This is a genomic window from Streptomyces sp. NPDC031100 (assembly GCF_055570785.1).
This window is the reverse complement of the sequence record NZ_JBVIGN010000002.1, coordinates 393,222-504,945: the sequence shown is the minus strand read 5'-3', so window position 1 is coordinate 504,945 and position 111,724 is coordinate 393,222. Positions and strand designations below refer to the sequence as shown.

The 111,724-nt window shown below is 71.9% G+C and carries 104 protein-coding genes and 1 pseudogene (1 of these 105 running past the window's edge); 57 read left to right on the top strand and 48 right to left on the bottom strand.

The window, feature by feature from the left end; genetic code table 11:
* Window positions 1-83 precede the first annotated feature (83 nt).
* Complete coding sequence (locus tag ACZ5DS_RS06505) at window positions 84-344, bottom strand: hypothetical protein (RefSeq protein ID WP_123975869.1); 261 nt, start codon at window positions 342-344, stop codon at window positions 84-86.
* A 387-nt stretch (window positions 345-731) separates the two neighbouring features.
* Between ACZ5DS_RS06505 and ACZ5DS_RS06500 the strand changes: the two genes are divergently transcribed.
* Window positions 732-902, top strand: a complete 171-nt coding sequence (locus ACZ5DS_RS06500; protein WP_468235104.1) for a hypothetical protein — start codon at window positions 732-734, stop codon at window positions 900-902.
* 99 nt (window positions 903-1,001) lie between these two features.
* On the opposite strand, the pseudogene ACZ5DS_RS06495 reads toward ACZ5DS_RS06500, so the two are convergent.
* Both ACZ5DS_RS06495 and ACZ5DS_RS06490 read right to left on the bottom strand, forming a co-directional pair.
* Window positions 1,002-1,911: pseudogene (locus ACZ5DS_RS06495) on the bottom strand (transposase); the annotation flags it as partial.
* A 141-nt stretch (window positions 1,912-2,052) separates the two neighbouring features.
* Window positions 2,053-2,583, bottom strand: coding sequence for a GNAT family N-acetyltransferase (locus ACZ5DS_RS06490; RefSeq protein WP_468234677.1), 531 nt, complete (start codon window positions 2,581-2,583; stop codon window positions 2,053-2,055).
* A gap of 255 nt (window positions 2,584-2,838) precedes the next feature.
* Here ACZ5DS_RS06490 and ACZ5DS_RS06485 point away from each other — a divergent pair, with 255 nt between their 5' ends.
* Entirely contained in the window at window positions 2,839-3,249 is a 411-nt protein-coding gene (locus ACZ5DS_RS06485; RefSeq protein WP_468234675.1) for a DUF6234 family protein, read from the top strand.
* Between the two features lie 48 nt (window positions 3,250-3,297).
* Here the strand turns inward: ACZ5DS_RS06485 and ACZ5DS_RS06480 are convergent, their stop codons facing one another.
* Complete coding sequence (locus ACZ5DS_RS06480; protein WP_468234673.1) at window positions 3,298-3,816, bottom strand: GNAT family N-acetyltransferase; 519 nt, start codon at window positions 3,814-3,816, stop codon at window positions 3,298-3,300.
* 53 nt (window positions 3,817-3,869) lie between these two features.
* On the opposite strand from ACZ5DS_RS06480, the gene ACZ5DS_RS06475 reads away from it, so the two are divergent.
* Window positions 3,870-4,364, top strand: a complete 495-nt coding sequence (locus ACZ5DS_RS06475) for a cupin domain-containing protein (protein WP_468234671.1) — start codon at window positions 3,870-3,872, stop codon at window positions 4,362-4,364.
* Between the two features lie 8 nt (window positions 4,365-4,372).
* Here ACZ5DS_RS06475 and ACZ5DS_RS06470 read toward each other — a convergent pair whose 3' ends face one another.
* The 3 genes from ACZ5DS_RS06470 to argG form a co-directional block, all read right to left on the bottom strand.
* On the bottom strand, window positions 4,373-5,782 hold the full coding sequence (locus ACZ5DS_RS06470) for an RICIN domain-containing protein (RefSeq protein ID WP_468234670.1): 1,410 nt from the start codon (window positions 5,780-5,782) through the stop codon (window positions 4,373-4,375).
* Window position 5,783: 1 nt separating this feature from the next.
* A complete protein-coding gene (locus ACZ5DS_RS06465; RefSeq protein WP_468234668.1) occupies window positions 5,784-6,872 on the bottom strand; it encodes a glycoside hydrolase family 43 protein in 1,089 nt (362 codons plus the stop codon).
* 225 nt (window positions 6,873-7,097) lie between these two features.
* Entirely contained in the window at window positions 7,098-8,546 is a 1,449-nt protein-coding gene (gene argG / locus ACZ5DS_RS06460) for an argininosuccinate synthase (RefSeq protein ID WP_468234666.1), read from the bottom strand.
* A gap of 76 nt (window positions 8,547-8,622) precedes the next feature.
* Here argG and mmuM point away from each other — a divergent pair, with 76 nt between their 5' ends.
* Window positions 8,623-9,555, top strand: coding sequence for a homocysteine S-methyltransferase (mmuM, locus tag ACZ5DS_RS06455; RefSeq protein ID WP_468234664.1), 933 nt, complete (start codon window positions 8,623-8,625; stop codon window positions 9,553-9,555).
* 107 nt (window positions 9,556-9,662) lie between these two features.
* Here mmuM and ACZ5DS_RS06450 read toward each other — a convergent pair whose 3' ends face one another.
* From ACZ5DS_RS06450 to ACZ5DS_RS06440, 3 genes are all read right to left on the bottom strand, one after another.
* On the bottom strand, window positions 9,663-11,231 hold the full coding sequence (locus ACZ5DS_RS06450) for a carboxylesterase/lipase family protein (protein ID WP_468234663.1): 1,569 nt from the start codon (window positions 11,229-11,231) through the stop codon (window positions 9,663-9,665).
* A gap of 339 nt (window positions 11,232-11,570) precedes the next feature.
* A complete protein-coding gene (locus ACZ5DS_RS06445; RefSeq protein ID WP_468234662.1) occupies window positions 11,571-11,849 on the bottom strand; it encodes a hypothetical protein in 279 nt (92 codons plus the stop codon).
* The gene (locus ACZ5DS_RS06440) at window positions 11,846-12,709 is read right to left on the bottom strand and encodes an isocitrate lyase/PEP mutase family protein (protein WP_468234661.1); all 864 of its coding nucleotides are present in this window, start codon (window positions 12,707-12,709) and stop codon (window positions 11,846-11,848) included. The genes ACZ5DS_RS06445 and ACZ5DS_RS06440 overlap by 4 nt, the downstream gene beginning before the upstream one ends.
* Window positions 12,710-13,277: 568 nt before the next feature.
* Here ACZ5DS_RS06440 and ACZ5DS_RS06435 point away from each other — a divergent pair.
* Window positions 13,278-13,910, top strand: coding sequence for a VOC family protein (locus ACZ5DS_RS06435; protein ID WP_468234660.1), 633 nt, complete (start codon window positions 13,278-13,280; stop codon window positions 13,908-13,910).
* A gap of 63 nt (window positions 13,911-13,973) precedes the next feature.
* Window positions 13,974-14,543 (top strand): hypothetical protein, encoded by a 570-nt coding sequence (locus tag ACZ5DS_RS06430; RefSeq protein ID WP_468234659.1) that lies wholly within the window; start codon window positions 13,974-13,976, stop codon window positions 14,541-14,543.
* A 75-nt stretch (window positions 14,544-14,618) separates the two neighbouring features.
* On the opposite strand, the gene ACZ5DS_RS06425 is transcribed toward ACZ5DS_RS06430, so the two are convergent.
* On the bottom strand, window positions 14,619-15,032 hold the full coding sequence (locus tag ACZ5DS_RS06425) for a DUF4345 domain-containing protein (RefSeq protein WP_468234657.1): 414 nt from the start codon (window positions 15,030-15,032) through the stop codon (window positions 14,619-14,621).
* A gap of 92 nt (window positions 15,033-15,124) precedes the next feature.
* Here ACZ5DS_RS06425 and ACZ5DS_RS06420 point away from each other — a divergent pair, with 92 nt between their 5' ends.
* Window positions 15,125-15,724: a TetR/AcrR family transcriptional regulator gene (locus ACZ5DS_RS06420; RefSeq protein ID WP_468234655.1), complete on the top strand. Its 600-nt coding sequence runs from the start codon at window positions 15,125-15,127 to the stop codon at window positions 15,722-15,724.
* Window positions 15,725-15,777: 53 nt separating this feature from the next.
* Window positions 15,778-16,176 carry a VOC family protein gene (locus tag ACZ5DS_RS06415; RefSeq protein WP_468234653.1) on the top strand — a complete coding sequence of 133 codons (399 nt, stop codon included), beginning with the start codon at window positions 15,778-15,780 and terminating at the stop codon, window positions 16,174-16,176.
* On the opposite strand, the gene ACZ5DS_RS06410 is transcribed toward ACZ5DS_RS06415, so the two are convergent.
* Both ACZ5DS_RS06410 and ACZ5DS_RS06405 read right to left on the bottom strand, forming a co-directional pair.
* Window positions 16,166-16,855, bottom strand: coding sequence for a helix-turn-helix domain-containing protein (locus tag ACZ5DS_RS06410; protein ID WP_468234651.1), 690 nt, complete (start codon window positions 16,853-16,855; stop codon window positions 16,166-16,168). The genes ACZ5DS_RS06415 and ACZ5DS_RS06410 overlap by 11 nt on opposite strands.
* Window positions 16,856-16,865: 10 nt before the next feature.
* Window positions 16,866-17,804 carry an AraC family transcriptional regulator gene (locus tag ACZ5DS_RS06405; protein WP_468234649.1) on the bottom strand — a complete coding sequence of 313 codons (939 nt, stop codon included), beginning with the start codon at window positions 17,802-17,804 and terminating at the stop codon, window positions 16,866-16,868.
* 81 nt (window positions 17,805-17,885) lie between these two features.
* Between ACZ5DS_RS06405 and ACZ5DS_RS06400 the strand changes: the two genes are divergently transcribed.
* Window positions 17,886-18,731: an NmrA family NAD(P)-binding protein gene (locus ACZ5DS_RS06400; protein ID WP_468234647.1), complete on the top strand. Its 846-nt coding sequence runs from the start codon at window positions 17,886-17,888 to the stop codon at window positions 18,729-18,731.
* A 60-nt stretch (window positions 18,732-18,791) separates the two neighbouring features.
* Here the strand turns inward: ACZ5DS_RS06400 and ACZ5DS_RS06395 are convergent, their stop codons facing one another.
* A complete protein-coding gene (locus ACZ5DS_RS06395; RefSeq protein WP_468234645.1) occupies window positions 18,792-19,967 on the bottom strand; it encodes a YihY/virulence factor BrkB family protein in 1,176 nt (391 codons plus the stop codon).
* 132 nt (window positions 19,968-20,099) lie between these two features.
* On the opposite strand from ACZ5DS_RS06395, the gene ACZ5DS_RS06390 reads away from it, so the two are divergent.
* From ACZ5DS_RS06390 to ACZ5DS_RS06275, 24 genes are all read left to right on the top strand, one after another.
* Window positions 20,100-21,737, top strand: a complete 1,638-nt coding sequence (locus tag ACZ5DS_RS06390; protein ID WP_468234644.1) for an acyl-CoA dehydrogenase family protein — start codon at window positions 20,100-20,102, stop codon at window positions 21,735-21,737.
* 348 nt (window positions 21,738-22,085) lie between these two features.
* Window positions 22,086-23,360 carry a helix-turn-helix domain-containing protein gene (locus tag ACZ5DS_RS06385; RefSeq protein ID WP_468234642.1) on the top strand — a complete coding sequence of 425 codons (1,275 nt, stop codon included), beginning with the start codon at window positions 22,086-22,088 and terminating at the stop codon, window positions 23,358-23,360.
* Window positions 23,361-23,517: 157 nt separating this feature from the next.
* Window positions 23,518-24,852, top strand: coding sequence for a hypothetical protein (locus ACZ5DS_RS06380; protein ID WP_468234640.1), 1,335 nt, complete (start codon window positions 23,518-23,520; stop codon window positions 24,850-24,852).
* Between the two features lie 56 nt (window positions 24,853-24,908).
* Window positions 24,909-25,481 (top strand): GNAT family N-acetyltransferase, encoded by a 573-nt coding sequence (locus ACZ5DS_RS06375; protein ID WP_468234639.1) that lies wholly within the window; start codon window positions 24,909-24,911, stop codon window positions 25,479-25,481.
* Window positions 25,482-25,608: 127 nt separating this feature from the next.
* Complete coding sequence (locus ACZ5DS_RS06370; RefSeq protein ID WP_309486338.1) at window positions 25,609-25,692, top strand: putative leader peptide; 84 nt, start codon at window positions 25,609-25,611, stop codon at window positions 25,690-25,692.
* Window positions 25,693-25,869: 177 nt separating this feature from the next.
* Complete coding sequence (locus tag ACZ5DS_RS06365; protein ID WP_468234637.1) at window positions 25,870-27,567, top strand: nitrite/sulfite reductase; 1,698 nt, start codon at window positions 25,870-25,872, stop codon at window positions 27,565-27,567.
* Entirely contained in the window at window positions 27,564-27,746 is a 183-nt protein-coding gene (locus ACZ5DS_RS06360) for a hypothetical protein (RefSeq protein WP_403947199.1), read from the top strand. The genes ACZ5DS_RS06365 and ACZ5DS_RS06360 overlap by 4 nt, the downstream gene beginning before the upstream one ends.
* Window positions 27,743-28,453 carry a phosphoadenylyl-sulfate reductase gene (locus ACZ5DS_RS06355; RefSeq protein WP_468234636.1) on the top strand — a complete coding sequence of 237 codons (711 nt, stop codon included), beginning with the start codon at window positions 27,743-27,745 and terminating at the stop codon, window positions 28,451-28,453. Before ACZ5DS_RS06360 ends, ACZ5DS_RS06355 begins: the two co-directional genes overlap by 4 nt.
* A gap of 26 nt (window positions 28,454-28,479) precedes the next feature.
* Window positions 28,480-29,016: an adenylyl-sulfate kinase gene (cysC, locus tag ACZ5DS_RS06350; RefSeq protein WP_468234635.1), complete on the top strand. Its 537-nt coding sequence runs from the start codon at window positions 28,480-28,482 to the stop codon at window positions 29,014-29,016.
* A complete protein-coding gene (gene cysD, locus ACZ5DS_RS06345; protein ID WP_468234633.1) occupies window positions 29,013-29,957 on the top strand; it encodes a sulfate adenylyltransferase subunit CysD in 945 nt (314 codons plus the stop codon). Before cysC ends, cysD begins: the two co-directional genes overlap by 4 nt.
* A gap of 2 nt (window positions 29,958-29,959) precedes the next feature.
* Window positions 29,960-31,294, top strand: a complete 1,335-nt coding sequence (locus tag ACZ5DS_RS06340; protein ID WP_468234631.1) for a sulfate adenylyltransferase subunit 1 — start codon at window positions 29,960-29,962, stop codon at window positions 31,292-31,294.
* 224 nt (window positions 31,295-31,518) lie between these two features.
* Window positions 31,519-32,622, top strand: coding sequence for an aliphatic sulfonate ABC transporter substrate-binding protein (locus tag ACZ5DS_RS06335; RefSeq protein ID WP_468234629.1), 1,104 nt, complete (start codon window positions 31,519-31,521; stop codon window positions 32,620-32,622).
* A gap of 36 nt (window positions 32,623-32,658) precedes the next feature.
* Complete coding sequence (locus tag ACZ5DS_RS06330) at window positions 32,659-33,447, top strand: ABC transporter ATP-binding protein (RefSeq protein ID WP_468234627.1); 789 nt, start codon at window positions 32,659-32,661, stop codon at window positions 33,445-33,447.
* Entirely contained in the window at window positions 33,434-34,348 is a 915-nt protein-coding gene (locus ACZ5DS_RS06325; RefSeq protein WP_468234626.1) for an ABC transporter permease, read from the top strand. The genes ACZ5DS_RS06330 and ACZ5DS_RS06325 overlap by 14 nt, the downstream gene beginning before the upstream one ends.
* Before the next feature lie 10 nt (window positions 34,349-34,358).
* Window positions 34,359-35,144 carry a sirohydrochlorin chelatase gene (locus ACZ5DS_RS06320; protein ID WP_468234624.1) on the top strand — a complete coding sequence of 262 codons (786 nt, stop codon included), beginning with the start codon at window positions 34,359-34,361 and terminating at the stop codon, window positions 35,142-35,144.
* Window positions 35,145-35,398: 254 nt separating this feature from the next.
* Window positions 35,399-35,812 (top strand): hypothetical protein, encoded by a 414-nt coding sequence (locus tag ACZ5DS_RS06315; protein ID WP_468234622.1) that lies wholly within the window; start codon window positions 35,399-35,401, stop codon window positions 35,810-35,812.
* A 234-nt stretch (window positions 35,813-36,046) separates the two neighbouring features.
* Window positions 36,047-37,036 (top strand): hypothetical protein, encoded by a 990-nt coding sequence (locus tag ACZ5DS_RS06310; protein WP_468234621.1) that lies wholly within the window; start codon window positions 36,047-36,049, stop codon window positions 37,034-37,036.
* Window positions 37,037-37,219: 183 nt separating this feature from the next.
* Window positions 37,220-39,493: a hypothetical protein gene (locus ACZ5DS_RS06305; RefSeq protein WP_468234619.1), complete on the top strand. Its 2,274-nt coding sequence runs from the start codon at window positions 37,220-37,222 to the stop codon at window positions 39,491-39,493.
* A gap of 3 nt (window positions 39,494-39,496) precedes the next feature.
* Window positions 39,497-40,738 carry a TRAFAC clade GTPase domain-containing protein gene (locus ACZ5DS_RS06300; RefSeq protein WP_468234618.1) on the top strand — a complete coding sequence of 414 codons (1,242 nt, stop codon included), beginning with the start codon at window positions 39,497-39,499 and terminating at the stop codon, window positions 40,736-40,738.
* On the top strand, window positions 40,735-43,332 hold the full coding sequence (locus ACZ5DS_RS06295; RefSeq protein ID WP_468234616.1) for a GTPase-associated protein 1-related protein: 2,598 nt from the start codon (window positions 40,735-40,737) through the stop codon (window positions 43,330-43,332). The genes ACZ5DS_RS06300 and ACZ5DS_RS06295 overlap by 4 nt, the downstream gene beginning before the upstream one ends.
* Window positions 43,329-44,996: a TRAFAC clade GTPase domain-containing protein gene (locus ACZ5DS_RS06290; protein WP_468234615.1), complete on the top strand. Its 1,668-nt coding sequence runs from the start codon at window positions 43,329-43,331 to the stop codon at window positions 44,994-44,996. The genes ACZ5DS_RS06295 and ACZ5DS_RS06290 overlap by 4 nt, the downstream gene beginning before the upstream one ends.
* 174 nt (window positions 44,997-45,170) lie before the next feature.
* Window positions 45,171-45,845, top strand: coding sequence for a vWA domain-containing protein (locus tag ACZ5DS_RS06285; RefSeq protein ID WP_468235103.1), 675 nt, complete (start codon window positions 45,171-45,173; stop codon window positions 45,843-45,845).
* Entirely contained in the window at window positions 45,839-46,720 is an 882-nt protein-coding gene (locus ACZ5DS_RS06280) for a protein phosphatase 2C domain-containing protein (RefSeq protein ID WP_468234614.1), read from the top strand. Before ACZ5DS_RS06285 ends, ACZ5DS_RS06280 begins: the two co-directional genes overlap by 7 nt.
* Entirely contained in the window at window positions 46,721-48,058 is a 1,338-nt protein-coding gene (locus ACZ5DS_RS06275; RefSeq protein ID WP_468234613.1) for a protein kinase domain-containing protein, read from the top strand.
* A gap of 42 nt (window positions 48,059-48,100) precedes the next feature.
* On the opposite strand, the gene ACZ5DS_RS06270 is transcribed toward ACZ5DS_RS06275, so the two are convergent.
* The 5 genes from ACZ5DS_RS06270 to ACZ5DS_RS06250 all read right to left on the bottom strand — a co-directional run bounded on the left by ACZ5DS_RS06270 (window position 48,101) and on the right by ACZ5DS_RS06250 (window position 52,607).
* On the bottom strand, window positions 48,101-48,427 hold the full coding sequence (locus tag ACZ5DS_RS06270) for a hypothetical protein (RefSeq protein ID WP_468234611.1): 327 nt from the start codon (window positions 48,425-48,427) through the stop codon (window positions 48,101-48,103).
* Between the two features lie 48 nt (window positions 48,428-48,475).
* On the bottom strand, window positions 48,476-49,996 hold the full coding sequence (locus ACZ5DS_RS06265) for a hypothetical protein (RefSeq protein ID WP_468234610.1): 1,521 nt from the start codon (window positions 49,994-49,996) through the stop codon (window positions 48,476-48,478).
* Between the two features lie 290 nt (window positions 49,997-50,286).
* Entirely contained in the window at window positions 50,287-50,928 is a 642-nt protein-coding gene (locus ACZ5DS_RS06260) for a mycothiol-dependent nitroreductase Rv2466c family protein (RefSeq protein ID WP_468234608.1), read from the bottom strand.
* A gap of 55 nt (window positions 50,929-50,983) precedes the next feature.
* Entirely contained in the window at window positions 50,984-52,012 is a 1,029-nt protein-coding gene (locus ACZ5DS_RS06255) for a ketopantoate reductase family protein (RefSeq protein WP_468234607.1), read from the bottom strand.
* 43 nt (window positions 52,013-52,055) lie between these two features.
* Window positions 52,056-52,607, bottom strand: a complete 552-nt coding sequence (locus ACZ5DS_RS06250; protein ID WP_468234606.1) for a DUF1697 domain-containing protein — start codon at window positions 52,605-52,607, stop codon at window positions 52,056-52,058.
* A 381-nt stretch (window positions 52,608-52,988) separates the two neighbouring features.
* On the opposite strand from ACZ5DS_RS06250, the gene ACZ5DS_RS06245 reads away from it, so the two are divergent.
* The 4 genes from ACZ5DS_RS06245 to ACZ5DS_RS06230 all read left to right on the top strand — a co-directional run bounded on the left by ACZ5DS_RS06245 (window position 52,989) and on the right by ACZ5DS_RS06230 (window position 57,407).
* Window positions 52,989-55,235 carry an MMPL family transporter gene (locus ACZ5DS_RS06245; protein ID WP_468234605.1) on the top strand — a complete coding sequence of 749 codons (2,247 nt, stop codon included), beginning with the start codon at window positions 52,989-52,991 and terminating at the stop codon, window positions 55,233-55,235.
* A 110-nt stretch (window positions 55,236-55,345) separates the two neighbouring features.
* A complete protein-coding gene (locus ACZ5DS_RS06240) occupies window positions 55,346-55,945 on the top strand; it encodes a hypothetical protein (RefSeq protein ID WP_468234603.1) in 600 nt (199 codons plus the stop codon).
* Window positions 55,873-56,313 (top strand): hypothetical protein, encoded by a 441-nt coding sequence (locus ACZ5DS_RS06235; protein WP_468234602.1) that lies wholly within the window; start codon window positions 55,873-55,875, stop codon window positions 56,311-56,313. Before ACZ5DS_RS06240 ends, ACZ5DS_RS06235 begins: the two co-directional genes overlap by 73 nt.
* Before the next feature lie 230 nt (window positions 56,314-56,543).
* Window positions 56,544-57,407, top strand: coding sequence for a phosphotransferase enzyme family protein (locus tag ACZ5DS_RS06230; RefSeq protein WP_468234600.1), 864 nt, complete (start codon window positions 56,544-56,546; stop codon window positions 57,405-57,407).
* A 23-nt stretch (window positions 57,408-57,430) separates the two neighbouring features.
* On the opposite strand, the gene ACZ5DS_RS06225 is transcribed toward ACZ5DS_RS06230, so the two are convergent.
* Complete coding sequence (locus ACZ5DS_RS06225; RefSeq protein ID WP_468234598.1) at window positions 57,431-58,420, bottom strand: LysR family transcriptional regulator; 990 nt, start codon at window positions 58,418-58,420, stop codon at window positions 57,431-57,433.
* A gap of 94 nt (window positions 58,421-58,514) precedes the next feature.
* On the opposite strand from ACZ5DS_RS06225, the gene ACZ5DS_RS06220 reads away from it, so the two are divergent.
* Complete coding sequence (locus ACZ5DS_RS06220) at window positions 58,515-59,516, top strand: DMT family transporter (protein WP_468234597.1); 1,002 nt, start codon at window positions 58,515-58,517, stop codon at window positions 59,514-59,516.
* Window positions 59,486-59,983 carry a YbaK/EbsC family protein gene (locus ACZ5DS_RS06215; RefSeq protein WP_468234595.1) on the top strand — a complete coding sequence of 166 codons (498 nt, stop codon included), beginning with the start codon at window positions 59,486-59,488 and terminating at the stop codon, window positions 59,981-59,983. Before ACZ5DS_RS06220 ends, ACZ5DS_RS06215 begins: the two co-directional genes overlap by 31 nt.
* A gap of 9 nt (window positions 59,984-59,992) precedes the next feature.
* Here the strand turns inward: ACZ5DS_RS06215 and ACZ5DS_RS06210 are convergent, their stop codons facing one another.
* The 4 genes from ACZ5DS_RS06210 to ACZ5DS_RS06195 all read right to left on the bottom strand — a co-directional run bounded on the left by ACZ5DS_RS06210 (window position 59,993) and on the right by ACZ5DS_RS06195 (window position 64,401).
* Window positions 59,993-60,724, bottom strand: coding sequence for an exonuclease domain-containing protein (locus tag ACZ5DS_RS06210; protein ID WP_468234594.1), 732 nt, complete (start codon window positions 60,722-60,724; stop codon window positions 59,993-59,995).
* A 102-nt stretch (window positions 60,725-60,826) separates the two neighbouring features.
* The gene (locus ACZ5DS_RS06205) at window positions 60,827-62,068 is read right to left on the bottom strand and encodes an SAV2148 family HEPN domain-containing protein (protein ID WP_468235102.1); all 1,242 of its coding nucleotides are present in this window, start codon (window positions 62,066-62,068) and stop codon (window positions 60,827-60,829) included.
* Window positions 62,069-62,171: 103 nt separating this feature from the next.
* Entirely contained in the window at window positions 62,172-63,524 is a 1,353-nt protein-coding gene (locus ACZ5DS_RS06200; protein ID WP_468234592.1) for a copper amine oxidase, read from the bottom strand.
* Between the two features lie 61 nt (window positions 63,525-63,585).
* On the bottom strand, window positions 63,586-64,401 hold the full coding sequence (locus ACZ5DS_RS06195; protein WP_468234591.1) for a Tat pathway signal sequence domain protein: 816 nt from the start codon (window positions 64,399-64,401) through the stop codon (window positions 63,586-63,588).
* 197 nt (window positions 64,402-64,598) lie between these two features.
* Here ACZ5DS_RS06195 and glgX point away from each other — a divergent pair, with 197 nt between their 5' ends.
* Window positions 64,599-66,707: a glycogen debranching protein GlgX gene (gene glgX / locus ACZ5DS_RS06190; RefSeq protein ID WP_468234590.1), complete on the top strand. Its 2,109-nt coding sequence runs from the start codon at window positions 64,599-64,601 to the stop codon at window positions 66,705-66,707.
* 3 nt (window positions 66,708-66,710) lie between these two features.
* On the opposite strand, the gene ACZ5DS_RS06185 is transcribed toward glgX, so the two are convergent.
* The gene (locus ACZ5DS_RS06185) at window positions 66,711-68,003 is read right to left on the bottom strand and encodes an MFS transporter (RefSeq protein WP_468234589.1); all 1,293 of its coding nucleotides are present in this window, start codon (window positions 68,001-68,003) and stop codon (window positions 66,711-66,713) included.
* A gap of 81 nt (window positions 68,004-68,084) precedes the next feature.
* Here ACZ5DS_RS06185 and treY point away from each other — a divergent pair, with 81 nt between their 5' ends.
* Window positions 68,085-70,454, top strand: coding sequence for a malto-oligosyltrehalose synthase (gene treY, locus ACZ5DS_RS06180; RefSeq protein ID WP_468234587.1), 2,370 nt, complete (start codon window positions 68,085-68,087; stop codon window positions 70,452-70,454).
* A 23-nt stretch (window positions 70,455-70,477) separates the two neighbouring features.
* Here the strand turns inward: treY and ACZ5DS_RS06175 are convergent, their stop codons facing one another.
* On the bottom strand, window positions 70,478-71,422 hold the full coding sequence (locus tag ACZ5DS_RS06175; protein ID WP_468234586.1) for a LysR family transcriptional regulator: 945 nt from the start codon (window positions 71,420-71,422) through the stop codon (window positions 70,478-70,480).
* Window positions 71,423-71,525: 103 nt separating this feature from the next.
* Here ACZ5DS_RS06175 and lpdA point away from each other — a divergent pair, with 103 nt between their 5' ends.
* Both lpdA and ACZ5DS_RS06165 read left to right on the top strand, forming a co-directional pair.
* The gene (gene lpdA / locus ACZ5DS_RS06170; protein WP_468234585.1) at window positions 71,526-72,968 is read left to right on the top strand and encodes a dihydrolipoyl dehydrogenase; all 1,443 of its coding nucleotides are present in this window, start codon (window positions 71,526-71,528) and stop codon (window positions 72,966-72,968) included.
* Between the two features lie 133 nt (window positions 72,969-73,101).
* The gene (locus ACZ5DS_RS06165; protein WP_468234584.1) at window positions 73,102-74,352 is read left to right on the top strand and encodes a M14 family zinc carboxypeptidase; all 1,251 of its coding nucleotides are present in this window, start codon (window positions 73,102-73,104) and stop codon (window positions 74,350-74,352) included.
* A 43-nt stretch (window positions 74,353-74,395) separates the two neighbouring features.
* Here the strand turns inward: ACZ5DS_RS06165 and ACZ5DS_RS06160 are convergent, their stop codons facing one another.
* Both ACZ5DS_RS06160 and ACZ5DS_RS06155 read right to left on the bottom strand, forming a co-directional pair.
* Window positions 74,396-74,818 carry an SSI family serine proteinase inhibitor gene (locus ACZ5DS_RS06160; protein WP_468234583.1) on the bottom strand — a complete coding sequence of 141 codons (423 nt, stop codon included), beginning with the start codon at window positions 74,816-74,818 and terminating at the stop codon, window positions 74,396-74,398.
* A gap of 79 nt (window positions 74,819-74,897) precedes the next feature.
* Window positions 74,898-75,473 (bottom strand): FHA domain-containing protein, encoded by a 576-nt coding sequence (locus ACZ5DS_RS06155; protein ID WP_468234581.1) that lies wholly within the window; start codon window positions 75,471-75,473, stop codon window positions 74,898-74,900.
* A gap of 175 nt (window positions 75,474-75,648) precedes the next feature.
* Here ACZ5DS_RS06155 and treZ point away from each other — a divergent pair, with 175 nt between their 5' ends.
* Window positions 75,649-77,394, top strand: a complete 1,746-nt coding sequence (gene treZ, locus ACZ5DS_RS06150) for a malto-oligosyltrehalose trehalohydrolase (RefSeq protein WP_468234580.1) — start codon at window positions 75,649-75,651, stop codon at window positions 77,392-77,394.
* A gap of 87 nt (window positions 77,395-77,481) precedes the next feature.
* Here treZ and ACZ5DS_RS06145 read toward each other — a convergent pair whose 3' ends face one another.
* The 4 genes from ACZ5DS_RS06145 to ACZ5DS_RS06130 form a co-directional block, all read right to left on the bottom strand.
* Entirely contained in the window at window positions 77,482-78,426 is a 945-nt protein-coding gene (locus tag ACZ5DS_RS06145) for a phosphotransferase family protein (RefSeq protein ID WP_468234579.1), read from the bottom strand.
* A 53-nt stretch (window positions 78,427-78,479) separates the two neighbouring features.
* Window positions 78,480-79,607 carry an aminopeptidase P family protein gene (locus tag ACZ5DS_RS06140; RefSeq protein ID WP_468234577.1) on the bottom strand — a complete coding sequence of 376 codons (1,128 nt, stop codon included), beginning with the start codon at window positions 79,605-79,607 and terminating at the stop codon, window positions 78,480-78,482.
* 141 nt (window positions 79,608-79,748) lie between these two features.
* Entirely contained in the window at window positions 79,749-80,312 is a 564-nt protein-coding gene (locus tag ACZ5DS_RS06135) for a PDZ domain-containing protein (RefSeq protein ID WP_468234576.1), read from the bottom strand.
* Window positions 80,313-80,460: 148 nt separating this feature from the next.
* Window positions 80,461-81,324, bottom strand: coding sequence for a LysR family transcriptional regulator (locus ACZ5DS_RS06130; protein ID WP_468234575.1), 864 nt, complete (start codon window positions 81,322-81,324; stop codon window positions 80,461-80,463).
* A 93-nt stretch (window positions 81,325-81,417) separates the two neighbouring features.
* Here ACZ5DS_RS06130 and ACZ5DS_RS06125 point away from each other — a divergent pair, with 93 nt between their 5' ends.
* Complete coding sequence (locus ACZ5DS_RS06125) at window positions 81,418-82,152, top strand: CTP synthase C-terminal region-related (seleno)protein (protein WP_468234574.1); 735 nt, start codon at window positions 81,418-81,420, stop codon at window positions 82,150-82,152.
* Window positions 82,153-82,162: 10 nt separating this feature from the next.
* Here ACZ5DS_RS06125 and phsA read toward each other — a convergent pair whose 3' ends face one another.
* Both phsA and cyc2 read right to left on the bottom strand, forming a co-directional pair.
* Window positions 82,163-84,040 (bottom strand): O-aminophenol oxidase PhsA, encoded by a 1,878-nt coding sequence (gene phsA, locus ACZ5DS_RS06120; protein ID WP_468234572.1) that lies wholly within the window; start codon window positions 84,038-84,040, stop codon window positions 82,163-82,165.
* A 120-nt stretch (window positions 84,041-84,160) separates the two neighbouring features.
* Window positions 84,161-86,317 (bottom strand): germacradienol/geosmin synthase Cyc2, encoded by a 2,157-nt coding sequence (gene cyc2, locus ACZ5DS_RS06115; RefSeq protein WP_468234571.1) that lies wholly within the window; start codon window positions 86,315-86,317, stop codon window positions 84,161-84,163.
* A gap of 202 nt (window positions 86,318-86,519) precedes the next feature.
* Between cyc2 and ACZ5DS_RS06110 the strand changes: the two genes are divergently transcribed.
* Both ACZ5DS_RS06110 and ACZ5DS_RS06105 read left to right on the top strand, forming a co-directional pair.
* Window positions 86,520-87,302, top strand: coding sequence for an alpha/beta fold hydrolase (locus tag ACZ5DS_RS06110; RefSeq protein WP_468234569.1), 783 nt, complete (start codon window positions 86,520-86,522; stop codon window positions 87,300-87,302).
* Complete coding sequence (locus ACZ5DS_RS06105; RefSeq protein ID WP_468234568.1) at window positions 87,299-88,564, top strand: cytochrome P450; 1,266 nt, start codon at window positions 87,299-87,301, stop codon at window positions 88,562-88,564. The genes ACZ5DS_RS06110 and ACZ5DS_RS06105 overlap by 4 nt, the downstream gene beginning before the upstream one ends.
* Here the strand turns inward: ACZ5DS_RS06105 and ACZ5DS_RS06100 are convergent.
* The gene (locus tag ACZ5DS_RS06100) at window positions 88,541-89,866 is read right to left on the bottom strand and encodes a damage-control phosphatase ARMT1 family protein (RefSeq protein ID WP_468234567.1); all 1,326 of its coding nucleotides are present in this window, start codon (window positions 89,864-89,866) and stop codon (window positions 88,541-88,543) included. The two genes, ACZ5DS_RS06105 and ACZ5DS_RS06100, sit on opposite strands and share 24 nt — an antisense overlap.
* Before the next feature lie 22 nt (window positions 89,867-89,888).
* Window positions 89,889-90,536 (bottom strand): ScbR family autoregulator-binding transcription factor, encoded by a 648-nt coding sequence (locus ACZ5DS_RS06095; protein ID WP_468234565.1) that lies wholly within the window; start codon window positions 90,534-90,536, stop codon window positions 89,889-89,891.
* Between the two features lie 459 nt (window positions 90,537-90,995).
* Here ACZ5DS_RS06095 and ACZ5DS_RS06090 point away from each other — a divergent pair, with 459 nt between their 5' ends.
* Window positions 90,996-91,931, top strand: coding sequence for a lytic polysaccharide monooxygenase (locus ACZ5DS_RS06090; RefSeq protein WP_468234564.1), 936 nt, complete (start codon window positions 90,996-90,998; stop codon window positions 91,929-91,931).
* An 18-nt stretch (window positions 91,932-91,949) separates the two neighbouring features.
* Here the strand turns inward: ACZ5DS_RS06090 and ACZ5DS_RS06085 are convergent, their stop codons facing one another.
* Window positions 91,950-92,603 (bottom strand): Tat pathway signal sequence domain protein, encoded by a 654-nt coding sequence (locus ACZ5DS_RS06085; protein ID WP_468234562.1) that lies wholly within the window; start codon window positions 92,601-92,603, stop codon window positions 91,950-91,952.
* Between the two features lie 707 nt (window positions 92,604-93,310).
* On the opposite strand from ACZ5DS_RS06085, the gene ACZ5DS_RS06080 reads away from it, so the two are divergent.
* The 3 genes from ACZ5DS_RS06080 (at window position 93,311) to ACZ5DS_RS06070 (ending at window position 95,586) form a co-directional block, all read left to right on the top strand.
* Entirely contained in the window at window positions 93,311-94,009 is a 699-nt protein-coding gene (locus ACZ5DS_RS06080; RefSeq protein ID WP_468234561.1) for a DUF6230 family protein, read from the top strand.
* 4 nt (window positions 94,010-94,013) lie between these two features.
* Entirely contained in the window at window positions 94,014-94,463 is a 450-nt protein-coding gene (locus tag ACZ5DS_RS06075; protein WP_468234559.1) for a DUF6114 domain-containing protein, read from the top strand.
* A 145-nt stretch (window positions 94,464-94,608) separates the two neighbouring features.
* Window positions 94,609-95,586 (top strand): sporulation protein, encoded by a 978-nt coding sequence (locus tag ACZ5DS_RS06070; RefSeq protein WP_468234558.1) that lies wholly within the window; start codon window positions 94,609-94,611, stop codon window positions 95,584-95,586.
* On the opposite strand, the gene tatA is transcribed toward ACZ5DS_RS06070, so the two are convergent.
* The 3 genes from tatA to ACZ5DS_RS06055 all read right to left on the bottom strand — a co-directional run bounded on the left by tatA (window position 95,583) and on the right by ACZ5DS_RS06055 (window position 98,807).
* Window positions 95,583-95,846 carry a Sec-independent protein translocase subunit TatA gene (tatA, locus tag ACZ5DS_RS06065; RefSeq protein WP_468234556.1) on the bottom strand — a complete coding sequence of 88 codons (264 nt, stop codon included), beginning with the start codon at window positions 95,844-95,846 and terminating at the stop codon, window positions 95,583-95,585. The two genes, ACZ5DS_RS06070 and tatA, sit on opposite strands and share 4 nt — an antisense overlap.
* Before the next feature lie 95 nt (window positions 95,847-95,941).
* Window positions 95,942-98,470 (bottom strand): magnesium-translocating P-type ATPase, encoded by a 2,529-nt coding sequence (mgtA, locus tag ACZ5DS_RS06060; protein WP_468235101.1) that lies wholly within the window; start codon window positions 98,468-98,470, stop codon window positions 95,942-95,944.
* Window positions 98,439-98,807, bottom strand: coding sequence for an ArsR/SmtB family transcription factor (locus ACZ5DS_RS06055; RefSeq protein ID WP_468234554.1), 369 nt, complete (start codon window positions 98,805-98,807; stop codon window positions 98,439-98,441). Before ACZ5DS_RS06055 ends, mgtA begins: the two co-directional genes overlap by 32 nt.
* A 192-nt stretch (window positions 98,808-98,999) precedes the next feature.
* Here ACZ5DS_RS06055 and ACZ5DS_RS06050 point away from each other — a divergent pair, with 192 nt between their 5' ends.
* The gene (locus tag ACZ5DS_RS06050; protein ID WP_468234552.1) at window positions 99,000-99,455 is read left to right on the top strand and encodes a tellurite resistance TerB family protein; all 456 of its coding nucleotides are present in this window, start codon (window positions 99,000-99,002) and stop codon (window positions 99,453-99,455) included.
* 27 nt (window positions 99,456-99,482) lie between these two features.
* The gene (locus ACZ5DS_RS06045; RefSeq protein WP_468234551.1) at window positions 99,483-100,469 is read left to right on the top strand and encodes an Lrp/AsnC family transcriptional regulator; all 987 of its coding nucleotides are present in this window, start codon (window positions 99,483-99,485) and stop codon (window positions 100,467-100,469) included.
* 143 nt (window positions 100,470-100,612) lie between these two features.
* Here ACZ5DS_RS06045 and ACZ5DS_RS06040 read toward each other — a convergent pair whose 3' ends face one another.
* Together ACZ5DS_RS06040 and ACZ5DS_RS06035 are read right to left on the bottom strand one after the other, a co-directional pair.
* Window positions 100,613-102,025, bottom strand: a complete 1,413-nt coding sequence (locus ACZ5DS_RS06040) for an MFS transporter (RefSeq protein ID WP_468234549.1) — start codon at window positions 102,023-102,025, stop codon at window positions 100,613-100,615.
* Between the two features lie 159 nt (window positions 102,026-102,184).
* Window positions 102,185-103,150 carry an ABC transporter substrate-binding protein gene (locus ACZ5DS_RS06035; RefSeq protein WP_468234548.1) on the bottom strand — a complete coding sequence of 322 codons (966 nt, stop codon included), beginning with the start codon at window positions 103,148-103,150 and terminating at the stop codon, window positions 102,185-102,187.
* 229 nt (window positions 103,151-103,379) lie between these two features.
* Between ACZ5DS_RS06035 and ACZ5DS_RS06030 the strand changes: the two genes are divergently transcribed.
* From ACZ5DS_RS06030 to ACZ5DS_RS06015, 4 genes are read left to right on the top strand one after another with little or no spacing between them, the layout of a single operon-like run.
* Entirely contained in the window at window positions 103,380-105,791 is a 2,412-nt protein-coding gene (locus ACZ5DS_RS06030; RefSeq protein WP_468234547.1) for a sensor histidine kinase, read from the top strand.
* Window positions 105,788-106,264, top strand: a complete 477-nt coding sequence (locus tag ACZ5DS_RS06025; protein ID WP_468234546.1) for a roadblock/LC7 domain-containing protein — start codon at window positions 105,788-105,790, stop codon at window positions 106,262-106,264. The genes ACZ5DS_RS06030 and ACZ5DS_RS06025 overlap by 4 nt, the downstream gene beginning before the upstream one ends.
* Window positions 106,265-106,281: 17 nt before the next feature.
* Window positions 106,282-106,689 (top strand): DUF742 domain-containing protein, encoded by a 408-nt coding sequence (locus ACZ5DS_RS06020; RefSeq protein WP_468234544.1) that lies wholly within the window; start codon window positions 106,282-106,284, stop codon window positions 106,687-106,689.
* Window positions 106,676-107,275 (top strand): GTP-binding protein, encoded by a 600-nt coding sequence (locus ACZ5DS_RS06015; protein WP_468234542.1) that lies wholly within the window; start codon window positions 106,676-106,678, stop codon window positions 107,273-107,275. Before ACZ5DS_RS06020 ends, ACZ5DS_RS06015 begins: the two co-directional genes overlap by 14 nt.
* Window positions 107,276-107,279: 4 nt before the next feature.
* Here the strand turns inward: ACZ5DS_RS06015 and ACZ5DS_RS06010 are convergent, their stop codons facing one another.
* From ACZ5DS_RS06010 to ACZ5DS_RS05985, 6 genes are all read right to left on the bottom strand, one after another.
* Window positions 107,280-107,948, bottom strand: a complete 669-nt coding sequence (locus ACZ5DS_RS06010) for an ABC transporter permease (RefSeq protein WP_468234540.1) — start codon at window positions 107,946-107,948, stop codon at window positions 107,280-107,282.
* Window positions 107,945-108,598, bottom strand: a complete 654-nt coding sequence (locus tag ACZ5DS_RS06005; RefSeq protein WP_468234539.1) for an ABC transporter permease — start codon at window positions 108,596-108,598, stop codon at window positions 107,945-107,947. The genes ACZ5DS_RS06010 and ACZ5DS_RS06005 overlap by 4 nt, the downstream gene beginning before the upstream one ends.
* The gene (locus tag ACZ5DS_RS06000) at window positions 108,595-109,719 is read right to left on the bottom strand and encodes an ABC transporter ATP-binding protein (protein ID WP_468234538.1); all 1,125 of its coding nucleotides are present in this window, start codon (window positions 109,717-109,719) and stop codon (window positions 108,595-108,597) included. The genes ACZ5DS_RS06005 and ACZ5DS_RS06000 overlap by 4 nt, the downstream gene beginning before the upstream one ends.
* A gap of 158 nt (window positions 109,720-109,877) precedes the next feature.
* Entirely contained in the window at window positions 109,878-110,597 is a 720-nt protein-coding gene (locus ACZ5DS_RS05995) for an FAD:protein FMN transferase (protein ID WP_468235099.1), read from the bottom strand.
* Window positions 110,598-110,600: 3 nt separating this feature from the next.
* Window positions 110,601-110,978 carry an FMN-binding protein gene (locus ACZ5DS_RS05990; RefSeq protein ID WP_468234537.1) on the bottom strand — a complete coding sequence of 126 codons (378 nt, stop codon included), beginning with the start codon at window positions 110,976-110,978 and terminating at the stop codon, window positions 110,601-110,603.
* A 13-nt stretch (window positions 110,979-110,991) separates the two neighbouring features.
* Window positions 110,992-111,724, bottom strand: the 3' portion of a protein-coding gene (locus ACZ5DS_RS05985; RefSeq protein WP_468234535.1) for a ferredoxin reductase family protein. The gene runs 608 nt beyond the window's last position; the window shows 733 of its 1,341 coding nt (coding positions 609-1,341); its start codon lies off the right edge, out of view; its stop codon occupies window positions 110,992-110,994.

Sequence of the window (111,724 nt, the reverse complement as noted above, 5' to 3'; positions counted from 1 at the left end):
GCTGAAGGGCACCTCACGTTGCCAATCCCAGGCACAGCCCCCAGCCAACTTGCTTCGGGACGAAGCAGGCGTGGGTTCACGTATCAGCGTAGAGGCTTCCTGCGCAGCTTGGGGAGGGGCTTGGCGGAACCGAACTGCCAGTCGAGACGGCTGCCAGGATTCTTCTCGATCTTCAGCATGACCGACTGGGAAGCGGAGAACTTGAGGACGAGTCCAGCGCGGAACCTTCCATCTGCTTGCCTGTCCCAGACAAGATCACTGTTTGTCCTGGCCCACACCGCCGCGTCCACGAACCGTGAGAGCAAGGGTGGTAGCTCGGCGTCCTTCTTCTTGTCCTCGTCCATCAACTCTTCCCCCGCGCTTCTGAAAGATCGGCACCTTGACGATCTCAACGTTCATACGTCTCTCGGCCTCCAGCTCACGCTTCCTGGTCTCGGCCGCGCTCGCACTCTAGGACACGACGGACCGGACCCGCTGACGATTCGGGCAGTTCCACTCCACCGTGGACTTGTCCACGGTGCCGACGAGTTGGCTGCCCTCCTGGTCGGCGAGCAGGAGCCTGATAGCGAGCCTCGCTGGGCCGTGACGACGGACAGCCCGATCGCGGTGTGTTCGTCGACCCACAGCCCCCGCCACATTCCGCTCGCCCTCGGTATCTCCTGAAGGGCGGCGACCAGTTCATCGGCGGCACCGTCAGCCTGGCAGGTGACCGTCTGACCGGGGTGTGGGCGATGTGCGCGATCGACGCGCTCGGCATCCCGGCCATGCTCGGCATCGACGCGGTGATCGGCCGGCAAGACCGTCGACCAGTCCCACGCCGAGGCTCGGGGCAGGTCGGTCTTCGGCGCCCTGCTGACCAGGCCCGAGCCGACCTGAGCACTAACGACTTGGTCCGCGATTGAGGTTTGGGCGTGCTGGCCTGGCAGGTCGGCTGGTGGGTGATCAGCAGGCGGCCTGCCGGGCGAGCAGGAGCTCGGCTTGCGGCGGGTCGGTCGGCGAGCTGAACGGTCCGAAACCAATGAAGCGATCGCCTGGTGGGTCGCGGTGTAGTCCTCGCGTCGGCCGGTGTAGCGCTGGAGAGGGCGCCACTGCCGCAATTCGGCGTTGGCGTGCTCGACGCAGATCCGCTCCGAGGACTGCCGTCGGCGCATCTCCCGCCAGGCGTACTGCTCGCCGAGCGGCGCGTCGCCCTTCGGCTTCTTCGGAGGAGCGCTGACCTGGTCAGGGAACTCGTTGGCCAGCCCCCGGTACGCCTCGTCGACCTCGACCGTCACCTTCGGGTGGAGCCGGAACTGCTCGGCGATACCCTCGGTGCGCATCGCAGTCTGGTCGTGCATACGGCCCGGGCGGTCCGCCCCCGACCACAGCAGACGGCCCTGGCCGTCGCTGATCGTGGTGGTCTTGATGGTGTTCTGCTTCTTCTTGCGGAGACGAAGGCCCGCCGTCCGGGCCTGCCTGCCTTCGGGCGGCGAACCTGGTTTCGGCGCCGTCGATCCGCAACCGGATCCCCGCGGCCTCGGCGTAGGCGAACATGTCCGCCAAGGTCCGAAGGCGCACGCCGGAGTGGTCGGGGACTGCGAAGCCGCGCATGGCCAGCAACGGGCGGATCTCCCCGATGGCGCGGGAGATCGTGGAGCGGGCGATGCCGTACAGCTCGACGAGCGCGGCGTGCGGGAGCCCAGTGCGCAGGTGGACCAGGGTGACCAGCAGCCGGTCGGTGAAGACCAGGTCGTGCTTCGGGCCGGCACCGGCCTCCCGCTGCCGCTCGGCACCACGCCGCTCACGAAGCTCCGACTCTCACCGGGCGAGCCACCGAGGTGCCAACTCCTCGATCAAATAGCCGAGATGTGCACGTGAGACGCCGCAGAAGGCAGGATGGGTCAAGGCCGCACGGGCCCACTTCTTGGTCACGCTCGAAGAACCCGTGCGGCGACTGCCACGTCACGGCTGCCCGCCGATGATCAATGGGTGTGGCCCTTCTGCGGGAACTGCCCGAGCTGGGAACTTCCCCGCAGAAGAGCAAACGCAGCCGGCCAAGCACCGGCCCGAGCATCAGGGCCTCAGCAGTCCGCCCACCCACCAGTCGTGTGGCTTGCCATCGTTGGCGATGCCACGATTGCGCAGTGTCCCTTCGACGGTGAAGCCGAGTTTTTCGGCGACGGCACGCGAGCCGGTGTTCCCGACCATGGCCCACCACTCGATGCGGTGCACGTCGAGCGTGGCCCAGCCCCAGTCGCACAGGGCCCGAGCGGCCTCCACCGAGTACCCGCGTCCGCGCTGCTCCTTGACCGCCCAGTAACCGAGCTCCCAGACGCCGCGGCTGATGAGGGTCAGGCAGTACGAGCCGACCAGGGCGCCGGTGTCCTTGCGGAACGCGCCGAGGGTGTAGTCCCTGTCCTCGGCCCACTGAGCGGGCAGCTTCTCGCCGACGAGCTTCTCCGCGTCCGTACGCCGGTACGGCACCGGCACCGGGGTGTAGAACTGGATGTCCTCGTCCTGGCAGGCTTCGTACACCGCATCCACGTCGGCATGTGTGAAGACCCGCAGCACCAGACGGTCGGTCTCAAGCGTCACTGGATCCATCGCGGCAGTATGACCACCATCAACAAGCGGCGACCAGCGAATATCCCGACCGAGCACCGCCCATCACAACACCCCGGGCTGGTCAACGGTCGTAGCAACACCCCATATCAGCTACCGCCGAGACGGAGCTACGCCCACCATCAATCGCGGACCGAGCCGTAAGCGGTGTCCGGGCGGACCACGCGATCTACCTGATGCGGAGCTGAGTACTGGTACTCATGCGCCCGTCTGGCCCCCGCGGGCAAGGTGGCGGGCATGAACCTGCCCATTGCCCCGCCTGCCTTCGACGCCACCACCGGCCCCCAACCGCGCCACCGCGCCGACCGGGGCGCCGACATCGGAGCCGGGTGTGGTCTGCTGGTCCTGGAGCTGATCGCCTTGGTGGTGATCTTCGGGCTCTGGTTCCTGTCCGGGTTCAACCTCGACCCGGCCAAGACCGTGCAGACCGATTCGTTGTGGGGGTATCTGGCCGCCGCCGGTGGAGTGGGAGTCCTCGCCATCGTGGCGGCCGCGATCGCCGCGCGGGCCGGGGCCATCGTCACCGTCGTCAGCCAGGGCATCATGGCTGTCCTGATCTGCGTCATCGCCTTCGGCGGAGCCACAGCTCAGTCCCACCAGGACACGGTGTGCCGGGAGACGCCGTCAGCGGTGGGGTGTAACGGATAGGTCCGTCGTGGACGACTGGCAATAGTCAGGGCCTGTGGATCCGTGAAGCTATCGGCTGATACTCCGACGCCATCGGATCTCGCCTTCGTGCCATTCGTCGGTGGGGGTGAGCCCGACAGAGGCCGCGACGGCGGCGGATGCCCGGTGTTCGGGGTGGATGTGGGCGATGACGGTCTGCACCGGCTGTCGGGTGAGCCAGTCGACAAGTCCTCGGGCCGCTTCGCCGGCGATGCCTCTTCCCTGCCACGGGGTCCCCACCACCCAGGCGATCTCGGCCATGGGGCCGTCGCCGGAGGGGCTGATCGTGGCCTGGACCGTGCCCGTCAGGCAGGACTCGTCGCGGAGCCGGATCACCCAGTTCAGCCAGGAGACGGCCGGGTCGGGAGACCCTGCGGTCATGCGCTGGTAGCGCGAGCGCAGGGCTTGCGGGGTATCCGGTGTGCCGCCGATGAAGGTGTGCAGGGCCGGATCGGACAGCACCGCGGCCATTTCCTCGGCGTGTTCGACATGCAGCGGCAGCAGGTCCAGCCGCTCGGTGCTGATGGCCTGGGCCGCGAGGGTGTTCATGCCGCTGAACCTCTCCCTACTCGCTCGGCACTGCCACGGGCACAATGCCCCCCATGACCGTTGATCAATCCCGAATTCCCGTCCGTCCGCTGCTGCGTCGCCCGCGGGACGGTGAACTCATAGACGTCGCCGGCGTCGCGCACTTCTTCCGGCTCACCGGCGACCACACGGGCGGGCACTTCGCCTTCGAGGAGTTCAGCCTGGCCCCCGGCACCATCGGCGCCAGGCCGCATGTGCATGAAGGACACGACGAGTACTTCTACGTCCTCGAGGGCGAGTTGACGCTCCATACCGGGGACGAGGAGGTAACGGTGGGCCCTGGCCATCTGCTCGCCGCGACCCGTGGCACCCCGCACGGTTTCCGCAACGCAGGCCCTGTCCCCGCACGCGCCTTGTGCCTCTACACCCCTGCCGGCTACGAGAACTACTTCCGCGACGTCCACGCCGCCGTGAGCACCGGGGCCGAAGCGACCGACGAGCTGCTGGCCGAATTCCGCAGCCGGTACCGGACCAGCTCCTACCAGGTTCCCTCGGACACGCCTCAGTAGCGGCACGGTCAACCACCCCGCGTCCACTGCTGGTTGGCTCCTCCGTTGCAGGTGTACGTGATGATCGCGGCGGAGTTGGCGGTGGACGCGCCGGAGACGTCCAGGCATGTGCCGGTCGTGCGGGCCTTGAGGTTCAGGTACGAGCCGGAGGTGACGAGCATCCACTGCTGGGTGGTGGCGCCGGTGCAGTTCTCCTGGGTGACGGTGGCGGCGTTCTCCTGGAGGCACAGGGAGCTGCCCCCGCCCACCAGCTCGTAGGAGCCGTTGCCGAGGTCTTTGAACCACCACTTCTGGTTGATGCCGCCGTTGCAGGTGTACTGCTTGATCGCGATCCCCTGCCACAGGGACTGGCTCGGTACGTCCGCGCACTTGGAGCTGTGCCGGGCCACGAGCGTGTTGTACGTGGCGGCGGTGCCGGTGACCGTGCCGGCGGCGGCGTCGACGGTGACCTCCGGGGTCCAGGCCATGGTCATCGAGGTGGTGGTCGGGAAGGCGAGCGGCAGCCACACGTAGCGGGAGTCGTTGACGGTGCCGCCGAAGGAGTTGCCCCAGCGGTCGCCCATGTACAGGTAGGAGGTGGCTGAACTCCCCTGCACGGGAAGGACGTACGCGGTCTGGGAGCCGTAGGCGGTGGAGTCGCCGACGTTCGTCCACGAGGTCCAGGGGCCGGCCGGGGAGGTGGCGGTGGCGTACTGCTGCTGGTTGGGGTTCCAGCCGGTGGCGGCCGAGGTCAGCATGAAGTACACGCCGCCCCGCTTGAACAGCGCCGGTGCCTCGCGGTGGCCGCCGGGCCAGGGGTTGGCGAGCAGGCTGTCGATGCCGGTGTAGTCGGCGGTCAGCCGGTAGATGTGCAGGTCGTGGTTCTCGTTGGCGGCGGAGACCATGTAGGCCGCGCCGTCGGTGTCGACGAACGTGGTGATGTCCCGGGACATGTACTGGCCCAGCGGGCGGAAGCTGCCCCGGTAGGTGTAGGTGCCGTCGACGGTGTCGGAGACGGCGACGGCGGCGCGGGCCTCGCTGTAGTCGACGCCGTTCTCCTTATGCATCCACATGACGAACTTGCCGGTGGCGGCGTTGTAGATGACCTTGGGGCGCTCGATGTAGGCGGTGGCCAGCTCCGCGGCGGAGGACTGGGACAGGACGTCGCCGCGGAACTCCCAGCTCTTCAGGTCGACGGAACGGTAGGCGGCCACGGAACGGAAGGTGTTGTCGGAGTTACGGTCCTCGCCGAACCAGTAGTAATAGGCGCCGACTTTGATGAGCCCGCCGCCGTGGGCGTGCACGGGGTTGCCCGAAGTGTCCGTGAACTGCGTGCCGTTGGTGACCGTCTGCGGTGCCGCCTGGGCGGGTCCGGCCGTCGCCGTCGCTGCGGCGAGCGCACAGCACAGGGCGAGGAGGACCGCGTACACGCGTCTCATCTCACGCACTCTCCTTCACCGTGTCGGCAACGGGAATGCCGAAGTCCGGGGTGCCGTCCGGCTTCCAGCCGAGCCGCTGGATCCGGGTGTGGCGGTTGGGGTCGTTCAGCGGATCGCCGGTGATCTCCTTGTACTGGCGGGCGTGGTAGACGAGGACGTCGGTGTGGCCGTCCTCGGCGACCGTGAAGCAGTTGTGGCCGGGACCGTACTGCTTCGTCGTGTCGTTGCTGGTGAAGACCGGGGTCGGGGACTTCGACCAGCTTGCCGCGTTCATGAGGTCGCTGTCGGCGTCGGCTGTCAGCAGGCCCATGCAGTAGTGGTAGTCCGTGGCGCTGGCCGAGTAGGTGAGGAAGACACGGCCGTTGCGCTGGAGGGCGTACGGCCCCTCGTTGACCTTGTAGCCGACGCACTCCCAGTCCAACTCCGGTGTGGACAGCCTGACTTGGGGTCCGGTCAGCTCCCAGGGGCCGGCCATCCTCGATATCCACAGCGCGGTGTTGTTGTCCATGCCGGGCTCGTGCTGGGCCCAGACCAGGTAGCGGATACCGCGGTGCTTGAAGGTGGTGGCGTCGAGGGAGAAGGTCTCCCAGGCGGTCTTGATCTGTCCCTTCTCCACCCAAGTCCCCCGGAACGGATCGGGGCCCGCGTTCTCCAGCACCCAGATGCGGATCGCCCACACGTCCTCGGCCGGCGCGGAGGCGAAGTAGATGTACCACTTGCCGCCGATCCGATGCAGTTCCGGCGCCCAGATGTGGGCGCTCATCGGGCCGGTGGTGTGCGCCCGCCAGATCACCGACTCGGCGGCCGTGGCGAGGCCGTTGAGGGTGCGGGAGCGGCGCAGGATGATGCGGTCGTACTCGGGGACGGTCGCCGTGAAGTAGTACCGGCCGTCGGTGTGGCGGGTGATGTGCGGGTCGGCGCGCCGGCGGACGAGGGGGTTCTCGAAGGGGGCGGCCGCGCCGGATGCGGTCGGCGCCGCGAGGGCGGGCGTCGCGGAGGTGGCCGCCAGGGCACCAGCGGCTGCGGCACCCTTCAGCAGCAGGCGACGGGTGGGAAGGTGGGGGAGGTGCGGGGCGCGGTCGCGGCTCATGCGGGCTGCCTCTCGGTGGGGAAGGCGAGGATGGTTCGATATCACGAACAGCATCTGCAATTCCGAACGCCGAAAAGGTAAGGGCGAGCCCTCCGGAGGTCAACGGGTCTGACGGGACGATGGGTTAAGCGATTTCTACGACAACGGGCCCCGGCGGGAAGCAAATCCGCCGGGGCCCGTCGGCCACAGGTGTACGACCGGGTGGCCTGATCAGTGCGTGCCGGGTCAGTCCGTGCCGGACTCCATGGCGGCGCGGTCCAGCACCGCCTCCTCGTCCGCCACCTCGCCACGCGAGGCGATCGCCTCGGCACCGCCCTTGTCCATGGCGCCGATCAGACCGGTCGAGGCCGCCTGCGCGGCGCCGACGAGCCTCGGCTGGTCGCTGCCGACCATGCCCAGGGTCGCGTACTGCTCCAGCCGCGCACGGGAATCGGCGATGTCCAGGTTCCGCATGGTGAGCTGGCCGATCCGGTCCACCGGGCCGAACGCCGAGTCCTCGGTCCGCTCCATGGAGAGCTTGTCCGGGTGGTAGCTGAGCGCCGGGCCCCGGGTGTCGAGGACCGAGTAGTCCTCGCCGCGCCGCAGCCGCAGGGTGACCTCGCCGGTGATGGCGGCACCGACCCAGCGCTGCAGCGACTCACGCACCATCAGCGCCTGCGGGTCCAGCCAGCGGCCCTCGTAGAGCAGCCGGCCGAGCCGCCGGCCCTCGTTGTGGTACGCGGCCACGGTGTCCTCGTTGTGGATCGCGTTGACCAGGCGCTCGTAGGCGATGTGCAGCAGCGCCATGCCGGGCGCCTCGTAGATGCCGCGGCTCTTGGCCTCGATGATCCGGTTCTCGATCTGGTCGGACATGCCGAGCCCGTGCCGGCCGCCGATCGCGTTGACCTCCATGACGAGGTCGACCGGCGAGGCGAACTCCTTGCCGTTGACGGTGACCGGGCGACCCTGGTCGAAACCGATCGTCACGTCCTCCGGGGCGATCTCCACCGACGGGTCCCAGAACTTGACGCCCATGATCGGGTCGACCGTCTCGATGCCGGTGTCCAGGTGCTCCAGGGTCTTGGCCTCGTGCGTGGCGCCCCAGATGTTGGCGTCCGTGGAGTACGCCTTCTCCGTCGAGTCCCGGTACGGCAGCCCGTGCGCGAGCAGCCACTCCGACATCTCCTTGCGGCCGCCCAGCTCCGTGACGAAGTCGGCGTCCAGCCAGGGCTTGTAGATCCGCAGGTGCGGGTTGGCGAGCAGCCCGTAGCGGTAGAACCGCTCGATGTCGTTGCCCTTGAAGGTGGAGCCGTCGCCCCAGATCTGCACCCCGTCCTCGAGCATGGCCCGCACCAGCAGCGTGCCGGTCACGGCACGCCCGAGCGGCGTGGTGTTGAAGTACGGACGCCCGCCCGACCTGATGTGGAACGCGCCGCAGGCGAGCGCCGCCAGCCCTTCCTCGACCAGCGCGGCACGGCAGTCCACGAGGCGGGCGATCTCGGCGCCGTACGCGAAGGCGCGGCCGGGCACCGACTCGATGTCGAGTTCGTCGTACTGCCCGATGTCGGCGGTGTAGGTGCAGGGGACGGCGCCCTTGTCGCGCATCCAGGCGACGGCGACCGAGGTGTCGAGGCCGCCGGAGAAGGCGATACCGACCCGCTCGCCGGTGGGGAGGGAGGTGAGGACCTTGGACATGGAATCACTATGCAGCACTTTGCATTTTCATGCAACGTCCGGATTCCTTTCTTTCCGCTTGGACTAGCGTCGTGCCATGAGCAGCGACACCTCCCCCAGCCACACCTCCCCCAGCCTCGCCGAAGCCCTCGCCGCCGGAACGGTCGTACTCGACGGCGGCATGTCCAACCAGCTCGAGTCGGCCGGGTACGACCTGAGCGACGAACTGTGGTCGGCGCGGCTGCTGGCCGAGCGGCCCGAGGCGGTCACCGAGGCGCACCTCGCCTACTTCACGGCGGGCGCGGACGTGGCGATCACCGCCAGCTACCAGGCCACCTTCGAAGGCTTCGGCAGGCGCGGGATCGGCCGCGAGGAGGCGGCGCGGCTGCTGGCGTCGAGCGTGGAGCTGGCCCGTGCGGCAGCCCGCCAGGCGCGCGACGCGGGGGCCCTGCGGCCGCTGTGGGTGGCGGCGTCGGTCGGGCCGTACGGGGCGATGCTCGCGGACGGGTCCGAGTACCGGGGGCGGTACGGGCGAAGCGTCGAGGAGCTGGAGCGCTTCCACCGGCCGCGGATGGAAGTGCTGGCCGCCGCCGCGCCGGACGCCCTCGCGCTGGAGACGGTCCCGGACACGGAGGAGGCGGCGGCGCTGCTGCGGGCGGTGCGGGGGCTCGGGGTCCCGGCCTGGCTCTCGTACACCGTCGACGGTCGGCGCACCCGCGCCGGACAGCCGCTCGAGGAGGCCTTCGCGCCGGCCGCCGACGTGGACGAGGTGATCGCGGTCGGTGTCAACTGCTGCGCCCCGGAGGATGTGGAGTATGCGATCGAGACGGCGGCCCGGGTGACGGGCAAGCCGGTCGTCGTCTATCCCAACAGCGGGGAGGCGTGGGACGCGCAGGCGCGGGCCTGGAAGGGGCGGGCCACGTTCGGCGCCGAGCAGGTGAAGGCGTGGCGGGATGCGGGGGCTCGGCTGATCGGGGGGTGCTGCCGGGTGGGGCCGGAGGCGATCGCCGCGATTGCGCGGGCGGTGTGAGGGACGCCTTGTCGCCGTACAGGTTGTACAGGTTCTGTCGTCGCGGCGGAGCCGCCCATGGATCGAGCCCCGCGCCCCCTGTGAGGGCGCGGGCGGCAGACGACCGTTCAGCGGCGTCGGGCTCCCACCGAGCGGCGCAGGCGCCGTACCGCTGAGGCGAGTTCGGCTCCCGGGGCCCGGACGTCGGGGGCGGGGGCCGGTTCCGGAACGGTCTGCGCGGTCGACCAGAGGGCGATCTCCGCATCCCGTGGACCGTAGGCGATGTGCGGGACACCGTCGTCGAAGATCTGTACCGGATGCGTGGCGTCCCAGGCCTGCCAGCCGGGATCGCCGGTCGCGGCGAACCGCACCCAGGCCGCGTGCATCGTCTCGGACAGTTCCTGCGGGGCGCCCTCGCCGGCCAGCCTGGCCGACTCCGGGACGTCGCCGGTGTCGAAGACGAACCCGAGTTCCAGGGCGTGGCAGGCGCCGAGGTCGGGGAGGCGGGACGGCCAGGCGAACTCGTAGACGTACGAGGTGCCGGGGCGGGCGTCGGCCAGCCGGTGCATCGGGACGCGCAGCAGGTGGTCGGTGACCATCTGGCCGACGATGTCGGCGGTGCGGGCGTCGGGGTGCAGGGCGCGGTAGCCGCGCGGGACCTCGGGGCCGGCGTGGCAGCGGGCCATGGCGCCCGCCAGGGCGACCGGGCCGAGCCGGTCCACGCGGTCGAGGAGTCCGCCGGGCACGAGCCACAGTCGGTACTCGTCCCGGGTCCAGCCCATGAGCAGGTCGACGCCCTGGGCGGCCTCGCCGTCGATCAGGGCCCGGAGCGGGTCGCGGGGTACGAGGTCGCCGTCCATGACGATGCCGAAGGCGGGGCCGCCCAGGACGGGGCTGCTCAGCCTTCCCACCTCGGCCTGGGTGCGCAGCAGCAGGTCGCGGTCGACGGCGGCGAAGGCCTCCGCGGTGGCGGGGATCTTCAGGCGGGTGGCCATGCGGCGCACCATGCGCCGTACCTTGTCCCGTTCGGAGACTTCCGGCGGTCCGCTCTGCAGGACCGCCCGGCGTATCAGGCCCTGGCTCCGGGGCGCGGCGACCAGGGCGCCGACGCTGATGGCACCGGCGGACTGTCCGCACAGGGTCACATTGCCGGGGTCGCCGCCGAAGGCCGCGATGGTCTCGTGCACCCAGCGCAGGGCGGCGAGCTGGTCGCGCAGGCCGGGGTTGGGGGGCGAGTCCGGGAACAGTCCGTAGCCCTCGACCCCCAGCCGGTAGTTGACCGAGACGCAGACGACTCCGTCGCGGGCGAAGGTGCGGCCGTCGTAGACGGGTACGGCCGAGGATCCCCTGGTCAGGGCGCCGCCGTGCAGCCAGACGAGGACCGGGAGCCGGGCGCCGGGGCCGGGCTCGGGGGTCCACACGTTGAGGTTGAGGCAGTCGTCGCCGGGGACGACCGGGTCGGACAGGTACTGGGCGAACGCCTCGGAGTACGGCGGTTTCGGCGCCGTGGGCCCGAAGGCTCCGGCGTCGCGCACCCCGTCCCAGGGCTCGGGCGGCTCGGGCGGCCGGAAGCGCCGGGGGCCGAAGGGCGGGGCGCCGTACGGGATGCCCCGGAACACCGCGATGCCCTGCTCGTACCGGCCGCGTACGGCCCCGTGGGGCGTTCTGACCACGGGGCCCGTCTGGTCTGCCGTCATCGCCCACCAGCCCTTCGCCGTGCTCTTGCACCGTTCACATCAGAGCACCACATCGCGCGGACGTATTCCGGTGCACAGACCCCGCGCTGGGCTGTTCGGGGGACGAGGAGTTGTCGCATCTGCCGGCGCCGGGGCACGAGCGGATATCGCAGGGCGAAGATCCGGAGGGGACGCGGACGGAACTGTCGACCCGGCTGGTGCACCGGGCGAGTACGGCCGCACCGCCCGCCGCCGCCCGCTCGGGCTCATTTTCCGGCCCGTTACGGTGACTGCCCCCCATCGAGATGGCCGGGCACCTCCCGCACGGGGCGCCCGGCCGACGTCCTGTCCGTTCCCTCCTCAGTCGTCCCCGTCCTTGTGGTCGGCCCCGAAGACGGCCTCGATCGCGTCCACGGCGCTGCCGTCGTGGTCACTGCCCGCGGTGCCGCTGCCGGTCTGGGCGTTGGCCGTGCGGTCGATCTCGACGACCGCGTCCCTCTCCGAGTTGTCGGTACCGGTCTCCGTGGCGTCGATCAGGGTGATCAGGCCCGAGTCGGCGGCCGCGGCCCCGGCACCGGCCCCGAGGAGCGCCACCGCGAGCACCAGGGACGCCCCGAACCGGCGCACAGCAGCCCTCACACGCCCACGCCCTCGGGCTGCCACCGGTCGCGGGCGATGTTGCGCTCCAGCAGGCTGGTCGACGCCTTCACACCGACGCCGGTCGCCGGGTCCACCTGGGGCAGCCGGCCGTCGGCGGCCTTCAGCTCGGCGAGCGCGGAGTCCATCGCCTCGTGGGCGGCGAAGAGGCAGGGGGTGCTGTAGATCGCGACGTCCACGCCGAGGTCGGACAGTTCGGTCAGCGACAACCGGGGCGACTTGCCGCCGCTGATCTGGTTGAACAGCAGTGGCTTGTCCCCGACGACCTTGCGGATGCGCTCGATCCACTCGACGCTGCGCACTCCGTCGACCAGGACCACGTCGGCGCCGGTCGCGGCGAGCCGCTCGGCCCGGTGCAGGATGTCGTGCTCGTCGGTGGCGTCCGTACGGGCGACGACGACGAGGTCCTGGCGGGCGGCCAGGACCTTCTCCAACTTCTCCAGGTACTCCTCCAAGGGCAGCACCTGCTTGCCGTCGGCGTGCCCGCAGCGGCGGGGCCGCTTCTGGTCCTCGAGGATCACTCCGGAGGCGCCGATCCGTTCGAGTCCCTCGACGACGTGGCAGGCGACCTCGGGGTCCACGTACCCGTCGTCGATGTCGACCAGCAGGTGGTGGTGCGGGAACGCGCCCCGCAGCCGCTGTACGAAGTTCACCATGTCCGGCCAGGCGATGAATCCGATGTCCGGCAGCCCGTAGTACGAGGCCGCGAAGCCGAAGCCCGAGACGAACATCCCGTCGTAGTGGTGGGCGGCGATCGAGGCCGAGTACATGTCATACACGCCGATCAGTGGTGTGGTCCCGGGCCTGGCGATCCGCTCGCGCAGCTGTTTCCCGTAAGTCAAGGTCCGGCTCCTCCTGTGGGTGGGTGACGCGAGGCCGGCTGGGCCGCCGCGTCTCGACGCCCTTTGCCAAGACAAGAGCATGTCTAGGTATGCCCGTGACCTGCGCCCTACTTGAGCTTTACTCACTCCAATGGCGGAACGGGTTCACCGCAGAAACGTCACGCGGAGCGCCGGGCGTCACTTGTGGTCGCGCAGGAAGGCGGGGATCTCGGCGCGGGTCGGGTGTCGCCGGCCTGTTCCGGGACCTGTCGGCGGTGCCGGCCTCCGAGGATCCCCTCGCCGACATCTACGCCCTGGCCGTCGCATGCCGGAGCTGGGGACGTGACAGGGTCCGTCCTCGCCGGCGAAGCGACGTCGATCGCCGTCGGCTGGGCGACCCCCGCGGTGTTCCGCACCCTTCGGCACACCGAACCCGCTCCCTGACAGCGATCGCGACCGACGGTGAACGTATGTGCACGGGTGGGGAGTTCGAGCGCTTGAGCACGAGTCGACGTGCGCGGGAGAACGCCTCGGCCATGAAGTTCCTGGAGCTGCCCAACGGGCGCCGAGGGCTGTACCCTCCCCCGGAATGAAGCCCATTCCTCCGCTGCTGGACCACCTCGTGCTGGCGACGCCCGATCTCGCCGCGACCGTCACCGAGTTCGCATCGCGGACCGGGGTGACGCCCGCGCCCGGCGGGGTGCATGTCGGGTTGGGTACGCGGAATTACCTGGTCGCACTCGGCGGCCGGAGCTATCTGGAGATCATCGGGCCGGATCCGGAGCAGCCGGAGCCCGTGGAGTTGCGGCCGTTCGGGGTCGATCGGCTGGCCGGGCCGCGTACGGTGACCTGGGCGATCTGTCCGCCCGATCTGGAGGCGGCGATCGCGGCCGCCCGCGAGCAGGGCTACGATCCGGGGCCGATCCACCCGATGAGCCGTCGCACCCCCGACGGCGCGCTGCTGGAGTGGCGGCTCACCGACAGCGGCAGCGCGCATCCCTCCGGGCTGGTGCCGTTCCTCATCGACTGGGGCGACTCGGTGCACCCTGCCGCCTCGGGGCTGCCCGTCACCCCGCTGCTGGAGGTGACGGCCACGGTGCCCGAACCGGACGAGGTCCGGCCCCTGCTGTCGGCACTCGGCACCGAACTCACCCTCGACGAGGGGCCGTTCATGATCACTTTCACCGTTCGGACACCGGAAGGGCCGGTGACCTTCGGCTGATCAACCAGGCCTCGTCCGTCCGGGGTGATTGCCTGCCACACCGACGACTGCCAGCATGAATGTGTGGTTGTGGTCCCCGGCTGGGTATGGCGCGGCGGTCCGGTCCGCAGGGCGGTGAGCATCGGACTCCTGGCCGGCATCTTCTTCGGCGCGTTCGTACTGGCCGAGTCCGGATCCTGGGTGGGCGCAGCCGCGGCGGTTCTCGTCCTCGGCCCCTTCTACGGAATCAGGGTGGCCCGACGGATGGACAGAGCCTGGCCCGGGGCCAGGGACCTGGACCCCGCGGATCGGCTGACGGTAGTGCGCGCCACCCGGCGTGGTGAGGACATCGGTGATGCCCGACTGGCGCCCGCCGTCATCGACTACACCAAGGGCCTGCGGAAAGCACGGGACCAAGATCACCTCTTCCCCTGGCTGGTCCTGCTGATCGCCGGGCTGGCAGTGGGTCTCGCGCTGAGCGACACCTTCTCCGGATCAACGCGGGAGGCATCGGTGTCGTGGCTGTTCGTCCTGTTCTTTGTCGTGGAACTGACGTGGTGGCCCAGGAAACAGGCGCAGATCATGTCCCGTGCGGAACGGGCGGAGCGGTCGGCCCGTCGCGTCGTGCGACAGCGGAATGCGCCTGGTGAGTGAGACGGTCGGGCGCGTGCGACCCTCGATGTGACCGAGGCGGGTTACGAGACGAACCGCCCCGGTGCGGGGGCGCGTTCATCGCCCGGCGGGCACGGTCTCCGCGCCGCTGGGCAGAGCTCGTTCCTCTGCGTCGGCCAGCCAGAGGAAGACAGGCGGCAGGCCGAGTTCGATGACCGCCAGGACGATCTGGAACCACTGCGGCCAGCCATGCACGGCGAGCGAAATCAGCCGGCCCACGCCACCCAGCAGAAAGACGCCGGCCAGCCACCGCACCGCCTGAGCCGGGACGGGCCGCTGCCGAGCGGCCCAGAGCCAGGCCAGCCCGTAGCCGACGAAGGCGGCCCCCATGAACCGGCCCCAGCTGTCGACCGTCGTGCCGGCGGAACCTGCGCCGGGGATCGCCGCATTGCCGAGTAGCACGTGAAACACACCGATCACCACGCAGGCCCAGCCCATCAGCTGGGTGAGTGCCCGAAGAGCCCTTGCCATGATCCCTCCCAACCCGCCTCGACCAAGCCTTAGTTGACATGTGTCTACTAGCTTGGATACGCCAGTAGGCACATGTCAAGTAACCTGCGTGCGTGCCTCGCCGCCAGCGACTCAGCCCCACCGATCGCCGCGCCCAACTCCTCGCCGTCGGAGCGCAGCTCTTCGCCGCACGCCCGTACGACGACGTGCTGATGGAGGAGGTCGCCAAAGAGGCCGGTATCTCCCGAGCCCTGCTCTACCGCCACTTCCCCAACAAGCACGCCCTCTTCGCGGCCGTCTACCGACAGGCGGCGGACCAGCTGCTCGCCGACACCCGGCTCGATCCCGCCGACTCCCTGGTGGAGCAGCTCATCCAGGGTATGGACGTCCATCTCGACTACTTCACGGCCAACCGCAACGCCGTCCTCGCCGCGAACCGGGTTCTCGCGGGCGACCCGGTGGTTCAGTCGATCATGACGAACGAGCTGGACGCACTCCGTACGCGGCTGCTGGCCGTACTCCCCCTGGCGGACGACAGCGCCCGCGAGGCCGTGTCCGCCGTCCTGAAGAGCTGGCTGGTCTTCGTCCAGGTCCTCTGCGTCGACTGGCTCACCCACGAGACCTGCACCCGCACCCAGCTCCGCGACACCTGCATCGGCGCGCTGCTCGGCGCCCTCCGGCCCTTGCTCCCCGACGCCCCCACCCTCGAGTGACCGTGTCCGATTCCTTCAAGACCAAGCGGCCGGACCCCGCCTACGGTGCTCCCATGACTCCACAATTCGCCGTGATCGGCGTGGTGGCCTCCGATCTGGCCGCCTCGCTCGCTTTCTACCGTCGCCTCGGGCTGGTCTTCCCGGAGGGAGCCGAGGAGCAACCGCATGTCGAGGCCGCCTTGCCCGGTGGGCTGGTGCTTGCGCTGGACACCGAGGAGACCGTTCGGTCGTTCCACGACGGGTGGCGGCCGCCTGTGGGCGGGGGGCGGGTCTCGCTCGCCTTTCGGTGCGGCTCGCCGGCCGAGGTCGACGCCGTGTACGAGGATCTGGTGGGCGCCGGGTACCACGGGGAGCTGAAGCCGTGGGACGCCTTCTGGGGGCAGCGGTACGCCACCGTGCACGATCCCGACGGCAACGGCGTCGACCTGTTTGCGCCGCTGGCTAGCCGCTGATCAGTTCGCCGAGCGTCAGCCCCGCCAACTCCTTTACGTCACGGGCGAGGTGGGGCTGGTCCGCGTATCCCGCGCGGGCCGCCGTCTCGGCGTAGGGGACTCCGGAGCGGGCCAGGGCCAGGGCGCGTTGCAGGCGCAGGATGCGGGCCAGGGTCTTGGGGCCGTAGCCGAACGCGGTCAGGCAGCGGCGGTGCAGCTGGCGTGTTCCGAGGCCGAGTTCGGCGGCCGTCGCCGCGACCGGACGGCCCTCGTCCAGGCACTCCACCAGACGGTGGAGGAGCGGGTCAGGGGATGCGGCCGATTGTGCGGCCAGGTCCAGGGCCATGTCCTCCAGGGCCGTCGCCGGGGCACGGGACGCCTCGACGCGGGCGCGCAGCCGTCGTACCCGGGCGGCCGGCCACAGGTCCGTCAACCCGACGCGGGCATCGCGCAGTTCGTGTGCCGGTACGCCGAGGAGGGTGGGTGCGGTGCCGGGGTAGAAACGGATGCCGGCCCAGGCGCGGGGCGGGCCCCCGGGGACGTACGGGCCGGTGTCCGGCCCCGCGACCAGCAGGCGGCCCTCGGTGTACAGCAGGTCCATGCAGCCGTCGGGCAGTACCGGGCGGACATCCTCCAGGTCCTCCGGGGTGCGGTGCCACACCACCGCGCCGGTCAGCCGGGACGGGCGTTCCTCGTACACGTACGCCACGCTACGCCGCCCGCGTGCGGTGCTCCTGCGGGCTGACCCCGTACGCCCGTTTGAACGCGCTGGAGAGGGCGAAGGCGCTGCCGTAGCCGACCCGGCGGGCGATGGCGGCGAGGGTGTCCTCGGTGTCGCGGAGCCGGTCGGCGGCCAGGGCGAGGCGCCAGGCGGTGAGGTAGGCCATCGGGGGTTCGCCGACCAGTTCGGTGAAGCGGCGGGCCAGGGCGGCGCGGGACACTCCGGCCTTGGCGGCGAGCGCGGCCACCGTCCAGGGGTGGGCCGGGTCGTCCTGGATCAGCCGCAGGGCGCGGCCCACGACCGGGTCGCCGAGGGCCAGGTACCAGGCGGGTGCGGCCGCCTCGGGGCGGGAGAACCAGGCCCGCAGCGCACTGATGACCAGCAGGTCCAGCAGCCGGTCCAGGACCACCTCCTGGCCGGGCGCGTCGCGGACGACCTCCTCCATGAGCAGCGGGGTGAGCGGGCACTGCCACACCTCGGCCGGCAGGGTCAGCAGCGGGGGCAGGGCGTCCAGCAGGCGGCCGCTGATCTCGCCCTGCATCAGATAGGTGCCGATCAGCATCACGGTCGGGGCGTCCGGGCGGTCGCCCCAGGTGCGCACGCCGAGGTCCATGGAGCCGTTCAGCGAGGTGCCGTCGGGACAGCGGCACTCGGCGCCGGGCAGGATCAGCGCCTGCGGGGCCGTGTCGGGGGTGTCGCCGCAGGTGTACGGGGCGGGGCCGCACGCGATCGCCAGGTCGCCGGGGCGCAGCCGGACCTGCTCGCCGTCGCCGTCGGGGGTGATCCAGGCCTCGCCGCGCGCCATCAGCATCACCGTCAGCGGGGCCCGGTCCTCCACGCGCACCGCCCACGGCGGCTCGAAGCACGCGCGGATCATGAAGGCGCCACGCGCGCGTGGGCCGTCCAGCAGGCCTGCGAGTGCGTCCATGGGCTCAGCGTAGACGCGCGCGTATGGGAGTGAGCCGATCGGCGATGGTCCCTTGTCCGGAGCGGCAGTTGACTGGCGGACATGACGCAGAACACGAGCACGACGGACGGGATGACGGTGGTGGTGACCGGCGCGTCCGGTCGTACGGGCGGGCGGGTCGCCGAGGCGGCGCGGGCGGCCGGGATGACGGTCCGGGCGGCCTCGCGCGCTCGGGGCTTCGACTGGTACGACCGGTCGACCTGGGCGCACGTGCTGCGCGGCGCCGACGCGGCCTACCTGGTGTATCCCTCGGACGTGGGGGCGCCGGAGGCGGCGGACACGGTCGGGAACCTGGCCCGCGAGGCGGGCGTTCTGGGGGTACGGCGGCTGGTGCTGCTGTCGGGGCGGGGGGAGGATCAGGCACGGCCCACCGAGGAGGCGCTGAGGGCGTCGGGGGCGGACTGGACGATCGTACGAGCCGCGTGGTTCACGCAGAACTTCAGCGAGGGCCCGCTGGTGGCGGAGCTGCGGGAGTACGGGGAGCTGGTGTTCCCGGCGGGGGCGGTGCGGGAGCCGTTCATCGACGTGCGGGACATCGCGGACGTGGTGGTGGCGGCGCTCGCTGCGGGCGACCGGTACGTCGGGCAGGTGCTGGAGGTCTCCGGGCCACGGCTGCTGAGCTTCGGCGACGCGGTCGCGGAGATCGCTGCGGCGACGGGGCGCGAGCTGTCGTACCGGGCGGTGCCGGTGCGGGAGTACGGCGAGCGGCTGGCCGGGTTCGGGGTGCCGCCCGAGGAGGCGGACTTCCTGATGGACGTCTTCGCCACCCTGCTCGACGGCAGGAACGCGCACCTGTCGGACGGGGTACGGCAGGTGCTGGGGCGTGAGCCGCGGGACTTCGGTGACGTCGTGCGGGAGGCTGCGGCGGCGGGCGCGTGGCAGGCGTGACACGCGTGGCGTCCGGAGCGCGGGCGCCGGACCACACGCGCCGAACTGCCGGTCCGCCGGTCACTTCCCGTGCGGCTGCGTGTCCCCGCTCGCCCCGTTCACCCCATGGGCCTTGTGCGCGTGGTGGTGGGGGTTCTTCGCGTGGGTGCGCAGGCGGGCCGTGACGTCCTCCGGGGGGAGGAAGCGGGACCAGCGCTCCGGGAACTCGGACGGCATGTCCGGGTCTTCCGGGTCGGCCTCGCGGGCGGCGGCGACGCGGGCGACGTACTCGACGACCTCCGCCTCGCGCAGCCGCTCGTTGGCGGCGCGGGCGGCGGCCGTGGCGGCGGCCGGCCAGACCCGGTCGATGGCGGCGTTCACGGCGGCGCCGACGAGCACGGCGAAGGCCGACACGCCGATCCAGAGGAGGACGGCGACGGAGGCGGCGAGGGAGCCGTAGATGGTGGCGCCCTCGATGGTGTTGGTGAGGTAGATGCGCAGGAGGAAGCTGCCCAGGACCCACATGGCCAGGGCGACCAGGGCGCCGGGGACGTCCTCGATCCAGGGGGAGCGGACGGGCACGGACACGTGGTACAGGGTCGTCAGGAAGACGATGGACAGGACGATGACGACCGGCCAGTACAGGACCTGGACGACCGTCTCCGACCAGGGCACGATCCGCACCACCGCGTCCGGTCCGGCCACCATCAGCGGCAGCGCGACCGAACCGATCAGCAGGGCCACGATGAACAGCAGGAAGGACATCATCCGGGTCTTGACGATGCCGCGGACGCCGTCGAGGCCGTACATGACGGTAATCGTGTCGATGAAGACGTTCACCGCACGGGAGCCCGACCACAGGGCGAACAGGAAGCCGATGGAGATGACGTCCGGCCGGCCGCCCTTCATCACGTCGTGCAGGATCGGCTCGGCGATCTCCTTCACGCCCTTGTCCGACAGGACCGTGCGGGAGGCCTCCAGGATGTTGTTCTCCAGGCTCTGGATGGTGTCCGCGCCGGTCCAGGCGTCGACGTAGCCGAGGAGGCCGATGAGGCTCAGCAGCAGGGGCGGCACGGACAGCAGCGTGAAGAACGCCGCCTCGGCGGCCAGGCCCAGGATGCGGTACTCCATGCAGGAGTTGACGGTGTCCTTGAGCAGCAGCCAGGCGGTCCTGCGCTTGGAGACGTTCCGGTAGAGGGCTCGGGCCCGGTGGAGCCGGCCGGCGGGCCGCTCGGGGGTTTCACTTCCTGGCTGCACGACCTAACGGTATCCGCCGTACGGGACCGCCCTCACCTTCCGGGGCCGGGTCGCCGGGAGCGACGCGCCCGGGGGCGGTGCTGTGCGACTCTGGAAGCCGGTATCGGTGCGATCGCAGGTAGGTTCGCCATCATGGCAGGCAGCTCCACCCACACCGTGACGAACCAGCCGCCCCCGCTGGTGGGATACGACCTCTTCTCCGCCGACCGGGCCCTCGTGGAGGCGGTCGGGCGGCACGCCGCTCCGGATGTGCTGGAGGAGGTGCGCGACGAGCTGTCCGTGCTGGGCCGGGCCGCGGGTTCGGCGCAGGTGCAGGAGTGGGGGGTGCAGGCGAACGAGCACCCGCCGCGGCTGCGCACGCACGACCGCTACGGCCACCGGATCGACGAGGTCGACTTCCACCCGGCCTGGCACCGGCTGCTCGGCAAGGGCGTCGGGGCGGGGCTGACCGGCGCCTGGACGCGGCCTGCCGGGCATGTGCGCCGGGCGGCCGGCTTCCTGATCTGGACCCAGGTCGAGGCGGGCAACTGCTGCCCGCTGTCGATGACCCACGCGGCCGTGCCCGCGCTGCGGGCCGACCCTGCGCTTGCGGCCGAGTGGGAGCCGCGGCTGACGTCCACGGTCTACGACCGTGAGCTGCGGCCCGCCACGCGGAAGCCCGGCGCCCTGTTCGGCATGGCCATGACCGAGAAGCAGGGCGGCAGCGACGTACGGGCGAACACGACCGGGGCCCGGCCGCTCGCCGAGGCCGGGACGTACACGCTGACCGGGCACAAGTGGTTCTGCTCGGCGCCGATGTCGGACGGCTTCCTGGTCCTGGCCCAGGCTCCCGGCGGGCTCACCTGCTTCCTCGTCCCGCGCGTCCTCGCCGACGGCACCCGCAACGTGTTCCTGATCCAGCGGCTCAAGGACAAGCTGGGCAACCGGTCCAACGCCTCCGCCGAGGTCGAGTTCCAGGGGACGTGGGCGCAGCGGGTCGGCGAGGAGGGGCGCGGGGTGCGCACCATCATCGAGATGGTCGCCGCGACCCGGCTGGACTGCGCGCTCGGCTCGGCGGGCCTGATGCGGCAGGCGGTGGCGCAGGCCGTCCACCACTGCACGTACCGGGAGGCGTTCGGCGGCAAGCTGGTCGACAAGCCGCTGATGCGCAACGTGCTGGCCGACCTCGCGCTGGAGTCCGAGGCCGCGACCGCGCTGGCCCTCAGGCTGGCGGCCGCCTACGACGACGGGGGCGAGCAGGAGCGCGCCTTCCTGCGGCTCGCGGTGCCGGCGGCCAAGTACTGGATCGCCAAGCGGTGCGCGCCGGTGGCGGTGGAGGCCGCCGAGTGCCTGGGCGGCAACGGGTACGTCGAGGAGTCGGGGCTGCCCCGGCTGGTGCGGGAGTCGCCGCTGAACTCCATCTGGGAGGGCGCCGGAAACGTGCAGGCGCTGGACGTGCTGCGGGCGCTGCAGCGCGAGCCGGGCGCGCTGGACGCCTGCCTCACCGAGATCGGACGGGCGCACGGCGCCGACCACCGGCTGGACCGGGCGGTGAAGGACCTGTTCACCAAACTCGCCGACCTGGACGGCATCGAGGGCCGGGCCCGGCGGCTGGTGGAGCGTCTCGCACTGGTGCTCCAGGGCTCCCTCCTGGTGCGACACGCACCCCCGGAGGTCGCCGACGCCTTCTGCGCCTCCCGCCTCGGCGGCGACCGGGGCGCGTCCTTCGGCACACTGCCGACGGGACTGGATCTGGCGAGGGTGGTGGACCGGGCACGACCCGTGCCTTAGGGCCAGGCAGGCCCTAAGACCGACCACAACTGGCACCCTGTCCCGTACGGCCGATCCCCCGGCGGGAATGGTGCTGCGCCGACACGGCACCATCCCCGCCTCATGGGCCCTTGGAGGCCTGCAACACCGCCCGCAGGCGGCGCCGTGGTCAAGTCTCAGCCACGCTCGTGCCCTTCACCAGGGTTGCAGGGGGTTGCAACTTGTTGGTGACTGTGCGCGGACCGTGTGCCTCCGGCATGGGCCGAGCGGCAGTATGGGGGAAAGAGCCGGACCGGAAACCGCCGCCCGGACGGCTTGACAAGTGTGTTCGACGCCCTTTCCGGGAGGACCCCAGTGGTGAACCCGCCGATGAACGTGGCGCGCCTGGCCGCCGTGAACGCGGCGCAGGCGGCGCGGGTGCTGAGCGAGCTGCGCGAGGCGACGCTCGCCGGACAACGTGCGCGGATCGCGCCCCGGCCGGTGATCGAGCAGTCCTGGGGACGGATGCTGCGCAGCGGCGTCGACCCCGACCACGACTTCAGGTCCAGTCTGCTGCCCGCCGACGAAGTGCGCCGCAGACGTGAGGAGTCGCGGCTCAGACACGTCCTGCCGGTGCTGCGCCAGGGGCTGCTTTCGGTCGCGGACGTCGCCCAGCACATCATGGTGGTGGCGGATGCCGAGGGGCGCGTGCTGTGGCGTGAGGGATCCCCGTCGGTGCTGCGCAAGGCGGACGGGCTCGGCTTCGAACTCGGCGCGGACTGGCGGGAAGACGTCGTCGGAACCAACGGCGTGGGCACCCCGGCGGTCGTACGGCGGCCCGTGCAGGTCTTCGCCGCCGAGCACTTCGTCCGCTCGCACGCCTCCTGGACCTGCACGGGCGCCCCGATCACCGACCCCAGGGACGGCCGGCTCATCGGGGTGGTGGACGTGAGCGGCCCGCTGGAGACCATGCATCCGGCGACCCTCGCCTGGGTGGACTCGGTGGCCAAGCTCGCCGAGGCCCGGCTGCGGGAGCTGCACGCGGCCTCGCTGGAGCGGCTGCGTACGGTGGCCGCGCCGGTGCTGGCCCGACTGGAGGGGCGAGCCCTGGTGGTGGACCGGGACGGCTGGGCGGCGGCCGTGACCGGGATGCCGTACGTGCGCCGGCTGGCCCTGCCGAAGTCCCTGGCGCCGGGCCACCGGTGGGTGCCCGCACTCGGCACCTGCGCGGTGGAGCCGCTGGCCGGGGGCTGGCTGCTGCGGGTGGCCGACGAGCCGGCGGCGGCCGCCGCCGGCCGGATCGTGCTGGATCTGAGCCGGGCCGGCCGCACCTCGGTGACCGTGGCCGGCGCGAGCGGCTCCTGGTCCCGCGAACTCAGCCCCCGGCACGCCGAGTTGCTCTACCTGCTGGCCGAACACCGCGCCGGGCGCGGCGCGGCGGAGCTCGCCGACGATCTGTTCGGCGATCCTTCCAGAACGGTGACCGTGAGAGCGGAGATGTCCAGAATCCGCCGATATCTTGGCGACCTTCTGCAGCACCGGCCGTATCGGTTCTGCGAGGGTGCCGAGGTCGAGGTGCTCCTGCCCGACGACCCCCGCGAGCTGCTGCCCCAGTCGACGGCACCGGCGGTGGCGCGGCTCAGGACGGCGACGGGGGCGGGCTGAACCCCGTGTGCGCCCTCCGAGCGGTGTCTTCCGCATATTTGCGGGTCTTGGCCCGGCGACGCCCGTTACTGCCGTAGCATCCCATTGGGCCTCCCCACCTGCTCCTCGGTCAACGCACGGACCACCAGGCGCAGTTGGCCCGCCCTTGGGAGGAGAGATGAAGCATCGCGGCAGACACCGCAGGCGCAGACGGGGCGCAGCCCTGCGCGCGGTCCTCGCCGGGACCGCGCTGGCGCTCACCGCGGCCGCCACGCTGATCAGCGCCTCACAGGCCACGGTCGCCGAGAACCCGGGCGCGCTCAAGCCGTTGACCTCCCGGGCGGACACCGGCCCGTTGCGGCTCCAGGAGCACCTGGTGCCCGCCGGCACGCTGAACCGGCTCGCCGCGTCCATGGGCCGCCCGGTCGGCGTGGACGCCGTACTGCAGAGCGCCGACCGTACGCTGCACGAGGGCGCCGACTGCACCTCCGAGGACCGCGCCTCCCTGCCGGTCTCCCCCGCCGCGACCCGCGCCTACTGCTGGGACCCGGCCGATGCCGCGGGCACCGCCTGGCAGCCGGCCTCCGTGACCACCTCCGGGGACGCCGACGAGGACGGCGTCTGGGGCACCCACCGGGTGATCCTCACCGGCTGGACCCACAGCACCACCGCCGGGGACACCGCCGAGCGGGGCCTGGCCAGGATCGCCCTCGTCGACGCCGACGACCCCGACCACCCCGTCTACCGCTGGGTGCTCCTCGTGGTGCCGGTCGACGGCGGCCGCGACTACCGCGGCCTGACCTCCTCCGTCTCCGGCATGGTGTGGCACCAGGACAAGCTGCTGGTCACCACCACGACCGGCAGCGCCGACGCGCTCTACGTCTACGACCTCGACCGCATCCAGCGCACCACGGTGGACGCGCCCGCGATCGGCCGGGTGCCCGGCGGCTGGTCCGCCGACGGCTTCGGGTACGTGATGCCGGCCGTCGGCTCGTACCGCTTCACCGCCGGCCGCTGTACGGCCTCGGGCCCGCCCTGCCCCGCCGCCCTCTCCTTGGACCGCGGCACGGCGCCCGACAGCCTGGTCGCCGGCGAGTGGACCGCCCCCGGCAGCGACCGGCCCGCCCGGCTGTGGCGGTACGCGTTCAGCACGGATCCCACGCGCGGCGGTTTGCTGGCCGCCGACGCCACCGGCCGGGTGGACGCGGTCGAGGCCTATCGGACCAAGGCGTCCGGGATCCGGGGTGTGCTGGCGTACCCGCAGGCCGGGGCCGGCGGCCCGTCCTGGTATGTGGGACACCTGTCCGGCTCCGGGGACGGCCACGGCGGCCTGTGGCGGCAGGACACCGAGGGCGCGCAGGCGGCGCGCTGCGGCTCGGACGCCTCCCATCGCTGCTGGGCCCGGTCCGCGGGCTCCCTCTCCTACTGGCAGGAGACGGGCGAGGTGTGGTCCGTGTCGGACCGGATGCTGTTCGCGGTGCCGCTGGCGGTGCTCGACCGGTCGGTGGGCTGAGCCGGGGTGACCCGGTCGATCGACAGACCCGCGGGCGGGATGGTTCCCTGGCTCGCATGAGCAGCGTCCCTGTCACCACCTGGTCCCTGGAACAGACCTCGCCGGCCGACCTTCTGCCGGCCGCCGCCCCCGAGGGCGGCGTCCGGATCGTGCGCGCCGAGGTCCCCTCCCCGGAGTTCAGCCGCTTCCTGTACGCCTCGGTCGGCGGCGACATCCTCTGGACGGACCGCCTCGGCTGGACCTACGCCCAGTGGCAGGAGCACGTGGACCGTCGCGGTGTGGAGACCTGGGTGGCCTACGACCGCGGCACACCCGCCGGGTACGTCGAGCTGGATCCGCAGGACGCCGGTGTGGTCGAGATCGTCTACTTCGGTCTGATCCCCGCCTTCCGCGGCCGCGGCATCGGCGGCCACCTGCTGGCGTACGGCGCGGCCCGCGCCTGGGACCTGGCCGAGCGCTGGCCCGAGCGGACGCCGACGAAGCGGGTGTGGCTGCACACGTGCAGCAAGGACGGCGAGTTCGCGATGGACAACTACCTGCGCCGGGGCTTCAAGCTGTTCGACACGAAGGTCGAGGAGGAGGCCGAGGTGCCCGCGCCCGGTCCCTGGCCCGGGGCCTACCCGGCCTGACCTGCCGGGACAAGCCGTCCCGCACCGCATGTGACCGATGACACCCTTGTTCCACACTTCGGGACAAGGGTGTCCGCATGATGGACGAAGCTGGACTGTGTCCAGATCTCCGTGACACGCTTCCGCCATGTCTGGAACTGGAATTGCCTTGGTGAGTCGGCGGCACGTCGACCTCGGCCGCATGTCCAGCGCCATCTGTCCGGCGAGCTGACCGCCCCAGCACCGCCGATCTCCCCGTACACCTGATTCCTGCCGCGCAATGACGCGCACGCCTGCTCACGTGCGCGTATACGCAGGTCAGAGCCTCCCGCCCGCCACCCGACCGCCACCCCTCATCGACGGCGCTGCGCGCCGACCCTATCGATTGCTGTCCGAAGGACGTACAACCATGGCCGCCACCCCGCAGAACCCCGCCGCGTCCGCGCCCCGCCGCAAGGTGAGCCGTCACCGCGGTGAGGGACAGTGGGCCGCGGGTCACTTCACCCCGCTCAACGGCAATGAACAGTTCAAGAAGGACGATGACGGTCTCAATGTGCGGACACGCATTGAGACGATCTACTCCAAGCGCGGCTTCGACTCCATCGACCCCAACGACCTGCGCGGGCGGATGCGCTGGTGGGGGCTCTACACCCAGCGCAAGCCCGGGATCGACGGCGGCAAGACCGCGATCCTGGAGCCGGAGGAGCTGGACGACGAGTACTTCATGCTGCGGGTGCGGATCGACGGCGGGCGGCTGTCGACGCAGCAGCTGCGGGTGATCGGCGAGATCTCGCAGGAGTTCGCGCGCGGCACCGCCGACATCACCGACCGGCAGAACGTGCAGTTCCACTGGATCCGGATCGAGGACGTGCCGGAGATCTGGGACCGGCTCGAGGCGGTCGGCCTGTCCACCACCGAGGCCTGCGGCGACACGCCCCGGGTGATCCTCGGCTCCCCGGTCGCCGGCATCGCCGCGGACGAGATCATCGACGGCACCCCGGCCGTCGAGGAGATCCACCGCCGGATCGTCGGCAATAAGGCGTTCTCGAACCTGCCCCGCAAGTTCAAGTCCGCGGTCTCCGGCTCGCCGCTGCTGGACGTGGCGCACGAGATCAACGACATCGCGTTCGTCGGCGTCGACCACCCCGAGCACGGCCCCGGCTTCGACCTGTGGGTCGGCGGCGGCCTGTCCACCAACCCGAAGATCGGCGTACGGCTCGGCGCCTGGGTGCCGCTGGACGAGGTCCCGGACGTCTACGAGGGCGTCATCTCGATCTTCCGCGACTACGGCTACCGGCGCCTGCGTACGAGGGCCCGCCTGAAGTTCCTGGTCGCCGACTGGGGCGCGGAGAAGTTCCGTCAGGTGCTGGAGGACGAGTACCTCAAGCGCAAGCTGGTCGACGGCCCGGCGCCCGCGCAGCCGGTGCAGCGCTGGCGCGACCACGTCGGTGTGCACCCGCAGCAGGACGGCCGGTTCTACGTCGGTTTCGCGCCGCGCGTCGGCCGGGTCGACGGCACGCTGCTGACCAAGATCGCCGATCTCGCCGAGGCACATGGCTCGGGCCGGGTCCGCACCACCGTCGAGCAGAAGATGATCGTGCTCGACGTCGAGGAGGCGCAGGTCGAGTCCCTGGTGGCCGGCCTGGAGGCGCTGGACCTGGCCGTCAGCCCGTCCCCGTTCCGGCGCGGCACCATGGCCTGCACCGGCATCGAGTTCTGCAAGCTCGCCATCGTGGAGACCAAGGCACGCGGCATCTCGCTGATCGACGAGCTGGAGCGCCGCATCCCGGACTTCGACGAGCCGATCACCATCAACATCAACGGCTGCCCGAACGCCTGCGCCCGTATCCAGGTGGCGGACATCGGTCTCAAGGGCCAGCTCGTCCTCGACGACAACGGCGAGCAGGTCGAGGGCTTCCAGGTGCACCTCGGCGGCGCGCTGGGCCTGGAGGCGGGCTTCGGCCGCAAGGTCCGCGGTCTGAAGGTCACCTCGGAGGAGCTGCCCGACTACGTCGAGCGCGTCCTGAAGCGCTACCAGGCGGAGCGCGAGGACGGCGAGCGGTTCGCCACCTGGGCTGCGCGCGCTTCGGAAGAGGCTCTGTCATGAGCGAGCGGGCCGCACCTTTCTACTGCCCCTACTGCGGTGACGAGGACCTGCGTCCCAGTGAGCAGGGCCATGGCGCCTGGGAATGCGGGGCGTGCAACCGCGCATTCCAGCTGAAATTCCTCGGGCTGCTCACCCGGGGTCTTCAGCGAGCCGACAACGGAGGGGATGACCGGATATGACGACGGCTCAGGAAGAGCGTACGAGCGAGGAGTTGAAGCAGCTTGCCGAGCAGGCGGGCCGTGACCTGGAGGACGCCTCCGCCCTGGAGATCCTGCAGTGGGCGGTGGACACCTTCGGCAGGCAGTTCTGCGTCACGTCCTCCATGGAGGACGCGGTGGTCGCCCACCTGGCCTCGCGTGTGCTGAAGGGCGTGGACGTCGTCTTCCTCGACACCGGCTACCACTTCCCGGAGACGATCGGCACCCGGGACGCCGTCGAGGCCGTGATGGACGTCAACGTCATCACCCTCACGCCGCGTCAGACGGTCGCCGAGCAGGACGCCCAGTACGGCCCGAAGCTGCACGACCGCGACCCCGACCTGTGCTGCAAGCTCCGCAAGGTCCAGCCCCTCGAAGAGGGCCTGAAGGGCTACCGGGCGTGGGCGACCGGCCTGCGCCGCGACGAGTCCCCGACCCGGGCGAACACCCCGGTGGTCGGCTGGGACGAGAAGCGGCAGAAGGTCAAGATCTCCCCGATCGCCCGCTGGACCCAGGACGACGTGGACGCCTACGTCGCCGAACACGGCGTCCTGACCAACCCGCTGCTGATGGACGGCTACACCTCCGTCGGCTGCGCCCCGTGCACCCGCAGGGTCCTGGAGGGCGAGGACGCGCGCGCGGGCCGCTGGGCGGGCCGGGCCAAGACCGAGTGCGGACTGCACGGATGACGAACGACCACATTCAGGAGAACGACGTGACGACCGGAGCCACCGTCTGGCTCACGGGTCTGCCGAGCGCCGGCAAGACCACCATCGCGTACGAGCTGGCCGGCCGGCTGCGGGCCGCGGGCCGGCGCGTCGAGGTGCTCGACGGCGACGAGATCCGCGAGTTCATCTCGGCCGGCCTCGGCTTCAGCCGCGAGGACCGGCACACCAATGTGCAGCGTATCGGCTTCGTCGCCGAACTGCTGGCCCGCAACGGCGTCACGGCGCTCGTCCCGGTGATCGCGCCCTACGCGGACAGCCGGGACGCGGTGCGCAAGCGCCACCAGGAGAACAACACGGCGTACGTCGAGGTGCACGTGGCCACCCCGGTCGAGGTGTGCTCCGTACGCGATGTGAAGGGCCTGTACGCCAAGCAGGCCGCGGGCGAGCTCACGGGGCTGACCGGGGTCGACGATCCGTACGAGGAGCCCGAGTCGCCCGATCTGCGGATCGAGTCCCAGAACCAGACGGTGCAGGAGTCCGCGGCGTCGGTGCACGCCGTGCTCAGCGAAAGGGGACTGGCATGACGACCGTCGCTTCCGTGAAGGAAGACCATGAGGGCACGTCCCGCCCGTACGCCCTCTCGCACCTGGACGCGCTGGAGTCCGAGGCGGTGCACATCTTCCGCGAGGTGGCGGGCGAGTTCGAGAACCCGGTGATCCTGTTCTCCGGCGGCAAGGACTCCATCGTCATGCTGCACCTGGCGCTGAAGGCGTTCGCGCCGGCGTCGGTTCCCTTCTCGCTGCTGCACGTCGACACCGGCCACAACTTCCCCGAGGTCATCGAGTACCGCGACCGCACGGTCGACAAGCACGGCCTGCGGCTGCACGTCGCGTCCGTACAGGACTACATCGACCGCGGTGTGCTGAAGGAACGTCCCGACGGGACCCGTAACCCGCTGCAGACGCTGCCGCTGACGGAGAAGATCCAGAGCGAGAAGTTCGACGCGGTGTTCGGCGGCGGCCGCCGTGACGAGGAGAAGGCCCGCGCCAAGGAGCGGGTGTTCTCGCTGCGGGACGAGTTCTCGCAGTGGGACCCGCGCCGGCAGCGACCGGAGCTGTGGAACCTGTACAACGGCCGGCACGCCCCGGGCGAGCACGTGCGGGTGTTCCCGCTCAGCAACTGGACCGAGCTGGACGTCTGGCAGTACATCGCCCGCGAGGGCATCGAGCTGCCGGAGATCTACTTCGCGCACGAGCGCGAGGTGTTCCAGCGGGCCGGCATGTGGCTGACGGCCGGCGAGTGGGGCGGTCCGAAGGAGACCGAGACCGTCGTCAAGCGCCTGGTCCGCTACCGGACCGTCGGTGACATGTCCTGCACGGGCGCCGTCGACTCCGACGCGACCACGCTGGACGCCGTCATCGCCGAGATCGCCGCCTCCCGGCTCACCGAGCGCGGCGCCACCCGCGCCGACGACAAGCTCTCCGAGGCCGCGATGGAAGACCGCAAGCGCGAGGGGTACTTCTAAGCATGAGCACGACCACCACCGAGGCGCTCTCGGCCACCACCCTGCTGCGGTTCGCCACCGCCGGCTCCGTCGACGACGGCAAGTCCACCCTCGTCGGACGGCTGCTGCACGACTCCAAGTCGGTCCTCGTCGACCAGCTGGAGGCCGTGGAGCGCGCGTCCGCGAGCCGCGGCCAGGACGCCCCGGACCTCGCGCTGCTCACCGACGGCCTGCGCGCCGAGCGCGAGCAGGGCATCACGATCGACGTGGCCTACCGCTACTTCGCCACGCCCCGCCGCCGGTTCATCCTCGCCGACACGCCCGGCCATGTGCAGTACACCCGCAACATGGTGACGGGTGCCTCCACGGCCGAGCTGACCGTGATCCTGGTCGACGCCCGCAACGGCGTGGTCGAGCAGACCCGCCGGCACGCGGCGATCGCCGCGCTGCTGCGCGTGCCGCACGTGGTCCTCGCCGTCAACAAGATGGACCTCGTCGACTACCAGGAGCCCGTGTTCGCCGCGATCGCCAAGGAGTTCACGGCGTACGCGACCGAGCTGGGCGTCCCCGAGGTCACTGCGATCCCGATCTCGGCGCTCGCCGGTGACAACGTGGTGGAGCCGTCCGCGCACATGGACTGGTACGGCGGCCCGACCGTCCTGGAGCACCTGGAGACCGTCCCGGTCAGCCACGACCTGGCGCACTGCCACGCGCGGCTGCCCGTGCAGTACGTGATCCGGCCGCAGACCTCCGAGCACCCGGACTACCGGGGCTACGCGGGCCAGATCGCGGCCGGTACGTTCCGGGTCGGCGACCGGGTGACGATCCTGCCGTCCGGCCGTACGACGACGATCTCCGGCATCGACCTGCTCGGCGAGCCGGTCGGCGTGGCCTGGACGACCCAGTCGGTGACCGTCCTGCTCGCGGACGACATCGACGTCTCGCGCGGCGACCTGATCGTGCCGACCAAGGACGCGCCGGCCACCACGCAGGACGTGGAGGCGACCGTCTGCCACGTCGCCGACCAGCCGCTGACCGTCGGTCACCGGGTGCTGCTCAAGCACGGCACCCGCACGGTCAAGGCGATCGTCAAGGACATCCCGTCCCGTCTCACGCTGGACGACCTGTCCCTGCACCCGCACCCGGGACAGCTCGTCGCCAACGACATCGGCCGCGTGAAGATCCGCACCGCCGAGCCGCTGCCGGTCGACTCCTACGCCGACTCGCGCCGCACGGGCTCCTTCATCCTGATCGACCCGAACGACGGCACCACGCTCACCGCGGGCATGGTCGGCGAGTCGTTCGCGTCCCCGGAGCCGGTCAAGGACGAGGCCGCGGACGACGGGTGGGACTTCTGACCTATGAACTCGACGGACTATTACTCGACGTTCGCTAAGGAGGGCGGCCGCGTCGGCAGCGGCGCCCTTGGCAGCGGGCAGGGTGGAGTGGCGCGATGTGTGTGCTGACGTACGCGCACTGCTTGCGCGCCCTCACCCCCCACCGCCTACGTAAGCGAAGACCTGCCGACCTCCCGGCCACGACCTGAGAGATCGTGACCGCCGGGCCTCCGAGAGGAACTCCCGTGCCTGCAACGACCACCTTCCGCCGCAGCCTCGCGGTGATAGCCGCGCTTCCCCTCCTGACCCTCGCCGCCTGCAGCTACGGATCCCAGGCCGACAAGGACAACACCGCCCGGGTCGCCGCCGGCGCCAAGAAGATCGACGGTCTCGACTCCGTGAAGATCGGCTACTTCGGCAACCTGACCCATGGCACGGCCCTCGTGGGTGTGAACAAGGGCTACTTCCAGAAGGAGCTGGGCGCCACCAAGGCCAAGTACGCCACGTTCAATGCCGGCCCGTCCGAGATCGAGGCGCTCAACTCCGGCTCCATTGACATCGGCTGGATCGGCCCGTCCCCGGCGATCAACGGATACACCGCTTCCCTGGGCAAGAACCTGCGCATCATCGGCGGTTCGGCCTCCGGTGGGGTGAAGCTCGTCGTGAATCCGGACAAGATCAAGTCTCTCAAGGACGTCAAGGGCAAGAGGATCGCCACTCCTCAGGCCGGCAACACGCAGGATGTCGCGTTCCTCAACTGGGTCGCCGACCAGGGTTGGAAGGTCGACGCGAAGAGCGGCAAGGGCGATGTGTCGGTCGTCCGCACCGACAACAAGGTGACCCCGGACGCCTACAAGTCCGGTTCCATCGACGGCGCCTGGGTTCCGGAACCGACCGCGTCCAAGCTGGTCGCCAAGGGTGCGAAGGTGCTGCTCGACGAGGCTGACCTGTGGCCGGACAAGAAGTTCGTGATCACGAACATCATCGTGCGGCAGGCCTTCCTCAAGGAACACCCGAAGGCCGTCGAGGCCGTGCTGAAGGCCGCGGTCGAGGCCAACAAGTGGATCAACGCCAACCCCGACGAGGCGAAGGCGGCGGCGAACAAGCAGCTGGAGAGCGACTCCGGCAAGGCTCTGCCCGCCGACGTCCTCGACCCGGCCTGGAGGTCCATCCGGTTCACTGACGACCCGCTGGCCGCGACCCTCAACACCGAGGCGCAGCACGCGGTCAAGGCAGGCCTGCTGCAGAACCCGAAGCTGGACGGCATCTATGACCTCACCCTCTTGAACAAGGTCCTCAAGGCCGAGGGCGAGAGCACGGTCGACGACGCCGGTCTCGGCGTCAAGTAAGCCCGGACTCCCGAGAGCTCCCAGGAGGTTACGACCATGGCTACCGCCCTCGCCAAGGCCGCCGACGGTTCTGAGACCGTGAAGCAGGCTGCGCGCATCCAGCACGTCTCGAAGTCGTTCGCCGGACCCACCGGACAGCAACTCGTCCTCGACGACGTCACGCTGGATGTAGCGCCGGGTGAGTTCCTCACCCTCCTGGGAGCTTCGGGCTGCGGCAAGTCCACCCTGCTGAACCTGGTGGCGGGGCTGGACACGCCTTCCGCCGGCAGCATCACCACCGACGGGCGCCCCGCCCTGATGTTCCAGGAGCACGCCCTGTTCCCGTGGATGACCGCGGGAAAAAACATCGAGCTGGCCCTCAAACTCAGGGGAGTTCCGAAGAACGAGCGGCGCGACCGGGCCGAGCAACTGCTCGAACTCGTTCGGCTGAAGGGCTCGTACGGCAAGCGGATCCACGAACTGTCCGGTGGTATGCGTCAGCGCGTGGCACTGGCCCGTGCGCTCGCCCAGGACAGCCGGCTGCTGCTGATGGACGAGCCGTTTGCGGCGCTGGACGCGATCACTCGCGATGTGCTGCACGACGAACTGACCCGGATCTGGACGGAGACCGGCGTGTCCGTCCTGTTCGTCACGCACAACGTGCGCGAGGCGGTGCGGCTGGCGCAGCGGGTCGTCCTGCTGTCGTCCCGGCCCGGGCGCGTGGCGCGGGAATGGACCGTGGACATTGCCCAGCCGCGCCGCATCGAGGACGCGCCCGTGGCCGAACTGTCCCTCGAGATCACCGAAGAACTGCGTAGGGAGATCCGCCGTCATGGCCAGCACTGAGACCACCGGCACGACGGCGGACTCGCCCGTCAAGGACGACTCCGCGAACCTCGGCGGCCTGGAGGCCGGTCTCGACAGCCTGGAGACCTCGGCCGCGGTCCGTACGCCGTTCCGGCAGACCTTCACCCAGAAGATCCTGCCGCCGATCCTCGCGATCGCGCTGGTCCTGGCCGTCTGGCAGCTGTTGATCTCGTTGAAGATCGTCGACGACCCCACCAGGCTGCCCTCGCCCGCCGATGTGGCGCGCGAGTTCAAGGACTCCTGGCTCAAGGGCGAGCTCCTCGGCTACATCTGGGCGAGCGTCTCACGCGGTCTGCTGGGCTTCTTGCTGGCGCTCGTCATAGGCACGCCGCTGGGTCTGCTGGTGGCCCGGGTGAAATTCGTGCGGGCGGCCGTCGGGCCGGTCCTGTCCGGTCTGCAGTCGCTGCCGTCGGTGGCCTGGGTGCCTCCGGCCGTGATCTGGCTGGGCCTGAACAACTCGATGATGTACGCGGTGATCCTGCTCGGCGCAGTCCCGTCGATCGCCAACGGTCTGGTCTCCGGCATCGACCAGGTGCCACCGCTGTTCCTGCGGGCCGGCCGCTCGATCGGGGCCACCGGCCTGAAGGGTGCCCGGCACATCGTCATGCCGGCCGCGCTGCCGGGCTATCTGGCGGGTCTGAAGCAGGGCTGGGCGTTCTCCTGGCGCTCGCTGATGGCCGCGGAGATCATCGCTCCGTCGCCCGATCTGGGAGTCGGCCTGGGCGCACTGCTGGAGTTCGGGCGCAACGCCAGCTCGATGGCCATGGTGTTCCAGGCCATCATCCTGATCCTGTTCGTCGGCATCGCGATCGAACTGCTGATCTTCAACCCTCTGGAGCGGTGGGTGCTGCGCAGCCGCGGCCTGCTGGTGAAGGGCTGAGGCACACACCATGCACAACCCGGTCCTTCTCGTCATCGCCCACGGCAGCCGCGACCCGCGGCACGCCGCGACCGTGCACGCCCTCGTGGAGCGGGTACGGTCGCTGCGGCCGGGGCTGCGGGTGGAGACCGGCTTCCTGGACTTCAACATCCCCTCGGTACAGGGGGTGTTGGAATCATTGGCCGCGGGGGGCGTCCGTGACGTCGTGGCGCTGCCTCTGCTGCTCACGCGCGCGTTCCATGCGAAGGCGGACATACCGGCGGTTCTGCGAGACGCTCCGCCACAGCTCCGCATCCGCCAGGCGGAGGTGCTGGGCCCGTCCCCGCTGCTGCTGTCGGCACTGGAGCGGCGTCTGTACGAGGCGGGGTTGACGCCCGCCGACAAGTCCTCGACCGGGGTCGTGCTGGCCTCGGCGGGGTCCTCTGACCCGGAGGCGATCGCAGTGATCGCAGACATCGCGCGGGAGTGGTGGCACACCGGTTGGTGCGCCGTGCGACCTGCGTTCGCCTCCGCATCTCTGCCCCGCACCGAAGACGCGGTGCGTGAACTGCGCGAACTGGGTTGCGAGCGGGTCGCCGTTGCACCCTACGTCCTCGCCCCCGGCTTCCTGCCCGACCGCATCGCCCGGGGCGCGGCCGAGGCGGACGTCCTTGCCCATGTGCTCGGCCCGGCACCCGAAGTGGCCCGGGTCGTCCTGCGCAGGTACGACGAAATGCGACAGGAAATGTGGCGCCGGCCCCGCTCTGTGGGATCCCTATTCCGTGATGCAGCCCTTCGGCATTCCACCGCTGGATAATCGTCTCAATATACGACCCAACTCTTGGGATGAAACCTCAGATCTTCCTCAGGCATCCTGCAACTACCTTGAACCACACGGTCGTTCGGGAGATGATCTAGGTGTTGCTCCGGCCGGGTGACTCCGGAACGGAATGAGCGAGTCAGGATCCTCCGAGCCGGATGCCGCACTCCCACAATCAGACCGAAAATCGGGGACTGAACATGCGCAAAACAGCCGCAGTTACCTCCGCAGCGCTCATAGGGATCGGACTCTTGGCCGCGGCCCCGTCCGCAAGCGCGGAAACGAGCCCGCAGGCAGGCTGCACGGCCGTCTTCGCCCCCACCAAGACCGCCAAGGCCACCGCCGCGGTCCAGTACCTGAAGACGTCCAGCACGAAGATCACGCCCACCTCCTACGCGATCCGCACCACGTCGCAGGGCCTGAAGAAGAGCCGCACGGACTTCACCCTGTACGTACGCATCCTGTCGCAGGGCAGCGGCAGCCCGAACCACGAGTACCAGGCCAAGAAGGGCACTCACTACTACACCGACCTGTGGGGTCCCACGTTCTCCAGGGCCACGACCCTCAAGAAGGGCCAGAACCGCGTGGTGATCGACGGTTGGTACGACCTCAGCTCGCACGCCTGGGCCGTCCAGTGCGGCAAGGGTGTGAGCTTCGCCTTCTGATGGGTTTTCCGGGCTCCAGCCCCTGGCACACCTTTCACTGAAACGGGTGGGCGGACGTTCCTTCCGCCCACCCGTTCCCCTGGAGACAGAGCAGTCATGGCATCCATCACCCTCCACCGTCCCCCTTGGCCGATCGCCCTGATCACCGTGTCGTGCGCACTCATGGCAGCGACAGGATGCACCGCTGCGACGGACAGCGGCGGTACCCAGCGGCCCGAGAATCGGGATCCGTCGGTGATCATCACTGATGCGGACACCAAAGGGGTTGTGACATTCGATTCACAGAAGGAAGTTCTCCGGGGGTACTTCCGGGACGGCCGCCTGGCATGGGAGGAGAAGAACGTCTTTCCGGGCGAGGTGCACTGCGCTCCCTCATGTCCGGACGCCGGATTCTCCCTCAACAAGACGTCGAAGTCTGGAAGGTCGGGGTCCGCATTCGTCTGGCACTCCGGCCGGAAGCGCAGCACGGAAACCTTCACAAAGCCCGATGTCAATCTGTACTGGACCGCCGGTCCGGGCGACTGGATAGCCACCGATGGCGATGGACTGCTGTGGAAGGCGCACGGGAGCAGGCATCGTCTTCCGATGCGGGGCGGGGTTCCTGAAGCACAGGGAAGGGCCTCCGACGAGGGGACCCGGATCGCGGTCTCCGTGGCGCAGAACACCAAGGCGGATACGTCATGGAAATCCTTCCTCTTTGATGTCGGGAACGGTCACGCGAGAGAGCCGCAAAGGGTTCCTTCCTGGCTTTCTGGTCCTGTCGGGTGCCTGTCCGACACCTTGGGAGTGGCCCTCACACTCGGTGCCGAACCCACCGAAATCGAATTGAACACCGGCCGTACGAAAGAGATTCACAGTGGGTTCTCCAGCGAATGCTCCGTGAGCGGCTCACAAGCCATGTCCGGCGCGTCCTCTGCCGTAGCCTCAGGGACACTCCGGGAACTCCAGCTGATGGATCTGTCCGCTCCCGGAAGAACTCCGGCCAAAGCCACCGCTCGTGGAGATTCACGCATCAGCGTCTACCAGGGTTGCGGGGTATTCGTGTCACAGGGAACCGTCCGGCTCCTCGGCGAGCGGTCGGGGGCGCGCACCACCGATGTCCCCGCCCAGGACGCCCTGGCCCTCGGCGACGGAACTCTCTACGCGGCCGATGCCGACGGCTCCGCCCGGTTGTTCCGCGTGACCTCACAGCAGGGAAACTGCACCATCCACAGGGCTGCTTAGCCTCGCGCTTTCACGAAAAGGGCGGTCCGAGGGGTGACAGGCCGGCAGAAAGTGCTCCTGACGGCCGCCCGTCCGGTCATGGCACGCCCCGACCTGCTCAGTTTCCCCGAAACCCCTTCCTGGTCCCGTCCGGATCTGCTGGGATGGTCCCTCGAAGCACTGTCTCGGGGGAGAACGGATCGCGTGGCCGGTCAGGAGTTCGGGTATCACCTGGGGCTGCCCAGTGCCCTGTCGGGTCTGCCGGTGAGCCCCCTCGTGCCCGGTTACGGTGCCCTCGCCGCCGCCCAGCACACGGCGGGGTTACGTCATCTCGGCGAGGCCCTGGGCGCCCACCCCGTGGGGTTACGGGTCCTGGACGGGCTGTACGTGCCGTCGGGGCCGCGGGGGCGGCGCCGGGTGGACGGCCCGTTCCTCGACTCTCTCGCCCAGGGCGCGGGCCCGGGTGCCCCACTCGCCGCGCTCCTGGCCGAGCTGCACCGGAGCGATCCCCAGGCCCTGCGCCGGGTCGTCCTGTACCAGCTGATCGGCCTGTTGCAGGACCATCCGGCAGGCGAACGCGCCCGTGTCGCAGCCGAGTTGGGGGTGCACGCCGACGAGATCGCTGGGCTGGTGGCGGCGGCCCGGCGGCGGCCCGCCCTGGACCGGCGCGGGCGCGATGCCGCGGAGTCACTCGCGGACACCCGGGAGCGGCGGCGCCTGCACCGGCTGCGGACACTGCTCGACCGGCTGCCCGCGGACACCGGCGACCCGGCGTTGACAGCCCTGCGCACGGAGCTGGCCGAGCGGCTGGACCTGGTAGAGCAATTCCTGCGGTCCGCCCGGCGGGCCGAGGAACACGGCGACCCGGAGGGCGCGAGCGCCGCCTACCTGAACGCGCTGCGCGAGGCCGCCGACGACCGACGCGCCCTGCGCGGCCTGGTCCGCATCCATCGGCCCGGGTCCGGAGACCGTCCAGCGCTGCGGGTCGAACTGCGGCCGGACCACGTCGAGTTGACGTGGCAGGACCGGGACGACGTACCGGACGGAGAGTGGCGGCTGCTGCGGCTCTACCGCACGGAGCAGGGCACACCCGCCGTACGGAGCGTGCCCGGCGCGGATCCGACGGCAGCAGGGACGGTACGGGACGAGGACGCCCCGCTCGGCTCCCCCGTGCGGTACGCGGCCCTGCCGTTGCGGGACGGTCAGATCGCCGGGCCGCCGCTGGTGTCGCGGCACCTGCTGGTCGCCCCGGAGGTCGGGCGCCCACTGCTGAGCGACGGTCCGGGCCGGCTCGACTGCACCTGGCAGCGACCGAGGGGCGCGACCGACGTCACGGTGGAGCGCATGGGCCCGGACGAGGCGACCGTCCGCCAGGAAAGGCGGCCGGAGGGCGCGACCGACGTCACCGTCGAACCCACCGGCGCCGACCAACCCGCCATCCGTCCCGCCCAGCGGCCCGACGGGTTCACCGTCACCGGCCTCCCGGCCGGCCCGCACTCCTTCCGGATCGTCTGTCACTACCGGGCGCCCGACGGCAGTCGGGTCAGCTCCCCGGGCCTGCAGGTGACCGGTACCGTCCACCCCTGGCCGGAGCCCGTGCGCGCCCTCACCGCGCAGGCCGACGGCGGGGCCGTACGGTTCGCCTGGACCGGGGGGCGGGGCGCCGAGGTGCGGCTGGTGGTGTGGCCCGGACAGGCGCCCGCGCCGGGTACCGAGCTGCGCACCGAGGAGCTGCCGGCCGCGCTGGACTGGCCCGCGCAGGCGGGTGCCCTGTGCCCTCCGCCGGGCACGTACGCCGAGGTCGCCGCTGTGGCCGTGCTCGGTGCGCGGGCGCTGGCCGGGCCCACGGTCGCCGTGGAGGCCGTGTGCCCCGTGCCGAGGCTCGCCGCCGACCGGCTCCCGGACGGGCAGGCGCAGGTCACGCTGGACTGGCCCGAGGGCGCCGGTCACCTCGTGGTCGCCTGGGACGGCGAGGAGGCGTCCGGGGAGCGGACGCTCACCGCGCACGCCTACCGGCGCGGCGGGCTGCGGCTGCCCGTCGGCCCGGGAGCCGTGCGGATCCGGGCGGCGACCGCGCCCCGGGTGCCCGGTGCCGTCGTCGTGGTACCCGACGCGGCCGAGGCGCTGCTGCCGCCGGACGCCGCCGTGCGGTACCAACTGGTGCGCGCGTCACGGCGGTTCCTCGGCCGGGGCCGCACCCTGCTGCGGGTCACCCTGGCCGCGCCGGGCGCGCTCGGCGACGTACCGGAGTTCGTGTGTGTCGCGCGCAGCGGTACGCTCCGCCCGCGCAGCGCGTCCGACGGCACGACCGTGCTGCGCATCCCCGGGCCCGACCTGGCGCGGCACGGGACCGTCGAACAGGAGCTGCCGGCCTCCCCCTGCCCGGCCCCCTACACCCTGCGCGGCTTCCTGCTCGGGGAGCACGCGACCGCGGTGCGACTGGAAGAACCCTCTCTCGCGAGCCTGGTGGTGCGCTGAGCCATGACGACCGTGATCTGCCCCTACTGCTTCGCCCGTGCGTCGGTGGCCAAGCTGCCGTACCGCTGTCTGATGACCCCGAGCGGGGTGCGCGGCGGCGCGCCCTGCGGGCCCGAACGCGACGACGCCTGGGCCGGGTTCATGGGGCCCGGCGTGCCCCCGGCGGCCCGGATGCGCGGGCCGGTGTTCGATCCGCCGCGCCGCGTCGCCGGTCTCGGCGGCGGGGGCAGCAGCGTGCCGTGCCCGAAGTGCGGGGTGCCCACGCCGGTGCGGGTGTGCCGGTCCTGCCACAGCGACCTGCCCAGCGACTACTGCGACCAGGACAGCCGGATCATCGCGCTGGTCGGCGCGAAGGCCTCTGGCAAGAGCACTTATGTGTCCGTGCTGGTCAACGAGTTGAACCAGCGGGTGGGCCAGGCCTATCACGCCTCGCTCGCGGCGATGGGCCAGAGCACGCAGACCCGGGACAAGGAGATGGCCGAGGACCTGTACGAGCGGCTGCGGCTGCCGGACGCCACCCGGCCGGCCGCCCTCGGCTTCAACGACCCCCTGCTGTACCGGCTCAGCCTGCCCCGGAAGGGTCTGCTCGGCGGCTCGGGGACCCGGCACACCACCCTGGTCTTCTTCGACGCGGCCGGTGAGGACCTGGCCGGTGCCGAGGCGATGGACCGCTACACCCGTTATCTGAGCGCCGCCGACGGGATCATCTTGCTCGTCGATCCGCTCCAACTCGGCTCGGTGCGCGATCGGTTGCCGGTGCACGAGGGGCCGCCGCTGCCGGTGGTGGAGACCTCGCCGCAGCAGATCGCAGCCGACCTGGCGGCCCAGCTGCGGGCCCATGGCAAGGGGAAGGCGCGGGGGCGCGTGTCCACGCCGATGGCGGTGGCCGTCACCAAGACGGACATGCTCAGACCCCTGCTGGACCCGCACTCCCCGCTGCTGCGCAACGCCCCGCACAGTGCGGGCACCTACGACGGTGAGGACCGGCTGGCCGTGCACGAGGAACTGCGGTCCCTGCTGACGGACTGGGACTCGGGTGCGCTGCTGCGCCAGCTTGAGCTGGACTTCTCGGAGTTGTCGCTGTTCGGGCTGTCCGCACTGGGGGCGCCGCCGCCCGCGGACGCTCCGGCGGACGTACCGAAGTCGGGTCCGCAGCCGGTGCGGGTGGAGGATCCGCTGCTGTGGCTGCTGTCCCGGCGCGGTCTGCTGCCCGTACGCACCGCGGGGAAGGGACGTGCCCAGTGAGCCTCTCGCAGCTCCACTACACCTCGGCGCCGCCCGGCCCCGACGGGTCGGGCTTCCGGTTCACCGCGGTCAGCCCCGGCGTGCCGCCGACGCTGCTGCGGGAGGCGGAGCGGCTCATCGGGTACGAGCCTCCGCGCGACCTGCCCGCCCGCCCGGACGCCGAGCAGCTGAAGAGCTTCCCGAAGGCCTTCAGTTTCAGTGAACTGTCCGACGGGGGACGGCTGTTGAGCCGCTCGGTGTACACCGGCGCCGACTACAGCGGGCGCTGGGGCAACTTCCATGCCCATGCCCTCCATCTGCCGTCCGGGGTACGGCTGCCGGACGGGGCGCTGCCCATCACGGCGTGGGAGTCGCCCCGCTGGGCCGACACCACTCCCCCGGACGGACGGCCCCGGCCCGTCGACCGGTTCGAGCCGTCGGGGCTGTTGCGCACGGACACTCTGGTGGCCTTCGCCCGGTCCCGTGCGGACCGGCTCGCCGCGTTCTTCGCCGACCTGCGGACCCTGACGGAGGAGACGGACACCCGGCAGATCGTGCTGGTCGAGCAGGACAGCGCCGACGTGGCCCAGTGGATCGCGCTCGCCTGCAGCGTGCTGCCGCGCGACCGGGCGCACCGGCTGACCTTCACCACATACACCCGCCGTCCGCAGCAGGCCCGGCAACAGATCGTCGGGGCGCTGCCGTCCTCCGAGCCGGTGGGGCACGACCACCGGTTCCGGGTGCACGAGTGCACCGGCCGCGCGGAGGGCGAGCCCGTCCAGGACGCCTGGGCCGAGGTGTGCGCGCGGGTCTGGGCGGCCGGGCGGCCCGAGCTGTTCCGCGACAGCTCCGGCGAGCTCGGCCCGCTCGCGGTGGCCGCACTCGTCCACGGCATCGGGCTGCGCGCCGACGGGCGTGCGGCGGCGGCCCGTTGGGCCGTGGACCACGCGTTCACGCTGCCCGAGGAGACACTGACCGCACTGGTCGGCGCGCTGGCCCAGCCGGGAACAGCAGGTGGCTCGGGCGCACCGGTCGGCGTCGGCACAGCAGGTGCCTCAGGCCCACCGGCCGGCGCGCGGGACGCCCGCCACAGCCCCACCGGTATCCCCCTGGACGACGAACTGCCCGCGCTGGCCGCCCTGTCGGCCCGGCTGGACGGACACGTGCCCACCGCCGTCTCCGCACCCCTCGCCGCCCGCGTCCTGGCCTCGGCCGTGCTCGACCGCGGCCCGGTGCCGCCCCTGGGCGCGGGCTCGCTGACCCCCGCGCTCCGCTCCCAGCTGGCCCGGGACCTCGCCCCGGCCCTGCGACAGGGCATCGCCGACCCGACCGAGCCGGCCACGGGCCGCCCCCTGGCGCTGCTGCGCGTCGCCGACCTGCTCGACGTGGACTGCACGGAAGCACTCCCGAAGTTCGCGGAGCGCATCGCCCGGGACCTGGTGAGCGAGCCGTCCTCCGACAGTCCCCCGACCGACGACGGGACCGTGCCCCCCGCCCTCCTCGACGCCGTCCACGGCCATCCCGCGCTGCGCACCGCCCTGTTCGGTGCACTGGACGCGCTCGCCGCCGCGCATCCGCCCGGGGTCGCCGCGCGGCTGGCCGGGTCCGGGCTGCCGGTCTCGCTCGACCCCGGCTTCCCGCACTTGCGCATGTGCGTCCAGGCCGGTACCGCAGGGCGCACCGGCGGCGACCGGCTGCCGCGGTGCCACGAGGTGCTGCGCATCGCCGGGGTCTCGCCGCACGCCGAACCGGCCGTCCTGCACACCGCCTTCCAGCTGGTCTGGCCGGACGACCTGCCCACCGGGGAGGAGGCGAGCCTGCTGCTGAACGAGCTGGGCTCGGACGCGCACCGGCTGGCCGGCACCCGGGACCTGCTGGTCGAGGCCGCGCTCGCCGCCCCGGCCGACGACCCCGCCGTACCGGCCCTCGCCACCGACCTGCTGCGCTGCTTCACCACGGAGCTGCGGCCCGCGCACCGGGCGCCGCTGCTCCTGCTGGAGTACGCGGACCTGCTCGACACCGACCAGGACGTGGAGGGCTGGGCGGATCATGTGCTGCAGCTGCGGGACGGTGCGGCCGAGCCGGTCCCCGATCCGGTGACGCGGCGGGTGTACGACGCCCTCGCGCGGCGGCTGCTGGCCGTACCGGCACCGCACAGCGAGTCCTACGCGCCGCCCCGCCCGCCGGCGCCCGAGAGCGAGCTGTACGCGCTGGCCCGCTCGGGTGATCCGGGGCTGCTGGCGGCGTACGCGCGGGTGGCCCGCGGGGACCGGGTGGGCGACCGGCTGCGCACCGTGCCGTCGTACGTCGCCGTCTGCTTCGGCGACTGGAGTACGTACCCGCAGACGCACCCGGCCTGGGAGGCGACGCGGACGACCCTGCTGACCAAGGTGTTGCGGCCTGTGGTCCGGGCGCTGCCGGCCGAGGACCTGAGCGCGGTCGAGGAGGCGCTGCGCCGCACCGGCCGGGGCCGCCTGGACGCCTACCGCGCCTGGAACCGCCCCGGCGCCCTGGGCCGGCTCGCGGGCCGGCTGACCGGGCGCGGGCGGCGCGAGGAGCGGCCGGCCACCTGGTACGGCGATGTCCAGCCGCCGGCCGAAGGAGACCGCGGATGAACACGGGCGCGGACGGCGGAGGAGCCGGCGTCGTGGTCCAGGTGCTGCTGCTCCTGCTCGCCTGGGCCGGTGCGGTCGCCGCCGCGGTGTGCGTGTTCCGGACGCTGTGGGAGTTCCTCGGGCGGGGCGTGCAGGCGGTGTGGCAGCGGCTCGGGCCGTGGCAGACGGGCAGCACCGACCCGCGCCTGGCGGGGGTGGGGAGTCGTGAGCCCGCGCATCTCGCCTACTGGTGGCGGCAGTCGTGGGCGGACGCGCTGTCCGCCGGGCGGGCCGGCCTGGGGGAGATCTGGTCCGCGTTCAACGACCCGTGGATGGACCGGACCGCTCGGAACCTGTTCCAGGGGCGCCGTGCCTCGGGCGTGCGCGCCTCGGCGCCGCTGTACCGGTTCCTGCTGGTCGTGTTCATCGCGCCCGGCACCACGGCGGGCGCGCTGGTCGGCGCGGTGCTGGCCACGCTGCTCCTCTTCGGGGTGCTGGCCCTGTTCGCACTGCTGGTGGCCGTGGTGTGGCTGGGCTGGGCCGCCGGGGTGCCGGTGCTGCGCGGGGTGGAGCGCGCCCGGCTGCTGCTGCGGGGCATCCGCGTGAAGTGCCCCCACCCCGGCTGTTACGCGCCCGTCCCGCTGGCCCTGCACCGCTGCCCGAACTGCCAGGCCCTGCACGCCGAGTTGCGGCCCGGGCGGTACGGCGTGCTGTGGCACGTGTGCCGGTGCGGGCACCGGCTGCCGGCCTCCCGGCTGCTGGGCCGCGGGAAGCTGACGGCGCTGTGTCCGCACTGCGAGCAGTTCCTGCCCAGGGCCGCGGAGACCATGCGCGTGGTGCACACCCCGCTGGTCGGCGGCACCTCGTCGGGCAAGACGATGCTGATGGCGGCCATGGTCGAGGGGCTGCACGCCCGGGCCCGGCAGGGCGAGCTGCGGGTCGAGTACGCCACCGTCGACGACCAGCGCACCCAGACCGGCCTCAACCAGGAGCTGAACCGCACCGGCTGGGCGCACGCCACCACCGGCGGCCAGCCGCGCGCCCTGATGCTCACCGTGGCCCGGGGCCGCAGGCGGAGGCTGCTGTACCTGTACGACCCGATGGGCGAGTCGGTGAGCGACGCCGAACGGGTGCGGGCCCAGCAGTACCTGGCGCACGCGGACGGGGTGATCCTGGTCGCCGACGTGCTGGCCGACCCCAAGGTCCGCGGCCGGCTGGGCCCCGAGGACACCGACCGGACGGACCGGGCGCGGCCCTCGGCGCAGGGTCCGTGGGAGACGTACCAGCGGCTCACCGGTGAGCTGGCGGCACTCACCGGCCGGCGGCCCCGGATGTCCGTGGCCGCCGTGGTCACCAAGCGGGACGTGCTGGACCAGCTGACCTCGCTGCCGGTGCCGGGCGCGCGCATCGACGAGTGGCTCGCCGAGGTCGGTCTCGGCTCGCTGGTCCGCGCCCTCGGCCACGACTTCCGGGCGGCCCGCTACTGGGCGGTCAGCGCCCATGCGGCCACCGGCACCGGGCCGCTGGAGAGCGAGCAGCGCCGGGCCGCCGAGCCGGTGCTGTGGCTGCTCGCGGCCTCGGGGCTGCGCACCGGCCCGCTCACCGGGTCCGGCGGCGGCAGCCACCTGATCAAGGCCCGGCGGCGACCGGACGAGGCCGAGGAAGGGAGGTACAGCCCGGCATGACCCAGGTCACCCCCTCCGTCTCCCGGGCCCGGCGGGCGCTGGCGGGCCTGTTCGTCACCGCCCTGGTCCTGGCGGTGGCCGCGCTCGGCTACGGCATACGGCTGCTGCTGCCCTGACCCGAACTCCCCATCACCTGAAAGGAATCACGGCGTGAGCGACATTCCCGGCGGGCCCATGGCCAACCGGCCGGTCCACTTCATCTGGCTGCTCGACTGCTCGTACTCGATGCAGGGCGAGAAGATCGCGAAGCTCAACTACGCGATCAGAGAGGCGGTTCCGGAGATGCGGTCGGTGGCCCACGACAACCCGGCCGCCCAACTGCTGCTGCGGACGGTGACCTTCTCCACCACCGCCCAGTGGCACCACCAGACCCCGGTCCCGGTCGACGACTTCACCTGGCAGGACGTCCAGGTCGACGGCATGACCAACCTCGGGGAGGCGCTGCACCTGGTGGCGCGGGAGCTGCAGACCCCGCCGATGCCCGAGCGGGCGCTGAAGCCGGTGCTGGCGCTGGTCTCGGACGGGGTGCCCACCGACGACTGGAAGGCGGGCCTGAAGGCGATCGACGCCACCCCCTGGGGCCGCAAGGCGGTGCGGGTCGCCATCGCGATCGGCGCCGACGCGGACCGCGGGGTGCTCCAGGAGTTCCTCGGCAACCCCGAGCTTCAGCCGCTGGACGCCAACAGCCCCAAACAACTGGCCGCCGCCATCCGGTGGGCGTCCACGGCGGCCGTGAAGGCGGCGTCCCAGCCGGTGGCGGGCGACTCCTCGGGCACGGGCGTGACCATGGCGAAGCAGCCGTTCGCGCCGCCGGTCCTGGACGACGACGATGACGACGACGTGTGGTGACGCTCGGGGTGCGACGGTGGGAGACGCTCGCCGACAGCGTCCAGGGGGTCAACAAGCGCCGCAACCAGGACTGGTACGAGTGCCGGGGCACCGGATCCGGTGAGGATCCGCTGATCCTCGCGGTGGCCGACGGGCACGGCTCGGCGGTGCACGCGCGCAGCGAGCTGGGCGCGCGGTTCGCCGTGGACCGGTTCGTGTCGCTGGCCGGCCACTTCGGCCGGGCGGCGCACGACTGCCACGAGCCGGGGCGGCTGGCCAGGCTGATGACGTACGCCCGGGACGACTTCCCGCGCGCTCTGGTGCACGAGTGGCGGCAGACGGCCCTCGGGCACTGGGACCGCAACCGGCCGGTGGTCGAGGAGGAGTCCCGGGAGCCGGGGCCCGACGACAAGCTCCTGCTGTACGGGACGACGCTGATCGGTGCCGTGCTCACGCCGTGGCTGTTCGTGGCCTGGCAGGTGGGCGACGGGGATCTCGCCGTGGTGGAGCACGACGGCACGCTGAGCCGTCCGCTCGCGCCGGCCGAGGAGGACCTGGGCGACGAGACGGAGTCGCTGTGCGGGCACAAGGCCTGGCAGTCGATGCGGATGCACTGGGCGCCGGTGTTCGAGGAGGCGCGCACCCCGCGTCTGGTGGTGCTGTCCACGGACGGGCTGTCGAAGAGCTTCGCGTCGGCCGACGGGTACGGCGCGTTCGTCGCGGGCCTGGCCGGGCGGCTCGCCCGGGAGGGCAGCTCGGGGGTGCGGACGGTGCTGCCCGAGTGGCTGGCGCAGGCGTCGAGCTACTCCGGGGACGACACGACGCTGGCGGCGGCGCTGCGCTCCGACGGGGGCGGCGGTCCGGCTGAGACGGAAGAACGGAAGACGGAGACGTAGATGAGCGGCATGCTCGATGGCGGGACGCGCCTTGCGGCGGAGAACGGTGACGAGGTCGAGATCGTCGACTTCCTCGGCGCGGGCGGCCAGGGCGAGGTGTACCGGGTTCGCACACCGGACGGGGAGCGGGCGCTGAAGTGGTACTACCCGACCAACGCGACCGACGAACAGGAGCAGATCGTAAGGGAGTTGGTCATCCGGGAGTTCGCCGACAACCGGTTCCTGTGGCCGGAGGCCTTCGTGCCCGCGCACCGCGGGTCGTTCGGCTATCTGATGGGGCTGCGCCCGGACCGCTACAAGGGTCTTCCGGCGCTGTTCCGGCGGCAGTTGCGCACCAGTCCGCGGGCGCTGCTGGCGGCCTGCCTGTACACGGTGGAGGCCTATCAGGCGCTGCACTCGCGGGGCATCGCCTACCGGGACATCTCCTGGGGCAACATCTTCTTCGACCCGGCCACCGGTGACGTGCTGGTCTGCGACAACGACAACGCGGTGGTGGAGGGGGACGCCAGCGGCATCTCGGGGACCATGGAGTTCATGGCGCCGGAGCTGGTGCGCGGCGACCCGGGCGCGCGCCCCGGCACCCAGTCCGACCTGCACTCGCTCGCCGTCCTGCTGTTCATGTTCCTGATGAACCATCACCCGCTCAAGGGCAAGCGCGAGTTGGGGATCCACTGTCTGGACGAGGCGGCCGAGCGCAAGCTGTACGGCAGGAGCCCGCTGTTCCTGTTCGACCCGGCCGACGACTCCAACGCACCGGACCCGATGGAACACGCCACCGTGCTGGCCACCTGGCCTGCGGCGGCCGCGACGCTGCAGGAGCTGTTCCGGCGCTCCTTCACGGTCGGGCTGCAGGATCCGGCGGCGCGGGTGCGGGAGAGCGAGTGGCGCAACGCGCTGCGGGCGGTGCTGGACTCGGTGGTCGAGTGCGCGTCCTGCGGGCGGCAGAACATGACCGAGCCGGGCGAGAACCCGCCGCCGCGCCTGTGCTGGGGCTGCGGAGCGCAGTTGGTGCTGCCCCCGCGACTGACGGTGACCACTCCCCCGCCCCGCACCCAGCACCACATCCGGCTGCGCCGCGGTGCCCGGGTCCAGGCCCACCATCTGCTGCCGGAGCCGGCCCGGCACGACTGCTCGGACGCCGCGCTGGTGGCGGAGCTGGTCGAACATCCGAAGAAGCCGGGCCGGTTCGGCATCGCCAACCGGTCGCAGCAGACCTGGACGGGCACCCGCTCCGACGGCACCGCGCAGAAGGTCGAGCCGGGTCAGACCGTGCCGCTCAGGTCCGGTCTGGAACTCGACCTCGGCGACGGGGTCCGGGCGGTGGTACACGCCAGGTGAGCGGCGGACGGGGCCCCGTGTCGGCGGCGGGGCCCCGCCTGCTCACAGGCCCAGTACCTGCATGAGCTGCTGGGTGAACGCGAGGCTGCCGCTACCGGCAGCGGCGCCGATGATGATGGTCTCCAGGGCCGAGCGGATCCGGCCCCGGTTGGGCGGCCCGCCGTCCTCGACGGACTCCTGCAGCGCACCGCGGATGACCTCTCCCTGCAGCACGAGCGGAGGGTACTCGGCGCGCAGCGCCTCGAGCAGGCCGTCCGAGAGCCGGATGAGGCCCTCCGAGGCCGGCGCGTAGGGGTTGACCTCGATACGGCCGTGATCGCCGATGTTGGCGGGGCCGTTGATGTTCCCGTGGAAGTTGTAGGTACTCATTGTCCTGTCCTGTACTCCTGCTCCCTGAGGGGGACGGCGGGGCTGAGGTTACGGCGCGGACGGGCGGGGCCCCACGGATCCCTGGCCGCCCCAGGGTCCCGGTCCGCCGTGCGGCCCCGGACCCTGCTGACCGCCCATGGCGATCGTGCCGTTGTTGCCGAAGTTGCTGGGACCGCTGACGTTACCGATGTTGTAGGTCTGTGTGCTGATGACTTGTACAGCCTTGTCGTACGAGCTGGTGTCCACATGGTGGTCCTCGAGGAACCGCTCCGTGGCCGTGAGCACGCCCTGCTGCAGCCGGAACAGGAAGTCCTGCGAGTCGGTCCGCTCGGCGTAGCCCGCCGCGTCCCAGGCACCCAGGTCCTCGCGCAGGCTGCCCTTGGCGCCGTAGTCGTACAGGACGTGCTGCTTGGTGATGGCCTTGCGCTGTCTGGCCAGCCGGCGCTCGTGGTCGCGCTGCCAGCGGCGGCGGGCACTCAACCGGCCCAGGGCGCCGCGCAGTTCACGACCCGTGTGCGAGGTGGCGTACCTGACGAGGCTCCACCAGCGTTCTCGCGGGGCCACCGGAAGCCGGTCCACGCGGTGGAAACGGCCGTCCAGCGGGGGGATCGCGTAGGCGGCGACCTCCCAGGTCAGGCTGGGTGGCTGCAGGATGGCCCGCAGGTACATGGAGACGATCATCCGGCCGCCCTCGCCGATGCGTTCCAGGCACAGGTGGGTGCGCATGCCCGCTCCCGGGTTCTGCAGGCCCGCCTGCACCAGCTGCTTGGGTATCTGGGCGTGGGGCCGGCGGGTGCGGTCGGGCACCAGCTCGGGCAGGAAGGGGGCGTTGCTGCCGAGGACGTAGAGCCGGTTCTTGGCCCTGAGGCCCTGGAGCCCGGAGATGCCCTCCATGTGGCGGGCCACGTAAGTGTGCAGGTCGATGGCGTCGAAGGGCAGCAGCGGGAGCTTCCCGCCGCCGGGGGCGTCGGCGGGTCTGCTGATGTCGATGGGCTGCCAGACCACCTCCTTGATCTTCTCACCGCTGCCGACGAACGGCGTGGTCTGGGCGGCGGCGTCCGCGTACGGCAGGACGTTGGCGCGTTTCAGCTCGTTGAGCAGGGCCTCCGCCTCGGGTTCCACGGGCGGTGCCGTGTGCTCGGGCTTCTCTGCGGAGTGGAACACCTCGCGTGCCGTGTCCCGGCCCACGGACTCCTTGTGACGGACCGTCGTCCAGGCGGCCGCGTAGGCGCCGAGAGGGCCGAAAATCGTCACCCATCCGAGTGAACCGTGTCCGTTGACCAGAGCCCACACTCCCACCAGAACGGCGAAGGGCACGGCCGCCGCGAGACAGGCCAGCCGGCGGTCGAGGGCAGCGCGGCGGCGGGTGGCCACGCGTGCGTGGCGGGCGAGGGCCACGAAGTTGATGCCGAGGCTCAGCCCCAGGGCATCCAGCCGGTCGCCGGTGAGCGCCCGGTCCACGTACAGGGCGAAGTCGTCGTCGAGGTGCACCGAGGCGCACAGGCGCCGTGTCACCGAGTCCTTGCGGTACTGCGGCAGCGTCGGTAATGGTCGCCCCGTCATACTCATCCGTCCCCCTCGGCCGTTCCGCGCGCGCTTCACCCTAGGTTCAACCTGTGGGGTTTGTCGCGGAGTTCGGGCGAGCCGGACCGACCTGCCCCGGGCAGGGGTAGGCTGCCGCCGCGGTCCGGCGCTCCCCTGTGACGTCGGACCGCGGTCGGCTCTTCGTTCTGCGTCTGGTCCTGCAGATGTGTCACTGGCATGGGGAGACGAGGGCGCCTTAGGGTTGTTTATCAGCCAACCTTCGTCGGGTGGTCCGGAGTTGCCTGCCGGGGTGGTCCCGCCGCCGCGACATCGGATCAGTCGAAGCGGAGGCCTCCCGTGCGGGTGCGCTTGAGTTCGAAGAAGTCGGGATGGCGGGCCAGCACCCGGAAGCTGTCGAAGAGTTCGGCTGCCTCGGCGCCGCGCGGAACGGCCCGCAGGACGGGGCCGAACCACACCGTGCCGTCGGCATGGATCGTGGGCGTGCCCACATAGCCACCCGACGCCGGCTCGGCGCCCGCCTCGTGACTGCGGCGGACCGCATCGTCGTACGCCGGGTCGTGGGCGGCGGCCGACAGGTCTGCCGGGAGACCGAGTTCGGCGAGGGACTCGGCCACGACCGCGTCGAAGTCCTTGATCCCCCGCTCGTGGATCCGGGTGCCGAACGCGGTGTACAGGTCGCGCAGCACGTTCTCGCCGTGTCGTTCGGCAGCCGCTGCGGCGACTCGTACCGGGCCGATCGACCGGTCGACCAAGTCCCGGTACCAATCCGGGAGTTCGTTTCCCGTGTTGTGCAGATACAGGCTCATGACATGGAAGCGGAGGTCGAGCGGGCGCTCGCGCTCGACCTCCAGCAGCCAGCGGGAGGTGATCCAGGCGAAGGGGCATGCCGGGTCGAAGAAGAAGTCGACACGGGTCGGGGCGGGGGTCGTCGTTGCGCGGTCGTCGCGAGGCGTCATGCCGGTGACGCTAGTCCGCCGATGGCACAGGTTCCCGACCCAATCCCATCCCTCTTTATTGGTCCACTTCCCGTGCCGCCGTCACCGCCTCCTCGGCCAGCCGGACCAGCTCCGCGACCGGCAGGGACCCCGGCGCCCGGTGTTCTCGCGCGAAGCGGTTGGCGAGGCGCTGGAGCAGCTCGTTCAGCGGGGTAGGTACGCCGTGCAGGCGGCCGAGGAGGACGATCTCACCGTTGAGGTGGTCCGCCTCGATGGTGCCGGTGCCCCGGGCGAGGGACTGCCAGGAGGAACCGCCGCCTCGCGGGCCCCCGTCCAGCGGGACCAGGTTCACCTTGTCGCCGCGTGCCTCCTTCTGCTCCTCGGCGCTCGCACGGTCGATCCCGGCGGCGTCGAGCACGGCCTCGCCCTCGGCCCGCACCCTCGCGTACAGGGCCTCGGCCGGGCCGCTGTCGACGGGTCCGCTCACCGCTTCCAGGGCGTTGCCGAGGTTGCCGAGCAGCTTGGCGTACTGCCAGCGGGCGACGTCCGGCACGACCGGTGCCTCGAAGTGGGCTGCCTCCAGGTCGGCGGCGATACGCCGGGCGATGCCGTCGGTTCCGTGCGGGTACCGGCCCAGATGCAGGATGCCGGTGAGCGGGGTGCCGGCGGCGGAGACGACTCCGGGTTCCACGAAGGCCGAGGGGAGCCAGACGCAGACGGCGTACACGTGCCGGAAGCGGCGCAGCGCCAGCCGCGGGCTCTCCACCCCGTTCTGCAGGCACACCAGCGGCAGCAGCTCCGCCGCCGTACCACCGCCCGCCACCGGCGCCTCGCCCCAGGTGTCCAGGGCGGCCACGGTGTCCTGTGTCTTGACGGCCAGGACGAGGACGTCGTCGGCGCGCAACGCACCGAGCGCGGCCGGTCCGTCGACGGCGGGCAGCCGGTGCGTCAGCTCGCCCTCCGGCACCCGCAGCCGCAGCCCCCGCTCGCCCAGCGCCGCCAAGTGCCCGCCACGGGCGACGAGTACGACCTCGCGCCCGGCCTGGGCCAACCGCCCGCCGACGGTGCCGCCCACCGCCCCTGCCCCGATGATGATGTAGCGCATACGGCAGAGCCTCGCACACGCTGGGCGACGCCTTGGCTTCAGCTCATCCCGTCGGACCGGTCAACTCGACCAGCTTGAGCACGGTGTTCCAGTTCCGGCTCGTGGCGATCAGCCCCTTGGTGAACCGGGGGCGGGACAGGACCTCGGCGAGCTTGGAGCGGCCGAGGCCGTCCGGGGCGTACAGGTAGAGGCAGCGGTCGCCGAGGCGGAACTCCTCGGGGAGATGGACGGCGGGGTCGATCTCCGCGAAGCGTTCCGGGGTGACGGGTGCGGAGAAGTAGGTGACGTGCAGTTGCCTGGCCTCCAGTTCGGCGGCGGGGAACGGGCAGGCCTCGGCCACCGCCCGCAGATAGGCGTGGTCGCGCACGATCACGTCGACCGGGAAGCCGGAGTGCGCCTCGATCGCCTGGGCCAGTTCGGCCGCCAGGGACTCCTCGTCGCCGCGGTCGGTGGTGAAGACGGCCTGCCCGCTCTGGAGATGGGTCCGTACGCCCTCGTGGCCGAGGCCGGTCATCAGGGTGCGCAGCTCGGCCATCGGGAGCTTCTTGCTGCCGCCGACGTTGATTCCGCGCAGCAGCGCCGCATAGGTCGTCATCGGGCCACCATAGAGCGGCCGTCGTGCCCCGTGGGGGCGGGCACGACGGCCGGACCCGTCCATGCGCCGGGTTGCGCGAAACTCTGTCCGATACGACGGGTGCGGATCAACTCCTACACGCAGCTGTGATTTGTTCAACAACCTTCCGTAATCACAAAGTGGATCTCTGTCGGCGGATCGGACACGCCGACCCCGATGAACGGTCCGCGTGAACCCCGATAGATGTAAGGGCCCGTCGTCCTACCCAGCGGTGACCCGGGTCCCCCGCACTTCACCGGGCAGCACGACGAGGCGGCCTTATCCGGCCCATACCGTCGAAGGTGAACAAGCGAACACGTGGCGGCAGGGGGCCGTCACCGCACACGAGGGGGACATCCCGTCATGGGGAACACGGACGTGCGCGTGCGGGGCCTGGCCGCCCGCGCCGGCGGCTGGAGCGCCCGGCACCGCTGGGCAGCCGTCGGCATATGGGTGTTGTTCGTCGTCCTGGCCATGGGACTCGGCTCGGCGGCCGGCCGGGTCGACGTGAACGAGAGCGACCAGCTCAAGGGCGAGACGCACACCGCCGCGAAGATCATCGACGACGCGGGGATCAAGCAGCCCGCCGGTGAGACGGTCCTGATCCAGGCGAAGAACGGCTCGGTCAGGGCCACGGACGCGGAGTTCAGGGCCACGGTCGCCGACGTGGTCAAGGCGGTCGAGGGCACCGGCAAGGTGACGGGTGTCCAGTCGCCGTACGACACACGGACGATCGCGAAGGACGGCCGCAGCGCGCTGGTGCAGTTCGACATGCGCGGCGAAGCGGACACCGCCGCCGAGCGCGTCGAGCCGGTCCTGAAGGCCGTCGCGGACGTACAGAAGGACCACGGGTCGCTGCGGGTCGAGGAGATCGGCTCCGCCAGCATGCAGAAGCAGTACAAGGACGCCTTCGGCGACGACTTCCAGAAGGCCGAGTACTCCGCCGTGCCGGTGGCTCTCGGCATTCTGCTCATCGCCTTCGGTGCACTGGTGGCCGCGCTGCTGCCGGTGGGGCTGGCGATCACGGCGATCATGGCGACGATGGGTCTGATGGGCCTCGTCAGCCATCTGCAGCCGATGAGCGACACCGCGAACTCCGTGATGCTGCTGGTCGGCATGGCGGTCGGCGTCGACTACTGCCTGTTCTACCTGCGCCGGGAGCGCGAGGAGCGCGAGGCCGGGCGGAGCGCCGGGGCCGCGCTCAGGATCGCCGCCGCCACCAGCGGCCGCGCGATCATCGTCTCCGGTGTCACCGTGTGCGTGGCGATGGCGGGCATGCTGTTCACCGGGCTTCCCGAGTTCGAGGCGATGGGCCTGGCCTCGCTGATGGTCGTGGCGGTCGCCATGGTCGGTTCCGTGACCGTCCTGCCCGCGCTGCTGTCGCTGCTCGGCGAGCGCGTCGAGAAGGGCCGCATCCCGTTCCTGCGGCGCCGCAAGCGCACCGGCGGCACGGAGAGCCGGTTCTGGACCGCCGTCCTGAAGGGCGTGCTCGCCAAGCCCGTGGTCTCGGTCGTCGTCGCGGTGGGCGCCCTGCTGGCCGTGGCGGCGCCGGCGCTGGGCATGAAGACCTCGCAGCTCACGCTGGACCAGGAGTTCGGCGACTCGCTGCCCATCGTGCAGACGTACGACCGGCTCAACGAGGCCTTCCCGGGCGGCTCCGAGCCGGCCGAGGTGGTCGTCAAGGCGAAGGACATCAACGCGCCCGAGGTGCGGCAGGCGCTGGCCGACTTCAAGAAGCAGGCGATCGACTCGGGCGCCTCGCAGGGACCGGTCGACATCAAGCTGCACGAGGCGCAGAACGTCGCGCTGGTCTCCGTGCCGCTGGTCGGCGGCTCCGACATGGGCAGCGCGACCAAGAGCCTTAACAAGCTGCGCGACGAGGTGCGGCCCGCCACGCTCGGCAAGGTCGCGGGCGTCGAGGCGCCGGTCACCGGACAGGTCGCGGGCAACCACGACTTCAACGACCAGCTGCTCGGCTCCGTCGTCCCGGTCTTCGCGTTCGTGGTCGTCTTCGCCTTCCTGCTGATGCTGCTGTCGTTCCGCTCGCTGACCGTCGCGATCACGTCGATCGTGCTCAACCTGCTGTCGGTGGGCGCGGCTTACGGCATCCTCGTCGCCGTCTTCCAGCACGGCTGGGGTGCCTCGCTGGTGGGCGCGGAGGGCGTCGGCGCGATCGTCACCTGGCTGCCGCTGTTCCTCTTCGTGATCCTTTTCGGCCTGTCCATGGACTACCACGTGTTCGTGGTCTCCCGGATCCGCGAGGCACGGATGCGCGGCCGTTCGACGAAGGACGCGATCCAGCACGGCGTGGTCACCACGGCGGGTGTCGTCACCAGCGCCGCGGTCATCATGGTCGCCGTGTTCGCGATCTTCGGCACGCTGTCCATGCAGTCCATGAAGCAGATGGGCGTGGGCCTGGCCGCCGCCGTCCTGATCGACGCGACGATCATCCGCGGGGTGCTGCTGCCCGCCGTGATGGCGCTGCTCGGCGAGCGCAACTGGTACCTGCCGAAGTGGCTGCACCGGCTGCCGGACCTCACCCACGACGAGTCGCCGGAGCCGGTCGCGGCGCCGCCGGTCCGCGGTGAGGGCGAGCGGCTGACTGTCTGATTCCGCCCGTTGACACAGGGCCCGTTGGTTTCCGGGGGAACCAACGGGCCCTGCGATGCCCTCTGGTTGTCCGGACCATGTACGTGGTCGGACTCGGGGGAGGACATCACATGGACAGGCGGGGACTGCTGAAGGGCGCACTGGCCGCTCCGGCGGTCGGGCTGGTGGGTGCGGCGCCGGCGAGCGCGGCACCGGCGGCGTTCGACGTGTTCGTGGGTGAGATCAGCACCGGCAGGATCTACCGCTTCGACCGCACCAAGCGGTTCACCACCACCAACGCGAAGTGGTCGTTCAAGCCCGGCGGCGGCCATCCCATGGACCACCGGCCGCGCGTGACCGACGGCGACGGGCCGGTGCTGCTGATCGCGGCCTGGAGCCGGGACAGCGGGGTGGCGAGCATCCGCAGGCGCCGGGACAACAAGCTGCTGTGGTCGGCCCGGCTGGACACCTACCTGCACGGCATCGAGCGGGCCCGGGGCACGGGCGTGGTCGTCGTGGCGGGCCGGAGCCGGGGGCCCGCGCCGCACGGCGACGGAGGTGCCACGCCGGGCGGGAAGATCTACGTCTACGGCCCACCGGCCGCTACAGCAGCTCCCTCGTCCTCGCGCAGAAGTTCGACTTCTTCCAGGCGCACGGCGTGCTGTGGGACCCGCAGCTGGAGCGGATGTGGATCATCGGCGGCAGCGTGCTCCAGGCGTACCGCATCGTGACCACGGCCAGCTCCGCCAAGCTGGTCGCCGACCCCGAGCACCGGGTCGGGGTCACCCGCGGGCACGACATCCAGCCGGACTACACGAACCCGGGCCGCCTGCTGTTCACGGACACAGGCGGCGTCTACTCCTACGACAAGGCCGCCCGGACCGCGACCCTGTTGCACTCCCGGCACAAGGTGAAGTCCTACGTCCACCACGTCTCCGGCGAGCAGATGTGGACCGGTGCCGCGGAATCGGGGGGCAGCGACTTCGGCACGAAGTACGTGCACTTCAACCAGGCCGGAATCGCCCGGCCGATGGAGCTCGACCGTGTCCCCTCCCCGATCGTCTACAAGGCACGGCTCGACGTGCCCGGCTACCTCTGACGGCACAGCTCGGCCTCGATGAGGTCGGCCTGCCGCAGCACCCCCAACTGCAGCACCCGGAGGTGCACTCCGACGTCGGCGGGTATGTCGCCCAGCGCGGGCACGGTCACGCCGGCGCGTTTCCGGTCACGGTGCCTGGTTCCTGGTCCTGCCCGCCCGACCTGTGCGAATGCGAGACTGGCCGCAGACCGGACACGCACGGCACGGCAGGACGGGCACGGAGGCGGACGATGGACGAGGCGCAGGCGCGGGACGTACTGGCCGCGGCGCAGGTGCTGCCGGGCCCGGCGCGGGACGCGCGGCTCCTCGCCCTCGGCGAGAACGCGGTGTTCGCCGCCGGCGACCTGGTGGTCAAGGTGGGCCGCGACGCCGAACTGCTGGAGCGCGCCCGGCGCGAGCTGGACATCGCCGGCTGGCTGGCGGAGGCGGGCGTCCCCGCCGTGCGGGCGGCCGAGCCGAAGCCGCTGCTGGTCGAGGGCCACCCGGTGACGGTGTGGCACCGGCTGCCCGAGCCGGTACGACCGGCCGAGCCCCGGGATCTCGCCCGGCTGCTGCGGATCGTGCATGCACTCCCCTCTCCCCCCTTCGCACTGCCGCCCCGCGAACTGCTGGGCGGTGTGGAGCGCTGGCTGCGGCTCGCGGGCGAGGCGATCGACCCGGAGGACGCGGCCTATCTGCGGGCGCGCCGGGACGGCTTCGCCGCGGCCGCGGCCGCGCTGACACCCCGTCTGGCGCCGGGCCCGATCCACGGCGACGCGCTGCCCCGCAATGTGCACGTCGGCCCCGACGGCCCGGTCCTGGTCGACCTGGAGACCTTCTCCGCCGACCTGCGCGAGCACGACCTGGTGGTCATGGCTCTCTCCCGCGACCGCTACGGCCTGCCCGCCGACGCGTACGACTCCTTCACCGAGGCCTACGGCTGGGACGTGCGGGAGTGGGAGGGCTGCGGGGTGCTCCGCGGGGCCCGCGAGACGGCCAGCTGTGCGTGGGTGGCCCAGCATGCGACGAGCAACCCGAAGGCGTTGGCCGAGTTCCGTCGTCGCGTGGCGTCGTTGCGGGACGGGGACGAGACGGTGCGGTGGTATCCGTTCTGAGCGCCTGTTGATGGGGGGTGCGTTTACTGCCGACGAGTGCGGGTTGATCGTGGCTGGTCGCGCCCTCGCGGCGGAGCCGCAGGATGTGCACAGTCCCGCGCCCCTTGGGGAGTCACCTCGCCCTGGACTGCTCGTGCCGCTCGTCTCAGCTCCGTCAGGACCGTGCGGACCGCCTTTCTTGCCGTGCGCTCGGGGCGGCACAGGACGTCGATGTGCCTCGTGGCCTGGACGCCGCTGAGCGGCCGGAGAACCAGCGCCGGATGCGGGCGCATGGTCCAGCGCGGCATCAGCGCGATCCCGCCCCCGGCGGCGACGGCCTCGGCGACCACCGCGAACTCGTTGATGCGATGGGCCAGATGAAGCCGCCGGCCGGCCGCCGCGGCGATGGCCTCGATGGTGGCCATGACCGGGAACCCGTCGTGCACGGTGATCCACGGCTGGTCGGCGACGTCGCGCGGCGTCACCCGCCGCTTGGCGGCGAGCGGATGCCCGGTCGGCATCGCCACGTCGAGCGGCTCGTGCAGCAGGGTGGTCGCGGTCACCGTGCGCGGCCAGGGCGGGGCGTGGTCCAGGCGGTGGGCGAGGACGAGGTCGTAGGCGCGGGTCAGCCGCGGGAACTCCTCCTGCGGTACGTCCTCGTCCGCGAGCGCCACCGTCGGCGCGCCCGGCCCGGCAAGACCGCGCAGCAGCAGCGGGAAGAACGCCGCGCCCGCACTGTGGAACGCCGCCACCGACACCTCGCCGTCCGGCCTGCCGACGAACTCCTCGACCGCATGCCGGGCCCGTGCCAGCGCCGACTCCACCTCGACGGCCGCGTCCGCCAGCGCCTGCCCCGCGTCGGTGAGCACCAGGCGCCGCCCGTGCCGTTCGGTGAGCGGCACGGGGATCGAGCGCTGCAACAGCCGCAGCTGCTGCGAGATCGCCGACGGCGTCACCAGCAGTGCCTCGGCGACCGCGGTGACGCTTCCCAGCTCGCCCAGCTCCCGCAGGATCCTCAGCTGCCGCTCGTCCACCCCGTCAGTGTAGGACGACGATGTAGGCTCACTAAAAGATCGTTTAAGAAACTGGTTCTGGGCTTCAGGCACGTCGGCGGTGCACCGTGGGCGGGTGACCGACGCCCGCCGTACCGACGCCGTGCTCCTCCTCGTCGCGCTCGTCTGGGGTTCCAGTTATCTGTCCGCCCAGACGGCCGTGGCCGCCCTGCCCGTCCTCCTCGTCCTGTTCGCGCGCTACGCCCTGGCCGCGCTCCCCTGCCTCGCTCTCGTCACCGCCCGGGGTGGTCTTCGCGGGTGGACCCGTGACGAGGTCCGCATCGGGCTGCCGCTCGGCGTCACCCAGGCCGCGGTCCTGGTCGTGGAGACGTACGGCGTCGCCCACACCACGGCCGCCAACGCGGGTCTGATCATCAGCCTCACCATCGTGCTCACCCCGCTCCTCGACCGCACCGGCCATCGGGGCGGTCCGCCTCCCGCCTTCTTCGCCGCGGCCGGCGTGTGTGTCCTGGCCGTCGGTCTGCTCATGTCCGGCGACGGCTTCCACGCGCCACGCCTCGGGGACCTGCTGATGCTCGCCGCGGCCTGCGTCCGGGCGGGGCACGTGGCCCTCGTCGGCCGGCTCACCGCGGACCGGACGATCCGCCCGCTCCACCTGACGACGGTGCAGACCCTGGTCGGCACGGGGCTGTTCCTCGTACCCGCCGCCCGCGACCTTCCGGTTCTGGCCCGAGCCGGCGCGGCGACCTGGGCCCAGCTGGTGTATCTCGCCCTCTTCTGCAGCGTGTTCGCCTTTCTCGCCCAGACCTGGGCGGTGCAGCGCACTTCCGCAAGCCGGGCCAGTCTGCTGCTCGGCACCGAGCCCGTCTGGGCCGCGGCGGTGGGCATCGCCCTCGGCGGCGAACATCTCACCCCGCTCACCGCCCTGGGCGCGGCCCTGATGGTCACCGGCACGTACTGGGGCCAGGCCGTGGAGCGCGCCCATAGGACCGCCAAGACCGCCACTAGCCCCAGGGCCAGGACCAGCGATACAGCCAGTGCCTTCGCGCCCGCCACGTCCCCCGAGATCACCGGAGAAGACGCCCCATGCCCGGCCACGACACTTACCAGCACCTGATCTCCCTTCTCGACGCCTCCCACATCGACTACCGCCTCATCGACCACGCTCCCGAGGGCGCCACCGAGACCGTCAGCGCGCTGCGCGGCCATCCGGTGAGCCAGGCCGCGAAGTGCATCGTGCTGCGGGTCAAGGTCGACCGCCGCACCACGCATCATGTCCTCGCGGTCGTCCCCGGGGACCGGCGGGTGGATCTGGACGCCGTGCGGGTGTTGTTCGAGGCACGCTATGTCGGCTTCAGCGACGCCGAGACCGCCGAGCGACTGGCCCGCTCGGTGCCCGGCACCGTGCTGCCGTTCAGCTTCGATCCCGGGCTCGAACTCGTCGCCGACCCGGACGTCGTCGCCCAGCCGCGCCTGTACTTCAACGCCGCCCGGCTCGACCGCTCGCTGTGTCTCGCCGGCACCGACTACGCGAGACTCGCCGGCCCGCGAGTGGCCCGCATCGCGAGCCCCGCACCGGACTGACCGCTCGGGTCAGACCTTTTCGTCCGCCAGGTCCGCCGGCTCGCGCAGCGGCCACACACCGTCCACCACCGCTGTCGCATCGCCCTTGCGGCGCAGGAACGCCTGGAAGTCCGCCGCCCACTCGGCGTACCACTCGATCTGCCGCTGGTGCAGTTCCGCCGGGCCCAGGGAAGCGATCTTCGGGTGGCGGTCGGCTATCGCGGAGGCGAGGCGGGCCGCGGCGAGGGCGTCGGCCGAGGCGTTGTGCGCCGCGTCGAGGACTATGCCGTACTCCTGGCAGACCGCTTCGAGGTTCCGCTTGCCGCGGCGGTAGCGGTCGACCCAGCGGTCGATGGTGTAGGGGTCGACGACCGGCGCCGGAGCGAGGCCGCCGAGCCGGTCGGAGAGGGACGGCAGGCCGTACCGGCGCAGTTCGGCGGAGAGCAGGGTGAGGTCGAAGGCCGCGTTGTAGGCGACGACCGGGACGCCCGTCTTCCAGTAGGAGGCCAGGACGTCCGCGATGGCGTCGGCGACCTGGTCGGCCGGGCGGCCCTCGGCCGCCGCGCGTTCGTTGCTGATCCCGTGCACCGCCACCGCGTCGGCCGGGATCTCCACGCCCGGATCCGCCAGCCATTCCCGGCGCCCCACGGGCTCACCGGCCCTCACCTCGATCACCGCGCCGGTGACGATGCGCGCCTCGCGCGGATCGGTCCCGGTCGTCTCCAGGTCGAAGCCGATCAGCAGCTCCCGGTGCCAGCCCATGGGCGGCCCCCCTTCTTGGTGGTGCGTTCCCCCAGTGGCCTCCACCCTCGCACGTGGCACTGACAATCCGAGGACCGCGTTCCGCTTGCCGGGGTGGACGGTTCAGGACACCGGGCGCGAATCCGCCCAAGCCAGCTCGAATTCCTCGCGGTATGTCGGGAAGAGTCCGGCTTCGACCACATCGTCCGACTTGACCAGCCGGCTGCCGTTGCGCAGCACCAGCACCGGCGACTCCATTCCGCGCGCACCGCGCAGATAGGACTGCACCACCGCGATGCCGTCGGCGCCGTCCCCGTCCACGAGGTAGGCGGTGAAGCGGGGCGTCTCGTCGTAGACCTGGATCTCGAAGGCGCCGGGGTCGCGCAGCCGGGACCGCACCCGGCGCATGTGCAGGATGTTCATCTCGACCGACCGGCTCAGTTCGCCCCGTTTCATCCCGAGTTCGCGCTCGCGGCGCTTGACCGCGCTGGAGGCCGGGTTGAGGAAGAGCAGCCGCACCCGGCAGCCGGACTCGGCGAGCCGGACCAGGCGGCGGCCGGAGAAGTTCTGCACCAGCAGGTTGAGGCCGATGCCGATGGCGTCGAGGCGGCGGGCACCGCCGAAGATGTCCTCGGCCGGGAACTGGCGCATGAGGCGCACCCGGTCGGGGTGGACGGCGACGACGTCCGCGTACCGGTCGCCGACCAGGTCCTCGACCGCGTCGACGGGCAGCCGGCGCGCGGAGGGCACGTCGCCGCCCGCGCCGAGCATCTCCAGCAGCCGGGCCGAGGCCCGCTCGGCCTGGTTCAGGACGGCCTCGGACAGGGCCCGGTTGCGGGAGACGACGTTGCGGGTCACCTCCAGCTCGTCGAGAGCGAGTTCGAGGTCGCGGCGCTCGTCGAAGTACGGCTCGAAGCACGGCCAGTGCTGCACCATCAGCTCGCGCAGCTGCGGCAGTGTGAGGAAGCTGAGCACGTTGTCGTCGGCCGGGTCGAGCAGATAGCCCTTGCGCCGGCTGACCTCGCGGACGGCGACCGCCCGCTGCACCCACTCCTGTCCGGCCGGCCCGGCCGCGGCCACCACCCACTCGTCCCCGTTGACGGGTTCGTAGATGGGGCGCAGCACGGCGGCCACGACCGCGCGCAGCCGCTGTTCGACGAGGTTCAGCCAGATGTAGGCGCGGCCCGCGCGCTGGGCGCGGGTGCGCACCTCGAGCCAGGCGTCGGCGTCCCAGTCCAGTTCCGGCCCGATGGACCCCGTGGCGTCCATCGGGCGGGCCAGGGACACCGCGCCGGGCGGGACGTCTGTGGAGTTCCCCTCGTGACCCTCGTCACCAGGGGGCAGCTCCAGCCCTCCCGAGCCCACCCGTGCACCGCCTTCCGCCACCCCGGGCCTTCCTCGTCTCAACGATCAAGGAAGGGTACTCCGGGAGCGGTGGGCGATGCAGCCGGATGGACAGGTCGGTTTCTCAACTACGCGGCCGCCAATGGCCGTTCTGCCACGCCAGCTCGTCCGGAGTGAGCGGATTCATAGCCGTGACGTCCCGCGGGGCGATGGCGAAGCCCTGCCAGTGGATCGGCATGGGCTGCTGGTCCTCGTCCCGGGCGATGTGGTGGAAGCCCACGTTCATCCAGACCAACGGGTGGGTGAGGGTCTGGCCGTTGACCCACTTGTCGACCGACTTGCCCGCCCCGGCCGGGCAGGCGCCCGGGTTGTTGCTGGCGAACTGCTCGCACTTGTTGTACTCGGTGAAGTACACGTCGTGCTTGGTGAAGCTGCGGCCCGGGTACTTCGTGGTGGGGCCGGGCACGATCTCGTACGAACGCGCGTGCCCGTCCTTGTTCTTGCCGTTCTCGCTGACCACCCGCCACCAGCGGTAGGTCTTGTAGTCGCCCGCGAGTTCCTTGGTGACCTTGGTGCGCGTGGTCTTGGTGGTCGGGGCCTGCTGGTCCCCCGTCGGCGCGGTGACGGCGGAGTCGTACTGCTCGATCTTCGTCTTGGAGGAGCCGTCGAGGGCGAAGTCCAGCCGCCAGAAGACGTTGTGGCTGTGGCTGGTGGCGTAGGCCTTGGCGCCCTTGCCGATGGGCCAGCCGCGCCCGTCACCGGCGTCGTAGTCGTCGTAGGAGAGGCTGCCGGTGGCGCCGACGTTCATGCTGATCGTGCCGTCGTCCTGGAAGCGCCACTCGGTCATGTACTCGTACCAGCCGACCTTGTTGACCGCGTAGACGAGCAGGTCCTTGCCCTGCGCCTGAAAGACCTTGTTGGCGGTGTCGCCCTGCATGCGGTAGGCGTGGCCGCGCGAACGCGTGGTCGTGCACAGGCCGTTGACGTCCGGGTGCTGCGGGTCCCAGGCGTCCGGGACGCGGACGGTCTTGATGGTGCCGCCGGGGCACTCGCCGGGGGCCAGGTTCACCAGGCCCTGGGCGAAGCCGAAGCCGGTCAGGTCGTCGAACTCGACGCTGCCGTCGTCGTAGGGGACGTCGATCTGGCCGAGACGGGCGCTGTTGAGGACCTTGATCGGCTTGGCCTCGCCCTTGGGCTGGTAGGAGATGTTCTCCAGGACGAGGCCGGCCTTGCTGTCGTAGCGCCAGCACATCCGCCAGGTGGTGCCGCTGGAGAGCTTCTGCTCGATCTTGTAGGCGGCGCTGCAGTCGGCGGCCGCGGCCGCGGCGGGGGCGGCCTTGGGCTGGGCGACGGCCGGTCCGGCGCCGGCCGTCGCACCGGCGGCCAGTGCGGCCACGGTGACGCCGACGGCCGCCCGCGCGCGGGCACGGCTGTTTCTCCGCGGCCGGAGGCCGCTGGTCGAACGCTGTACGGGCATGACGAAGTGGCTCCCTTGCAGGACAAGCAAGTTGGAAAAATGAACGGAGGGCTGCTGCCGCTCAGTGGCGGTCGAGCTGCGCGACCTTGCGGGCACTCAGGTCGACGACCAGCCACCGGGCGTCGATCCAGGGGCCGTTCTTGACCTTCGGGAAGAGCCGCACGCAGCGGTGTTCGCCGCACTTGTCGAGCGCGGCCGGCTGCCCGCCCGGTGTGGCGCGGTAGACGGCGCCGTTGAGCAGCAGCTGGTCCGGAGAGGTCAGCTCGTGGCCGGTGGCGTCCTTGTAGTCCGCCCTGAGGCCCGCGCCCAGCGGGTCGGCGATCAGCAGCTTGGCCGCCTCGGCGTTCTCGGCCCGGCTCAGCGGCGGCTGGACGCCGTGCTGGCGCGTGGTCTGTTCGACCTTGCCGGTGTCCAGGTTGACCGTCTTCGTGACCAGTTCGTCGGTCTTGTAGTCGTAGAAGGTCACGTCGGCCCGGCGCGGTGCGTTCGGGTCGTCCAGTTCGTTCGCCGTCGCCGGGTCGGCGAGGTCGACGCTCAGGCGCTGCGGGCCGCGGTCGCCGTCGACGTTCTCGCCCGTGGTGAGCAGCTGCTTGTTCAGGGCGAGCTTCTCGACGCGCTGGACCTCGTCGTCGGTCAGCGGGTCGCGGCCCGTGCCCTTCTTCCCCTCGGCCGGCGCCTGTTCCACGACGCCCGGCCGGACCGCGTCCGGCCCCTGGCCCGTCTGCTGGGCGGCCTGCGTGCCGCCGCCCTGCCCGCCCGATTCGTCCGCCCCTGCCGTGCCGGGCAGGGTGATCCCCACCATCACGGCGGTCCCGGCCACCGCCAGGGCCGCACCGGCCACCACCTTGCCCAGATGGCGGTGCACTATCTCGCGCACATCTACCCCCTACTTCCCCATCATCCCCGGAAGTACGTGTTGCCCCACTGGTTCGGCACACGGCGGGCATCGAGGTTGCCGCGTGCACTGGTCGGCCGGTAAGAGGGACGCAAGTAACAGGAGGTTCCCTCACTTTCGGGCAGACTCGGAACCGAACGCGGCCCCGGCGGGGCGGCACACCTGGAAGAGTCGTGTCCATGCAGGTCTGGCCTGGAGAGGCGTATCCGCTCGGCGCCACCTATGACGGCGCCGGAACCAACTTCGCGGTCTTCACGGAGGCCGCGGACCGAGTAGAGCTGTGTCTGCTGCACGACGACGGCTCGGAGACGGCGGTGGAACTGCGCGAGAGCGACGCGTTCGTGCGGCACGCGTACCTGCCGGGCGTCATGCCGGGACAGCGGTACGGGTTCCGGGCGCACGGCCCGTACGACCCCGGGCGCGGGCTGCGCTGCAACTCGGCGAAGCTGCTGCTCGACCCCTACGCGAAGGCGATCAGCGGGGCCGTCCGGTGGGGCGAGGAGGTGTACGGCTATCACTTCGGGGACCCGGAGCGGCGCAACGACCTGGACTCGGCGCCGCACACCATGTCCTCGGTGGTGGTCAACCCCTACTTCGACTGGGGCGACGACCGGCTCCCGCGCACCGAGTACCACCACACGGTGATCTACGAGGCCCATGTGAAGGGCCTCACCATGCGCCACCCGGGGCTGCCGGAGGAGCTGCGCGGCACGTACGCGGCGCTCGCGCACCCGGCGATCATCGAACACCTGACCAAGCTGGGTGTGACCGCGCTGGAACTGATGCCCGTACACCAGTTCGTGAACGACCACCGGCTGGCCGACATGGGCCTGAGCAACTACTGGGGCTACAACACCATCGGCTTCTTCGCCCCGCACAACGCCTACGCCTCCTGGGGCGACCGTGGCCAGCAGGTCCTGGAGTTCAAGTCGGCGGTCCGGGCGCTGCACGAGGCCGGCATCGAGGTCATCCTGGACGTCGTCTACAACCACACCGCCGAGGGCAACCATCTGGGGCCGACGCTGTCCTTCAAGGGCCTCGACAACCCGTCGTACTACCGTCTCGCGGACGATCCCCGCTACTACACGGACACCACGGGCACCGGGAACTCGCTGCTCATGCGGTCCCCGCACGTCCTCCAGCTGATCATGGACTCGCTGCGCTACTGGGTCACCGAGATGCACGTCGACGGCTTCCGCTTCGACCTCGCGGCGACCCTCGCCCGGCAGTTCCACGAGGTGGACCGGCTGTCGTCGTTCTTCGACCTGGTCCAGCAGGACCCGGTGGTCTCCCAGGTGAAGCTGATCGCCGAGCCCTGGGACGTGGGCGAGGGCGGCTACCAGGTGGGCAACTTCCCGCCGTTGTGGACCGAGTGGAACGGCAAGTACCGCGACACCGTCCGGGACCTGTGGCGGGGCGAGCCGCGGGCGCTCGCGGAGTTCGCCTCCCGGCTGACCGGCTCCTCGGACCTCTACCAGGACGACGGCCGCCGCCCGCTCGCCTCCATCAACTTCGTGACCTGCCACGACGGCTTCACCCTGCACGACCTCGTGTCGTACAACGACAAGCACAACACGGCCAACGGCGAGGACAACCGGGACGGCGAGAGCCACAACCGGTCGTGGAACTGCGGCACCGAGGGCGAGAGCGACGACCCGGAGGTGCTCGGCCTGCGCGCCCGGCAGATGCGCAACTTCGTCGCCACGCTGATGCTGTCCCAGGGCGTGCCGATGATCAGCCACGGCGACGAGTTCGCCCGCACCCAGCGCGGCAACAACAACGCCTACTGCCAGGACGGCGAGCTGTCCTGGGTGGACTGGCCCGAGGACGGCGGCGAGCCGCTGGAGTTCGTCCGCGCGATGGTCTGGCTGCGGCGGGACCACCCGGTCTTCCGCCGGCGGCGCTTCTTCCACGGACGGCCGGTGGAGGGCACCCACGACGAGCTGTCCGACATCGCCTGGTTCACGCCCGAGGGCGCCGAGATGACCCAGCGGGACTGGGACTCGGCGCAGGCCTCCGCGCTGACGGTGTTCCTGAACGGCAACGCGATCTCCGAGCCCGGTCCGCGCGGGGAGCGGATCGCCGACGACTCCTTCCTGCTGATGTTCAACGCCTCACCCGGGCCGCTCGACTTCGTGGTGCCCGTCGACCACGGCAGGCAGTGGCAGGTGGTCGTCGACACGGCCGACCCGGACGGCGTGGCGTCGGACACGGGCACGAAGGTCGCGGCCGGCGACCGCATCACCCTGCCGGACCGCAGCCTGACGGTGTTGCAACGGCCCGCCTAGCGTTCAGGGGGTCGTGCGGGCCCGCTCGTCCTCCACGCGCGCGTGCAGGACACTTTCGGCCCGCCCGGGGTACGTCGTCGGGCGGGCCGTCAGGGCGACGGCGAAGGCGAGCGCGGCTGCCGTGCTCGCCGCCGCGAACGCCGCCGAGGGGCCGTAGGACTCGGCGAGGCGGCCGGTGACGGCGACCGCGAGGGCCTGGCCGCCGACCAGGGCGCTGGTCGCGAAGGCCATCGCCTCGGACAGCCGGGACGGCGGCACCGTGCGCTCGGTCAGCCCGAACACCGTGATGAGGTGCGGGGCGTAGGCGATCCCGAGGACGGTGACGACGGCGTACAGGCCGGGCAGGCCGCCGATGCGCAGCAGGGGCAGCGACAGCACGAGGGCGGCCCCGGTGGCCAGCCGCCAGCGCGCCGGGGGCCCGAGGCGTGCCGGTACGGCGGCCATGGCGAGCCCCGCCACGGCGCTCATCACGCCCATGGCGGCGTACACCAGCCCCGCCTGGTCCTCCTGTCCGAGCCGGGCCGTGAGCGCGGTGATCCCGGCCTGACAGGCACCGAACATGGCTCCCTGGAGGGCCAGGGCGGCGCGCAGGGCGTGGATGGATCGGGGCATGGGGGCGGCTGCCGCGGTCCTGGCACGCGCGCGTGCGGGGCCGGGTTGGACGGCGCGGGCGGTGGGGTGCAGGGCGAAGCCGGTGCCGCAGGTGGCCACCAGGAGGGCCGCGGCGGCCGGCGCGTAGGCCGGGTGGGCGAGGACCGCGGCCAGGCCGACGAGGGCCGGGCCGAGGACGAAGGACAGTTCGTCCAGGGTGCTCTCGAAGGAGAGTGCGGCGCCGACGGTCGGCTCGGGGGCGCCCGCGCGGCGGGCGAGGGCGACCAGGCGGGTGCGGGCCAGCGGGCCGACGAGCGGCACGGTGGCGCCGGACGCGGCCCCCAGGAGAGCCAGGACGGGCGTGGGCAGGCCGGCGAGGGCGCCGAGGACGAGGGCGGCCACGGCGAGCGCGTTGGCGAGAGAGAACGCGAGCACGACCGTCCGCTGGCCGTGCCGGTCCACGAGCCGCCCCACGAACGGTCCGCAGGCCACCTGGCCGAGGGCGAGGGCGCCACCGGTCAGTCCCGCGGCGGCCAGCGAGCCGCTCGTACGGGCGACGAGCAGCACGCTGCCGAACTGGATGGTGGCGGTCGGCAGCCGGCCCAGGAACGACACGCAGGGCAGCAGCGGCCCGGTCAGGCCGATCACCTCGCGATACCTGTGCAGCGTGCCGCGCCGTACCTGGGGCCGTTCCTTCGTTCCCATCACTCGAAGCTAGGCACGCGTGCGTGGGTCCGTGCAGGGGTCGATGACACGAAAGACGGCGGGCTGGGTACGTACGTTTCCATGACGTCTGCGCGACCCGGACCGGGGGTGCCCACGGCCACCTACCGGCTGCAGCTCCAGCCCGCGTTCCCGTTCGCCGCGGCCGCGGCGGCCGTGCCGTACCTGGCGTCGCTCGGCGTCTCGCACCTGCATCTGTCGCCCGTCCTGGAGGCCGTGCCGGGCTCCGCGCACGGCTACGACGTCGTGGACCACGCGCGCGTGCGCGAGGAGCTGGGCGGTGAGGAGGGGCTGCGCGCGCTGGCGCACACCGCGCGGGAGCACGGCCTGGGCCTGGTGGTGGACATCGTGCCGAACCACATGGCCATGGCGCCCCGGCACAACCGCGCCCTGTGGGAGGTGCTGCGCCAGGGACCCAGGTCGCGGTACGCGCGGTGGTTCGACATCGACTGGGAGGCGCAGGGCGGGCGGGTGCTGCTGCCCGTGCTCGGCGGTCCGGTCGGTTCGGAACGGGACCGCCTCGTGGTCGACGGAGACGTCCTGCGCTACTACGACCACGCCTTCCCGCTTCGCGCGGGCACCGAGGAACTGCCGTTGCCCCGGCTGCTGGACGCGCAGTGGTACCGCCCGGTGTGGTGGCGGCTGGCCCGCACCGAGCTGAACTACCGGCGTTTCTTCAGCATCTCGGAGCTGATCGGGGTGCGGGTGGAGGACCCGGAGGTGTTCGAGGCCACCCACGCCAAGATCCTCCAGTTGCTGGCGGAGGGTGTGGTCGACGGGCTGCGGATCGACCATCCCGACGGGCTCGCGGACCCCGACGGCTACCTGGAGCGGCTGCACGGGGCGACCGGCGGCCGCTGGACGGTCGTGGAGAAGATCCTCGCCGAGGGCGAGCACCTGCCCGCCACCTGGCCCGTCGCGGGCACCACGGGCTACGACGCCCTGCGCCACGTCGACGGCCTGTTCACGGACCGGACCGGGGCCTACCGACTCCTGGGCCAGTACCGGGCGTTCGCGGCGCCGCAGACGGACCGGGGCGGCAACTGGGACGCCACGGTGCGGCGGGCCGCGTACAAGGTGGTCTCGCAGGAGCTGGCCGCCGAGACCGACCGGCTCACCCGGGTGGCCGCACGGCTGTGCGCCGCCTCTCCGGACCTCTCGCTGCGCGACCGGGCGCCCTGGGCACTGCGCACGGCCCTGGAGGAGCTGCTGGTCCGGCTGCGGGTGTACCGGCCGTACGCCTCCGGTGACGCGTCCGCCGTGGTCACCGAGGCCGCCGCCGAGGAGGCCCGGCTGGCCTTCGCGGTGCCCGAGGAGGCCGAGGCCGTCGGCGTCGTGCGCCGGCTGCTGGTCGAGGCGCCCGGCGCCGAATCGGCACCCAACCACGCCGACCGGGCGGAGTTCCGCACACGGTTCGCGCAGACCGCGTCGGCGCTGCGCGCCAAGGCCGTGGAGGACACCGCTTTCTACCGCTATGTGCCGCTGCTCTCGGCGGCCGAGGTGGGCGGCGATCCCGGCGCGCCCGGCGTGTCCCCGGAGGACTTCCACGCGTACTGCGCGCGCGTGCAGCGCGACTGGCCGGCCACCGGCACGGTCGTGTCCACCCACGACACCAAGCGCAGCGCCGACGTGCGCGCGGCGCTGGCCGTGCTCACCGAGTGCCCGGACCGCTGGGCCGAGTTGCTCGGCGAGGTGACGTCGGCCGAGGGGGGCGCGCCGGACGGGCAACTGGCCTGGGCGGCGTGGCAGACGGTGTTCGGGCTGGGGCCGGCGGAGGAGGAGCGGGTCCAGCAGGCGCTGCTGAAGCATGTGCGCGAGGCGGGCATGTACACGAGCTGGACGGAGCAGGAGCCGCCGTACGAGGAGGCGGTGGCGGCCTTCGTCGCGGCCGGGCCGTGCGGGCCGCCGGGTGAGCGTGTGGCCGCCTTCCGCAAGGCTCTGGAGCAGCACGTCCGGGCGAACGTCCTGGGGACCGCGCTGGTCCATCTGACGATGCCGGGCGTGCCGGACCTGTACCAGGGCACGGAGGGTGATTACCGGGCGCTGGTGGACCCGGACAACCGGCGGGCGGTGTCGTTCCCCGCGCAGTCGCCCGGCGATAAGGGCGCGCTGACGGCGGCGGCGCTGCGGCTGCGCGCGCGACGGCCCGACGCCTTCGGCGTGTCGGCGACGTACGTCCCGCTCGCCGCGGACGGGCCGGCCGCGGAGCACTGCGTGGCGTTCGCGCGCTCCGGTGAGGTGGTGACGGCGGTGACCCGGCTGTCCCTGCGGCTTGCGGAGTCCGGCGGCTGGCGGGAGACGCGGCTGGAGCTGCCGCCGGGGCGGTGGGCGGACGTGCTCACCCCGGGGCGGGAGTTCAGGGGGCACGCGCGCGTGGCGGACCTCTTCGAGCGGCTGCCGGTGGTGCTGCTGGAGCGGACCGCCGAGGACTGAGGGGCTGTTGGCCTGACGTCGGCTCAGCCGGCGTGCCCGGCGGGCAGGTCGCAGTCCTCGTACGCCCGCACGGCGGCGGCCGCTCCCCGTGAGGGCCATGTGGCGCGCAGGAGGTCCACGAAGGCCTCGGCGGCCCCGGTGGGCGGCACGCGCGCGTAGACCGTGAGGGCGCGCCGCCAGGCCGGGTCCGGGGTGAGGACGACGCAGTCCTCGCCGACGGCGCCCCGCACGACGTGAGCGGGGGCCACGCACACCCCGACCCCGGCGGCGGCCATGCGAACGGCCGTCGAGGTGTGCTCGGTCCACACGGCGGTCCGGGGACGGTACCCGGCGCGTCCGCACGCCCAGTCGAGGAAGCGCTCGCCGTGCACGACGGGTTCCATGGCGCAGCGGATCCAGGCGCGGTCGGCGAGTTCCGGCAGCGTCACCGTCGTACGGCCCGCCAGCCGGTCGTCGAACGGCACGACGAGGACCAGTTCCTCCTCGCCGACCGGTACGACGGTGCCCGGCGCGCCGGCCGGCTCGGGGCCGACGGCGAGGTCGGCGGTGCCGCGCTGGACCGCCTCCTCCAGGGCCTCGGAGGTGGCGTACTCGTGCAGGCGCAGCAGAACCCTGGGGTGGGCCGTGCGCCAGCGGGCGAAGACGTCGGGGAGGGCGCCGACGGCGATGGAGTGCAGGGCCGCGATGTGCAGCTCGCCGCCCTCGGCGCCGGCGGCGGCGCGGGCCGCGCGGCGGGCCTGGGCGGCGCTGCGGACGGCGAGTTCGGCGTGCGGCAGGAAGGCACGGCCCATCGGGGTGAGGCGCACTCCGCGCGGCATGCGCTCCAGCAGGGCGCCGCCGACGGTCTTCTCCAGGGCCTTGATCTGGTGCGAGAGCGCGGGCTGGGTGACGTGCAGGGCCTCCGCCGCACGTGTGAAGGACGCCTCCTCGACGACCGTGAGGAAGTACTCCATCTGCCGCAGGCTCATCCCGCCGCCTTCCCATAAGCATCCTGCATCAGGTCCACAAGAACATTGCCTTGGACTCATGGCAAGGGGCGGGCGGAGGGTGGGGGCCATGAACACAAAGGCCATGCATACCGAGGCAAGGGACACGCCGGACGTCGTCGTCATCGGCGGCGGCACGGGCGGGTACAGCACCGCCCTGCGCGCCGCCTTCCTCGGTCTCGACGTCGTACTCGTCGAACGCGACAAGGTCGGCGGCACCTGTCTGCACCGGGGCTGCATCCCGAGCAAGGCGCTGCTGCACGCCGCCGAACTGGTCGACGGCATCGCCGAGGCCCGCGAGCGCTGGGGCGTGAAGGCCACGCTGGACTCCGTCGACTGGGCCGCGCTCACGGCCACGCGGGACGACATCGTGGCGCGCAACCACAAGGGGGTGGAGGCGCATCTGGCACACGCGGGCGTGCGGGTGGCGCGAGGGAGCGCGCGGCTGACGGGGGCGCGCACGGTGCGCGTGGAGAGCGCGCACAGCGAACCCGTACCCGGTGTGCGCGACTTCACCGCGCGCCGGGGCATCGTCCTCGCCACCGGCTCGCGCCCGCGCACACTCCCGGGGCTCGAGCCCGACGGGCGGCGCGTGGTCACCAGTGACGACGCGCTGTTCGCGCCGGGGCTCCCCGGCTCCGTCCTGGTGCTGGGCGGGGGCGCGATCGGGGTGGAGTACGCCTCCTTCCACCGGTCGATGGGCGCGGAGGTCACCCTGGTGGAGGCCGCCGACCGGATCGTGCCGCTGGAGGACGCCGATGTGAGCCGACACCTGACGCGCGGTCTGAAGAAGCGGGGCGTCGACGTGCAGGCGGGCGCGCGGCTGCTGGACGCGGAGGTGCTGGAGAGCGGCGTACGCGCGCGCGTGCGCACCGCGCGCGGGGAGACGCGGACGGTGGAGGCGGAGCGGCTGCTGGTGGCCGTCGGCCGGGTCCCGGTCACCGAGGGCCTGGACCTCGCAGCCGCCGGCCTGGCGACGGACGAGCGGGGGTTCGTCGTACCGGCGGACTGGAACCGGCTGGAGACTGCCGTGCCGGGGATCCATGTGGTGGGCGATCTGCTGCCGTCGCCCTCGCTCGGCCTGGCGCACGCCTCCTTCGCGGAGGGCCTGCTGGTGGCCGAGACGCTGGCGGGGCTGCCGTCGGCTCCCGTCGACTACGCGGCGGTGCCCCGGGTGACGTACTCGTCGCCGCAGACCGCCTCCGTCGGGCTCGGCGAGGCGGAGGCACGCGCGCGTGGGCACGAGGTCGACGTCAACACGATGCCGCTGACCGCCGTCGCCAAGGGCATGGTGCACGGGCAGGGCGGCATGGTGAAGGTCGTCGCGGAGGCCGGCGGCGGGCAGGTGCTCGGGGTGCACCTGGTGGGCCCGAACGTGTCGGAGATGATCGCTGAGAGCCAGCTGATCGTCGGCTGGGACGCCCAGCCCTCGGACGTGGCCCGGCACGTGCACGCACACCCCACGCTGTCGGAGGCGGTCGGCGAGGTGTTCCTGACACTCGCGGGCCGCGGCCTGCACCAGCAGTGAGCCCCGGTTCGCGGCAGCCCGGCACGGCTCGCGAATGCGTCCGGGCGCCCCCGGGAGCCTCCCGACCATGTGCTTGACAGTTCACCCACGCCGTGCGGCACTGGGAGGGCGAAGCCGGGCGGACTAGTCGGGGGTGAGTCTCCTGCCGGAGCTGCGCTACCCCAACGTCCCCGAACTGATCGCCTCCGCACGGGCGTTGGCTGCTCAGGAGCCCGGGCTGTGTTCGCTCAGACAGGTGGGTGTCTCGCGGGCCGGCCGGCCCCTGCATCTGCTGTCGGTGGGACACGCCCGCCGGGCCGTGCTGGTCGTCGCGGGCGCCCACGCGAACGAGCCGACGGGCGGCTCCACCCTCCGGGTGCTGGCGGAACGGGTGCTGGCCGAGCGGGAGTTGCGGACCGACACCTCCTGGCACTTCCTGCTCTGCGCGGACCCGGACGGGGCGAGCCTGCATGTGACGCCGGCGCCGCGCAGCCTCCTCGACTACCACCTCGGCTTCTACCGGCCGACGGGCGCGGAGCAGCCGGAGTGGTCGCCGGCGGTGCTCCCGCCCGACCGGCTGCCGCCCGAGACCCGGACGCTGACCGGGGTCATCGACGAACTGCGCCCCTACCTCCAGGTGACCCTGCACGGCACCGATCTGGGGGGCAGCTGGGTGCAGCTGACGAAGGACGTTCCGGGTCTGGCGGAACCGTTCGCCAAGTCCGCGGCGGAGCTGCACATCCCGGTCGAGACGGGTGCCTCGGACGCCGCGGGCTGGCCGGCCTCGGGGCCCGGGGTGCATGTGATGCCCGGCCCGGAGACGGGCGTCGCCTACCCGAGCCTGCCGGACGACGCACGGCACAGCACCTGGTACCACGCGCACCGCTACGGCGGCCTGACGGCGGTCGTCGAGGTCCCCATGTGGGCCAGCGACCTGGTGGACGACCCCGCGCCGCACCCGGCACCGGCGGCGGCGATGCGGCGCCTGGCGCAGCGGCTGCTGCGGGACTCGATGGAGGTGGAGGGGGTTCTCGCCGAGGCGCGGCCCCGGCTGGAGGGCGCGGACGGGCCGCTGCTGCGGGCCGCGCAGTGGGCCCTGGAGCTGATCCCGGGCCTGGCGCAGGACTGGATCCACACACCGCCGGCCGCCACGACGATGGCGTACGTCGGCAGTGTGGACGCGTTCGGACGGCGGCTGCCACTGCGAGCGGCGGCGATGCTGCTGCGGGTGCTGCGGGCGACGGACGACCGGGCGGCGCCCCGGCTGGAGCAGCTGGTCGCCTGCTGGTGCGACGCGTTCGCGGAGCGTTTCCGGGCCCGCTGGGTGCCGTTGGAGCACCAGGTGGAGCACCAGTCCCGGACGGTGCTGGTGGCCGCCCAGCAGGCGCGGGAACGGGCGGCGTGAGGCCTCCACGCCGCCCGTGTCTCCCGCGCCCCGGCAGCCGGGCTCAGCGCTCCGTGGCGAACACCGCTCCCGTGCGCGACTCCATGACGCACATGCTGGTGTAGGTCTCCTGGTAGTCGACCGGCCGTCCGTTCCACTGCCCGTGCGCGTGGACGGTGACGGGGGCGAAGATCATCGGGCAGAAGACCTTCTTCTGCGGGATACGTGCGATGTCGCCGTCGACGGCCGCGAGTTCGGCACACGCCTCGGCCGCGCGCGCGTACCCCAGGGGCACCGGGTCGCACAGCAGCAGCGTGCCGTGCTTGTCGGTGGGCTGGGTCTCGCCGCGGGCGACGGTGAGGTAGAGCCAGTTGTCGGAGAGGGGAAACGTGGTGCGGGGTGCCGCCTGGGCCGGGCTCGCGACGAGGAGGCCGACGGAGGCCAGCAGGGCACCTGCGGCCGCGGTCGCTCGGGTGATGTACGTCATTCCCGAAGCATCGGCACGGCGGTCCGCGTTCCGCACCCCCACTCACCCGAACGGAACCGTACGGGCGCACAACGGTGCGTCAGTTCGAATGCGGGAAGGCGTCCCGGTTCGCCGCGAGCCGGAAGGCTATCCGCCCGAAGCCGACCTGGTCGCCCTCGCGGACCACGACGGCACCGACCACCCGGCGGCCGTTGACCGTGGTGCCGTTGGTGGAGCCCAGGTCCCTGAGGACCCATATGCCGCCCTGGCGGCGGAGTTCCGCGTGCACGCGGGAGACCGTGTCGTGGTTCAGGCGCAGCCCGTTCGCGGGGTCGCGGCCGATGCGCAGCGGATGGCCGCCCGACGCGTACGGCAGCAGCAGCTTGGGCAGCCGCTCGGCCTGCCAGGCCCGGCGCAGCCGCACGGTGAAACCGGAGACCGCCTCGACGGTGCCGAGGACCGCGCGGGACAAGCGGTTCTCGCGGGGCAGGTCGGCGGTGAGGGCGGCGAGTTCGTCGGCGCGGCGCGCGGCGAGTGCGAGTTCCATGCGGCGCACGAACGTGTCCTGCGACAGGCGGCCCATCGCGACGCCGTCGCGCAGCACCTGCAGCGCCTTGTCGCGCTCCGCGTCGGACAACCGCGCGGGGTACGTGGGGAACTCGAAAGACGACGTCACGCTGGTGATTGTCGGGCAGTGAACCCGCGGTGTCCAGAAACGGGGAAACGGAGGCCACGCGCGCGTACATCTCGCGACACCTGCCGGGAAAGGGTGGATATCGAAAGCGTATTGATCGCTTTCGCGGCACGATGGACCGGCTACATCACGGTGAGCAGACGAAGGGGAACCGTCCGTGCAGTTCGAGGTGTGGGCACCGCAGGCAGACCGTGTGACGCTCCATTGCGAGGGTGCCACGCGCGCGTTGGAGCGCCATCCGGAGCGCGCAGGCTGGTGGACGGGGGAGGCCGAGGCACACGACGGCTCGCGCTACGGGTTCGCGCTGGACGACGGTCCGGTGCTGCCGGACCCGCGCTCGCGCCGCCAGCCGGACGGCCCGGACGGCCTGAGCGCGGTCGTCGGACACGGGCGGTACGCGTGGCGTGCCGCGTGGGCGGGACGCCCGCTGCCGGGCGCGGTGCTCTACGAGCTGCACGTGGGCACGTACACCCGCGAGGGAACCCTGGACGCGGCCGCCGGACGGCTTGAGCACCTGGTGGAACTGGGCGTAACCCACGTGGAGTTGATGCCGTTGTGCCCGTTCCCGGGGCGGCACGGGTGGGGGTACGAGGGGGTGTCGCTGTGGGCCGTGCACGAGCCGTACGGCGGCCCCGAGGCGCTGAAGCGGTTCGTGGACCGGGCGCACGGACTCGGCCTGGGTGTCGTCCTGGACGTCGTACACAACCACTTGGGCCCGTCGGGCAACTGTCTGCCGCGGTTCGGGCCGTACTTCACGGACACGCACCACACCCCGTGGGGCGCCGCGGTGAACCTGGACGCACCCGGCTCGGACGAGGTGCGCGCGTATCTGCTGGGCAGCGCGCTGGCGTGGCTGCGGGACTACCGGATCGACGGGCTGCGCCTGGACGCGGTGCACGCGCTGTGCGACACGCGCGCGTGCCACTTCCTGGAGGAACTGTCGGCGGCGGTCGACGCCCTCGCCGGCGAGCTGGGCCGGCCGCTGTTCCTGATCGCCGAGTCCGACCTGAACGACCCGCGGATCATCACCCCGCGCGCGGAGAACGGCCTCGGGCTGCACGCGCAGTGGAACGACGACTTCCACCACACCGTGCACACCGCGCTGACCGGCGAGTCCCAGGGCTACTACGCCGACTTCGCGCGCGCTCCCCTCGCCGGGCTCGCCAAGACGCTCACCGGCGGGTACTTCCACGACGGCACGTACTCCACCTTCCGGGGCCGCAGTCACGGCCGCCCGCTGGACCGGGCGCGCATCGCCGGCCATCGGCTGCTGGGCTACAGCCAGACGCACGACCAAATCGGCAACCGCGCACAGGGGGACCGGCTTTCGGCCCTGCTCTCCCCCGGCCTGCTGGCCTGCGCGGCCACGCTCACGCTGACCGCGCCGTTCACGCCGATGCTGTTCATGGGCGAGGAGTGGGCGGCCGGCACGCCCTGGCAGTTCTTCACCGACCACACGGATCCGGAGCTCGCCGAGGCGGTACGGCGGGGCAGGCGGCGGGAGTTCGCGCAGCACGGCTGGGCCGAGGAGGACGTACCGGACCCGCAGGACCCGGCGACCAGGGAGCGGTCCTGCCTCGACTGGTCGGAGCCGGAACGCGAGCCCCACGCGCGCGTGCTGGCCTGGTACCGGCGGCTGATCGCGCTGCGCCGGGAGCAGCCGGACCTCACCGATCCCGACCTGGCCGACATGAAGGTGGCGTACGACGAGGAGGCGCGCTGGCTGGCGTTCCGGCGCGGGGACGTCCGCGTGGCGGTGAACCTGGGCAAGGAGCCGGCGGCGATCCCGCTGGGCACCCGCCCGGTGCAGGTCCTCGCCGCGTGGGACCCGGTGGCGGCCCCGGGCCCGGACGGGCTGCTGCAGGTGCCCGGGGAGTCGTGCGTGGTGCTGTTCCAGCCCTGAGCCAGGGCCTGTCTGACAATTCCCGTCGTCCGCCCGGAGGGCGGGCCCCGCGGCGTCGCGGGGCAGGCCGGAATTGTCAGACAGGCCCTACGGCTCCGCCTCGTCGTCCTTGAACTCGGTCACCCGCTCCAGCAGGATCGGCTCCCAGGCGCGCGTCAGCTGGGTCCGCAGCAGCGGCAGGGAGCCGGTGGTGCGGCCTTCGAGGCGGTCGGCGAGGCGGATGACGGTGTCGCAGCGGGCGAGCCACAGACCGCGCAGGCAGGGGCGGGCGCCGTAGCCGGCGAGGGTGGCCGCGCGGACGGCGGCCGGGGAGCCGACGGCGACGGCGAGTCCGGCGATGTCCTCGGCGGGGTCCCCGAGGGCCGCTGCGGTCCACTCCAGGATGCCGCGGACCCGGCCGTCGGCGCTGACCACCACGTGCTCGCCGATGAGGCCGTGGTGGGTGAGGACCGCGGTGCCGGGCTGTGCGGCGAGCTGGGCGGCGCCGGGCGGGGTGAGCTGGCGCAGCCGCTCGGCGTCGAACTCGTCGGTGGCGGCGAGCCGTTCGGCGGCGTGCACGGCCATGCGACGCAGCGCCTCCAGGGAGCGCGGGGCGGTGCGTGGCACGCCGAGCGTCTCGGCCTGCCGCGGGGGCACGGCGCGCAGTCCGGTGAGCAGCCCGGCGAGGTCGGCCTCGCCGACGGCGGAGACGTCGTACTCCTCGGCGGTGCCGCCGGGCAGCTTGGTGTCCAGGGTGTAGGCGAGGCCGGGTGCCCAGTCGCCGTGGGCGACGCTGGTCGGGAGGGCGACGGGCACGTGCGGGCGGACCAGGTCGCGCAGGCGCAGCTCCCGGCGGCGGAGGACGGAGGCGTCGCGGTCGGGGGCAAGGCGCAGCACATGGCGGGTGCCGACCCACCAGGTGTGCGTACGGCCCTCGGTGATGGGCCGGACGTCGGGTCCCTCGGTGCCGCTCGCGGTCTCCTTGCTCTCCTTGAGCAGCGAACGGACCAGTCTGCGGACGGTGTCCGCGGTGGGTGTCGGTGCCTGGGTCATGAGTCGCGCCGTAGCCGTTCCGGGATGTCGTCGAGGGTGTGTCTCCTGGTCTCTCAGTCCACTATGACCATCTCACGGGTGGTGTTGTTGAGGCGGCGGCCGCCGTCCTCGGTCACCGTGACGATGTCCTCGATGCGTACCCCGAAGCGGCCGGGCAGGTAGATGCCGGGCTCGACGGAGAAGCACATGCCGGGCACGAGGGGCTGTTCCTCGCCCTCGATCATGTACGGCGGCTCGTGCGTGGTGACGCCGATGCCGTGGCCGGTGCGGTGGATGAAGTACTCGCCGTATCCGGCGTCGGTGATCACCGCGCGGGCGGCACGGTCGACCTCCTGGCAGGCGATGCCCGGCCGTACGGCCCGGAAGCCGGCCTCCTGGGCGGCGCGCACGATGTCGTGGACCGTGCGCTCCTCCTCGGTCGGCTCGCCGACGTGGACCGTGCGGGTGGTGTCGGAGCCGTAGCCGTCCTTGAGGCCGCCGAAGTCGAGGACGACCATGTCGCCCTGCTGGATGACGCGGTCGCCGACCTCGTGGTGCGGGTTGGCGCCGTTGGGCCCCGAGCCGACGATGGTGAAGTCGACCTGGGAGTGACCGAAGCGGCGCAGCAGGTCGGCGAGGTCGTGACCGACGTCGGACTCGCGGCGACCGGCGAAGGGAACCTTCCGGATCTCCTCGAACGTTGCGTCTGCAGCCGCCCCGGCGGCTGCCAGGAGTTCCAGTTCGGCCGGGTCCTTGACGGCGCGCAGCATGGGCAGGGCGTCGGTGAGGGAGGCGTAGGAGGTGCCGGGCAGGGTGCGCTGGAGGCCCAGCAGGTGCATCGCCCAGGTGTTGTCGCTGATGCCGAAGCGGCCACTGTGGTCGAGGAGGGCGGCGGTGACGGCGTAGGGGTCCTTGCCGTCGGTCCAGTCGCGCAGGGTGAGCGCGGAGGCGCCGACGGCCTGCTCGGCGTCCGGTGCCTCGAGGGTGGGCACGACCAGCACGGGGTCGTGCCCCGGGGTGAGGACGAGCAGGGTGAGCCGTTCGGTGACCGCGGTGGGCGTGTAGCCGGTCAGCCACACCATGTCCGGTCCCGGCGCCACGAGCAGTCCCGCAAGGCCGGCGTCGGCGGCGGTGCGCGCGGCACGCTCCATACGGGCCTTGTAGTCGTCGGCGGTGAAGGGCGCGGGCGTAGTGCCGGTCATCCGGTCCTCCGAGCGCGGTCGAGGTAGGGGCGAATCGGTCTCGGGCAGCATCCTGCCCGGCCGGACAGGGCTGCGCGAGCCGATTCCGGGATCACGCGCGCGCGGTCCGCGGACAGGGGGCTCGGCATGGGAACCATCTTGTCAGGTCACCACCCCCGGAACGACCGTCAGCTGCTGGTAGCCGCCGCCGGGGTGGCGCACGGTCAGGATCACCGCCGTTCCGGGACGGGCGTGGGCGACGGCTCGGGCCAGGTCGGCGGCCGAGTCGACGCGGGCGCCGCCGAACTGCAGCAGGACGTCGCGGCGCACCAGGCCCGCCGTGTAGCCGGGGCCGGGCACATGGACGCCCACCACCATGGCGCCGGCCTTCTCGGCGTCGACGACCTCCACGCCCAGGGTCGCGCCGGTCCGGGCCTCGGCGGGGCTCGGGGACGCGGAGGGGGCGGGCTGGGCCGTGGGGCTGTGCGGCGGGGTCTGGCGCTGCAGCTCGGCGAGCCTGCTCATGCCGATCACCGTGGCGCCGACCGTGCCGATTCCGACCCCGGAGAGCACCAGGACGGTGCCGGTGAACAGTCCGAACAGCACGGTCCTGGTACGCCGGCCGCGTCGGGGCGCGGCGTGCGGGCGCCGGACGGGGACGGACGTGCCGCTCTCCCGCCGTTCCTGACCGGGCATCGGCTTGGGACGCAACGCAGTCTGTTCCATGGTTCGCTCGCCTCCGGCTGGTGCTCTACCCGTGGCGCCGGTCCACGACGTGACACGAACGAGTGAGACTGGCCGGAGCGTGGCGGAGGGTAGTCATGGACATCGAGGCGAACGTTTCACGGTTCGTCGGCGTGGCAGGGCAGGGCCCTCACGCACCGTCCACCAGTCGCCGGACCAGCTCGGCCGCGGCTCCCCTCGGTGCGCCGCCGTGCAGCAGTTCCGTGCGGTGGACGACGCGGGGTGCGACGAGCGGGACGGCGACCGTGCCCGGGATGCCCGCGGCCGTCGCGCGGGGCAGCAGGGCGAGGCCGTGGCCGGCGGCGGTGAGGGCGGTCAGGGTGCGCAGGTCGGTGCCGTCGTAGCGGAGGGCGGGACGGAAGGCGCCGCCGGCCGCGGTGCGCAGCTGGGCGAGTGGGAGGGCCGCGTCGGGCGCGTCGAGCCAGCGGGCGTCCACGAGGTCGTCGAGGCGCAGGCCGGTGCGGCCGGCAAGGGGGTGACCGGCGGGCAGCAGGACGCTGACGGGCTCCTCGGCAACGCCGTGCGTGGTCAGCGGTGCCACGTCGGGCAGCCGCAGCGGGTCGCTGGGGGCCGCGAGACCGTCGACCAGGCCGAGGTCGGCGGTGCCGGTGGCGACGGCGGCCGGGATCGCGTCCCGGGTGAGGACACGCAGGGTCACGCCCGCGACCGGAAGCGCGCGTAGGACGCCGGGGCCGAGGGCGGTCGGTGTGGCGGCGAGGGTCAGGCCGTGCGCGGGCGCCGCGGCCATGCGGACGACGTCGGCGCGGGCCGCGTCCAGGCGCAGCAGCAGCGGGCCCGCGTGCTCCAGGAGGCGTTCTCCCGCCGCGGTGGGTGTGACGGGCCGCCGGGTGAGCAGGGGTGCGCCGAGGTCCTGTTCGAGGGCGGCGATGTGCTGGGACACCGCGGACTGGGTGTAGCCCAGCTCGCGGGCGGCCTCGGAGAAGGAGGCCAGGCGCGCCACGGTGACGTACGTGCGCAACAGGTGCGGGTCCATGCGGAACAGGATCCCACTCCATCAGCAACGCTTATCGAGGGTGCAGAAATCATCGTTGGACGTGAACCACGGGCGCCGCCCAGGATGAACGGCATGACGAACACCGCAGCTCGCACCGCCACACTGGCCCTCGTAGGGGACCGCTCCCCCACCGTCGTCTCCCACACCCGCATCCCGCTCCTGCTGGACGCCCTCGCCGAACGCGACCGGCTGGTCCTGGACGCCTACTGGATTCCGTCCAAGGACGCGGAGGCCGAGGGCGCGGTGCGGGGCTTCGACGCGGTGTGGGTGCTGCCGGGCAGCCCCTACCGCAGCGAGGCGGGCGTCCTCGCGGCCGTCCGCACCGCGCGCGAGGAGGGCATCCCGTTCCTCGGCACGTGTGGCGGCTTCCAGCACGCTCTGCTGGAGTTCGCCCGGAACGTGTGCGGGCTGACCCGGACCGCGCACGCCGAGAACGACCCCGACGCCGAGGACCTGCTGATCGAGCCGCTGGCCTGTTCTCTGGTGGGCCACGAGGCTGCGGTGGCCCTTGAGCCGGGCTCGCTCGCCGAGTCCGTGATCGGCTCGACGCGCACGGTCGAGCGGTACTTCTGCGCGTACGGCCCCTCCCGCCACCTCGATACGCTCCGCGCCCACGGCCTGCGGTTCTCCGGGCACGACGAGGACGGGCAGGTACGGGTGGCCGAGCTCCCGGGCCATCCCTTCTTCCTGGCCACGCTGTTCCAGCCGGAGCTGTCCGGCGACGGCTCGCGCCCCCATCCGGTGGTGCGGGCGATGGCGCGAGCCGCGGTGGAGCACGCGGGCCGGATGGAGCGCCGGCCCGCATGACCTGACCGGGTCAGCCGGTGTGGCCCCCGCCGTGGCCGCCGTGCGCCCCGTGGTCGAACTTCAGGGCCTCGGGCGGCATGACGACGAAGGGCCGCATCATGCCCATGTCCTCGTGCTCCAGCAGGTGGCAGTGGTACATGAACCGGCCGTACGCCCCGTCGAACCGGCCCATGACGCGCAGGATCTGCCCGCCGGGGACGCGGAAGACGTCCTTGTGGCCCAACTCGTTGGGCGCGAGCGGTATCTGCCTGCCCGCGTCGTACGCGATGGGGGTACGGGTGCCGCCCACCGCCGGGTCGAAGCCCGAGACGTCGTACGCGTCGCGCCCCAGCAGCTGGAAGTCGGCCAGGTGGATGTGCATCGGGTGGACGATCGGGGCGAGGTTGAGGAAGCTCCACTGCTCGTAGCCGCCCTCGGCGATGGTGAAGCCGAGACCGTCGTTGAACGTCCGTGCCGTGCGCCGGTATGTCTTCGTCCTGCCGTCCGCCCCGGTGAGCTGGATGACGCCGTCGGCGGGCAGCTCAAGGCCGCTCGGGTCCGCCACCTCGGTCATCTCCCAGATCTCCGGGTGGCCGCCGGCGCCCTTGGTGGCGGGCGGAGTGAGCACGATCAGGCGGTGGCCGTGCTCGATGTCGTGCGTGAGGCGGCGGAAGGAGCCGGAGAGCACCTGGGGCAGTTCGAAGGTGTCGCACGTGCCGCTCTCGCGGACGCGGAACTCCAGGACCGCCGGATACCGCACGTCGCCCTTCGGGTCGGGCACGCCCGCGGGCTGGTTGGCGCCCTTGTTGACCAGCCGGAGCTTCCTGCCCGCCAGCCCCCGGAAGTCCACGAGCAGGTCGAATCGCTCGGCCGGGGCGGCGGTCAGCGTGGGCAGCGCCGCGTCGAAGTCGACCGGTACCGGGCGAGGCAGCAGCCCGCCGTCGCTGCCGATCTGATGGACCACGCCCGGCACCGGGTTGTCGTCCTCGTCCACCAGGACGAGGTTGAAGATGCGCGCGTTGGAGGCGTTGACCAGCCGGAAGCGGTACCAGGCGTCGTCCACGTCGGCGTACGGCCAGATGCGGCCGTTGACGGTGGTGTACGGGCCGGTGAACGGTATGGAGACCGGCTTGCCCGTCTCCGGGTTCCGCTGCTGGACGATCACCGTCTTGTGCAGCAGCCGGCCGTTGAGGCGGCCGTCCTCGTCGGTGTCGAGGTTGCGGTCGGCGAGCAGCAGCGGTATCTCCCGCTCCCCGGACGGGAGATGGAGGGCGTCCTCCTCGTCGTCACGGACGAGGTAGGTGCCGTACAGGCCCGTCATCACGTTCCACCGCGTGATGTTCATCGCGTGGTCGTGGTACCACCACTGCACCGCCTGGTGGTCGTTCGGGTATTCGGACAGCTGGGCGTCGCCATGTCCGACGGCGTTGTCGGCCCAGCCGTCGTTGCCGCCGCCGGTCTGGGCTCCGTGCAGGTGGGTCACCGTCCAGGCGGGCAGGGCGGCGACGTCCTTGTTCGGTTCGACGCCCTCGCGGCCGGGTTCGGTGGTGGCGGGCGGGCGGCCGTCGGTGCGCAGCGGCACCTCCACCGAGGTGACCGGGTACTCGCTCTCCTTCGGGATGCGGTTGGTCCAGGCGATGCGGATGCGCTGTCCGCGCCGCACCTCGATGGTCGGGCCGGGCACCTGGCCGTCGTAGCCCCACATCAGGGTCGGCGGCAGCTGCGGGTGCAGGCGGACCCAGGTGGGGCGCAGGGCGATCTCCGTCTCGTGCGTCACGTCGGCGGACGCGGACGCCGGGCGCAGGACGGGCGGGACCGGTAACCGGGCGACGTACGGCGTCAGTTCGCCCGGTTCGGGTGCCTGCTGCCCCGCGATGCCCTTGGTGATCCTCTCGATGATGTCGGTCAAGGTCGAACACCCCCGTGTTCTGTCGTCTGTTCCCCTTGCCTCAGAAGACTCCTGACACCTCGGCCAAGTTCCCCGAATATGCCGTTCTGGCCGAAAAGTTTCGGAAATCGCCGATGCACGTCAGCCGAGGGGCACCGCGGATCCGAGGTCCGGTACGAAGCCGTGGGTGCGGCGGGCGAGGTAGTCGGCCTTGTAGCGGTCGACCTCCCGGTGCCAGTGCAGGACGCCCGCGAGCCAGTTCTTGAGGTCGAGCACGTAGTCCCCCATCGCCTCGCGCGCCCCCGCGGACAGGCCGAAGTCGTCGTACAGGACGGGCAGTTCGTGGCTGATGATGTGCTCGAACTGGTGCATGCGCTGGGTCATCAGGTCGTGGACGATGCCGAGCGCGGCCGGATAGTCGCAGCCGAAGAAGTTCTGCACGACGAGGATCGCGTTGTGCATCTCCCCCTCGTACTCGATCTCCTTCTGGTACGAGACGACGTCGTTCGTCAGGCACCCGTAGTCCATGGCGGCGTTCTCCAGCGCCCGGACGGGGCCGGTGCGGTAGATCTCCGGCGGGATCGCGGGTCCCTGGCCCCTGCGGCACAGGCCGAGGGTGAGGTCGGAGCCGAAGGTGGCACGGCGCATCTCCAGGTAGTCGACCGGGTCGGGGACGCGGTTCTGGAGCTGGTTGGACAGCTCCCACACCCAGCTCTCGGTCATCTTGTCGACGCTGTCGCGCAGGGCGCGCCGCTGGTCTCGGGACATGCCGTCGGTGGTGCGGGCCCAGAGGTCGATCAGGCCGCGTTCCATGCCGTTGACGGGGACGACAGCTGTCGCCTCGCCGTCGACGGGCATGCACGCCGACAGACGGGCAGTGGACAGCCGGGCGGCCGCCAGGTCGCGGCGGGCTCCGAAGACCAGCGGGTAGTAGTCGTCGGCGTAGGTGCCCCAGGCGAGCCAATGGGCGCTGAGGTCGAGAGCCTCCGGTGTGGCGTCCGGGTCGAGCCCGGCCGAGCACAGCGCAAGGTCGTAGGCGGCGAGCTTGTCCTCGTCCCAGACGCCCTCCTCCAGCATGCCCATGCGGTGCATCCACACGGTCAGGCGGGGGCGGCACGCCTCCAGGTGCGGGCTGAGCTCGACCTCGTAGGGCATGTAGAAGTCGGGCAGCAGGGAGGGGCCGACCTTCTCGAAGGGCACGTGCGCGTACGCGCGCAGGCGTTCCCCTGCGGCCGAGGCAAGCACCGCGCCGATGTCGGCGGCGGAGGTGCCGGGACCCGTGAGCTTCTGCCAGGGTGCGGCGGTGGTGACGCCCTTGTTCATGTAGCGGCTGGAGCGCAGGTGCCACTCGTGGCCGCCGGACTGCCAGTCCTGAAGTCCCTTGGTGTAGGCGGCCACCGCGGCGACCTCGTCGGGCCTCAGCCCCTTCTCCAGGGCGACGGCGGGCACTTCGGTGAGCGCGGTGTGCTCGAACTGGTGCAGGCGCGAGGTGAGGATGTCGTTGACGGTCTCGGCGGCCTCCTGGGTGGTGCAGCCGAAGAACGTCTCCAGCACGAGCACGCCGTTGCTGTTCTCGCCCTCGTCCTCGACCTCCCGCTGGTAGGAGAAGAGGTCGTTGCGCAGGTGGACCGCGTCGGAGAACGTCTCCATGAGCACCCTGAGCGGGCGGGTCCCGGCGACGGCGGCGGGCACCTCGGCGGTGGCGTACTCCACGAGCCCCGACGACCAGGGGGCGCCGCCCACCTTGCGGCGCATCTCGATGTACTCGACCGGGTTGGCGATCCGCCCCTCGTTCATGTTGGACAGCTCCCACATGGACTCGTTGAGCAGATGCTCGGTGGCGACGGAGAAGCGCCTGCGCCAGTCGACGGACATCGACGGCACCGTGCGCCTCCAGAGGTCGGCCAGGCCCGCCTCGACCGGATTCTCCGGCTCCGGCACCGGTGTCGTGAGGTCCGGTGGCATGAACAGCGGCAGACGGTCCAGGTGGGCCTTTCCTGCGGCGCGGTCCTGGGTGCGCTTGTACATGTCCAGGAAGTGGTCGTCGAAGAAGAACACCCACACGTACCAGTCGGTGATCAGCGACAGGGCCGGGCCGTCGCAGTCGGGGTGGGTGTAGGCGCACAGGAGCCCGTAGTCATGGGCCTCCAGGTCGGCCTGCTCCCAGACCCCGGAGCCCTCCAGCATGCCCATCTCGCGCGCCCACTGCGTCGAGTGGGCACGGGCCTCGTCGACATGCGGGTTGAGCCGCGCGGGATACGGCATGTAGAAGTGCGGGAGTTCGAACGGCTGCGTCATGGCCGGGCCCTACCCGGCTCCCGGGAGGGCCATCCACCCCCAGGGACATGATCACACCATCGCGTGAACCGGCGGAGAAACGGTGAACTTGCGCGGATTTTCCTGACGTTGGCCTGTGGCATCGGCGACCGGCAGCCCCAGGGAGACAGCCTGCCCCGTCCGCACTCTTGCCGCCCCCGCGCGCGGGGGCCACGGTAGGCGCATGACCTCCTTTGTCCTGCCCCATGAGGTGCACGGCGACGGCGCCCACAAGGTGTTCGCCGTGCACGGCTGGTTCGCCGACCGCTCGGCCTACGCGGCCGTCCTGCCGGATCTCGACCGCACCGCCTTCACGTACGCACTGGTCGATCTGCGCGGCTACGGCGGCGCCCGCGACGCCGTGGGCTCCTGTACGACGACCGAGGCGGCCGTGGACCTGGTGGAGCTGGCGGACCGGCTGGGCTGGGAACGGTTCTCGGTGATCGGGCACTCCATGGGCGGCGCGGTGGCGCAGCGGCTGATGGCGGTCGCCCCGCACCGGCTGCGCCGGATCGTCGGCGTCTCCCCCGTGCCCGCATCGGGGCTGCCGCTGCCCGGCGAGCAGGGCGTGCTGTTCGCGGACGCGGCGCACCGGCCGGAGAACCGGCGCGCGATCATCGACTTCACCACCGGGAGCCGCCGCCCCGCCGCCTGGCTCGACCGGATGGTGGAGCGCTCGCTGGAGTGCAGTGACGCGAAGGCGTTCCGGGCCTGGCTGGATTCGTGGGCGGGCGAGGACTTCCGCGTCGACGTCGAGGGCTGCGAGGTGCCGGCGCTGGCGGTGGCCGGTGAACTCGATCCGGCCCTCTCCCCGGCGCTGATGCGGGAGACCTGGATGTCCTGGTACCCGCGCGCCGAACTCGTGCCGCTGGCCTGCGCCGGCCACTACGCCATGGACGAGACCCCGCTGGAGCTGATCCGCACGGTGGAGGACTTCCTGCGGGCGGACGAGGGCGAGCCGGCGTGACCGTACGCGAGGCTCCGCCGGTGCCCGACGTCTTCGACCCGCGCCGGTACGCCGCCGGGGTGCCGTACGCCGACTACCGCATCCTGCGCGACCACCACCCGGTGGCCTGGCAGGACGAGCCGGAGGTGCTGGGCTGGCCGGCCGGGCCCGGCTTCTGGGCGGTGACCCGGCACGCCGACGTGGTCCGGGTGCTCAAGGACGCGGCGACCTACTCCTCGTACATCGGCGCGACCCAGATCCGCGACCCCGACCCGGACGACCTGCCGTTCATCCGGCGCATGATGCTCAATCAGGATCCGCCGCAGCACGGGCGGCTGCGGCGGACGGTGAGCCGTGCGTTCACTCCGGGGCGCATCGACCGGTTCGCGGCACTCGCCCGCGAGCGTGCCCGCACCCTGCTCGACCGGGCACGGGAGGAGGCTCGCTCGGGCGACGGCACGGTCGACGTGGTCGCGGGCGTCACCGACGAGTACGCCCTGCTCAACCTGGCGGATCTGCTGGGGGTTCCGGAGAGCGACCGGCGGCTGCTGCTGCACTGGACGCAGCGGGTCATCGGCTACCAGGATCCGGACGAGGCCGGCGCCCCCGTGCTGGACGCGGCGGGCAACCCGGTCAACCCGCGTTCGCCGGCGATGCTGCGGGACATGTTCGCCTACGCCGGACAGTTGGCCGTGTACAAACGACGGTATCCGGCCGACGACATCATGACGACACTCGCCCACGACGCCGAACTCGCCGAAGCCGAGCTGGAGATGTTCTTCTTCCTCCTCACCGTCGCCGGCAACGACACCGTGCGCAGCGCGGCACCCGGCGGACTGCTGGCCCTGGCGGAGCACCCGGAGGCGTACGAGCTGCTGCACGCCGGAAAGGTCGGTATGCCGTCCGCGGTGGACGAGTTGCTGCGCTGGCATCCGCCCGTGCTCACCTTCCGCCGGACCGCCGCGCGGGACACCGAGCTGGCGGGCCGCCGGATCCGGGCGGGCGACAAGGTCGTGGTGTTCCACGCCTCCGCGAACCGGGACGAGCGGGTCTTCGCCGAGCCCGGCCGGCTGGACCTCGCCCGCACACCCAACCCGCACGTGTCCTTCGGGGACGGCCCGCATGTGTGCCTGGGTGCCCACTTCGCCCGGCTGCAACTGGGGCTGCTCTACGAGGAGGTACTGCGCGCGCTGCCCGGGCCGCCGCGCCCCGCTGGGCCGGCCGGGCGGCTCGTGTCCAACTTCATCAACGGCCTCAAATCACTGCCGCTGAGCGTCGTTTGAGGCGTTCACCTGGATGAGCGCGTGCGTGCCGCCCGTGCGCCAGCGCTGTCCCTCGGCCGCGACCAGCGCGGCCTCCGTGGCCGCGGTCAGGCCGGTGATCACGTCGGACTTGAGGGTGCGCAGGGCGGCGACCGGGCCGGGGAAGTAGGCGGTGACCTGCTGGAAGGAGGTGGTGGGCGGCCACCACCGGTCGCCCACCAGACGGCGGTAGTTGAGGTCGCCCTTGACGATGGTCAGCGTGGCCGAGGCGAACTCGGCGCGCAGGTCGTCCGGCAGGTCGGCGTACGGCAGCGGGGCGCAGGAGAAGGGGTGGGCGCGCACCCTGAGCCGGCCGTCGGCCATGGCCGACCAGAGCACCCGCCCGTACCCGGCGGCCGCGCCCGGTGCCGCGGCGAGGCGCTGCAGTGCGTCGACCACATCGGCGGTCGTGGCGTCGGAGACGTAGTACGGGTACGGCTTGACGTGCAGGACCGCGCGCTCGATCCGCCCCTCGGTGAGGAGATGGGCGATCAGGAGCAGGTCGGGGACGAGTTCGCGGCCCGCGTTGTCCGCGACCAGGACCAGGGTGCCGGCGCCGGAGACCGGCAGCAGCGACCACAGGGTCTCGCTGTCGTCGGCGACCAGGGCGGGGGCCGGTTCCCCGGCCTCGGCGCCCGCGGCGGACAGGCGGAAGCCCAGGTCGGCGCGGTTGCCCCAGAGCGAGCCGTGCAGCAGGGCGCGGGCCCGCTCCTGCTCCGGCCGGTCCTGGAGGGCGCCCCGCGAGTGAGCCGCAGGGGTGCGCCGGTGTCGAGAGTCCGAGCGCGCGGAGGCCCGAAGGGCTGAGCACGGTCGGGCGCTCGACACCGGCTGAAGCGCCCCGGAGGCGAAGGAGCCATTGAAATCGAGAGCGGCCAGTTCCTCGTCGGTCTCCGGAGCGTCGAGTTCGGCCCGCTTGAAGGGGCGGAACGGGTCGATGCCCTGCCAGGCTCCCGGGCCGGTCCAGCCGACCGCGTCGAGCAGCCGGCGGTAGAACCAGCTCTCGGACCACAGCCACGGCACGTCGAACCAGGACCGTCCGACCTGGTCGTCCAGGCCCCAGGCGCGCCAGCGGTCGCGGTCGGCCGCGTCCTCGGGCAGTGGCTCGATCACGCCTTCGGTGCAGCTCTTCAGCAGCTCGTCCAGCGCGCGGTGCTGCCCGGGGCCGTACGGGAAGGCCTCCCGCACCTGCCGGATGATCGCGGGGTGCCGCTCGGCCAGCACGCTGTGCGGGAACGAGCCGGGTTCGTTGCCGAGGATCACGGGCGCCGTCGGGGTGTCGGGCATGTCCGTCACCGTATCGCGCGGGTCAGCCGGTTCTGATCTCCCGCTCCAGCTGCGTGGCGAGGGTCAGATAGCGCGGGCGGCGGTGCACCGGCACCAGGCCCCGGACCATGAGGTGCCACATCTCGGCCACCCTGCGGGGCAGCCGTCCGACCGGTTCGAGGGAGCGGCCGGCGACCCTCGTTCCGACGAAGAAGCAGACCAGGGAGTGCGCGACGGCACCGACGTCGATCTCGGAGTTGACGTCGGCCTCCTTGACGGCGCCGCTGAACTTCCGGGTGGAGAACTCCAGCCACTCGGTGAAGGGATGCCTGAGCGGGGCCCGTACGGCGACGTCCGCGGTGGCGAGACGCAGTCCCGCGCGCGGCACCGGGTCCTCCACGGCGAGCCGGGCGATGGCGAACGTGATGCGCATCAGGGACTCCAGCGAGGAGTAGCCGCGGCCCTCGATGTCGTCCACGACCTGCTGCGCGGCTCTGGCCTGGAGTTCCAGGATGGCGTGGGCCAGGTCCTCCTTGGCGGCGAAGTGGAAGTACAACGCCCCTTTGGTGACCTGCGCATGGCCGACGATGTCACTCAGACTGGTGGATTCATAGCCCTGCCGGTCGAACAGATCGGCAGCAGCGGTGATGATCGTCGCCCGGGTCTGCTCAGCGCGCAACTGCCTCGCCATCGACCGACCCCTCTCTTGCGCTTCCAACGAACGGGACACGCGGTTTGTTTTGACCCCACGCATACGATAACTCACCGAGCGGCAAAGGGAGTCGGGTGGTCGGGATCAGTTTTACACTCCGCGCCACGTGAGCGCCCGCCCTCGCCGCCGATCTTCACGTTTCGCAAACGGATGCCGCCGTACAGCACTCCTCACAAGAACATTGAGCGTTTCCGGAAGCCAACGGCCGGCGGTGTTCCGGGCGTGAAGTGTCGCGAAGGGCGGGTGCGTACCGCATCCGGACGCCCCCTCAGGGGCTTCCACCAAAACCGCCCGACCGGTCTGAGATGTGCGCTGCCTCGGCCCGAGGACGCCTGGACGGCCGAGCAGGCGGACGGCCTGGGGCTGAACAGAGCGGACGTGTGCCCCGTACTGGACACAGCAGCCCCCGTTCCCGCGCCCGCCGAGGAGACGTCCCGGATGACTCGGATGACCGCACGCCTGAGCGTCACGGCAGCCGCTGCGGCGGCACCGCTCCTGCTTCTGCCGTGGGCGGCGGGGTCCGCCCAGGCCCACGGCGCCCCCGTGGATCCGGTCAGCCGGGTGTACGCCTGCTCCCCCGAGGGCGGCAGCGCGAACCGGTCATCGGCCTGCCGGGCGGCGGTCGCCGCGAACGGCACGCCCTTCACGGCGTGGGACAACCTGCGGGTGGCAGGGGTGGGCGGCAGGGACCGGCAGGCGATTCCGGACGGCAGGCTGTGCAGCGGGAACCTGCCTGCCTACCGCGGGCTCGATCTGGCCCGGCGCGACTGGCCGGCGACCCGGCTGACCCCGGGCGGCCGGCTGACGATGTCGTACGCCTCGACGATCGCCCACACCGGCACGTTCAAGCTGTACCTCACCAGGCCGGGCTACGACCCGGGGAAGCCGCTGAAGTGGTCCGACCTGCCCACGCGCCCCTTCGCCGAGGCCACGGACCCGCCCCTGACGAACGGGGCGTACCACATCCGGGCGACGCTGCCGAAGGACCGGACGGGCCGTCAGATGCTCTACACGATCTGGCAGAACACCAGCACGACGGACACCTACTACTCGTGTTCCGACGTGGTGTTCCCGGAGGCGGGGCAGGCGCGGGCCACGGAGACGACCGCGGCCGCACAGGCGCCGACGAGCCCGCGGCCCGCGCGCACACCAACGGCGCAGCCATCTACGGGAACGCCGAATCCCGCGAAGAAGAAGGGGATTTCGGCCGGAGAGACGAGCACTTCGGCAGACGGCACGGGTGACAGCACGCCAGTGGCCGAGGCCACCCACGCGGACGCGGGCCCCTCGGCTCCCCTGCTGGCGGGCGGCGCCGCCGCGGTGCTGGTGCTCACCGGGGGCGCCGCCCTGGTCCTACGTCTGCGTCGACGTTGAACGCCCTCTCAGTGAAGGTCAGTTGACGTAGACCCGGGCGCCGGCGTCGGTGACGGGGGCGTACTTGGCGGTGAAGTAGCCGCTGGAGAAGCAGAGCGAGGAGCCCGAGCTCTTGCTGAACTGCTGGTTGGTGAAGGCGATGCTGCTGTCGCTGTTGTCGGCCTTACCCGTCAGGCTCGGCGCCTGGTAGACACAGGTGATGGTGCCCAGCAGGGTGCGCAGCTTCACCGTGGTCTGGATGGTGGAGCCGCTGGCCGGCGAGACGGTGAGGGTGCCGTCGGAGGCGACGGTCGCGGTGTAGGGCAGGTTGTCGACCGTGATGCTGCTGACGCCGAGCACACCGGTGACGTTGCTGGTGCAGCTGCTGCTGTCGAAGGTGTGCCCGGTGACGGACTCGGTGGCCGTACCGGGGGCGGTCGGGTTGCCGGTGACCTTGGCGGTGAACTGCGACGACGTGCAGGTGACCCCGCTGGTGCCGGTCGCGCTGGAGTAGAGCGTGGCGGACGTGCCGCCCGCCAGCGGGGCGGTCAGGGTGTCACCGACGGCGGCCGCGGTGCCGCCGGCGCTGCCCGTGGTCAGGACGGCGCTTCCGTCCGCGGAGGCGGGGACGGCTGCGGTGACGGTGAGCGCGGTGACGGTTCCGGCGAGGGCGAGGAGGGATCGCGTACGCATGCGGGTGCCTCTTTCTGAGGTGGGGGGCAAGGGGGAGGTGAGGTGGGGGTGTTGGAGCGGCCGGGCGGCGACGTGGGGGGAGCGGAAGGGGGGGCGGGGGTGGCGATGTGGGGGTTGTGATGCGCGGGTGGTGGTGCGCCGGGGGCGCCGCCGTCGTCGGTCCGTGACGCCTTCTCCGAACGTGACGGACCGGCGACGGCGGAGGGCCGGGCACCGGTCGAAGGCCCCGGGGGAAGGCCTCCGACCGGACCGGGCAGGGGGCGGCCCGGCACAAGCCGAGGGGGAAGCCGACCGTGCCGGTGCCGCGGTGATGCAGAGCGGTTGCTGAAAGGAAGGCCGGGAACGCGGCCGGTGCCGCTCGACGGATCCGGCGCCACGGATCCGGGGGAAACCAGGGAGAGTTGTAGACCCGCTCAACCATCAACGTCAAGGCGCGGCAAGGGAGTTGCTGATGGAGGGGTCTCGCCTGACAGCGCTTCCCGAGTGGACGCGGCGACGTGGGCGCACATCCAACACCCTTTTTTCACAACTGCCTTGACCCCAAAAAGTAACCGGCGGTAACTTCCTCGAAAGGCTACTGCCGCGTAACGAGAAAGCCCTTGCATCCGCCGGGAGTGCGAGGAGGCGTGCGCGACTGTCGCTGTCCGCGCCAGGACAACGTGCCACTGAAACCCAACCCGCATTGATCTATGCCCATGGGAGCAGACATGGCCTCGTCCCCGGACTTCTCGTCCGCCCACAACACCCCCGCGAACCCGGAAAGCGGTTCCCCGTCCGAAGCCTCGGCAGAGTCCGGCGCCGCCGTCGACGGCGACAGACGAGGCCGGGTCCGGCTGCGCAGGGCCGCGGTGATGGCGGTGCCCGCCGCCGCGGTCGCCGCGGGCCTCGCGATCCTCACCGCTCAGGGTGCCCTCGGCGTGCAGTTCGCGATCTCGGGCATGCCGTTCACTGTCACGGCGACGGAACTCAGCGGCACCGGGTTCGAGCAGTTCGGCGGCCTCGACACCATGGCGGACGGCAGTCCCAACGCCGGGGACACCGGCGGCCAGGTACTGGTCGTCACCTCCGCGATCAAGAACGCCACGCTCACCAAGCTGTGCCAGAGCGTCGACCTCGGCGGCACCAACCTGAAGATCAGCGCGGGCGGCGGCGAGCACAAGGTGACCGCGAGCGACCTCACCACCGACTCGACCGAGCTGTCCGGTAACGCGGCATTCAACAACATCGAGATCGGCAACGACGCCAGCACACTGAACAAGGCGAACGCGAAGGGCCCGATCGGCGTGTTCAGCCAGCAGGCCGACACCGTGTACATCGGCGACCTGCGGCAGACCAACTACGCGACCACCGCCGGTGTGTTCAAGCTGCCCGGACTCAAGCTGAGCTTCAGCGACAAGGCTTGCTGATCCGATGCCGGAGCGTCCACGTCAGGGACTGAGGCCCGCCTTCCGCAGGTGGCGGGCCCGCCGGCCGTTCTGGGGCGGGCTGCTGCTGACCCTCGGCGGCGGCGAGATCCTGCTCACCGAGAAGGCCTCGCTGAAGGTCGTGATGCACATCGGCATGCAGGGCCTGGCCGGCTATCTGCTGCCGACCCTCATGGTGCTGCTCGGGCTGCTGACCCTCTTCAACCCCGGCCAGCGTCTCTTCTACTCCCTCACCGGCATCCTGGTCACCCTGGGCACCTGGATCACCTCGAACCTGGGTGGCTTCTTCATCGGCCTCCTCCTCGGCGCCACCGGCTGCTGCCTGACCTTCGGCTGGCTCCCCGACCAGGGGCCCCGCGTCAGCCGCCGTCGACGGCGCAAGGAGGCGCGGGCTGCGGCGCAGCGCATGCAGGAAGGGGCGGGGGAACCGGCCTGAGCGACCGGCACGTCAACCCTGCCCCACCCTTCCCTCGAACGGGTGACTTGGGAACTTCTTTGCCTTTGTGGCGAGTTCATCGGGCAGACGGACGGCAGTGGAACGCCGTGCGGATGGATCCGATGGACTGAGGAGCTACGGCGTCATGGTGTTCAAGAAACTGCTGGGGGCGATCGGGGTCGGTGGCCCCTCCGTGGACACGGTGCTGGACGGCGGTGCGGTGGTGCCCGGCGGGCCGCTGTCGGGCCGGGTCCTGCTCCGCGGCGGCGGGACGGCCGTGGAGGTCGAGCACATCGGCCTGGAGCTGATCGCACGCGTGGAGGCGGAGCACGAGGAGGGCGAGAGCGAGGGCGCCGTCGTCTTCGAGCGGTTCACCGTCGGCGGCGGCTTCCGGCTCGGCGAGGGGGAGGAGCGCGAGCTGCCCTTCAGCGTGCCGGTGCCCTGGGAGACCCCGGTCACCGAGTTGTACGGCCAGCCGCTCGGCATCGTCCTGGGCGTGCGCACGGAGGTCGCGGTGGCGGGCGCCCGGGACAAGGGCGACCTCGACCCGCTCGCCGTCAGACCGCTGCCCGTACAGGAAGCGGTCCTGGACTCCCTCGGCCAACTGGGCTTCGGTTTCCGCTCCGTCGACCTCGAGTACGGCCGCATCGGCGGTACGGGCCAGCAGTTGCCGTTCTACCAGGAGATCGAGCTGACCCCGGCCCCGCAGTACGCGCACGCGGTGCACGAGATCGAGCTGACCTTCCTCGTCTCCCCCACGGGCGCCGAGGTCGTCCTGGAGGCGGACAAGCGCGGCGGCCTGTTCTCCGCCGGGCACGACGCGCTGACCCGGTTCGTCGTGCGGCACGAGGACGCCGCCGTCCTCGACTGGAACAGAGAGGTGGACGGCTGGATCCGCCGACTCGTCGAGCACCGCGAGGCCTATGGCACCCGCGCGGCGTACGGGCACGGCGAGCCCCACCCCGTCCACGACTCCGGTCACCACCACTCCGGCCCGGGCCTGGGCACGGCCGTGGCCGCCGGGGCGGCGGGCCTCGCCGTCGGTGTGGTCGGCGGGATGGTGGCCGCGGAAGTCGTGGACGAGATCGGGGACTTCTTCGAAGGGGACGACGAGGAGGACTAGGCTTCCGACGCGGTGCGGACCTCGGTGGGCTCCACGACCGAGGCGGTGGCGGCACCGGTGACGGTGCCGGTCGCGGCGCCCTGTCCGGCTGCGGCCGGTGTGCCGTTCTCGGTCTTCATCGCCTTCGCCTCGCTCTTGAGGATGCGCATGGACTTGCCCAGCGCCCGGGCGGTGTCCGGCAGCTTCTTGGAGCCGAACAGCACGAGGAACACGACCGCGACGATCAGCAGGTGCCAGGGCTCGAGTCCGTTGCGGAGCATGACCGCCCCTCCTCTTTCTCAGGTTCTCCCTCAAGGATGATTGCTACATTGCGCAACTGTACAACCCGGGGTGAGACACCGTGCGCGAACGTGGCCTACGTCCTGCGCCGGTCGTGGCGCGACTTCGCCACGGTGAGGGCGAGGGCGTAGAGGCCGAGGACGGCGATGAGCAGCAGGTGATAGCCGGGGGGCAGGGCCGTCATACCGAGGGCCGCGCCCAGCGGGCTGGGCGGCAGGAGCACGCCGACGGCGGCGAGCGCGGTTGCGGCCAGGCCGACCGGTCCGGGGCGGCTGCCCTCGGCGATGCGCCGGCCGGTGCGCAGGAGCAGCATCACCAGGGCCTGGGTGAGCAGGTTCTCGGTGAACCAGGCCGAGTGGAACACGGCTTCGTCGTCCACGGCGTCGGGGCCGTGCAGGGCCAGCGCGAGCACGCCGAAGGTGGCGAGGTCCGCGACCGCGTTGAGCACGCCGAAGGCGGTGATGAAGCGCAGGAAGGCGGGCGGGCGCAGCATGGTCGGCGGGCGCAGGACCCGCGCGTCGGGGCGGTCGTGGGCGAGCGCGAGCTGGGAGGCGTCGAAGCACAGGTTCTGCGCGAGGACCTGGGCCGGGAGCATCGGCAGGAACGGCAGCAGCAGTCCGGCGGCGAGCATGGCGATGACGTTGCCGAGGTTGGAGGAGAGTGTGACCCGCAGATAGGAGGCGATGTTGGCGCTGCTGTGCCGGCCGGCGGTGACGGCGTGTCCGATCGCGGTGAGGTCCTTGTCGGCGAGTACGACGTCGGCGCTCTCCCGGGCCACGTCCACGGCACCGCGCGGGGACAGGCCGACGTCGGCGGCGAGCAGTGCGGGCACGTCGTTGACGCCGTCGCCGAGGAAGCCGACGGTGTGCCCGGCCGCGCGCAGTTCGGCGACGATGCGCGCCTTGTCCTCGGGGGTGCAGCGGGCGACGACCGAGGGCCCGGGCCCTGTCGTGCCGGTGCCGTCCGCGGCGGACCGCACCTGGTCCGGCTCCAGTCCCAGGTCGCGGCAGACGCGGGCCGCCGTGTCGGGGTGGTCGCCGGTGAGCACGTGGATCGTGATGCCGAGGTCGGTGAGGGTGCGCAGGGCCTCGGCGGCGCCGGGGGCGAGGGCGTCGCGGAAGGTGACCAGGCCGCGGAAGGTGAGGCCGCGTTCGTCGGCGGGGGTGTAGGGCCTGGTCCGGGCGGGGAGTTCGGCGGTGGCGACGGCGAGGACGCGCAGCCCGGCGTCCGCCTCGCGCGCGGCGAGGGCGAGCAGCCGCCGGCGTTCGGCGTCCGGCAGGTCGCAGCGGTCCAGGACGGCCTCGGCGGCGCCCCTGGTCACCAGGACATGGCGGCCGAGGGCACCGGCGACGACGGCGGTCGCGGTGCGCCGGGCCGGGTCGAAGGGCAGGGCGGCGAGGCCGTCGTACTCCTCGCCCACGGGTCCGGCGGTGGTGAGCAGGGCCTCGTCGAGGGCGTCCGGGGCGGGCAGTTCGGCGAGTTGCAGGGTCCACCAGGCCCCGACGGCCGCCCAGCGCAGCACGTCCGGGTCGTCCCGGCCGTCGGGTCCGAGCGCGCGGGCGACGACGGGCCGGTCCTGGGTGAGGGTGCCGGTCTTGTCCAGGCACAGCACGTCGACGGCGCCGAGGTCGTGCAGTGCGGGCAGGCGTCGTACGACGACCCGGTGGGTGCGGGCGAGCAGGGCGGCGCCCCGGGCGAGGCAGGTGGTGACGATCACCGGGAGCATCTCGGGGGTGAGCCCGACGGCCACCGCGACGGCGAACGGCAGGGTTTCCAGGCCCCGGCCGCGCAGGGCCGCGCCGGCCATGAGGACCAGCGGAGGGGTGAGCAGCATGAACCGGACCAGGACCCAGGAGATCCCGTGCACGGACCGGTCGAAGGCGCTGGTGGAACCGCGGCGGACCGGGGACCCCTGGGCCGCGGCGAACCGGGTGCGCGGCCCGGTCTCCACGACGACTGCGGTGGCGCTGCCCGCGACGACGTCGCTGCCCTGGAAGCACAGATGTGACTCCGTGCGCGGATCGGGCACGTCGGCCGCGGTCTTGGCGACGGGCGCGGACTCGCCGGTGAGGGCGGATTCCCGCACGGTCAGGCCGCGGGCGCGCAGCAGGCGTACGTCCGCCGGGACGAGGTCGCCGGGTCCGAGTCGTACGACGTCGCCGGGCACCAGGTCGGCGAGCGGGACCTCGCGGGCGGACGGTTCGGCTCCGTCGGCGGGGCGGCGGAGCACGGTGGCGGTGCCGGCGACCAGTTCGCGCAGGGCGGCCAGGGAGCGGTCGGCGCGGCGTTCGCCGGCCGCGCGCAGCACGCAGCTGACCGCGACCAGGGCGAGGATCACGGCGGCGGTGCCCCAGGAGGCGACGAACGCCGAGACCAGGCCGAGGGTGAGCAGGACGCCGGTGAAGGGGTCGCGCAGGCCGTCGGCGTACCGCCGGTGCCAGGAGGGGGTTCGGGTGTGGGGCGGGGTGTTCTCGCCGACGGCGGCGAGCCGGGCGCCGGCCTCCTCGTCGGTGAGTCCGCGCGGACCGGTCTCCAGGCGCCGCAGCAGGGCGAGTGGGGTGTCCGTCACGGGCTCAGAGGCCGTGGAGGCGGCGGGCCGGGACAGGTGCGGGCGCCTCCCGCTCGGCGAGGCGGCCGACGAGGAGGCGTACGACGTCGACGACGGCGGCCTGCTCCTCGGCGTCCACGAAGTGCACCTGGCGGCGGCCCTCGCGGCGGGAGCGGACGAGACCGGCGAGCTTGAGCTTGGTCAGGTGCTGGCTGACGGCCGGGAGCGCGCCGCCGACCCGTTCGGCGAGCCCGGTGACGTCGCTCTCGCCGTGGGCCAGCGCCCAGACGATGTGCAGCCGGGCGGGCGAGGCGAGCAGTCCGAAGGCCGCGGCGGCCTCCGTGAGCACCTCGGCCGAGGGGTCCTGCCGGCCCGTGCCGGGCGCTGTCGCCACGTCGTCGTCCTCCTGCCGCTTCGTCGCTGCGTTCCGTCTGTGCTGTGTTCCGCCTGTGTCCGGGGAGTCAGTCTAGGTTGCCGGAACTTATCGGCAGACCCATGAGTTTCTACGTTGCTGTAGAAGTTTCTGGAGAGGTTGCTGCAGGCGTTTCGACGTCGTGGCGATCGACCGTGGACACGAGGAGTTCGCATGGCCCTGTGGGACCGCATCAAGGAGTCGGCGTCGCAGATGCAGACCCAGTTGGTGGCGAAGAAGAACGACCTGAAGAGCGGTGCCTTCCGCGATGCGAGCATGGCGATGTGCGCACTCGTGGCCGCCGCCGACGGCACGATCGACCCGTCGGAGCGGCAGCGGGTGGCCCAGCTCATCGCGACGAACGAGGTGCTGCAGAACTTCCCGGCCGACGACCTGAGGCGCCGCTTCGAGGAGAATCTGAACAAGCTGACCACCGACTTCGACTTCGGCAAGGTGAGCGTGCTCCAGGAGATCGCCAAGGCGAAGAAGAAGCCCGCCGAGGCGCGGGCCGTGGTGCAGATCGGCATCGTCATCGGCGGCGCGGACGGCGACTTCGACAAGACCGAGCAGGCGGTGGTGCGTGAGGCGTGTTACACGCTGGACCTGCCGCCGCACGAGTTCGACCTCTGATCCGTCGCCAACCGCGAGGATGGGGGCATGCTCGACGACCTCGACCGTGCCCTCATCCACGCCCTGCACCTGGACGGCCGGGCGCCGTTCAGCAGGATCGCCGCGGTGCTAGGAGTCTCGGCGCAGACGATCGCCCGGCGCTACGGGCGGTTGCGCACCGAGGCCGGGCTGCGGGTGGTGGGCCTGGCCGACCCGCACCGGGCGGGCCGCACCCAGTGGCTGGTGCGGCTCACGGCCGCGGCACGGTCCGCGCAGGACATCGCCGCGGCGCTGGTCCGGCGGCCGGACACGTCGTGGGTGAAGCTGACCTCGGGCGGGACGGAGATCACCGCAGTGATCCACGCACCGGCCGAGGACGCCTCCCCCGACTCCCTTCTCCTGCGGGACATTCCGCGCACCGGTGGGATCACCGCCGTGTCCGCACACTGCCTGCTCCACACCTACCTGGGCGGACCGACGAACTGGCGGCGCAGCGCCCAGGCCCTGGACGAGGAGCAGCGGGAGGCGCTGGCGTACCGGGGTGGCATGGAGGAGGTGCGTCAACCCGGCCCGGGCGACGCCGAGTTGATGGCCGCACTGGAGAAGGACGGGCGGCTCGGGCAGGGCGAGCTGGCACGGGCGACCGGCTGGTCGCCCGCGACCGTGGCCCGGCGACTGGCCGAACTACGGGCGGCGGGCGCGCTGTTCTTCGACGTGGAGGTCGACGCCGGGCTGTTCGGTGTGCGCACCCGGGCGCTGCTGTGGCTCTCGGTGCAGCCTGCGGACCTGGAGGAGGTCGGGCTGGCCCTGGCCGGCCATGACGAGCTGGCCTTCGTGGCGGCGACCACCGGCCCCTCGAACCTGGTCGCCCAGGCGCTGTGCCGCGACCCGGCCGACCTGCACCGCTACCTCACCCGTCGGCTCGGCGCGCTGCGGGCGGTCCGCTCCCTGGAGACGAGCCCGGTGCTGCGCACCCTGAAGGCGGCGAGCCCGTCCCTCACGGACCTGGCACGGGTACGCCGCCCGTCGAGGTGAGGCGTGCGTGGGCGCGGCGCCGAGGGGAAGCCGGCATTCCAGGCATGGTCGGCATGTGGGGGACGCGCCTCATGATCTCGCCGTGAACGGCTGGCCGGATAAGCAAGGCGTCCGACGCAGACGCCGGATCCGAAAGAGAGGCCCTAACCCCGGTCCTCGACGCCCACCCGGCCGCTTGCCACCGCGCACACCCCCACGAGCGCCATCGCCACCCAGCACGCGGTCTGGGCCGCCCGCAGGGCCGCGGTCGGGTTCCCGGATCCCGCACCGGCCAGGTACACGCTGCCGAGGAGCGCGACGCCCAGGGTGGCGCCGAGTTGCTGGACCGCGTTGAGCAGTCCGGCCGCCGAGCCGATCTCCTGAGGGCGCAGCGGGTGCAGGGCGAGGGTGAAGAAGGCGGGGGTGAACAGGCCGGCGCCGACGCCGATGAGGTCGAGGGCTGGCAGCAACACAGCCGGGTAGTGGCCGGGGGTGGCCGTGCGGTAGGCCGCGACGGCGGCGAGCAGGCCGGCCAGGAGCACGCCGAGCCCGTACGGCATCACCCGGCGCCCGTACCGTCGTACCAGACGGGCACCTGCCAGCCAGGACGCGATCGCGAGGCCGGCGGACCACGGGACGAGGCTCAGGCCGGACTCCAGCACGCCGGTGTGCGCGCCGAGTTGGAGCTGGAGCACGACCACCGTGGTCATGCCGGTCGTCACCGCGAAGAAGGAGGTCGAGGTCACGAGGGCGGCCGGGAATCCCCGGTGGGTGAACAGGCTCGGCTCCAGCAGGGGCCGGGCCGAGCGGCGCTGGTGCCGGGCGAACAGGGCGAGGACGAGGAGGCCTGTGAGCAGCAACGCCCAGCGGTGTGCGGGCAGTCGGGTGAGGTCCGCACCGATGGCGGGATACACGAGGAGTCCGGTGCCGAGCGCCGCCAGCGCGGTGCCCGGCCAGTCGAGGGCCGGCCGGAGCGGCGCGCGGTCCTCCGGGAGCAGCGGGGCGAGGGCGAGGACCACGGCGGAGACGGGCACGTTCACCAGGAACGCGGCCCGCCAGGAGGAGCCGAACAGGTCGGCGTGGGTGAGCACACCGCCGAGGACCGGCCCGCAGACGGCGGCCAGGCCCATGACGGGACCGATGCTGCCCAGTGCCCTGGCCGTCTCCTCCCCCGAGAACATGGCCTTGATCAGCCCGATGGTCTGCGGGATGACCAGGGCGGCCGCCGCGCCCTGCACCGCCCGGAAGCCGATCAGGAGGCCCGCCGTCGGTGCCAGGGCGCAGGCGGTCGAGGCCGCGGTGAAGGCCACGACCCCGAGGACGAACAGCCGGCGCCGGCCCGCGAGGTCGCCGAGCCGCCCGCCGGTGAGGAGCAGCACGGCGAACGGCAGGGTGTACGCGGTGCCGAACCACTGCACGTCGGAGACCGAGCCGCCCAGGTCGGCGTGGACGGCGGGTGCGGCGACCTGGACGACGGTCGCGTCCAGCAGGTTCATCGCCTCGCCCAGCAGCAGGGCGACCAGGGCGGGCCAGCGCCATCGGTAGGCCTCGGCCGGCAGCACGCGTTCCGTGGTCATGGGAGTCCTCTCGCACTCGGCACACAGCAGTCACGGGTCAGCGTGCGAGCGCGAGGGAGGTGGGCTCCAACCAGACGGGGAAAGGTGCGGATTTCTTCCGTCGCACCCGGTGGCCGTGCAGAAAACTCACGCGCCGCCGGGTGCGAGCCGCTCGATCGGTCAGTCGAGACCGGCGGACTTCAGCCAGGCCTTGGCGACGTCCAGCGGGTCCTTGTTCTGCGACTGCACCTGGGTGCCCAGGTCCAGCAGGGTCGCCGTGTCCAGCTTGGCGGAGACGGCGTTGAGCGCGTCGACGCCCTTCTGGGGCAGGGCGCTCTTGTACACGAGCGGCTGGACGTTCGCGAAGCCGAAGAGGTTCTTCGGGTCCTGGAGGACGACGAACTTCTCCGTGGAGATGGTGGTGTCCGTGGTGAAGATGTCCGCGACCTGCACCGTGTTCTTCTTCAGCGCCGTCTGGGTGAGCGGGCCGCCCGCGTCCAGCGCCTTGAAGGACTTGAACTCGAGGCCGTACACGTCCTTCAGGCCGACCAGGCCCTGCTGGCGGGTCTGGAACTCCGGCGAGGCGCCGATGGCCAGGTCCTTTGCGACGTCCTTCAGGTCGGCGATGGACGACTTCTCGGTGAGGTGGTACTTGCTCGCGGTGGCCGCGTTGACCGTGACCGAGTCCTTGTCCTGCGCGGCCGCGGGCTCCAGCAGGGTCAGCTTGGAGTCCAGCTTGGCCTCGATGGCCGACGTGGTCGCCTCGACGGTCTTCGGCGCGGCCTTCGGGTCGAGGTAGGCCAGCAAAGAACCGTTGTACTCGGGCAGGACGGAGATGGCGCCGTTCTTGAGCAGACCGTAGGTGGTCTCGCGGCTGCCGATGTTCGGCTTGTACGTGACCTTGAGTCCCTTGGCCTTGAGGGCCTCGCCGTAGATGTCCGCGAGCAGGGTGCTCTCGGCGAAGTTGTTGGAGCCGACGACAACGCTGTCGCCGCTCGCCTTGCCGCCCGAACCCGACAGGGGATCGTCGCCCTTGCCGTCGGAGGAACCACAGCCCGTCAGCAGAGCCGTCGCCGCCGTGAGGGCGACCACCGCCGCGCCTCGGTTCCTCCGGATGGACCTGCTGATGCGCTTGGTGGAAGTCACCCACTGATCCAATCCAGCCAGTTCTCGGTCAGTCAAGTGCCCCCAGGTCACCGATTGGCCTCGATGCGCGGTCAGTTATACGCAGAGAGCGCTCACCTTGTAACTCATTCTTGATAAAAGCCGAGCTGATTGACCCTTCAAGGGCCCTGTAGTCTCACCGGAGTCGAAACCGGCCACAGCGGTGCACGGGGCCCGCTTCTGTCGTAAGGCACCACACGAAGGAGGCCCGGTGTCCACGAACCAGGTGGACGCGCCCGCCCGGCATGCCCCGGTACACGGTGGTGTACGAGGCTTCGCCGACCGCTGGCCCTTCCGGCGCAAGCTCAACCTGCTCGTCGGCATCCCGCTGGCGGTCATCGCAGTCCTGCTGGCGTACCTCGTCAAGGACCTGGTGCGGCAGTCGGACAGCGCCGCGTCGGCGGCCCGGACGGTGCGGGACAGCGCGCAGGTGGCCCGGCTCGTGGACCGCGTGGAGGCCGAGCACCAGCAGGCGATCCTGCTGTCCGCGCGCTTCGAGTCGGGCTACCACAAGCCCTCGCTCGCCGCCTACCGCGCGGCGGGCGAAAGGGTGCGCGACCAGGTCGAGAAGGTGCGCGCCACCTACGGCGACCGGCTGCCGGACGCCGAGGCGGAGGCCCTCAGGGACGTGGACGACCTGTCCAGCCTGCGGCAGAGCGTCGAGCGGGGCTATCTGCCGGCCGACAACATCGACCCTCCCTACGTCGACGCGGCAAGCCGGCTGCTCGACGGCCTCGGCCTCGACCACACCACCTCCCTGGCCTCGACCTTCACCGGCAACCTGCTGGACTCCCTGCTGCGCGCGGACGCCGCCCACGGAGCCTTCGAGACCAGCGTCTTCTCCGCGACGACCGGGGACCCCAACGCGCTGCTCGAGTTCACCAACGCGGTCGGCTCCTACGACCTGTACGCCCACCAGTCCGACCGCTTCTCCCGGTTCGCCACCGACCGTCAGGCGCAGCAGCTGGCCGGCATCGACCACACCCCCGCGCAGCAGCGCATCGCGCAGGCGTACGCCGAGCTGCAGATCGACCCCACGCAGCTGGAGGCCGGGTCGCGGGCCGAGATCCGCCGGGCGGTCCAGGACGCGCTGACCGACTCCCCCGCCTACCCCGAACAGGCCGCCGCCCGGCTTGGGATCACCACGTCGCTGATCGGCCAGATCGCCGACGGCGCCGACGCGGCCGCCTCCTCCGCCAAGTGGCGCGCCAATCTGCTGCTGTACGGCACGCTGATCGGGTTCGCCCTGTGGATCGCCTTCGTGGTGCTGGTGCGCCGCTCGGTGGTGCGGCCGGTGCAGGCCCTCACCGAGGCGGCGCGAGAGGTCGAGGAGGTGGCGGGGCGCGAACTGGCCCGGGTCGCCGACGACGACGCCGAGGACGACGGGCCGCCCCGGCTGCGGGACATGCCGGTCACCGCGCGCGACGAGATCGGCGACCTGGCCGAGGCGTTCAACCGGGTGCAGACCACCGCCGCGGCCCTGCTGGAACGCCAGGTGCTCAGCCGCCGCAACACCGCCGAGATGTTCGGCAACGTCGGCCGCCGCGTCAGCAACCTGACGACACGCCAGCTCGCGCTGATCGACGCCGTGGAGCGCGGGGAGACCGACCCGGCGCTGCTGGAGCGGCTCTACTCGATCGACCACATCGCCGTACGCCTGCGCCGCAACGCCGACAGCATGATGCTGCTGGCGGGCATCCGGGAGACGGCGCTGGACGGCGGGCCCACGGAGCTCTCCAACGTCGTACGGGCCGCGCTCGGGCAGATCGAGGGCTATCAGCGGGTACGGCTGTACGCCGCCTCGGACGCCATGGTCGAGCCGGACATCGTCGGCGACCTGACCCTGATGGTGGCCGAACTCCTGGAGAACGCGGTGTCGTTCTCCCCCGAGGGCAGCCCGGTGGAGGTGACCGTACGCTCCGGTGCCGACGGCGCCCATGTCGTCGTCACCGACCACGGCCTCGGCATGAGCGCCGAGCGGCTCGCCGAGGAGAACGCCCGCCTGATCCGCCGCGAGCGTCTGGACCTGGTGCCGACGAAGGTGCTCGGCCTGTTCGTGGTGGGCGCGCTGGCCCGCCGCTGGGAGATCGGGGTCGAGCTGACCCGTACCCCGGGCGGCGGTGTGACGGTGGAGGTGACCCTGCCGGCGGCCCTGCTGCTGACGTTGAGACCGGTGGCAGCCCCTCCCGCCGGGCCCGTCGCCGTGGCACCTTCGGACGCGGAGGCCGCCTCCGGACCGGTGCCGTCCGACTCCGCCGGGGAGCAGTCCGCCCCCGCCGGCTCCCTGCCCCGCCGCCTCCCGGGCCGCGCGGCCGCCGCCCCGCAGGAGCAGCCGCAGCTCGTCTCCACCGGCACCGCCCGCCCGCTGCGCCGCCGGGTCCGCGGGGCCACGCTCCGTACGAACGCAGGCGCGGCCCGGGCCGTACCGGAGCAGGCCCGCCCCCGGGACGCGGAGGCGGAGCGCAGCGCGCTGGAGGAGTTCGAGGCGGCGGTGGAACGCGCCCACCGGGACAGCGACACCGGAAACCACGCGCGACCCCATCCCGAGGAGGCTCCCGCTCCTCGCCCCACGCCGACCCCGCAGCACGACCAGAACCACCTTCCGGAAGGAGCCGAGCAGTGAGCACGTCGACAGGTGACACCCCGCAGGGCAGCACCACGCCGACCGACCTGCAGGCAGCCGCAGCCGACTTCACCTGGCTGCTGAACCGATTCGCGACCGAGACCGCGGGCGTCGTCGACGCGATCGCGGTCTCCTCCGACGGCCTGCTCATCGCCGTGTCGGAGCTGCGCGAGCGCGCCCACTCCGAGCGGCTCGCCGCGATCGTCTCGGGCATCACCAGCCTGGCCGCCGGCGCCTCCGGCAACTACGGCCTGGGCGGCCTGAACAAGGTCATCATCGATCTGGAGGGCGGCCATGTCATCGTCTCCGCGATCGGCAGCGGCGCCGTCCTCGGCGTGGTCGCCGACAACGACGCCAAGCTCGGCAACATCGCCTACGAGATGACGCTGTTCGCCAACCGCGCCGGTGCCGCGCTCAGCCCGCAGCTGGTGCTGGAGCTGAAGAACAGCGTCGGCGCCACGTCGGCCCGCTGAGGAAGAGAAGGTATTTCATGGCGGACGGCACCCCGGGCCCGGACCCGGTCGGCCCCGCCCCCGCCGTACGGCCGTACCTGGTCACCGCCGGCCGGGTGGCGGACGCCGCCGGCCGGTCGCTGCCCGTCGAGACCCAGGTGGTGGCCACCGCGGCCGGTCTCGACGGGCTCGGACGGCTCTCCTTCGAGCGGTACGACATCGTCGCCTCCTGCCGGCTGCCGCAGTCGGTCGCGGAACTCGCGGCCCGGCTGCGGCTGCACCTCAACGTCGTCCGCGTGCTGGCCGAAGACCTGCGCGACGCGGGGCAGCTGGCCGTGTACGTACCCGACGTCGAAGCCACCCACGACGCCTCCGTCCTGCGCAGGGTCATCGATGGCCTCCGGGCCATCCCCAACTCCCGAGGGGTACCGAGTGACACCGACTGAACCGCTCACCCGGGGCGCGGCAGCCCCCGACGCGGTGCGGCCGCCGCTGCCGGTGAAGATGGTGGTCGCGGGCGGTTTCGGCGTGGGCAAGACCACCGCCGTCGGCTCGATCTCGGAGATCGAGCCGCTGACCACAGAGGCCTCGATCACCGAGGTCGCGGCGGGCGTGGACGACCTCACGCACACCCCGCGCAAGACCACCACGACGGTGGCGATGGACTTCGGCTGCATCACCATCGACCCGACACTGAAGCTGTACCTGTTCGGCACGCCCGGGCAGGAGCGGTTCGGGTTCATGTGGGACGACATCGTGGAGGGCGCGGTCGGCGGTCTCGTCATCGTCGACACCCGCCGTCTGGACGACTGCTACGCGGCCGTCGACTACTTCGAGCACAAGGACATCCCGTTCGCGGTGGCGGTCAACGCCTTCGACGGGAAGGTGGAACACACCCTGGACGAGGTCCGCTGGGCCCTCGACGTCTCCGACGGCGTCCCGGTCGTGGTGTTCGACGCCCGGGAGCGCGGCTCGGTGCGGGACGCGCTGCTCGTCGTGCTCGAACTGGCGCTGGCCCGCACCGGGGCCTGAGCCCTCAGCCGCTGCGGCGCACCCCCGGCGAGACCGCGATCCGGGACACCGCCCAGAAGACCAGGAGGGTCGCGAGCGCCATCCCGGCGACCAGGGTGGCGCCGCCGACGACCTTCTCGTAGTTCTTCTGGTAGAGGCCGTCGATGATGTAGCGGCCGAGGCCGCCGAGGCTGACGTACGCGGCGATGGTGGCCGTGGAGACGATCTGGATGGCGGCCGAGCGCAGTCCGCTGAGCACCAGCGGGAGCGCGACCGGGAGTTCCACCTGGAAGAGGATCCGTGACTCCGGCATGCCCATGCCCCGCGCGGCGTCCACCGGGGAGGGGTCGAGGGAGCGGATCGCCTCGTAGGTGGTGACCAGGATCGGCGGGACGGCGAGGACGACCAGCGGGATCATCACGGGCACCAGGCCGAAGCCGAGCCAGGTGACCACCAGCACCAGCAGGCCGAAGGTGGGCAGCGCCCGGCCCGCGGTGGCGATGAGCGCGAGGGTGGTGCCGCCGCGCCCGTAGTGCCCGGTGACCAGGCCGACCGGCAGCCCGATCGCGGCGGCGAGGGCGAGCGCCTCCAGCGAGTACTGCAGGTGCTCCACGACCCGGGTGGGGATGCCGTCGTAGCCGTGCCAGTGGGCGCTGTCGCTGAAGAAGGCGTTGACGAAGTTCAGTACGTTCACCGGGCCGCGCTCTCCTTCGGCATCCAGGGGGTCAGCAGGACGCGCACGGCGACCAGGACCGCGTCGACCAGCACCGCCAGCACGGCGGTCGTCACGACGGAGTTCACGGCGAGCACGGGCCGGTTGTAGATCTGCGCGTCGTGCAGCAGGTTGCCGAGCGCGCCCTGGTTGCCGATCAGCATGCCGACACTGACGAGGGAGATGCTGGACACGGTCGCCACCCGCAGACCCGCGATGATCGCCGGCACGGCGATGGGCAACTGGACCTGGAGATATCGCCGTACGGGCCCCAGGCCCATGGCCGTGGCCGCGGCGAGGGTCTCCGGCGGCACCGAGCGGACGCCGTCCACGATCGCGGGGACCAGCACCACCAGGCTGTACACCGCGAGCGGGATCATCACGGTCGTCTCGGTCAGGCCGGTGTAGTCGATGAGGACGACGAAGAAGGCCAGGGACGGGATGGCGTACAGCACGGTGGTGGCACCGAACACCGGCGGGTAGAGCCAGCGGAACCGTACGCACAGCTGGGCCACGGGCAGCGAGACGAGGAGTCCGGCGAGCACCGGCAGCAGGGCCTCCCGCAGGTGCAGGCCGATCAGCCCGAACCAGTCGTGCTGGAGATCGCTCGGGATGTCGAAGAAGCCGTTCATCGCACGGCCTTCGCATCCTGTCGGCCCGCGGTGTGGGCGGCGCGGATCGCCTCGCCGATGACCTGCTGGGAGACGACGCCGACGGCGCGCCCCTCGCCGTCCACGGCCACGGCCCAGCCCGTCGGCGAGAGCACGGCCCCGTCGAGGGCGGTACGCAGCGAGTCCCTGCCGGGCACGAACGGCCGCCCGTACGGCAGCAGTTGCTCCCGGTCGATCTCCCCGGCGACGAGCCGGTCCGGCTCGCCCCAGCCGAGCGGCCTGCCGTCGGTGTCCGTCACGAGGAGATAGGGGGCCGTGCCGTGGGAGGCGAGCTGCTCCGCGCCCGCGTCGACCGTGACCACGGGGGCGGTCTGCAACTGCAGGTCGGCGGAGGGGAAGAAGGACAGCCGCCGGATGCCGCGGTCGGCGCCGAGGAAGTCCTCCACGAAGGCGTCGGCGGGCGCGCTGAGCAGTTCGGCCGGCGGGGCGAACTGGGCGAGCCTGCCTCCGGTGCGCAGTACGGCGACCATCGTGCCCAGCTTGATGGCTTCGTCGATGTCGTGCGTGACGAAGACGATGGTCTTGCCCAACTCGTCCTGGATCCTGAGCAGTTCGTCCTGGAGTCCCTTGCGCACGACCGGGTCGACGGCGGAGAAGGGTTCGTCCATCAGGAGCACCGGCGGGTCGGCGGCGAGCGCCCGGGCCACGCCGACGCGCTGCTGCTGACCGCCGGAGAGCTGGTACGGGTACCGCTTGGCCAGCGAGGCGTCGAGCCCGACCCGCTCCATCAGCTCCGCGGCCCGCGCCCGGGCCTTCTGCTTGCTCCAGCCGAGCAGACGGGGCACGGTGGCGATGTTGTCGAGGATGGTGCGGTGCTGGAAGAGACCGGCGTTCTGGATGACGTAACCCATCGACCGGCGCAGGGTGTTGACCGGCTGCTGCCGGATGTCCGTACCGTCGAGAAGGATGCTGCCCTCGGTGGGCTCGACCATCCGGTTGATCATCCGCAGGGTGGTCGTCTTGCCGCAACCGGAGGGGCCGACGAGGACGGTGATCGCCCGGTCCGGTATCTCCAACGACAGACGGTCGACGGCCACCGTGCCGTCCGGGTACCGCTTGGTGACTGCATCTATCCGTATCAAAACGCCGCGTACCCTTCGGTTTTGGCTAGGCCTGGCCGTTGCCGGGAGAGTGTAGACGGCGAGTGTTGCGGCAGTTTGGCGGGAGAGTGTGCCGACCGCGAGGGTCGTCCACCAGGGCCTGTTGCGTCGCCGGGCAGTCGGGACGTTCGCAACAGGTCCTACGCCACCGGCACCCCCGCCGTCCGCACCACCCGCCGCCCGGCGTCGACCGCGAACACCTCGCAGCCGGTCCGGGCGGCGGCCCAGGCCACGCCGTCCTCCCCGAGGGCGAAGGCGGCCGTGGCGGTGGCGTCGGCCTCGGTCAGGGTCGGGGCCAGCACGGTCAGGCATAGCAGCCCGGTCGCCGGGCGTCCGGTGCGCCCGTCGAGGATGTGGTCGCCGCGCTCGTACCGCCCGGAGGTCGCCACCGCCCCGTCGGTGACCTCCAGCACCGCGCACAGCCGGTCGGCCCGGTCGGGGTGCCGTATCCCCACCCGCCACGGCCCGCCGGAGACGACCACGTCGCCTCCGGCGTTGAGGCAGAACCGGCGTGCCCCGGCCGCCGTCAGCACCTCCGCGGCCCGCTGCACCGACCAGCCCTTGACCACCGCGCAAGGGTCGAGCCCCCGCCCGGGCAGCCGGACGTCGAAGGCGCCGCCGGTCGCGCTCCGGTACTCCTCGCACAGGGCCAGGACCTCGGCGAGGTCCGCGCTCACCGCGTCGGAACACAGCTCGCCCCGGTCCAGGCGGCACACCTCGCTGTCCGCCCGGAAGGGGCTGAACCGGCGGTCCACCTCGCGCAGCCGGGCGAACACCTCGTCGGCGACGGCATCCCAGGCGCCCTGGTCGTCGATCCGGAGCGACACCGGGAGCCCCATCACGTGCTCGACCCGCCGCAGCATCTAGGCCTCGTCCAGCGCGGCCTGCAGCGACTTCTTGTACCCCTCGCTGGTGAGGGTGGCCCCGGACACCGTGTCGATGTCGGCGCTCTGCGCCTTGAGCGTCTCCTCGATCAGCGTCGGTACGGCGCCCCTGGTCTGCGGGCTCTCCGGCTGCTTCAGCATCCGTACGGCGCTGATCCGGTCGCCGTCGAGTGTCACCTCGACCTGGACGTCCCCCTTCTCGGTGGAGACGGTCGGCCCGGCCACGACCCGGCCGGACGCAGAGGCCTCAGGGGTTGCAGCGGCTTCAGTGGCGGTGGTCCCGTGCGACGGCTCATAACGCCACAGCGGGACGAGTCCGGCCACCGTGAGGGCCAGGACGGGCAGTGCTCGCTTCATGTGTTCCTTCTCCTCATCCCGCCAGGCTGAAGCGCTCGAAGTGGATCTGCCGCTCGGGTACGCCCATGTCGCGCAGGTGGCGCAGGACCGCCGTGGTCATCCCGGGCGGGCCGCACACGAACACGTCGCGGTCGCCGATGTCCGGGACCAGCCGGGCCAGTTCGCGGGGTGCGAGCAGATCGGGCACGGCCGGCCCGGTGACCAGGTGCAGCCGGGCGCCCCTGGCGGCGGCCAGCTCGGCGAGTTCCCCGTACAGGACCGCGTCCCGCTCGGCCGTCACCCGGTAGATCAGGACGACATGGCCCTCGATCTCCTCCAGCAGGGCGCGGATCGGGGTGATGCCGACGCCGCCCGCGATGAGCAGGGTGTCGGGGCGGGTGCGGTGCAGGGTGGTGAAGGCACCGTAGGGTCCTTCGGCGAAGACCCGCGTGCCGGGCTTCAGGCGGCGCAGGGCGGCGGTGCCGTCACCGGCGGTCTTGACGGTCAGCCGGAGCTGACGGCCGTCGGGGGCGGCGGACAGCGAGAAGGGATTGGCCTGCCACCAGCGGTCCCGGGTCAGGAACCGCCACAGGAAGAACTGCCCGGCGACGGCGGGCAGCCGGTCGAGGTCGCGGCCGGTGACGTACACCGACACCACGGTGTCGGACTCGGGGACGACGGCCGAGACCCGTAGCCGGTGGCGCAGGTTGCGCCACAGCGGCAGCCCAAGACGGCCCACGAGGAGAGCGCCGAGGGCCGTGCCCCAC

Excerpts from the sequence above, each read along its gene's own strand:
- ACZ5DS_RS06505 (WP_123975869.1), bottom strand. The coding sequence starts at position 344 with ATGGACGAGGACAAGAAGAAGGACGCCGAGCTACCACCCTTGCTCTCA.
- ACZ5DS_RS06500 (WP_468235104.1), top strand. The coding sequence starts at position 732 with ATGTGCGCGATCGACGCGCTCGGCATCCCGGCCATGCTCGGCATCGAC.
- ACZ5DS_RS06490 (WP_468234677.1), bottom strand. The coding sequence starts at position 2,583 with ATGGATCCAGTGACGCTTGAGACCGACCGTCTGGTGCTGCGGGTCTTC.
- ACZ5DS_RS06485 (WP_468234675.1), top strand. The coding sequence starts at position 2,839 with ATGAACCTGCCCATTGCCCCGCCTGCCTTCGACGCCACCACCGGCCCC.
- ACZ5DS_RS06480 (WP_468234673.1), bottom strand. The coding sequence starts at position 3,816 with ATGAACACCCTCGCGGCCCAGGCCATCAGCACCGAGCGGCTGGACCTG.
- ACZ5DS_RS06475 (WP_468234671.1), top strand. The coding sequence starts at position 3,870 with ATGACCGTTGATCAATCCCGAATTCCCGTCCGTCCGCTGCTGCGTCGC.
- ACZ5DS_RS06470 (WP_468234670.1), bottom strand. The coding sequence starts at position 5,782 with ATGAGACGCGTGTACGCGGTCCTCCTCGCCCTGTGCTGTGCGCTCGCC.
- ACZ5DS_RS06465 (WP_468234668.1), bottom strand. The coding sequence starts at position 6,872 with ATGAGCCGCGACCGCGCCCCGCACCTCCCCCACCTTCCCACCCGTCGC.
- argG (WP_468234666.1), bottom strand. The coding sequence starts at position 8,546 with ATGTCCAAGGTCCTCACCTCCCTCCCCACCGGCGAGCGGGTCGGTATC.
- mmuM (WP_468234664.1), top strand. The coding sequence starts at position 8,623 with ATGAGCAGCGACACCTCCCCCAGCCACACCTCCCCCAGCCTCGCCGAA.
- ACZ5DS_RS06450 (WP_468234663.1), bottom strand. The coding sequence starts at position 11,231 with ATGACGGCAGACCAGACGGGCCCCGTGGTCAGAACGCCCCACGGGGCC.
- ACZ5DS_RS06435 (WP_468234660.1), top strand. The coding sequence starts at position 13,278 with ATGAAGCCCATTCCTCCGCTGCTGGACCACCTCGTGCTGGCGACGCCC.
- ACZ5DS_RS06425 (WP_468234657.1), bottom strand. The coding sequence starts at position 15,032 with ATGGCAAGGGCTCTTCGGGCACTCACCCAGCTGATGGGCTGGGCCTGC.
- ACZ5DS_RS06415 (WP_468234653.1), top strand. The coding sequence starts at position 15,778 with ATGACTCCACAATTCGCCGTGATCGGCGTGGTGGCCTCCGATCTGGCC.
- ACZ5DS_RS06405 (WP_468234649.1), bottom strand. The coding sequence starts at position 17,804 with ATGGACGCACTCGCAGGCCTGCTGGACGGCCCACGCGCGCGTGGCGCC.
- ACZ5DS_RS06400 (WP_468234647.1), top strand. The coding sequence starts at position 17,886 with ATGACGCAGAACACGAGCACGACGGACGGGATGACGGTGGTGGTGACC.
- ACZ5DS_RS06390 (WP_468234644.1), top strand. The coding sequence starts at position 20,100 with ATGGCAGGCAGCTCCACCCACACCGTGACGAACCAGCCGCCCCCGCTG.
- ACZ5DS_RS06385 (WP_468234642.1), top strand. The coding sequence starts at position 22,086 with ATGAACGTGGCGCGCCTGGCCGCCGTGAACGCGGCGCAGGCGGCGCGG.
- ACZ5DS_RS06380 (WP_468234640.1), top strand. The coding sequence starts at position 23,518 with ATGAAGCATCGCGGCAGACACCGCAGGCGCAGACGGGGCGCAGCCCTG.
- ACZ5DS_RS06375 (WP_468234639.1), top strand. The coding sequence starts at position 24,909 with ATGAGCAGCGTCCCTGTCACCACCTGGTCCCTGGAACAGACCTCGCCG.
- ACZ5DS_RS06370 (WP_309486338.1), top strand. The coding sequence starts at position 25,609 with ATGTCTGGAACTGGAATTGCCTTGGTGAGTCGGCGGCACGTCGACCTC.
- ACZ5DS_RS06365 (WP_468234637.1), top strand. The coding sequence starts at position 25,870 with ATGGCCGCCACCCCGCAGAACCCCGCCGCGTCCGCGCCCCGCCGCAAG.
- ACZ5DS_RS06360 (WP_403947199.1), top strand. The coding sequence starts at position 27,564 with ATGAGCGAGCGGGCCGCACCTTTCTACTGCCCCTACTGCGGTGACGAG.
- ACZ5DS_RS06355 (WP_468234636.1), top strand. The coding sequence starts at position 27,743 with ATGACGACGGCTCAGGAAGAGCGTACGAGCGAGGAGTTGAAGCAGCTT.
- cysD (WP_468234633.1), top strand. The coding sequence starts at position 29,013 with ATGACGACCGTCGCTTCCGTGAAGGAAGACCATGAGGGCACGTCCCGC.
- ACZ5DS_RS06340 (WP_468234631.1), top strand. The coding sequence starts at position 29,960 with ATGAGCACGACCACCACCGAGGCGCTCTCGGCCACCACCCTGCTGCGG.
- ACZ5DS_RS06330 (WP_468234627.1), top strand. The coding sequence starts at position 32,659 with ATGGCTACCGCCCTCGCCAAGGCCGCCGACGGTTCTGAGACCGTGAAG.
- ACZ5DS_RS06325 (WP_468234626.1), top strand. The coding sequence starts at position 33,434 with ATGGCCAGCACTGAGACCACCGGCACGACGGCGGACTCGCCCGTCAAG.
- ACZ5DS_RS06320 (WP_468234624.1), top strand. The coding sequence starts at position 34,359 with ATGCACAACCCGGTCCTTCTCGTCATCGCCCACGGCAGCCGCGACCCG.
- ACZ5DS_RS06300 (WP_468234618.1), top strand. The coding sequence starts at position 39,497 with ATGACGACCGTGATCTGCCCCTACTGCTTCGCCCGTGCGTCGGTGGCC.
- ACZ5DS_RS06290 (WP_468234615.1), top strand. The coding sequence starts at position 43,329 with ATGAACACGGGCGCGGACGGCGGAGGAGCCGGCGTCGTGGTCCAGGTG.
- ACZ5DS_RS06285 (WP_468235103.1), top strand. The coding sequence starts at position 45,171 with ATGGCCAACCGGCCGGTCCACTTCATCTGGCTGCTCGACTGCTCGTAC.
- ACZ5DS_RS06275 (WP_468234613.1), top strand. The coding sequence starts at position 46,721 with ATGAGCGGCATGCTCGATGGCGGGACGCGCCTTGCGGCGGAGAACGGT.
- ACZ5DS_RS06270 (WP_468234611.1), bottom strand. The coding sequence starts at position 48,427 with ATGAGTACCTACAACTTCCACGGGAACATCAACGGCCCCGCCAACATC.
- ACZ5DS_RS06265 (WP_468234610.1), bottom strand. The coding sequence starts at position 49,996 with ATGAGTATGACGGGGCGACCATTACCGACGCTGCCGCAGTACCGCAAG.
- ACZ5DS_RS06260 (WP_468234608.1), bottom strand. The coding sequence starts at position 50,928 with ATGACGCCTCGCGACGACCGCGCAACGACGACCCCCGCCCCGACCCGT.
- ACZ5DS_RS06255 (WP_468234607.1), bottom strand. The coding sequence starts at position 52,012 with ATGCGCTACATCATCATCGGGGCAGGGGCGGTGGGCGGCACCGTCGGC.
- ACZ5DS_RS06250 (WP_468234606.1), bottom strand. The coding sequence starts at position 52,607 with ATGACGACCTATGCGGCGCTGCTGCGCGGAATCAACGTCGGCGGCAGC.
- ACZ5DS_RS06245 (WP_468234605.1), top strand. The coding sequence starts at position 52,989 with ATGGGGAACACGGACGTGCGCGTGCGGGGCCTGGCCGCCCGCGCCGGC.
- ACZ5DS_RS06240 (WP_468234603.1), top strand. The coding sequence starts at position 55,346 with ATGGACAGGCGGGGACTGCTGAAGGGCGCACTGGCCGCTCCGGCGGTC.
- ACZ5DS_RS06230 (WP_468234600.1), top strand. The coding sequence starts at position 56,544 with ATGGACGAGGCGCAGGCGCGGGACGTACTGGCCGCGGCGCAGGTGCTG.
- ACZ5DS_RS06215 (WP_468234595.1), top strand. The coding sequence starts at position 59,486 with ATGCCCGGCCACGACACTTACCAGCACCTGATCTCCCTTCTCGACGCC.
- ACZ5DS_RS06210 (WP_468234594.1), bottom strand. The coding sequence starts at position 60,724 with ATGGGCTGGCACCGGGAGCTGCTGATCGGCTTCGACCTGGAGACGACC.
- ACZ5DS_RS06200 (WP_468234592.1), bottom strand. The coding sequence starts at position 63,524 with ATGCCCGTACAGCGTTCGACCAGCGGCCTCCGGCCGCGGAGAAACAGC.
- glgX (WP_468234590.1), top strand. The coding sequence starts at position 64,599 with ATGCAGGTCTGGCCTGGAGAGGCGTATCCGCTCGGCGCCACCTATGAC.
- ACZ5DS_RS06185 (WP_468234589.1), bottom strand. The coding sequence starts at position 68,003 with ATGGGAACGAAGGAACGGCCCCAGGTACGGCGCGGCACGCTGCACAGG.
- treY (WP_468234587.1), top strand. The coding sequence starts at position 68,085 with ATGACGTCTGCGCGACCCGGACCGGGGGTGCCCACGGCCACCTACCGG.
- ACZ5DS_RS06175 (WP_468234586.1), bottom strand. The coding sequence starts at position 71,422 with ATGAGCCTGCGGCAGATGGAGTACTTCCTCACGGTCGTCGAGGAGGCG.
- lpdA (WP_468234585.1), top strand. The coding sequence starts at position 71,526 with ATGCATACCGAGGCAAGGGACACGCCGGACGTCGTCGTCATCGGCGGC.
- ACZ5DS_RS06160 (WP_468234583.1), bottom strand. The coding sequence starts at position 74,818 with ATGACGTACATCACCCGAGCGACCGCGGCCGCAGGTGCCCTGCTGGCC.
- ACZ5DS_RS06145 (WP_468234579.1), bottom strand. The coding sequence starts at position 78,426 with ATGACCCAGGCACCGACACCCACCGCGGACACCGTCCGCAGACTGGTC.
- ACZ5DS_RS06140 (WP_468234577.1), bottom strand. The coding sequence starts at position 79,607 with ATGACCGGCACTACGCCCGCGCCCTTCACCGCCGACGACTACAAGGCC.
- ACZ5DS_RS06135 (WP_468234576.1), bottom strand. The coding sequence starts at position 80,312 with ATGGAACAGACTGCGTTGCGTCCCAAGCCGATGCCCGGTCAGGAACGG.
- ACZ5DS_RS06130 (WP_468234575.1), bottom strand. The coding sequence starts at position 81,324 with ATGGACCCGCACCTGTTGCGCACGTACGTCACCGTGGCGCGCCTGGCC.
- ACZ5DS_RS06125 (WP_468234574.1), top strand. The coding sequence starts at position 81,418 with ATGACGAACACCGCAGCTCGCACCGCCACACTGGCCCTCGTAGGGGAC.
- cyc2 (WP_468234571.1), bottom strand. The coding sequence starts at position 86,317 with ATGACGCAGCCGTTCGAACTCCCGCACTTCTACATGCCGTATCCCGCG.
- ACZ5DS_RS06110 (WP_468234569.1), top strand. The coding sequence starts at position 86,520 with ATGACCTCCTTTGTCCTGCCCCATGAGGTGCACGGCGACGGCGCCCAC.
- ACZ5DS_RS06100 (WP_468234567.1), bottom strand. The coding sequence starts at position 89,866 with ATGCCCGACACCCCGACGGCGCCCGTGATCCTCGGCAACGAACCCGGC.
- ACZ5DS_RS06095 (WP_468234565.1), bottom strand. The coding sequence starts at position 90,536 with ATGGCGAGGCAGTTGCGCGCTGAGCAGACCCGGGCGACGATCATCACC.
- ACZ5DS_RS06090 (WP_468234564.1), top strand. The coding sequence starts at position 90,996 with ATGACTCGGATGACCGCACGCCTGAGCGTCACGGCAGCCGCTGCGGCG.
- ACZ5DS_RS06085 (WP_468234562.1), bottom strand. The coding sequence starts at position 92,603 with ATGCGTACGCGATCCCTCCTCGCCCTCGCCGGAACCGTCACCGCGCTC.
- ACZ5DS_RS06080 (WP_468234561.1), top strand. The coding sequence starts at position 93,311 with ATGGCCTCGTCCCCGGACTTCTCGTCCGCCCACAACACCCCCGCGAAC.
- ACZ5DS_RS06075 (WP_468234559.1), top strand. The coding sequence starts at position 94,014 with ATGCCGGAGCGTCCACGTCAGGGACTGAGGCCCGCCTTCCGCAGGTGG.
- ACZ5DS_RS06070 (WP_468234558.1), top strand. The coding sequence starts at position 94,609 with ATGGTGTTCAAGAAACTGCTGGGGGCGATCGGGGTCGGTGGCCCCTCC.
- tatA (WP_468234556.1), bottom strand. The coding sequence starts at position 95,846 with ATGCTCCGCAACGGACTCGAGCCCTGGCACCTGCTGATCGTCGCGGTC.
- ACZ5DS_RS06050 (WP_468234552.1), top strand. The coding sequence starts at position 99,000 with ATGGCCCTGTGGGACCGCATCAAGGAGTCGGCGTCGCAGATGCAGACC.
- ACZ5DS_RS06045 (WP_468234551.1), top strand. The coding sequence starts at position 99,483 with ATGCTCGACGACCTCGACCGTGCCCTCATCCACGCCCTGCACCTGGAC.
- ACZ5DS_RS06040 (WP_468234549.1), bottom strand. The coding sequence starts at position 102,025 with ATGACCACGGAACGCGTGCTGCCGGCCGAGGCCTACCGATGGCGCTGG.
- ACZ5DS_RS06020 (WP_468234544.1), top strand. The coding sequence starts at position 106,282 with ATGGCGGACGGCACCCCGGGCCCGGACCCGGTCGGCCCCGCCCCCGCC.
- ACZ5DS_RS06005 (WP_468234539.1), bottom strand. The coding sequence starts at position 108,598 with ATGAACGGCTTCTTCGACATCCCGAGCGATCTCCAGCACGACTGGTTC.
- ACZ5DS_RS05990 (WP_468234537.1), bottom strand. The coding sequence starts at position 110,978 with ATGAAGCGAGCACTGCCCGTCCTGGCCCTCACGGTGGCCGGACTCGTC.